This window comes from Falsiroseomonas sp. E2-1-a20, from assembly GCF_051433195.1.
Classification (GTDB): Bacteria; Pseudomonadota; Alphaproteobacteria; order Acetobacterales; family Acetobacteraceae; genus Falsiroseomonas.
Window position 1 is genome coordinate 114727 of the sequence record NZ_JBHMFT010000008.1, and the last position, 97123, is coordinate 211849.

The 97123-nt window shown below is 70.8% G+C and carries 81 protein-coding genes and 1 pseudogene (1 of these 82 cut by a window edge); 33 read left to right on the plus strand and 49 right to left on the minus strand.

What is annotated here, in order from left to right; translation table 11 throughout:
• On the plus strand, window positions 1–1526 hold the 3' end of the coding sequence (locus tag ACFHPP_RS12295; RefSeq protein ID WP_437163536.1) for a hypothetical protein. The gene continues 3289 nt to the left of window position 1, outside the view; only the last 1526 of its 4815 coding nucleotides appear in the window; its start codon lies beyond the left edge, outside the window; its stop codon occupies window positions 1524–1526.
• A 3-nt stretch (window positions 1527–1529) separates the two neighbouring features.
• Entirely contained in the window at window positions 1530–3317 is a 1788-nt protein-coding gene (locus ACFHPP_RS12300) for a hypothetical protein (RefSeq protein WP_437163537.1), read from the plus strand.
• Window positions 3318–3380: 63 nt separating this feature from the next.
• Here the strand turns inward: ACFHPP_RS12300 and ACFHPP_RS12305 are convergent, their stop codons facing one another.
• Together ACFHPP_RS12305 and ACFHPP_RS12310 are read right to left on the minus strand one after the other, a co-directional pair.
• Complete coding sequence (locus ACFHPP_RS12305) at window positions 3381–4535, minus strand: Gfo/Idh/MocA family protein (protein ID WP_437163538.1); 1155 nt, start codon at window positions 4533–4535, stop codon at window positions 3381–3383.
• Window positions 4532–5212, minus strand: a complete 681-nt coding sequence (locus ACFHPP_RS12310) for a GntR family transcriptional regulator (protein ID WP_437163539.1) — start codon at window positions 5210–5212, stop codon at window positions 4532–4534. Before ACFHPP_RS12310 ends, ACFHPP_RS12305 begins: the two co-directional genes overlap by 4 nt.
• A gap of 240 nt (window positions 5213–5452) precedes the next feature.
• On the opposite strand from ACFHPP_RS12310, the gene ACFHPP_RS12315 reads away from it, so the two are divergent.
• The 8 genes from ACFHPP_RS12315 to ACFHPP_RS12350 all read left to right on the plus strand — a co-directional run bounded on the left by ACFHPP_RS12315 (window position 5453) and on the right by ACFHPP_RS12350 (window position 13613).
• A complete protein-coding gene (locus ACFHPP_RS12315; RefSeq protein WP_437163540.1) occupies window positions 5453–6742 on the plus strand; it encodes an ABC transporter substrate-binding protein in 1290 nt (429 codons plus the stop codon).
• A 4-nt stretch (window positions 6743–6746) separates the two neighbouring features.
• The gene (locus ACFHPP_RS12320) at window positions 6747–7703 is read left to right on the plus strand and encodes a carbohydrate ABC transporter permease (RefSeq protein ID WP_437163541.1); all 957 of its coding nucleotides are present in this window, start codon (window positions 6747–6749) and stop codon (window positions 7701–7703) included.
• The gene (locus ACFHPP_RS12325) at window positions 7696–8580 is read left to right on the plus strand and encodes a carbohydrate ABC transporter permease (protein WP_437163542.1); all 885 of its coding nucleotides are present in this window, start codon (window positions 7696–7698) and stop codon (window positions 8578–8580) included. Before ACFHPP_RS12320 ends, ACFHPP_RS12325 begins: the two co-directional genes overlap by 8 nt.
• 9 nt (window positions 8581–8589) lie before the next feature.
• Window positions 8590–9708: an ABC transporter ATP-binding protein gene (locus ACFHPP_RS12330; protein WP_437163543.1), complete on the plus strand. Its 1119-nt coding sequence runs from the start codon at window positions 8590–8592 to the stop codon at window positions 9706–9708.
• The gene (locus ACFHPP_RS12335; RefSeq protein WP_437163544.1) at window positions 9705–10463 is read left to right on the plus strand and encodes an SDR family NAD(P)-dependent oxidoreductase; all 759 of its coding nucleotides are present in this window, start codon (window positions 9705–9707) and stop codon (window positions 10461–10463) included. The genes ACFHPP_RS12330 and ACFHPP_RS12335 overlap by 4 nt, the downstream gene beginning before the upstream one ends.
• Window positions 10464–10478: 15 nt before the next feature.
• Window positions 10479–11657, plus strand: coding sequence for a mandelate racemase/muconate lactonizing enzyme family protein (locus ACFHPP_RS12340; protein ID WP_437163545.1), 1179 nt, complete (start codon window positions 10479–10481; stop codon window positions 11655–11657).
• An 11-nt stretch (window positions 11658–11668) separates the two neighbouring features.
• Window positions 11669–12454, plus strand: a complete 786-nt coding sequence (locus tag ACFHPP_RS12345; protein ID WP_437163546.1) for an HpcH/HpaI aldolase family protein — start codon at window positions 11669–11671, stop codon at window positions 12452–12454.
• Between the two features lie 115 nt (window positions 12455–12569).
• A complete protein-coding gene (locus ACFHPP_RS12350) occupies window positions 12570–13613 on the plus strand; it encodes a tagatose 1,6-diphosphate aldolase (RefSeq protein WP_437163547.1) in 1044 nt (347 codons plus the stop codon).
• Between the two features lie 65 nt (window positions 13614–13678).
• Here ACFHPP_RS12350 and ACFHPP_RS12355 read toward each other — a convergent pair whose 3' ends face one another.
• The 7 genes from ACFHPP_RS12355 to ACFHPP_RS12385 form a co-directional block, all read right to left on the minus strand.
• The gene (locus ACFHPP_RS12355; protein ID WP_437163548.1) at window positions 13679–14959 is read right to left on the minus strand and encodes a TRAP transporter large permease; all 1281 of its coding nucleotides are present in this window, start codon (window positions 14957–14959) and stop codon (window positions 13679–13681) included.
• A 4-nt stretch (window positions 14960–14963) separates the two neighbouring features.
• Window positions 14964–15461 carry a TRAP transporter small permease gene (locus ACFHPP_RS12360; protein WP_437163549.1) on the minus strand — a complete coding sequence of 166 codons (498 nt, stop codon included), beginning with the start codon at window positions 15459–15461 and terminating at the stop codon, window positions 14964–14966.
• Between the two features lie 7 nt (window positions 15462–15468).
• On the minus strand, window positions 15469–16473 hold the full coding sequence (locus ACFHPP_RS12365) for a DctP family TRAP transporter solute-binding subunit (protein ID WP_437163550.1): 1005 nt from the start codon (window positions 16471–16473) through the stop codon (window positions 15469–15471).
• A gap of 92 nt (window positions 16474–16565) precedes the next feature.
• Entirely contained in the window at window positions 16566–20273 is a 3708-nt protein-coding gene (locus ACFHPP_RS12370; RefSeq protein WP_437163551.1) for a cellulose synthase subunit BcsC-related outer membrane protein, read from the minus strand.
• A gap of 3 nt (window positions 20274–20276) precedes the next feature.
• Window positions 20277–24848: a UDP-forming cellulose synthase catalytic subunit gene (bcsA, locus tag ACFHPP_RS12375; RefSeq protein ID WP_437163552.1), complete on the minus strand. Its 4572-nt coding sequence runs from the start codon at window positions 24846–24848 to the stop codon at window positions 20277–20279.
• On the minus strand, window positions 24845–25672 hold the full coding sequence (locus tag ACFHPP_RS12380; protein ID WP_437163553.1) for a cellulose synthase operon protein YhjQ/BcsQ: 828 nt from the start codon (window positions 25670–25672) through the stop codon (window positions 24845–24847). The genes bcsA and ACFHPP_RS12380 overlap by 4 nt, the downstream gene beginning before the upstream one ends.
• A gap of 32 nt (window positions 25673–25704) precedes the next feature.
• Window positions 25705–26283 (minus strand): hypothetical protein, encoded by a 579-nt coding sequence (locus tag ACFHPP_RS12385; protein ID WP_437163554.1) that lies wholly within the window; start codon window positions 26281–26283, stop codon window positions 25705–25707.
• A gap of 551 nt (window positions 26284–26834) precedes the next feature.
• Here ACFHPP_RS12385 and ACFHPP_RS12390 point away from each other — a divergent pair.
• Entirely contained in the window at window positions 26835–28673 is a 1839-nt protein-coding gene (locus tag ACFHPP_RS12390) for a hypothetical protein (protein WP_437163555.1), read from the plus strand.
• Between the two features lie 61 nt (window positions 28674–28734).
• Here ACFHPP_RS12390 and ACFHPP_RS12395 read toward each other — a convergent pair whose 3' ends face one another.
• Window positions 28735–29544 (minus strand): IclR family transcriptional regulator, encoded by an 810-nt coding sequence (locus tag ACFHPP_RS12395; protein WP_437163556.1) that lies wholly within the window; start codon window positions 29542–29544, stop codon window positions 28735–28737.
• A gap of 128 nt (window positions 29545–29672) precedes the next feature.
• Between ACFHPP_RS12395 and ACFHPP_RS12400 the strand changes: the two genes are divergently transcribed.
• The 3 genes from ACFHPP_RS12400 to ACFHPP_RS12410 are packed head-to-tail and all read left to right on the plus strand — an operon-like array spanning window position 29673 to window position 32818.
• Window positions 29673–30626, plus strand: a complete 954-nt coding sequence (locus ACFHPP_RS12400; RefSeq protein ID WP_437163557.1) for a dihydrodipicolinate synthase family protein — start codon at window positions 29673–29675, stop codon at window positions 30624–30626.
• Window positions 30627–30654: 28 nt separating this feature from the next.
• Complete coding sequence (locus tag ACFHPP_RS12405; RefSeq protein ID WP_437163558.1) at window positions 30655–31632, plus strand: Bug family tripartite tricarboxylate transporter substrate binding protein; 978 nt, start codon at window positions 30655–30657, stop codon at window positions 31630–31632.
• A 7-nt stretch (window positions 31633–31639) separates the two neighbouring features.
• Complete coding sequence (locus tag ACFHPP_RS12410; RefSeq protein ID WP_437163559.1) at window positions 31640–32818, plus strand: mandelate racemase/muconate lactonizing enzyme family protein; 1179 nt, start codon at window positions 31640–31642, stop codon at window positions 32816–32818.
• Between the two features lie 10 nt (window positions 32819–32828).
• Here ACFHPP_RS12410 and ACFHPP_RS12415 read toward each other — a convergent pair whose 3' ends face one another.
• Together ACFHPP_RS12415 and ACFHPP_RS12420 are read right to left on the minus strand one after the other, a co-directional pair.
• Window positions 32829–33782, minus strand: a complete 954-nt coding sequence (locus tag ACFHPP_RS12415; RefSeq protein ID WP_437163560.1) for a Bug family tripartite tricarboxylate transporter substrate binding protein — start codon at window positions 33780–33782, stop codon at window positions 32829–32831.
• 5 nt (window positions 33783–33787) lie between these two features.
• Entirely contained in the window at window positions 33788–34768 is a 981-nt protein-coding gene (locus ACFHPP_RS12420; RefSeq protein WP_437163561.1) for a Bug family tripartite tricarboxylate transporter substrate binding protein, read from the minus strand.
• Between the two features lie 91 nt (window positions 34769–34859).
• On the opposite strand from ACFHPP_RS12420, the gene ACFHPP_RS12425 reads away from it, so the two are divergent.
• Genes ACFHPP_RS12425 through ACFHPP_RS12435 form a run of 3 tightly spaced genes read left to right on the plus strand, consistent with a single transcriptional unit; the run spans window position 34860 to window position 38677 of the window.
• Window positions 34860–36569: an SMP-30/gluconolactonase/LRE family protein gene (locus ACFHPP_RS12425; RefSeq protein WP_437163562.1), complete on the plus strand. Its 1710-nt coding sequence runs from the start codon at window positions 34860–34862 to the stop codon at window positions 36567–36569.
• 15 nt (window positions 36570–36584) lie between these two features.
• Entirely contained in the window at window positions 36585–37496 is a 912-nt protein-coding gene (locus tag ACFHPP_RS12430) for a dihydrodipicolinate synthase family protein (protein WP_437163563.1), read from the plus strand.
• Window positions 37493–38677 carry a mandelate racemase/muconate lactonizing enzyme family protein gene (locus ACFHPP_RS12435; RefSeq protein WP_437163564.1) on the plus strand — a complete coding sequence of 395 codons (1185 nt, stop codon included), beginning with the start codon at window positions 37493–37495 and terminating at the stop codon, window positions 38675–38677. The genes ACFHPP_RS12430 and ACFHPP_RS12435 overlap by 4 nt, the downstream gene beginning before the upstream one ends.
• Before the next feature lie 19 nt (window positions 38678–38696).
• On the opposite strand, the gene ACFHPP_RS12440 is transcribed toward ACFHPP_RS12435, so the two are convergent.
• The 5 genes from ACFHPP_RS12440 to ACFHPP_RS12460 are packed head-to-tail and all read right to left on the minus strand — an operon-like array spanning window position 38697 to window position 43761.
• Window positions 38697–39392 (minus strand): haloacid dehalogenase type II, encoded by a 696-nt coding sequence (locus ACFHPP_RS12440; RefSeq protein ID WP_437163565.1) that lies wholly within the window; start codon window positions 39390–39392, stop codon window positions 38697–38699.
• Between the two features lie 17 nt (window positions 39393–39409).
• Window positions 39410–40393: a Bug family tripartite tricarboxylate transporter substrate binding protein gene (locus ACFHPP_RS12445; RefSeq protein WP_437163566.1), complete on the minus strand. Its 984-nt coding sequence runs from the start codon at window positions 40391–40393 to the stop codon at window positions 39410–39412.
• Between the two features lie 31 nt (window positions 40394–40424).
• Window positions 40425–41540, minus strand: a complete 1116-nt coding sequence (locus tag ACFHPP_RS12450; RefSeq protein ID WP_437163567.1) for a MalY/PatB family protein — start codon at window positions 41538–41540, stop codon at window positions 40425–40427.
• Window positions 41537–42367, minus strand: a complete 831-nt coding sequence (locus ACFHPP_RS12455) for a sulfurtransferase (protein WP_437163568.1) — start codon at window positions 42365–42367, stop codon at window positions 41537–41539. Before ACFHPP_RS12455 ends, ACFHPP_RS12450 begins: the two co-directional genes overlap by 4 nt.
• Before the next feature lie 2 nt (window positions 42368–42369).
• The gene (locus tag ACFHPP_RS12460) at window positions 42370–43761 is read right to left on the minus strand and encodes an ABC transporter substrate-binding protein (RefSeq protein ID WP_437163569.1); all 1392 of its coding nucleotides are present in this window, start codon (window positions 43759–43761) and stop codon (window positions 42370–42372) included.
• 74 nt (window positions 43762–43835) lie between these two features.
• Between ACFHPP_RS12460 and ACFHPP_RS12465 the strand changes: the two genes are divergently transcribed.
• A complete protein-coding gene (locus ACFHPP_RS12465) occupies window positions 43836–44243 on the plus strand; it encodes a VOC family protein (RefSeq protein ID WP_437163570.1) in 408 nt (135 codons plus the stop codon).
• Here the strand turns inward: ACFHPP_RS12465 and ACFHPP_RS12470 are convergent.
• Window positions 44210–45130, minus strand: a complete 921-nt coding sequence (locus ACFHPP_RS12470) for a LysR family transcriptional regulator (protein ID WP_437163571.1) — start codon at window positions 45128–45130, stop codon at window positions 44210–44212. The genes ACFHPP_RS12465 and ACFHPP_RS12470 overlap by 34 nt on opposite strands.
• Before the next feature lie 98 nt (window positions 45131–45228).
• Between ACFHPP_RS12470 and ACFHPP_RS12475 the strand changes: the two genes are divergently transcribed.
• Together ACFHPP_RS12475 and ACFHPP_RS12480 are read left to right on the plus strand one after the other, a co-directional pair.
• Window positions 45229–46767, plus strand: coding sequence for a proton-conducting transporter transmembrane domain-containing protein (locus tag ACFHPP_RS12475; protein WP_437163572.1), 1539 nt, complete (start codon window positions 45229–45231; stop codon window positions 46765–46767).
• Between the two features lie 21 nt (window positions 46768–46788).
• A complete protein-coding gene (locus tag ACFHPP_RS12480) occupies window positions 46789–49179 on the plus strand; it encodes a YbcC family protein (protein ID WP_437163573.1) in 2391 nt (796 codons plus the stop codon).
• A 15-nt stretch (window positions 49180–49194) separates the two neighbouring features.
• Here ACFHPP_RS12480 and ACFHPP_RS12485 read toward each other — a convergent pair whose 3' ends face one another.
• The 11 genes from ACFHPP_RS12485 to ACFHPP_RS12535 form a co-directional block, all read right to left on the minus strand.
• Window positions 49195–52512 carry a hypothetical protein gene (locus ACFHPP_RS12485; RefSeq protein ID WP_437163574.1) on the minus strand — a complete coding sequence of 1106 codons (3318 nt, stop codon included), beginning with the start codon at window positions 52510–52512 and terminating at the stop codon, window positions 49195–49197.
• 415 nt (window positions 52513–52927) lie between these two features.
• Complete coding sequence (locus ACFHPP_RS12490; RefSeq protein ID WP_437163575.1) at window positions 52928–54052, minus strand: Gfo/Idh/MocA family protein; 1125 nt, start codon at window positions 54050–54052, stop codon at window positions 52928–52930.
• A 20-nt stretch (window positions 54053–54072) separates the two neighbouring features.
• Window positions 54073–55131 (minus strand): sugar phosphate isomerase/epimerase family protein, encoded by a 1059-nt coding sequence (locus ACFHPP_RS12495; RefSeq protein ID WP_437163576.1) that lies wholly within the window; start codon window positions 55129–55131, stop codon window positions 54073–54075.
• A 17-nt stretch (window positions 55132–55148) separates the two neighbouring features.
• On the minus strand, window positions 55149–56066 hold the full coding sequence (locus ACFHPP_RS12500) for an SRPBCC family protein (protein ID WP_437163577.1): 918 nt from the start codon (window positions 56064–56066) through the stop codon (window positions 55149–55151).
• An 11-nt stretch (window positions 56067–56077) separates the two neighbouring features.
• Entirely contained in the window at window positions 56078–56908 is an 831-nt protein-coding gene (locus tag ACFHPP_RS12505) for a phosphoenolpyruvate hydrolase family protein (RefSeq protein ID WP_437163578.1), read from the minus strand.
• Between the two features lie 2 nt (window positions 56909–56910).
• Window positions 56911–58107: a Tm-1-like ATP-binding domain-containing protein gene (locus ACFHPP_RS12510; RefSeq protein ID WP_437163579.1), complete on the minus strand. Its 1197-nt coding sequence runs from the start codon at window positions 58105–58107 to the stop codon at window positions 56911–56913.
• A 14-nt stretch (window positions 58108–58121) separates the two neighbouring features.
• Complete coding sequence (locus tag ACFHPP_RS12515) at window positions 58122–58823, minus strand: ABC transporter ATP-binding protein (protein WP_437163580.1); 702 nt, start codon at window positions 58821–58823, stop codon at window positions 58122–58124.
• Complete coding sequence (locus ACFHPP_RS12520) at window positions 58823–59569, minus strand: ABC transporter ATP-binding protein (RefSeq protein WP_437163581.1); 747 nt, start codon at window positions 59567–59569, stop codon at window positions 58823–58825. The genes ACFHPP_RS12515 and ACFHPP_RS12520 overlap by 1 nt, the downstream gene beginning before the upstream one ends.
• A gap of 56 nt (window positions 59570–59625) precedes the next feature.
• A complete protein-coding gene (locus tag ACFHPP_RS12525) occupies window positions 59626–60897 on the minus strand; it encodes an ABC transporter substrate-binding protein (protein ID WP_437163582.1) in 1272 nt (423 codons plus the stop codon).
• Between the two features lie 68 nt (window positions 60898–60965).
• On the minus strand, window positions 60966–61961 hold the full coding sequence (locus ACFHPP_RS12530; RefSeq protein WP_437163583.1) for a branched-chain amino acid ABC transporter permease: 996 nt from the start codon (window positions 61959–61961) through the stop codon (window positions 60966–60968).
• Entirely contained in the window at window positions 61954–62829 is an 876-nt protein-coding gene (locus ACFHPP_RS12535) for a branched-chain amino acid ABC transporter permease (protein ID WP_437163584.1), read from the minus strand. Before ACFHPP_RS12535 ends, ACFHPP_RS12530 begins: the two co-directional genes overlap by 8 nt.
• A gap of 162 nt (window positions 62830–62991) precedes the next feature.
• Between ACFHPP_RS12535 and ACFHPP_RS12540 the strand changes: the two genes are divergently transcribed.
• Window positions 62992–63567 (plus strand): hypothetical protein, encoded by a 576-nt coding sequence (locus ACFHPP_RS12540; RefSeq protein WP_437163585.1) that lies wholly within the window; start codon window positions 62992–62994, stop codon window positions 63565–63567.
• Here ACFHPP_RS12540 and ACFHPP_RS12545 read toward each other — a convergent pair.
• On the minus strand, window positions 63531–65168 hold the full coding sequence (locus tag ACFHPP_RS12545) for a phosphoenolpyruvate hydrolase family protein (protein ID WP_437163586.1): 1638 nt from the start codon (window positions 65166–65168) through the stop codon (window positions 63531–63533). The genes ACFHPP_RS12540 and ACFHPP_RS12545 overlap by 37 nt on opposite strands.
• A 320-nt stretch (window positions 65169–65488) precedes the next feature.
• On the opposite strand from ACFHPP_RS12545, the gene ACFHPP_RS12550 reads away from it, so the two are divergent.
• The 5 genes from ACFHPP_RS12550 to ACFHPP_RS12570 all read left to right on the plus strand — a co-directional run bounded on the left by ACFHPP_RS12550 (window position 65489) and on the right by ACFHPP_RS12570 (window position 70824).
• Complete coding sequence (locus ACFHPP_RS12550) at window positions 65489–66523, plus strand: polysaccharide pyruvyl transferase family protein (RefSeq protein WP_437163587.1); 1035 nt, start codon at window positions 65489–65491, stop codon at window positions 66521–66523.
• Between the two features lie 105 nt (window positions 66524–66628).
• Window positions 66629–68503 (plus strand): DEAD/DEAH box helicase, encoded by a 1875-nt coding sequence (locus ACFHPP_RS12555; RefSeq protein ID WP_437163588.1) that lies wholly within the window; start codon window positions 66629–66631, stop codon window positions 68501–68503.
• Window positions 68504–68530: 27 nt separating this feature from the next.
• On the plus strand, window positions 68531–69604 hold the full coding sequence (locus ACFHPP_RS12560; RefSeq protein ID WP_437163589.1) for an NAD(P)H-dependent flavin oxidoreductase: 1074 nt from the start codon (window positions 68531–68533) through the stop codon (window positions 69602–69604).
• Between the two features lie 68 nt (window positions 69605–69672).
• On the plus strand, window positions 69673–70113 hold the full coding sequence (locus ACFHPP_RS12565) for a hypothetical protein (protein ID WP_437163590.1): 441 nt from the start codon (window positions 69673–69675) through the stop codon (window positions 70111–70113).
• Window positions 70114–70119: 6 nt separating this feature from the next.
• The gene (locus ACFHPP_RS12570; RefSeq protein ID WP_437163591.1) at window positions 70120–70824 is read left to right on the plus strand and encodes an RES family NAD+ phosphorylase; all 705 of its coding nucleotides are present in this window, start codon (window positions 70120–70122) and stop codon (window positions 70822–70824) included.
• 46 nt (window positions 70825–70870) lie between these two features.
• On the opposite strand, the gene ACFHPP_RS12575 is transcribed toward ACFHPP_RS12570, so the two are convergent.
• The 16 genes from ACFHPP_RS12575 to ACFHPP_RS12650 form a co-directional block, all read right to left on the minus strand.
• Window positions 70871–71845, minus strand: coding sequence for a Bug family tripartite tricarboxylate transporter substrate binding protein (locus tag ACFHPP_RS12575; RefSeq protein WP_437163592.1), 975 nt, complete (start codon window positions 71843–71845; stop codon window positions 70871–70873).
• A gap of 32 nt (window positions 71846–71877) precedes the next feature.
• Window positions 71878–73005, minus strand: coding sequence for a cobalamin-independent methionine synthase II family protein (locus ACFHPP_RS12580; RefSeq protein ID WP_437163593.1), 1128 nt, complete (start codon window positions 73003–73005; stop codon window positions 71878–71880).
• Window positions 73006–73016: 11 nt separating this feature from the next.
• Entirely contained in the window at window positions 73017–74015 is a 999-nt protein-coding gene (locus ACFHPP_RS12585; RefSeq protein WP_437163594.1) for a cupin domain-containing protein, read from the minus strand.
• Window positions 74015–75082, minus strand: a complete 1068-nt coding sequence (locus ACFHPP_RS12590; protein ID WP_437163595.1) for an ABC transporter ATP-binding protein — start codon at window positions 75080–75082, stop codon at window positions 74015–74017. Before ACFHPP_RS12590 ends, ACFHPP_RS12585 begins: the two co-directional genes overlap by 1 nt.
• A gap of 7 nt (window positions 75083–75089) precedes the next feature.
• Window positions 75090–75932 carry a carbohydrate ABC transporter permease gene (locus ACFHPP_RS12595; protein WP_437163596.1) on the minus strand — a complete coding sequence of 281 codons (843 nt, stop codon included), beginning with the start codon at window positions 75930–75932 and terminating at the stop codon, window positions 75090–75092.
• On the minus strand, window positions 75932–76813 hold the full coding sequence (locus tag ACFHPP_RS12600; RefSeq protein ID WP_437163597.1) for a carbohydrate ABC transporter permease: 882 nt from the start codon (window positions 76811–76813) through the stop codon (window positions 75932–75934). The genes ACFHPP_RS12595 and ACFHPP_RS12600 overlap by 1 nt, the downstream gene beginning before the upstream one ends.
• 6 nt (window positions 76814–76819) lie before the next feature.
• Window positions 76820–78136: an ABC transporter substrate-binding protein gene (locus ACFHPP_RS12605; RefSeq protein ID WP_437163598.1), complete on the minus strand. Its 1317-nt coding sequence runs from the start codon at window positions 78134–78136 to the stop codon at window positions 76820–76822.
• Window positions 78137–78231: 95 nt separating this feature from the next.
• On the minus strand, window positions 78232–79305 hold the full coding sequence (locus ACFHPP_RS12610; protein ID WP_437163599.1) for a LacI family DNA-binding transcriptional regulator: 1074 nt from the start codon (window positions 79303–79305) through the stop codon (window positions 78232–78234).
• Window positions 79302–80066 (minus strand): SDR family NAD(P)-dependent oxidoreductase, encoded by a 765-nt coding sequence (locus tag ACFHPP_RS12615; RefSeq protein WP_437163600.1) that lies wholly within the window; start codon window positions 80064–80066, stop codon window positions 79302–79304. Before ACFHPP_RS12615 ends, ACFHPP_RS12610 begins: the two co-directional genes overlap by 4 nt.
• Window position 80067: 1 nt before the next feature.
• Complete coding sequence (gene hisD, locus ACFHPP_RS12620; RefSeq protein ID WP_437163601.1) at window positions 80068–81375, minus strand: histidinol dehydrogenase; 1308 nt, start codon at window positions 81373–81375, stop codon at window positions 80068–80070.
• An 83-nt stretch (window positions 81376–81458) separates the two neighbouring features.
• Entirely contained in the window at window positions 81459–82790 is a 1332-nt protein-coding gene (locus ACFHPP_RS12625; RefSeq protein ID WP_437163602.1) for a sigma-54-dependent transcriptional regulator, read from the minus strand.
• The gene (locus ACFHPP_RS12630; RefSeq protein ID WP_437163603.1) at window positions 82787–84238 is read right to left on the minus strand and encodes a sensor histidine kinase; all 1452 of its coding nucleotides are present in this window, start codon (window positions 84236–84238) and stop codon (window positions 82787–82789) included. The genes ACFHPP_RS12625 and ACFHPP_RS12630 overlap by 4 nt, the downstream gene beginning before the upstream one ends.
• 62 nt (window positions 84239–84300) lie before the next feature.
• Window positions 84301–85629, minus strand: coding sequence for a monovalent cation/H(+) antiporter subunit G (locus tag ACFHPP_RS12635; protein WP_437163604.1), 1329 nt, complete (start codon window positions 85627–85629; stop codon window positions 84301–84303).
• A complete protein-coding gene (locus ACFHPP_RS12640; RefSeq protein WP_437163605.1) occupies window positions 85626–85925 on the minus strand; it encodes a monovalent cation/H+ antiporter complex subunit F in 300 nt (99 codons plus the stop codon). Before ACFHPP_RS12640 ends, ACFHPP_RS12635 begins: the two co-directional genes overlap by 4 nt.
• Window positions 85922–86248: a Na+/H+ antiporter subunit E gene (locus tag ACFHPP_RS12645; RefSeq protein WP_437163606.1), complete on the minus strand. Its 327-nt coding sequence runs from the start codon at window positions 86246–86248 to the stop codon at window positions 85922–85924. Before ACFHPP_RS12645 ends, ACFHPP_RS12640 begins: the two co-directional genes overlap by 4 nt.
• Window positions 86245–87771 carry a proton-conducting transporter transmembrane domain-containing protein gene (locus ACFHPP_RS12650; protein ID WP_437163607.1) on the minus strand — a complete coding sequence of 509 codons (1527 nt, stop codon included), beginning with the start codon at window positions 87769–87771 and terminating at the stop codon, window positions 86245–86247. Before ACFHPP_RS12650 ends, ACFHPP_RS12645 begins: the two co-directional genes overlap by 4 nt.
• Window positions 87772–88016: 245 nt before the next feature.
• On the opposite strand from ACFHPP_RS12650, the gene ACFHPP_RS12655 reads away from it, so the two are divergent.
• Window positions 88017–89198 carry an IS110 family transposase gene (locus tag ACFHPP_RS12655; protein ID WP_437163608.1) on the plus strand — a complete coding sequence of 394 codons (1182 nt, stop codon included), beginning with the start codon at window positions 88017–88019 and terminating at the stop codon, window positions 89196–89198.
• Between the two features lie 8 nt (window positions 89199–89206).
• On the opposite strand, the gene ACFHPP_RS12660 is transcribed toward ACFHPP_RS12655, so the two are convergent.
• Genes ACFHPP_RS12660 through mbhE form a run of 3 tightly spaced genes read right to left on the minus strand, consistent with a single transcriptional unit; the run spans window position 89207 to window position 92344 of the window.
• Window positions 89207–89617 (minus strand): NADH-quinone oxidoreductase subunit K, encoded by a 411-nt coding sequence (locus tag ACFHPP_RS12660; protein ID WP_437163609.1) that lies wholly within the window; start codon window positions 89615–89617, stop codon window positions 89207–89209.
• A 4-nt stretch (window positions 89618–89621) separates the two neighbouring features.
• Entirely contained in the window at window positions 89622–90038 is a 417-nt protein-coding gene (locus tag ACFHPP_RS12665) for an MnhB domain-containing protein (protein WP_430672411.1), read from the minus strand.
• 2 nt (window positions 90039–90040) lie between these two features.
• Window positions 90041–92344, minus strand: a complete 2304-nt coding sequence (mbhE, locus tag ACFHPP_RS12670; RefSeq protein ID WP_437163610.1) for a hydrogen gas-evolving membrane-bound hydrogenase subunit E — start codon at window positions 92342–92344, stop codon at window positions 90041–90043.
• Between the two features lie 282 nt (window positions 92345–92626).
• Between mbhE and ACFHPP_RS12675 the strand changes: the two genes are divergently transcribed.
• The 6 genes and pseudogenes from ACFHPP_RS12675 to ACFHPP_RS12700 form a co-directional block, all read left to right on the plus strand.
• Entirely contained in the window at window positions 92627–93457 is an 831-nt protein-coding gene (locus ACFHPP_RS12675) for an IS1595 family transposase (protein ID WP_437163611.1), read from the plus strand.
• Entirely contained in the window at window positions 93454–93642 is a 189-nt protein-coding gene (locus ACFHPP_RS12680; RefSeq protein WP_437163612.1) for a helix-turn-helix domain-containing protein, read from the plus strand. Before ACFHPP_RS12675 ends, ACFHPP_RS12680 begins: the two co-directional genes overlap by 4 nt.
• A 15-nt stretch (window positions 93643–93657) precedes the next feature.
• A pseudogene (locus ACFHPP_RS12685) lies at window positions 93658–94812 on the plus strand (RNA-guided endonuclease InsQ/TnpB family protein); the annotation flags it as partial.
• A 365-nt stretch (window positions 94813–95177) separates the two neighbouring features.
• Window positions 95178–95534 (plus strand): OmpA family protein, encoded by a 357-nt coding sequence (locus tag ACFHPP_RS12690; RefSeq protein ID WP_437163613.1) that lies wholly within the window; start codon window positions 95178–95180, stop codon window positions 95532–95534.
• 190 nt (window positions 95535–95724) lie between these two features.
• Window positions 95725–96108: a CHAT domain-containing protein gene (locus tag ACFHPP_RS12695; protein ID WP_437163614.1), complete on the plus strand. Its 384-nt coding sequence runs from the start codon at window positions 95725–95727 to the stop codon at window positions 96106–96108.
• A gap of 235 nt (window positions 96109–96343) precedes the next feature.
• On the plus strand, window positions 96344–97123 hold a 780-nt coding region (locus tag ACFHPP_RS12700), incomplete at its 3' end, for an SDR family oxidoreductase (protein WP_437163615.1).

The window sequence follows — 97123 nt, forward strand, 5'->3', positions numbered from 1 at the left end:
CCGATTCGACTGCCGAAGGCTGGCCCGACGATGCCGCGGCGGAGGCTGAGCCAGTGGGCAACGCCATCGCCGCGTCCCTGCTCGGCCCGCCGGACCGCTTCGCGCTGGCCGGCGAGGTGGTTGCCGCGGACGGCACGGCGACGCCATTGCCCGGGCTTGCGCTGACCGACCTCGGCCTGTCTCCGCTCGGCCTGCTGCGCCTGGCCGAGGCCGAGGCGGAAGGCGGGCTCTCGCGGCTGGAAGCGCGGGCGGACGCGGTGCTGGAACGCCGTGCCGCACCCCTGCCGGCCGGCGGGCGCGTGCGGATGCTGCCCGACCCGCCCGCGGGGGCCGAGGCGTTCGGGCTGGGCGCCCTGCTCGCGCTGCTCATCGCCGCGCGCGAAGCCCTGTTCGATCGTCCTGCCGCGACCTGCCGCGACATCGTCCCGCCGCGCGGCCCCGTAGCCGATGGCGTCGAGCGGGCCACGCTGCGGCCCCGCATCCAGGTGCTTGAGAACGCGGTCGCCAACGCAGTTGCGGCGCTGGATGCCGCGGCGGACCGCACCGCGCGGCTGGAGGCGCTGCGCACCGCCTCGGCCCTGGCGGAGGTGCCCGCGCTCGTCCACGCGGACCCGGCACCGGAGCGCATGGCCGAGGAGGCCGTGGCGCTTGCGGTCGAAGCCGCCCGCGCCTCGCTGGAGGCGCTCCGCCAGCGCTGCGCGACGCGGCTCGCCGATGCAACGCAGGCCGAAGCCGAGGCGACCGAATCACCCGGCGAGGCCGTGGCCGCCGATGCCGAGGCGATCCGCCGGGTCTTCGGCGCCGGCTTTCCCGTCCTGCCGCCCTTCACCCTGCCGCTCGGGGAGGCGGCCGCCTGCAAGGCGAGCCTCGGCCAGCGGGCGGCGCTGCTCGGCCCCGGCGGCGCCTTCGAGATCGTGCGCTGGCAGCGCGCCATGGCGATGGTGCGGCCACGCATGCGCGCGCTGCTGGGCGCGCTCGATGCGGCGAGCCTCACCGGGCACGAGGCCGGGGCCACGGCGAGCCTGGTCCAGCTTCCGTTGCAGCCGGGACAGCGCTGGGCCGCGCTGCCCTTCGCCGATCCCGAAAGGCCGCCGCGCGCGACCCTGCTCGCCGCCGTGCTGCTGGGCGACACGGGGGCCGCGGATGCGGCGCTGGACGCGCCGCTGGCCGGCTTCGCCATCGATTCCTGGGTGGAAGCGATCCCGGAGCGGCGCGTCACCACCTCCATCACCTTCCACCACGACGCGCCCGGCGCCAGGCCACCGCAATCCATCCTGCTCGCGCTCGATCCCGGGCTCGGCGCCCAGGGCTGGTCGACCGACGCGCTGCTCGCGGCGGTGCGGGAGGCCTTCGACCTCGCGCGGCTGCGGTTGCTGGCGCCGGAGGATATCGCGGGCCATGGCGCCGTGCTCCCGACGACGCTGGTGCCGCGCAACGTCGCGGGCCGGTCGGTTTCGGTGGATCTCGCGACGAAGTTCGACAAGGTGAACCTGACGCTGTCGGCCCTGGTGGCCGGGAGGGAGTGAGCGATGCCCATCCTGGTCGGTGCCGCTGCGGTCAAGGCCGATGCCACGCTGTTCGTGCTTCAACCCAGCATCACGCGCTGGCAGCGGCTGGAGGTCTCGCCGGCCGCGCTCGACATGGCGCCCGGGCTGGATGCGCGGATCGCCGACCCGCTCTGGATGATCGGGCGGCAATGGCAGTTCGCCGAACTGCTGGGCAACGACGCCGGCTCGCCGGTCTCGGCAACCCTCGCCTGGCAGTCCGCGCCGCTCAGGGTCGCGGGAGGCGATGCGGAGATCGGTTCGGCACCCGTCGAGCCAATCATCGAGGCCGAACCGGCGCGCGCCGCCTACTCCGCGCTGGCGGCCGAGGCGGGCATCGATTTCGGCCGTGCGCTCGCGCTGGAGGGCGCGGCGGCGCTGCTGCCGGTGTTCCGCGCCGCCTTTCCCTTCAGGCCGCCGGAGCCGGATGCGCTGGCCGCGCGCGACATGGCCGGGCAACGCTTCCGGGCGCTCGCGACCGGCGCGCTCGACGGAGCGGCCCTGGCAGCCGCGCTGGCAGCGGCGGACCAGGCGGCAGGCGCCGCGGCCTTGCCCGATGCGGTTGCCGTGCCGGAGCAGTCCCGCGACGCCACGCTGCGCGCCGCGACCGCATGGCTTGGCCACTGGCGAAGCCTGCTTCTGGAGCCCGACGGCGCCTCGGCCTGGAATGCCGAGCGCCTCGCCTACCGCTTTACGCTCGAAGCCGTGGAGCCCGATGGGCGCGTCACGCCACTCCCGGCGGAAGGCTATGCGGATGGCCGGCTCGACTGGTGGTCCTTCGACCAGGCCGCCTCCGCCGGCGGCGGCGCGGCGGCGGGGGCGCATTCCGTCACGCGCATGCCCGCGCCCGTGACCTTCGCCGGGATGCCCGCCGACCGCTACTGGGAGATGGAATTGGGCGGCGCGCCGCTCGCCGGCGTCTCGGCCGGACCGGCCGGCATCGCGACGATGCTCGCGCTGGAATTCCTGCTGGTCTCCGGCACGGACTGGTTCCAGCTTCCGCTGCGCCTGCCCTACGGTGTCGCCTGCCGTGTGTCGGGGCTTTCCGTCACGGACTGCTTCGGCGTCGCGCAACAGATCGGGCGGGCGGCGCCCGGACCGGGCGGCTGGGCGGTGTTCGATCCCTCGGTGCAGGACCGGACGGCGGAGCCGCTCTTCCTCCTGCCCTCGGTCACCGCGGGTGTGCTGGAGGGCGAGCCGATCGAGGAAGTCGCGCTGTTCCGCGACGAGGCCGCGAATCTTGCCTGGGCGGTCGAACGGCGCGTGCCCGGGCTGACGTCCGTGCCGCTCGACGGCAAGGCGCTCGCCGCGCCGGAGGGCGCGCTGCTGTGGCAGCGGCCGGAGGGCGAGGCGGAGCTCGCGGCCGCGGCGATCTACCGGCTGCAAAGCCCGGTGCCGCTGCGCTGGTTCCCGCTGGTGCCGGAGCGCGACCCGGACCGGGTCGGCGGCGTGAAGCTGCGCCTGCGCCGGCTGCGTCGCGCAACCGCCACGGCGGCTGACGAGAGCGGCCCCGATGCGCAGCGTGCCCTGCAGTTGCAGGTGAACGAGGAAACGCCGCTCGCCACCGTTCTGCGACCCCAGGATGGTGCCTTCGTGCTGGCGGAGCAGGAGGTACCGCGCGCCGGCCTGGTCCTCACCCGGTCGTTTCAGTACACTCGCGGGCCTGACGGGGCGCGGCTGCTGTGGCTCGGACGGCGCAAGCGCATCGGCCATGGCGAGGGCGCCAGCGGCCTGGCCTTCGACCTGCTCGATCCCGTGCGCCAGACGGCATGAGCGGCTTGAAGATCTTGGAGGAGAGGCATTGCGGACGGCCGCTGGGGGCGTGCCCTTGCGGGATCAATCACCGGGCGGCAGGTCGATCCAGGCGCCATCGTGGGACTGACTTTGCAGCGCCGCCGTGATCATCCGCATGCCGGCCAGGCCATCGCGCAGGCCGGGCCCTGAAAGCGCCTGCGCGGAAGGCTCGCGGCCAAGCTGCCGCGCCAGGATCAGCTCCGCGAAATCCTGGTAGAGGTTGGCGAAGGCCTCGTGCAGACCCTCGGGGTGGCCGCGCCGCTGGCGTCCGGCGGCCAGCGCGGCGGGCGACAGCAGCGGGTGCTGGCGCGTCATCGTCACCGGGAAGCCGTCCCGCGATGCAAGACGCAACTCGCCATGGCGGTCGTGCCGCCATTCCAGATGGCCCTGCTCGCCCCAGACGCGCAGCAAAATGTGGTTTTCCGCCCCCGCCGCCGCCTGGCTGGCAATCAGGCTGCTGCGCGCGCCACCTTCCAGACGGAAGCGCAGATTGGCGTAGTCCTGCACCAGGCGGCCCGGCTGCAGGGTGCCAAGCTCCGCGCTCAGGCGCACCGCGGCCTGCCCGGTCACGTAGCAGGCCAGGTGGAAGGCGTGGGTGCCGATGTCGCCCAGCACCAGGGACGGCCCGCTGGTGGCGGGATCCAGCCGCCAGCGGCGCGGCGCATCGACCTGCGCTTCCACGAAGCTCGCCAGGCCGGCGCCGAAGTATTCGACCTGCACCATGCGCAACGCGCCCAGCGCACCCGCTTCCACCTGTGCGCGCGCCTCGCGGATCATCGGATAGCCCGAATAGGCATGGGCGAGGCACAGGATGATGCCATGCGCCGCCACGGCCTGCGCGATGGCCGTGGCTTCCTCCATCGTATTGGCCAGCGGCTTTTCCAGCATCACGTGCAGCCCGGCCTCCGCCGCCGCACAGGCGAGGCGCCGGTGGCTGTCATTCGGCGTGACGATGGTGACCGCGGCGATGCCGTCGGGGCGCCGTGATTCGGCGGCGAACATCGCCTCCGCGCTCGGGTAGATGCGATCCGGTGCGACGCCGTATTCCGCCGCCGCCGCCACGGCCTTGTCCGGATTGCCGGAAAACGCACCGGCCACGAGGGCGAAGCGGCGGTCGAGCAGCGCGGCACGCTGGTGCACGGGCCCGATCATCGCCGGCGCGGCGCCGCCGACGAAACCCAGGGGGATCGGCTTCATGCCTGGTCCTTCTGCATCATCGCCAGCATGTCGTCCCCGGCACGACGCACATGCAGGGCGTGGATCGCCTGCGCCGCGGCGGCATCACGACGCTCCAGCGCCTCGATCAGCGACCAATGCTCCTGCTGGATGATGGCGAGGCGGCCGGGCGCATAGCCGTGGCGGCTGCGCAGTACGCCGATGATGGCGGTGTGCTGGTCCAGCAGGCGCATCGCCTCCGCGTTGCCGGTGACGCCGAGGATCGCCTCGTGGAATTCGCGGTTCACCGACTCCAGCGCCAGCCGGTCATCGGCCGTGACGAGCGCATCGTAGCGGCGCTGGATGGCGCGAAGCCGGTCGATGAGGTCCGCGGTCACACAGGGGGCCGCCTGGAAGGTCAGGAAGCCCTCCAGCGCCTCGCGGATGTCGAACAGGTTGCGGATGAACCGGGCATCCATGCGGCGGACGCTGGCACCGCGGTTGGGCGACAGCGTCACTAGCCCCTCGCCCTGCAATTGCTGCAACGCCTCCCGCACCGGCATCTGGCTGAGGCCATAGAGCAGCGCCAGGTCGGCGATCTTCAGGCGTGATCCCGGCGCGATGCGGCCGGAGATGATGTCGCGCCGGATACGGTCGCGCACCCGCTGGTAGGTGGTGCCGCCCATCGGCGGATCCGTCTCGGTGGGCAGCGTCTCCACGCGGATGCTCCTGCGGCATCGCGGGGGGATGCTCCCGATGCCGTGTGCGAAGGGGTCCGGCGGCGAGGCTTGACCCCGGATGATCGATTTGATCAAATCCACCGGTCCAAGAAAATGCCGATTTGGTGGCCCCGGCGCAAGCACTGTGAGACCCGGGCCATGCCGATCCCGAAGGTGCCGCGAAGCGGCCGTCACACGACAAGAAGGCCGGCCCCGAACGCCGGTTGAGAGGGAGGGTCCATGAACGCCATCACCCGCCGCGGCGCGTTGCTCGGCACCATCGGCACCATCGGTGCCACGCTGGCCGCACCGCGCCTGGCCCAGGCCCAGGCCGCGAAGCCGCGCCTGACACTGATCTCGCAATGGAGCGCCGGCAGCGACGGCGCCGCCATCAGCGCCCTCGGCCGTGTCTTCGAGGAGGAAGGCGGCACCTGGCAGCACAGCCCGGTGCCGGGCTTCACGACGGAGATGATGAACAAGCTGCGCGCCGACATCCTGTCCGGCAACCCGCCGGCGGCGTCCCAGCTCAAGGGACCTGAGATCGCCGCCTGGTCGCGCATCGCGCCGACCCGGGACCTGACGCGGGAAGTGGCGGCGGCGGGCTATGAGGCCGTGGTGGCGCCGGACCTTGCCAAGTTGCACAAGCCGCAGGGCAAGTGGATTGCGCTGCCGCTGCAGATCTACCGCACCAACACGCTGTTCGTGTCGCGCCGCGCGATGGAGAAGGTGGGCGCACGCGAACTGCCGAAGACCTGGGCGGAGTTCAACACCCTCGCCGGCAAGATGAAGGATGCCGGCATCACGCCGATCGCCAATGGCGGCATCCGCTGGGATGACGGCATGAAGTTCGAAATCGCCCTCGCCGGCCTCAGCCCCGAAGCCTACCGGAAGGCGCTGATGGAGCTGGATGACCGCACGCTGCGCGGGCCGGAGGTGCTGGCCGCCTTCCGCCAGTTGCGCCAGTTCTCCAACTGGATGGACCCGGCGGCCGCCGGCCAGCACTACAGCACCTTCCTGCCGCGCTTCATCCGCGGCGAGATGGGCATGCTGATGATGGGCGGCTGGGCGCAGGGCGTGATCCGCCACAACGGCTTCGGTCCGGACGACTACATGGTCGGCCAGGCTCCGGTGGACAACGGCAAGCCCTGCTTCGTGCTGAACGCCGACGCCTTCATCTTCTGGCAGCGCCGCGAGCCGGATTTCCAGGCCGGCCAGGCGCTGTTCGCGAACCTGGTGATGAGCAAGCGGGTGCAGGAGATGTACTCCAAGATCACCGGCTCCGTCCCCGTCCGCACCGACATGGACCTGTCCGGCGAGGGCTGGTCCGACGGGCAGCGGGAGGCTTCGCGGTCCCTGGGCGAATCCGTGCGCGCCAACCAGGCGGTGCTGAGCCTCGCGCACAACATGGCGCAGAACAACCAGATGTCGGCGGCCATGATCGACATCCTGACGGAGTATGTGCACGACAAGTCGGTGACGCCGGAGGTCGCGGCGCGCCGCCTCGCCGAAGCCGTCGACGACGCGCGCTGAGGCGATGAACATCCAGGCAAGGCCGGCAGGCGTCGCGGGGGCGCCCGCCCGGCGTCCCCTGCCCTCCGCACGGCGCGCCTGGGTGGAGCGCTGGCTGCCGCACCTGGTGTTGTGGCCGCCGCTGCTGATCAGCGTGCTGCACGTGATCAGCTTCACGCTCTACACCACCTGGATCTCCTTCACCGACTCGACGCTGATCCCGAGCTACGAGCTGATCGGGATGCGCAACTACTGGTCCGTGCTGGGCTCCCGCAACTGGAAGATCGCCTATTCCAACCTGCTGATCTACGGCACCTGCTTCGTCACGCTGACCACCGCGCTCGGCCTGCTGCTGGCGATCCTGATCGACCAGCGCATCCGCGCGGAGACGCTGTTCCGCACCATCTTCCTGTATCCGATGGCGGTGTCCTTCGTGGTCACCGGCACGGTCTGGGCCTGGCTGCTGAATCCCGGCATCGGCATCCAGAAGCTGGTCCGCGACATGGGATTTGCCGAGTTCCGCTTCGATTGGCTCGTGGACCGCGACATGGCGATCTACACCATCGTCATCGCCGGCGCCTGGCAGGCCTCCGGCTTCGCCATGGCGCTGTTCCTGGCCGGCATCCGCTCGGTGGAGGCGGATCTCTACAAGGCGGCGCAGATCGACGGCGCGGGCGTCTGGCGCATCTATCGCCGCGTGGTGCTGCCCAGCATCGGGCCGATCTTCATCGCCGTGCTGGTGGTGCTGCTGCAATTCACCATCAAGACCTTCGACCTGGTGCGCGCGCTGACCGGCGGCGGGCCCGGCATCGCGACACAGTTGCCGACGCTGGTGGTGTACGACCTGATGTTCCAGCGCGGCTTGCTCGGCCGCGGCGCGGCGGCCGCTGTGCTGATGCTGCTGTCGCTGCTGGCGGTACTGGTACCGTACTTCGGCTATGTCCGCTGGCGAAAGCACCGGGAGGGACGCCGCAATGGCTGACGCCGCCGCCCCCTCCTTCTCCCCCGGCGTGCGCGGCCGGCCGGCGCGCTTCATGGTCTACGCGCTGCTGATCGGCTTCGCCGCCTTCTACCTGACACCGCTGGTAGTCGTGGTGCTGAATTCCGTGCGGACGGCGCAGGATATCGGCGCCACCTCCGTCATCGGCTTCCCGCGCGAATTCGCCTTCGACAATTTCAGCCGCGCCTGGGGCAGCTACTGCATCGCGCAGACCTGCGCCGGCATCTCGCCCTACATGTGGAACTCGTTCCTGCTGGTGATCCCGGCGACGATCCTCTCCACGCTGCTCGGCGCGCTGAACGGCTATTCGATCGCACTGTGGCGCTTCAAGGGCGACAACTGGATCTTCGGCATCATCATCCTGGGCGTCTTCCTGCCGGAGCAGATGAAGCTGATCCCGTGGACACTGGTTCTGCGCGACATCGGCCTGACCAACAGCATATCTGGCCTGGTGATGATCCATGTCATCCAGGGCATCAGCTTCACCACGCTGTTCTGCCGCAACTACTATGTCTCCATCCCGCCGGAGTTGCTGAAGGCGGCGCGCATCGATGGGGCCGGCTTCTTCCGCATCTTCTGGCGCATCGTGCTGCCGCTGTCGCCGCCGATCCTGATCGTCACGGTGATCTGGCAGTTCACGCATATCTGGAACGAGTTCCTCTACGGCGTGACATTCACCTCCGGCACCCAGCAGCCGGTGACGGCGGCGCTCATTGCGCTCAGCGTCTCGGTCAGCGAGGCGCCGCAATACGGCGTGCAGAGCGCGGCGGTGCTGCTGGCCGCGCTGCCGACGCTGCTGGTCTATCTGTTCGGCGGCAAGTATTTCCTGCGCGGCCTGACGGCCGGCGCGGTCAAGTAGGGGGGCGTCATGGCGGCACTGACCATCCGCGGCGTGCGCAAGCGCTTCGGCACGCAGGAGGTGCTGAAGGGCATCGACCTGCAGGCCGACAGCGGCGAGTTCCTGGTGCTCGTCGGTCCCTCCGGCTGCGGAAAGTCGACGCTGCTGGCGATCATCGCCGGCCTGGAAAGCGCGAACGAGGGCGAGATCGAGATCGGTGACCGGGTGGTGACGCGCATCCCGCCGAAAGACCGCGACATCGCGATGGTCTTTCAATCCTATGCCCTCTATCCGACCATGACAGTTCGCGAAAACATGACCTTCGGCATGGAATGCCGTCGCATCCCGAAGGCCCAGCAGGCGGAGGCGCTGGACCGCACTGCGAAGCTGCTGCAGATCGAGGCGCTGCTGGACCGCAAGCCCTCGCAGCTGTCCGGCGGCCAGCGGCAGCGCGTGGCGATGGGACGTGCGTTGGTGCGCGACCCGCTGCTGTTCCTGTTCGACGAGCCGTTGTCCAACCTCGACGCCAAGCTGCGGGTCGAGATGCGGATGGAGATCAAGCAGCTGCACCGCCGCATCGGCTCCACCATCGTCTACGTCACGCATGACCAGATCGAGGCGATGACGATGGCGACCCGCATCGCCGTGATGCACCAGGGCGAGGTCCAGCAATACGCGGACCCCGACACCATCTACAATCGTCCGGCCAACCTGTTCGTGGCCCGCTTCATGGGCGCGCCGCCAATGAACACGGTGGCGGCGCGCCTGGCGAACGATGGCGGCGCGCTGACGGCGGTGATCGGCGCAGGCCGTCCGGACGAGATCCGCCTGCCGCTGCCGGAGGATGTGGTGGCGACGCGCGCCTTCCTGGACCGCGAGGTCGTCCTCGGCATCCGGCCCGAAGCGATCGGCGAGGCGGAGCGACGTTACGGCGCCGACCCCCGCACCAGCATCGCCATCGATGCGCCGGTGGAAATGACGGAGCCGACGGGGGCCGAGACCATCGTGCTGATGCGCATGGGCGGACAGCAACTGCTGGGCCGCGTTGCCCCCGATGTGCGGCTCGCCGTGGACCAGCCCGGTCGCTTCGCCGTCGATACCCGCCGCATCTGCCTTTTCGACCCAGCCACGGACCGACTGATCGCATGAATCACATCACCGCCTCGCGTTATGCGGGGCTCGCCGGCCGCCTTGTCATCGTCACGGGCGGTGCCAGCGGAATCGGAGAATCCTTCACCCGCGAATTTGCCGGCCAAGGTGCCCGCGTCGCCTTCCTCGACAAGCAGGCGGAGGTCGGACAGGCCCTCGCGGCGGAACTCGGCGCGACCTTCCGCGCCTGTGACCTGACGGATACGGCGGCGCTGCGCGCGGCGCTGGCCGGAATCCATGCGGAGTGCGGCCCGGCCTCCGTCCTGGTGAACAATGCTGCGGTCGACCAGCGCCAGGATTTCCTCGACGTCACCGAGGAGAGCTTCGACTTCATGATGGCGGTGAACTTTCGCCACGTCTTCTTCGCCTGCCAGGCCGTTGCGCCGCAGATGCGCGACCTCGGCGGCGGTTCCATCATCAACATGTCCTCCATCGCCTGGATGAATGGCGCGCCGGACATGCAGGCCTATGCCGCGGGCAAGGCCGCCATCGTCGGCTTCACGAACTCCCTGGCCCGGCAACTCGGCCCTGACCGTATCCGCGTCAACGCCATCGCCCCCGGTATGGTCATCACGCCGCGGCAGCGCGAGTTGTGGTATCAGGACGAGAGCAAGATCGCAGCCGGTCGTGCACGCCAATGCATTCCGGACGCGATCGAGCCGGAGGAGGTCGCGCGCCTCGGCCTGTTCCTCGCCTCCGACGACAGCAAACTGATCACCAAGCAATGCTTCATGGTCAGCGGCGGCTCACGCTGACGGAAAGGACGGCGCGTGAAGATCCAGGGCATCGAGACGCTGCACTGCGACGCAGGCTGGCGGTACTTCTCCTTCCTCAAGCTCACCACGGATGACGGGCTTGTCGGCTGGTCCGAGTTCAACGAAGGCTTCGGCAGCACCGGCCTTGGCGCGCTAATCGAGGCATTGGCGCCGATCATCATCGGCATGGACCCAATGCGGATCGAGCTGATCGGCAACACGCTGCACACCCGCACCGTGCAATCCCGCGGCGGGCTGAACCGGCAGGCGATCGCGGCCATCGAGAATGCGCTGCTCGACGTCAAGGGCAAGGCGCTTGGCGTGCCGGTCCATGCGCTGCTCGGCGGCGCGGTGCGGGACCGCATCCCGGTCTACTGGTCGCATTGCGGCAGCTATCGCGCCCGCTATCCCGAGTCGATGACCGGCGTGCCGATGATCCGCGACTATGATGGCCTGTCGCGGCTGGCGGAGGAGGTGCGCGCCCGTGGCTTCCGCGCGCTCAAGACCAACACGCTGTTGCCGGACGGCAAGGGCGGGCTGCGCAGCCACCGCCCCGGCTTCGGCCACGGCGCTGGATTTCCCGAGCTGAACTGGTCGCCCGAGGTGGTGCGCGGCGCGCATGACACCGCCATGGCGATGCGCCAGGGCGGCGGGCCGGACATGGGTGTGATGCTTGACGTGAACTTCCACTTCAAGCCGGAAGGTGTCATGCGTATCGCGGAGGCGCTGGCGCCCGTCGGCCTCGCCTGGCTGGAGGTCGATACGCATGACGTGCGCTCGCTTGAACTCATCCGTCGCGCGGCAAACTGCCCCGTCGCCTCGGGCGAAACGCTGTGCGAACGGCGCGACTTCAAGCCATTCCTCGAAGCCTACAGCATGGATGTCGCCATCATCGACGTGATCTGGAACGGCTTCTGCGAATCGCTGAAGATAGCCGCCATGGCCGAGGCCTACGAGGTCAACGTCGCGCCGCACAATTTCTATGGCCAGCTTTCCAGCGTCATCAGCGCGCATTTCTGCGCTGCGGTGCCAAATTTGCGGATCATGGAGATCGACATCGACAGCGTTGCCTGGCGCGATGAGTTTGTCACCGTCCCGCCGCTCATCGAGGACGGCGCCATGCTGGTGCCGACCGGGCCGGGCTGGGGCTGCGATGTCAACGAGGCGGCGGTACGGGCACGGCCGCCGAGATAGGGAGAGACACGATGGCGACCAACGAGTTGAAGCAGCTGTGGAAGTCCGGCAAGGCGGCGGTGAACGGGTGGCTCGCCATCCCCTCCGGCTTCTCCGCCGAGGTGATGGCCCGCTGCGGCTGGGACAGCGTGACGGTGGACATGCAGCATGGCGTGCAGGACTACATGTCCATGGTCTGGTGCTTTCAGGCGATGGGGCGGGAGCCGGTGACGCCGATGGTGCGCGTGCCGTGGAACGAGCCGGGCATCATCGGCAAGGCGCTCGATGGCGGAGCCTACGGCATCATCTGCCCGATGGTGAACACGAAGGCGGAGGCCGAGGCGCTGGTTTCCTACTGCCGCTATCCGCCGAAGGGCGCGCGCAGCAACGGCCCGATCCGCGCCGGCTCCTACGGCTCCGCCGGCGAATACCAGCGCACGGCGAATGACGAGATCCTGGTGATCCCGATGATCGAGACGAAGGAGGCGGTGGAGAACATCGAGGCGATCCTGGACGTGCCGGGCATTGACGCAATCTATGTCGGCCCGAGCGACCTCGCTTTCTCGCTCGGCCTGACGCCGAAGCTGGATTCGGAAGAACAGCAGGTGCTGGCGATCTACGAGACGCTGCTGGCCGCCTGCAAGAAGCGCGGCATCTATGCCGGCATCCATTGCGGCTCCGCGGCCTATGCGGCCCGCGCCATCAAGATGGGCTTCCGGCTGACGACCATCGCCAATGACAGCGGGCTGATGGCCAAGGCCGCGACGGAGGCGGTGGCCGCGGTCTGGAAGGAAGTGGGCGAGTTCCGCAAGGCCTGACGCGCACTTCGGGCGCTGTCAGCAACCACGCGGACAGCGCCCGATGATCACCGCAGCTATCGCCGCGCCGCGTTCAGCGGCATGCTGCCGGAGGCACGGTCGAAGGAAACGGCACATGGCGCTGGCCCCGGGAAAGCTGCGCGCACTGACGCGGCTGGCGGATCGCGACGGCTTCTTCCGCATGGTGGCGGTCGACCAGCGCCCGCCGATCATGAAGAAGATCCGCGAGACGCTGGGCGAGGATGCCGTGACCTGGGAGCGCATGGGCGCGGTGAAGGCGGCGCTGCTCCGCGCCCTGCAACCACATGCCTCCGCCATGCTGCTCGACCCCGGTTTCGCCTACCCCTACGCCTTCCGCGACCTGGACCTGGCCAAGGGCTTGCTCATCACGCTGGAGCAGTTCGAGTTCGAGGAAGCCGAGGGTGGCGGGCGCATCACCCGCACCTATCCCGGCTGGTCCCCCGCAACCATCAAGCGCATGGGCGCCGATGGCGTGAAGCTGATGCTGTTCTATCGGCCCGATGCTCCCGCTTCCGTCAACGCCCGCCAGCACGACTTCGTCCGCCGCATCGGCGCTGCATGCCGGGAGGCCGAGATCGCGCTGCTGCTGGAGCCGCTGGTCTACCCGCTGACGCAGGATTCCGCCGGCGCCGCCGCCTACACCGAGGACCCCGCGAAGCGGCCGGAACTGGTGATCGAGACGGTGCGGGAATTTGCCAAGTCGGACTACGGCATCGACATCTTCAAGCTGGAGACGCCGATCTCGGCGAGCCAGGTGCCGGCGCCGGAAGATGAGAGCAGCGCGGTGGCGGACACGCAGGCCTGGTTCGGCAGGATCGATGCGCTGCTCGACCGACCCTGGGTGATGCTGTCCGCCGGTGCGGGGATGGAGCCGTTCCGGCGCATCCTGACCTACGCCTTCCGCGCCGGTGCCTCCGGCTACCTGGCCGGCCGCGCTATCTGGTGGGACAGTTTCGCCGCCTATCCCGACATGGCCAAGTTCGAGGCGGCGCTGGCCGAGGGCGGCATTGCCTACATGCACCGCATCAACGCGCTGCTGACGCAGCATGGCACGCCCTGGACACGGCGGCCGGCCTACCGCTGCGGCATCGAGATAACCCCCGGCGGCGCAGATTTCGTCAGTCGCTACCCCGGATAGACGCCTCGGCCTTCGCCCGCCCGGGGGCGTCCAGCGCGAATCCAATGCAGAGCACGCGGGCCATCTCAGCGCGCCGCTCCGAAGACCAGATCGGGCAGGAACAGCGTGATCTGCGGGAACAGCGTGATCAGCGCCAGTGCGGCGAACAGCGGGATGTAGAAGGGCAGCACCGCGCGGATCAGGTGCTGCAACCGAATGCCGCCGACCTTGGCGACGACGAACAGCCCGATGCCCATGGGCGGCGTCAGCAGCCCGATCATCAGGTTGAGCACCATGACGAAGCCGAAATGCACCGGGTCGATACCCAGCGCCAGGATCACCGGCAGCAGCACCGGCACGGTCAGCACCAGCACCGCCAGCGCCTCCATGAACATGCCGAGGAACAGCAGCAGGATGTTGATGAGCAGCAGCATGACCAGCGGATTGTCGGTGACGCCCAGCAGCATCTCCGCCACCTGCTGCGGCACACGCTCCCGCGCCAGGACCCAGTTGAACAGCGTGGCGGCGGCGACGATGAAGCCGACCACGGCGGTGGTGTTCATGCTTTCGCGGAACACCCGCAGCAGGTCGCGCCAACCAAGCTCGCGGTAGACGAGCGTGCCGAGGATCAGCGCGTAGAGCGCGGCGATGGCCGCGGCCTCCGTCGCCGTGAAGATGCCGCCGAAGATGCCGCCGAGGATGATGGCCGGCGTCAGCAGCGGTAGGAAGGCGCGCAGGAAGGCGCGGCCCCGCTGCGCCCAGGTGAAGCGCGGGCCGCGCGGAAAGCCGGCCTTGCCCGCGACCCACCAGATATAGGCCATCAGGCACAGCGCGATGACGATGCCGGGCAGGATGCCGCCCAGGAACAGCCGCCCGACCGAGACATTCGCCATGACGGCGTAGAGCACGAGCGGAATGGAGGGCGGGATGATCGGCCCGACGACGCAGGACGCCGCGGTGATGGCGCCGGCGAAGGCGCGCGGATAGCCCTCCTTCACCATCGCCTTGATCTCGAGCGCGCCGAGCCCGCCGGCATCGGCGACGGCGCTGCCGGACATGCCGGAGAAGACGACGGAGGCCACCACGTTCACATGGCCCATGCCACCGCGGAAATGGCCCACCAGCGATGCGGCGAAGTCGAAGATCCGGTCGGTGACGCCCGATGTGTTCATCAGATTGCCGGCCAGGATGAAGAACGGCACGGCGAGCAGCGTGAAGCTGTCCACCCCCGCCATCAGCCGCTGCGGCGCGCTGATCAGCGGCGCGCCCTCGATGAACAGCCAGCCGACGGCGACGACGCCGAGCGCGAAGGCGACCGGCATGGCCATGAGAACCAGGCCGAGCCAGGCGGAGAAGAATCCCAGCATGCGCCTAGAAGTCCCGCCCTTCGGTGTGGGTCAACGCCTCGCCGCGGCGCCAGGCGCCGATGTCCTGCACCGCGCCGATGACGATGCGGATGGCGCACAGGCCCATGGCGACCGGCACGATGCCGAGCACGAGGCCCGTCGGCATCTCGATCGCCTCCGTCGGCAGGTCCCAGACCTGCGCCGCGCCGCGAAAGCCCCAGACCAGCACCAGCAGGCAGAAGGCCAGCATCAGCGCCTGCATGGCGAGCGATACGACGAGCGCCAGGCCACGCGGCAGCGCCTCCACCACGAAGTTGATGCCGACATGGCTGCGGTCGCGCAGCGCGGCGGCGGCGCCGAAGAACACCACGCCGACGAACAGGCTGCGTGCCGCTTCCTCACTGTAGGGGTTGGGGTCGTTCAGCACGTAGCGGGTGAAGACCTGCCAGAGCACGGCGGCGAACATCAGCACGCCGAGGAGGATGGCGACGCCCTCCTCGGCATGGCGCAGGACGAAGCGCACCTTCGCGCTACAGCGCCTGCAGCGCCGCGAAGACGCCGCGGCCCCAGACCTCCTCATAGCGCTCGTACAGCGGCGCCAGGGCGCGGCGGAAGGCGGGCCTGTCGCTGTCGATGAACTGCGTGCCACGGCCCTCGAATTCGCCGCGCAGGCTCTGCTCGCCCTGGCGGACCAGCGCGTCCGAGACCTTGGCGCCCTCGCGCAGCGCCTGCGCCACCAGCGTGCGATCACCCTCCGGCATCGCCGTCCAGGTGGCGGAGGCGATGACGGGCAGCAGCGGCACCAGGATGTGGCCGGTGAGGTTGATGTAGCGCTGCACCTCCATGAACTTGTTGGCGGCGATGGTGGGCAGCGGATTCTCCTGGCCGTCGATGACGCCGGTCTGGAGCGACAGGTAGACTTCGCCCAGCGACATCGGCGTTGGCGCGGCACCCAGCGTGCGCATCATGTCGACGAACAGCGGCGCCTGCGGCACGCGCATCTTCAGTCCGCGCAGGTCTTCCGGCTGGCGCAGCGGCTTGTCGCGCGTCGTCATGTGGCGGGTGCCGTAGTACCAGGGCTCCAGCGGCCGCATGGACCTGCCCTCCGCCAACTGGCGCGTCGCCGCCTGGATGGCCGGGTGGCCGAACATCCGCAGCACCTGGTCGAAGTCGCTGGCCAGGAAGGGCGATTCCAGGATGGAGATCGGCCGCACCCAGCTGCCGAGCACGGCCGGGCCGGTGATGCAGAGGTCGAGCGTGCCGTTGGAGACCTGCGTCAGCATCTCCCGCTCCCCGCCCAGTTGGGAGGAGGGGAAGTTGTCGATCCGCAGCCGGCCGCCCGAGCTCTGCTGCAGCACCTCCGCCGCCTTGACGATGCCGCGCGTCACCTCGCCCTCGGGCGGGTGGACATGGCCGAAGCGCAGCGTGCGGGCGGCCTGCGCCCTGGCCGCGTTGGAGACGATGGCGGGTGCGGCGAGCAGCGCGGCACCGCCCAGCAGGAAAGCGCGTCGCCGCGACCCTATGGCAAATGGCATGATCCGTTTCCCCTTCGTATCCGTCCGCTTTTCGTCCGCGTCCGTTCAAGGGGAAGCTTGCACCAGCCTCCGCACGCAGGCCAGTCCCGGTTTCAGAACCGATTCCGCAGCCGCAGCTGGAACCGCGTCTCGTCGAAGTTGGACGCCTTGTCGTAGCGCAGCCCGGCGCCGATCGAGAGGCTCGGGTTCAGCGCATAATCCAGGTCCGCCCGCACCCCGCCCACCGCGCCGGCCTGCGACTGGCTGCGGAAGTTCGCCAGGACCGCGTCGTTGGTGCCCGCCGTCGCGGAGGCGAGCGAGACCAGCTGCGCCTGCAATCCGGGGTCGTTCGGGAAGACCGGCGCCGCATCCTCGCGCCAGGCGGCGTAGCCGAGCGTGGCGCCGACGCGGTAGGACAGGTCTCCGTTGCGGCCGCGGTAGTCCACAGGGATGTTCAGCGCGGTGTATTGCTGCGGCGAGAAGTAGCCGCCGTGCCCGAGCGTGAAATACCGCAGGTTCCGCTCATAGGCGAGGTAGACGAGGTCCAGCCCGGTCCGCAGCTCGCTGTCGCCGTCGCGCCAGACCGGGATGGAGACACCCGCGCCGCCCTCGATCCGGGTGTTGGAGGCGACGCCGCTGCCGTCGAAGGTGGAATAGCCGCCGCCGACATAGCCATAGCCATTGCCGAGTGGGAATTCGATCTGCGCCCGCCCGCCGGTCCGCAGCACCGGTCCCCAGCTCGCGCCGGTTCGCGGGTCCGTGGCGCCGGACCAGGACAGCAGGCTGTCGTTCATCCCGCGCCGCTCGGCCGTGAAGCGCGCGCGAATGCCCCCCGCCGTCAACTGCGGCGCGATCTCGGCGCCACCGATGATGTTGGAGGTCTGGAAGCCGATTGGCGTGGTGCCGACATCGGCGCGCAGCCAGTCGCCGCGCTGGTAGGCAAGCCCGACCCCGACGCCCGAGGCGCCGGCATCACCGGGCGCCGGAAGCGTCCCTGTCCCGTTCAGCACGCTGGTGCCGAAGCGCTGCCGCGCCTGGCGCGAATTCTCCAGCGATCCGGCGTCGATGGTGGTGGGCTCGGCAAAGGCCGTGATGCGTCCGCCGACCACCGGCAGTGCCGCCACCGCCTCCAACCGCGCCGAAAGCTCGCTGAGCTTGTCGAGGCCATCGTCGCCGGATCGCATTCGGCCGGAGGCCACGGCGGCGAGGCTGGGGCCGACATCGTCGCGCAGTGCGGCAAGCTCGCGCTCGATCTCCCGCGTCAGCGGATCGGACGGCGCGCCCTGCCGCGGCACCGCCGCCGGGCCGAAGGGATTCGCGAGGCCGGAGGGCGTCGCCGCCGCCGTGCCGCGCCCACCCACGCCAAGTTCGGCGGCGCGCTGCCGCGATGCCGCCTCCAGCGCCTGTCGTGCCCTACCGCCATCTCCGGCATCGCGCGCCACGCGCGCTTCCAGCAGCAGCATCCGCGCGTCGCCCGGCATGGCGCTGCGACCTTCCGCCAGAAGCTGCGCCGCGCGCTGGCGGTCCCCGGCGGCGATCGCCGCCTCGATGGTGGCGCGTCGCGTCTCGACGTTGCGCGGGTCCCGCGCCAGCAGCGTTTCCGCGATGCGCAGCGCCTCGGCGGGCTGGCGGGCGGTGATGTAGAGCCGCGCGAGGGCCAGTTGCGCTTCCGCATTGCCGCCGGAGGCCAGGGCTGGCCGCAGGCGTTCGAAGGCGCCCGCCTGGTCGCCGGCCTCGTTCAGCCGGTCGGCGGCACGGATCGCGGCGCCGCCGCGCAGGGCTGCCAGGTCGCGCTGCGCCTCGGCGGAGACGCCGCCGGCCTCGATCTCGGCCGCGAGCGCCACCGCTTCCGCCTCTAGCCCGGCCGAAAGGAGCGCGCCGGCGATGGCAACCCGGGCCGGCACCTGGGCACGGTTCGCGATGGCCGCGACGCGCGCCGCCTCCCCGGCGCCAGGCCGGTCGCCGGCCTCGCCGAAGGCGCGGATGACGGCGGCGGCGGTGGCCCCGGTGGGGTCCGGCCGCGCGGCGATGGTCAGCAGCCGCGTGCGCCCATCGAGCGGCGAGGCGGCCATCAGCGCCACCGCCGCCGCCACGTCGCGCTGGCTGCGGATGCGGGTGGCGAGGCGGGACATGTCGGTGCTGCGGCGGTTGGCCGGGATGCGGGCCAGGAAGGCATCGGCATCCGCCAGCCGCCCATCCTCCTCCGCCATCAGCGCCGCGGCGTAGGTGGCATCCGGCGTGGCGACGCGGCCGGCGAGTTCCTCGACCAGCGCGCGGCCCTCCGCCCCGCGACCCTGGCGGCGCAGCGCGCGGGCGAGGTCGAGGCGGATCCAGGGATCATCCGGTGCCGCCGCCACGGCATTGCGCAGCAGCGCGGCGGCCGCGGCGGGGTCGGCCATGCGCGCTGCCTCGTTGCGAAAGGCGGTGGCGGGAGCCGGTGCCGGCGGCGTGCCGCCCGCGACGGCGCGCGGCGCGCTGTCCTGCCGCGCCGCCACCACGACCTCGCCACCGCGATTCTGCGCCCGCAGCGCGGCGTTCAGGCCGGCCTGCGCCGAGGGCAGGCCCGGGCGCCGCGCCAGGGCGGCCCGAAACCGCGCCTCCGCCCCCGGCGCGTCGCCACGGCGCAGCGCGATCTCGCCGAGCACGGCTTCCGCGTCGGAGCGGTCCTCCACGTCGCGCAGCGCGGCGCGCCGGCCGCCGGCATCCGCCTGGTCGAGCGCCCCGCGGCGCAGCGCGGCGCGGGCGGAGGCGACTTCCTCCCCATAGGAGGCCGCATCCAGCGCCCGCTGCCACTGCCGGGCATTGGCAGGGTTCGCGGCGATGGCACGTTCCAGCAGGTCCCGCGCCTGCGGCAGGTTGCCCTCCCGCAGCCGGATGATGCCGAGGCCGCCGAGCGAATCGGCATCGGCCGGGTTGTCCCGCACCAGCGCCTCGAACCGCCGGGCGCTGTCGCCCAGCGCCCCGGCCTCCAGCCGCGCAAAGGCCGTCTGGCGCGCCGCCGCATCCGGGTCGGGCGCGGTCGCGGCCGTGGCTGCGGGCACGCTGCGCAGCGCGGCGAGGCGCTGCGCCATGGCGGCGTCCTCGGGGAAGCGACGCAGGAAGGTTTCGGCCTGCGGCGCGATGGCCGGGTCGTTGCCGGCGAAGCCGATGCCGGCGGCCCAGGCGCGGCGTGCCTCCACCGAAACCTCCGGCACCTCGGCCAGGGCGCGCAGGCGCTCCAGCCCCTGGGCTCGGGTGGCGGGGTCGAAGGTCAGGGCCTGGGCATGGGCCAGCCGGGTCCGTTCATCGGCGCCGGGCCGTTCGGCGAGGCGGCCGAGGCTGTGCACACCCTCCTCCCGCGTCGCCGGGGCGCCGGCCAGCGCCTGGTAGTATTCGGCGGCGAAGTCCTCCGGCGGCGGCCGGTTGCCGAAGACGGCGCGGTAGCGCTGCACGGCGGCGGCGGCGCGGCCATCCTGGGCCAGGCGGCGGGCTTCCTCCAGCCCGGTGCGGTCCAGCGCGCTGGCGCGGACGGCGTCCTGCACCGCCTCCAGCTGCGCCGTGGCGCCGGTGCGTTGCAGCCGGGCGAGGTAGCCGTTCGCCGCATCGCGGTTGCCGCGCGCCAGTTCCAGCCGCGCCGCCATCGCCAGCGCGGAGGGGTTCTGCGGCTCCGCCGCCAAAGCGCGTTCGATCGGCGCGGCGGCCAGATCCGGCCGGTCCTGCCCCAGCCAGCGCTCCGCCTGTCGGATCAGGATGTTGACCGCGCCGGAGCCAGGCGCCTCCTGCGCCAGGGCGGGGGCTGCGGCCAGCGTGGCCAGCAGGGCGAGTGGGAGCCGCGTGCGCATCCTTCAGTGGTCCTTCGGGGTGCGCGCGCGCAGGCGCATGGCGGAACGGCGGCGCAGCATCCAGGCGGTCGGCAGGCCGAGCAGCAGGGAAGCCGCCAGCATCAGCGCGATGACCGCGTAGGGGTCCTCATCGATCCAGAGGTAGGGCACCAGCCACCAGGGCGGATCGCCCACGGAATAGCCGCGCCCGGTGCGGAAGGCGCTGATGCGGCTGCCGTTGAGCACGGACAGGTCGCCCTGCACCTGCCCCGCCGTCGCCGGATCGCGCAGGGTCGCCACCGCATTGGCCAGCGCCAGCGGCGTGGCGCCCAGCACCGCGACCACCGACCGTCCCGACTGAAGTGGCGATTGCGTGCCGACGATCACCGCCACGCTCTCACCGAGTTCGGTCAGCGCCGCGGCGGCGCGCTGGCGTTCCTCGCCCTCGCCCAGGAACAGCGCGCGGACATCGGACAGGCGGTCGGACGCGCCGAGGGTGAGACGCTCCGCCGTCACCTGCACCGGGCTGTCGCGCAGCAGCGCCGCGGCGGCCGGCTGGCGGCCGAGCGTGCCGAGCAGGATCACGTCGCGGTTCGCCGCGCTGGCCAAGCCGTTCGGAAAGGTCACCTGGAGGCCGGTCGCCGGCAGCCCGACCTTCAGCGCCAGAGCACCCACCAGATCCAGGAAGGCGCCGGTCTCCACCGTGTTCGGCTGTTCCGGCAGTACCACGGCGGTCGAGGACAAATCCGCCATGCGCGTGAAGGGAAAGCCGGAGGAGGCGAAGAAGCCCAGCGAGGGCAGCCGCGCATGCCGCCAGGCGCCGGTGATGTCGATGGTCGAGGTCGGCTCGATCGCGGCGCGGATCTCGCCCGGCACCGCGGCGCAGTCGCCACGCGCCAGCGGCCGCATGTCGAAGCGCATCTGCAACTCGTCCTGGCCCGCCAGAAGGTAGGTCGGCACCAGCACGCGGCCGCGGCGTAACGCCGGGTCGTCCAGCAGCGTGCCCACCAGCCAGGGCTGCGCGAAGCCGGGCAGCCACCAACGATCCCCGGAGCCCAGCGGCAGCGACTTCAGGAAGGCGCCCGAGACCGCGACGTCGAGCCGGGAGGCCGCGACATCCAGCGCCTGTCCGGTCGGCGCACGGAAGGCGATGTCCACCGGAATGCCGCGCCCGGCCCAGGTCAGCAGGTCCGGCGCCGTGCGCAGCGGCACGCGGATGGTGCCGGGCGAGTAGCCGAAGGCCTGCAGGTCAGTGCGATCGGTGCGGCGGCCGAACTCCTCCGCCCGGTCGGCGGCGATCCAGCGCGGCGCGTCGTAGGGCTCGCGTGGCGCCAGAGTCGGCGGCGCCGAGATCACCACGGACTCGCCGCCGAAGCTGTTGCCGCCAACGGCCATCGCCGTCGCCGCCTGCACTAGCTCGCCCTCCGACCGCCCGGCGATGACCAGCAGCGTGCCGAAGGGGTCGGTCGGGTTCGGCACCAGCGCCAGCGTCGGCCCGCTGATGCGCGGCAGCGGCAGGTTTGGGATGGCATCGGCGCTGGCGGCGAACACCACCGCGTTGCCGGTCAGCGGCAACTGGCGGGAGACCGGGAAGCGCGCGCCACGGTAATCCGCCTCCACCGCGAAATAGGAGGTGGCGATGGCCGCCGCGCGCAGCGCCGCGGTGCCGGACTCGGAGGCCATGACCACCGGCAGGTTCAGCGCCTGGCGCAGGTTGCGGCGGTCGAACAGCGGCTCCGGCAGCCGTGCCAGGTCACGCTGCGGCACCAGGCGCTCGATGGTCAGCGACAGGGTCGAGAGGTCGGAGACATTGGCAGACAGCAGGCCCGACAAGGGATCGTTGCACTCGGTGGTGTAGCGCGCGCTGAAGCGGAAATTCAGGCGGTTCAACTCGGCGAAGGCCAGCGGGTCCAGGTCGAAGCCGACCGGGCCGAAGGCGCCGCGCGCCGGGTCCAGCGGCAGGTTGCCGACGAACTGCTCGTTCAGCGTCACCGCGATCTGCGACAGGGAGGGAATGAGCTGCGCGGAGGATCCGCCCTGCACCACCAGCCGCGCGGCCGTGACGACCTCGTCGCGGGAGAAGCCGAACAGCACGCCCTGCAGATCGGCGGTCCCGCGGAACTGCATGGGGCCGGTAAGGCCCAGTTCGCGCAGCGTGAAGCGCAGCTCCCGCACGGCATTCGAGGCCAGCGGTGCGGCGGCCAACGGGGCCGGTGCCTGGAGAGCCGGTGCCTGGAGCGCCGGTGCCTGGAGAGCCGGCACCGGTGGCGGTTCTGCCAGCGACGGCTCGGCCAGCGTTCCGGGGTCCAGCAGCGGGCGCGGCGTCTGCGCCAGTGCCATCCCGGGCAGGCCAAGCGCCACGGCCAGCAGCAGCGCCGAGACCAGTTCCGGCAGCTTCGCCGGTTCCGCCACGTTGGCCGGCCGACGCGGGCGCAGCATGTCCGATTTGCGTTCCAGCACCGTGGCCGCCGCGGCCGCCGCCTTGCGCACCGGCGCCTTGCGGATGCGGAAGCGGTAGCGCACGAACACCGCATCCCGCGTCGCCGCCACCACGTCCCGCAGTGCGCGCAGCGGGCGATCCACCGGCCAGTGGTCCCAGGCGATCCAGGCATCCGGACGGCCGAAGAACACGCGCACCAGCGCCATCTCGTCGCGCACATCCGTCAGCACGAAACGCACCATCGCTTCGTCATCCTCCCAGCGCAGCAGCTGCGCTGGCACTTCCTGGACCTCGCCGCCGACATGGAAGGCGATGCGGATCTCAGCCTCGTCCGCCACGCCGAGCGGCCGGTCCAGCAGCAGCCGCGCGCCGGACAAGGAAAGGTCGGAGGTGGTGGCCTTCATGCGGCGCCCGTCGGCCAGCACGATCTCGGAGGGGATGTCCGCCTGGATGCGGGCGCGGGCGCGCATCTGCTCACGCTCCACGCCCACCGCGACGGCGGCGGAAACCGGCACCAGGCACAGCACCGCCCACAGCGTGTTCAGCGCATAGGCCTGGAATTCCAGCGAACCGGTGGCGGTGGTGGCCAGCCCGTAGATGCCGATGGACACGCCGATGAGCAGCATCCCCAGGATGACCAGCGTCGGCAGCACCGCGCGCACGTCGAGGTAGCCTTCCTCCACCATGCCGCCCTTGTCGGTGACGTTGAATTTTCCCTTGAGGGGATCCCACAGGGTGGCCAGCGTGACGCGCACCAGCGGGCCGGCCAGCGTCGCCTCGTAGATCTCGGACCAGAAGGAATGCCGGTTGCGGCCGTTCAGCCGCGCCGCGGTGCCGAAGGCGTGGATCATGTGGCTGCCGGCATAGGCGATGATCGCCAGCGGCGAGGCGGCGATGATGTTCTGGCCGAGGAACAGGAACGCCAGGGGAGAGGTCAGGAAGACGATGCGCGGCAGCGCGAACAGGAACGAAAAGCCCGCGGTGGTGTAGCAGAGCCGCTGCGCGACGGTCAGTTCCCGCGCCATCGGCGTGTTCTCCTGCCGCAGGATCTGGATCATCCCGCGCGCCCAGCGCATGCGCTGGCCCATGTGGATCGACAGGCGTTCGGTGGCGAGGCCGGCCGCCAGCGGCAGGCGGATATAGGCGGTGTGCCAGCCCTTCTTCTGCATCAGGAAGGAACAGTGGCAATCCTCCGTCACCGTCTGGTGCGGCACGCCGCCCACTTCCTCCAGCGCCGCGCGGCGGATCAGCGCGCAGGAGCCGCAGAAGAAGGCGGCGTTCCACAGATCGTTGCCCGGCTGGATGGCGCCGTAGAACAGCAGCCCCTCGTTCGGCACCGGGCGGCGGCGCGCCAGGTTCCGCTCGAACGGATCGGCCGAGTAGAAGAAGTGCGGCGTCTGCACCATGGCGATGCGCGCATCGCGCACCAGCCAGCCGGCGGTCAGTTGCAGGAAGGCGCGCGTCGGCGCGTGGTCGCAGTCGAAGATCGCGATGTATTCGCCATCCGTGTGCTTCAGCGCGTGATTGATGTTGCCGGCCTTGGCGCCCTTGTTGTCGGGCCGGATGATGTAGCCGCAGCCGACCTGCTCGGCGAATTCGCGGAATGCGGGGCGGCGGCCGTCATCCAGGATGTAGACGTTCATCCGGTCCCGCGGCCAGTCGATGTTCATCGCCGCCAGCACCGTCGGGCGGACGATGTCGAGATCCTCGTTGTAGGAAGGCACGTAGATATCCACGGTCGGCCACAGAGACGAATCCGGCGGCAGCGGCACCGGCTTGCGGTCCAGCGGCCAGGTCAGCTGGACATAGGACAGGAACAGCAGCGTGGCGGCGTAGGCCTCCGCCAGCAGCAGGCCGATGGACAGCATGCCGCCGAGAAACGTCTCGAATTCCAGCGTCTGCGTCACCCGCCAGAACAGGTAGCGGGAGGTGATGGCGACCGAGAGCATCACCAGCACCACGGTGACGCGGCGGGACCGGAAGCGGTTCAGCACGATGAAGGCGGCAGCCCCCGCCAGGGTCAGCACGCCCTGCGCCTCACCCGGCAAGGGCACCGTCACGACGATGACCAGCGCCAGCAGGCCGAGGCCGACCAGCAGCCCCCGCAGCAGCCGGCCGGGCAGCGGCAGGCGGCCTTCCGTCGCGGCGCGGATCAACGCCGGTGACCCCAGGAGGCCAGCGCCGAGAAGGTGGGCCGTGGCTTGTCCCGGTCCTGCGGCACGGCCAGCGCCAGCAGGCCCTCGATCCGCTCGGCCAGCAGGGCCAGGTCCTCGGACCCTGGTCCGGTGCCCTCGACCGGCAGCCGGCGATCGGCCAGCGCCTCCGCCACCGCCGGATCACGCGCCACGGCGCTGACCGGGCGATCGCCCATGGTCTGCTGCGCGAATTCCAGCACGGCGTCCGACAGGGCGGACCCCAGTTCAACCTGGTTCAGCACCAGCATTGCCTTCTGCGCCGAGCGTGCCGCCAGGGTACCGCGGCCGAGGAAGCGGCCACTGGCAATGGAGGGGATGAAGGAGGCCGAGCCGGAATCGGCCAGCAGCACCACGCAGATCACGTCCGCCAGCGGCAGCACGGCGGACAGCGCCGGGGTCGGCCCTGGCGGCGCATCCACCACCACCACGCGCTGCGGCACCGACAGCATGTCCCGCACCTGGCTCGCCAGCACCTCCGGCTGTTCCAGCAGCAGGCGCGTCAGGTCGAGCGCCGCCTTGGGCTCGGCATGGCCATGCGGCAGCAGCGAGATCGCGGTCCGCGTCGGCCGCACGCAATCACGCCAGGACAGGCCCTCCGCCAGCCGCGCCAGGAAGCCGCCCTCCTCATGGATCGGCACGCCGAGATGCAGCCGCAGTGCGTTCTGCGGGTCGAGGTCGAGGCCGACGACCTCATGCCCCTGGGCGGCCAGCACCGCGGCGACATTGGCGGCCAGGGTGGTCTTCCCGACGCCGCCCTTGGGCGAGACGAAAGCAACGAGCGGCATGGTGGATGGGGTGCTCTGGCTGGATGTGGTGGTCAGGTCGCGGAGCGACGCGGCGCGTTGCGCCGATCCGGGCGCCGGGAGGGGTCGGGCAGCATCTCCTCCAGCAGCGCGAAGCGCCGGCCCGGCGTGGCTCCAGGTCCGGCGCTGGGTTCGCCCACCGGCCCGGCGCCTGCGACTCTGTCCGGGACACCCTCGGCCGGCGCCCGCCGGTCGCGGCCGGTCCTCGGCGGCCGGTAGCCGACATGGATCGGCGCCTCGAAGCCCTCGGCCGGAGGAAGCGCGAGCGGGCCACGCATCCGGGAGGTTCGCTGAGGGGGCGTGCCTGCGGGCCCGGCGGGCTGCGGGTCCTCGATGAGGCGGGAAAGGCTCTCCAGCAGCGTCCGCGTGCGCACCGCGGTCGGCGTCTCGGCCGCAACTGGGGTGGCGGTCGCAACGACCTCGGCGGCGGATGGCGCAGCGACAACGAGCAGGCGCGAGGCGGCCGCTGGCGGCGGTGGCTCGGTCGGGGCAAGCGGGGCAGCAGGCGCCAGGATCCCGGGGGCCGGCCAAGTCCGGTAGCTGAACTGGATAAGATTGCAGGAGGAGAGAAGGCGTTCGACGTGGCGCTCCATGCTTCCCCACTTTGCATTGGAAAATAGGCAACTCTGAATGCAGCAGAGCGCGCCCTTAAGTCAATAAGAACGGTAGCCTTGGACACTTTTACTTTAACCCAATGGATCAAAACGAACGGATCTCGATTCGAATTTCTTTTTGGTGCTTTATTTCACGCCGGCGCCGACGTTACGGAAATTGCACCCAAGCCGGGCCGCGGGCGCCGCCCTCGCCGTTGCAGATGGTTGTTACGGATCGGTCTGTGCTGGCACGCCCAGTCTGGGTCCGCAGGGCCGGAACTGCGAGACCGCCACCGGCCCGACTGGTGATGGCCTGGGGCTGATCTACGAATTCGAATCCTGGCAGCGCGGCGAAACTGCCGCACGACACGTCTGCCAGGCGATGTGAAACGGCAGCACGATGCCGGTCTTCAGGAAATCTTCAGGAAATCATCAGGTCTGCATAAACTTCCGACCAAGCCTGCCGCGCCGGCGGCTGGCAGCTTCGCGCCTGCCAAACGACCCGGACCGCCATGCGGAGATCCGGACGCATCCAACAGGAAAGCCCGGCCATGACCCCGACCCGACGCAGGCTCACCACTCGCACATTGCTGCTCGGCACCGCCGCGGCGGCGCTCCACGCACTCGCCGTGCCACATGCCGCGGCGCATGAGGACCACCACCGGCCGCAGGTCGCGCAAGTCCAGACGGCGCCACAGCCTGCACCGCCGCGTGGCGAGATGGGCGTGTTCGGGCGCGACCTGCCACGCGGCGCGTCCGCGCCCACCAGTGACGCGCGTCCCCCGCTGCGCCCCAATTTCGGCTCTCTTGGCTGGCCGGGCGCGAGCGCCAACCCGGAGGCGCAGGCCTATTTCGACCAGGGCTACCGCTTCGGCTGGGCCTTCAACCACGGCGAGGCGGCGCGCAACTTCCGGGCGGCGCAGGCCCTGGATCCGACCTGCGCGGCGTGCTTCTGGGGCGAGGCCTGGGCGCTCGGCCCGAACATCAACTACCCGATGGTGCCGGACGCCAATGCGCGCGCGCTGATCGCGCTGGATGCGGCACGCCGCCTGGCGCCGCAGGCCGCGCCGCAGCACCGCGCGCTGACCGGGGCGCTGACCGGGGCGCTGACCGCGGCACTGATCGAGGCGCTCTCGAAGCGGCACGCGGCGGACCCGCAGGCCGACCAGGCTGCGCTCAATGCGGCCTATGCGGAGGCGATGGACGCGGTGCAGCGGCGCTTCCCGCAAGACCCGCACATCGCCGTGCTGGCCGCCGACGCCATGATGAACGTCACCCCCTGGGACTACTGGGGCGAAGGCGGGCGCGAGCCGAAGGGCTGGACCACCCGCACCGTGGCGCTGCTCGAGGGTGTGCTGGGGGAGGCTTCCGGAACCGGCGTCACCGCGATGCCCGACCATCCCGGCGCGATCCACCTCTACATCCACAGCGTCGAGGCGTCCGACCGGCCGGAACGCGCCGCCGGGCATGCCGCGCGCCTGCCCGACCTGATGCCGGGCTCCGGGCACCTGGTGCACATGCCGAGCCACATCCACTACCGGCTCGGGCGCTGGCGCGACAGCCTGGATGCCAATCGCGCCGCCGCCGCGGCCTCCGAGGCGCTGATCGCGGAGGGCGGGCAGAGCCTGATCATGAGCCAGGCCTACTACCCCCACAACGTCCACTTCCTGCTGGCCTCCGCGCTGATGGGCGGCGACGGGCGTACCGCGGTCGAGGCGGCGGAGAAGCTGGCGGACCTGGTTTCCGAGCGTGCCAAGCGCGAGGTCCCGTGGACGCAGCCCATCGCCGCCAGCCGCTACCTCGCCCATGCCCGCTTCACGGCGCCGGAGGCGATCCTGGCCATGCCCGCGCCGGATGGCGACTTCCCCTATGTCCGGGCGCATTGGCATTATGCCCGCGGTGTCGCCTTCGCGCGCCAGGGCCTGGCGGACCTGGCCCAGGGCGAGGTTGCGGCGATCGGGGTGCTGGGCCAGCGGCCGGAGATCGCGCAGCTCGACGCCGCCGGCATTCCGGCGACCGTGGTGTTCGATATCGCGCAGCGCGTGATCTCCGCGCGCGTGGCGCAGCGGGCCGGCGACCACGCCGAGGCGGCACGCCTGTTCGGGGAGGCGGCAGCTTTGCAGGACAGCCTGCCCTACATGGAGCCGCCTTTCTGGTACTATCCGTTGCACCAGGCCCTGGGTGCCGAGCTTCTCGCACTGGGTCGCGTCGATGAGGCGGAGGCGGCGTTCCGCGCGGCACTGGCGCGCGTGCCGAACAATGGCTGGGCGGCCGCAGGCCTGCTGCGCGTCGCCGAGGCGCGTGGCAACGCCGCGGCAGCGCAGGAGGCCCAGGCGCTGATGCGGCGAAGCTGGTTCGGCGGCGAGGCGCCGGCGAACGACCAGCTTTGATGCGCCCAGCGGTCAATGCGGCTGAGGGGAAGGGCCGTTTTGACCGCCCTGATGCATCGCATCAGGGTTCGGCCAGGAGGTAGGGCGGAAGCCTCGCCGAAATGCGCGCCGCGGCCGCGACCAGTTGCGGCGCCAGTGCCAGCAGCGCCTCCCGCGCCAGGCGGAATGCCGGGACCGTCAGGCTGATCGCGCCGAGCGGATGTCCATGCCGGTCGAGGATCGGCGTGCCGAGGCTGCGCACCTCCATGGCCTGCTCGCCATCGTCCAGGGCATAGCCGCGGGCGCGCGCGGCTGCCAGGTCCTGCCGCAGGGCCGGTAGGTCCGTCAGCGTCCTGCTGGTATGGGCCTGCAACGTCACCGCATCCAGCACCGCGTCCAGGCGCGCCGGCGGCAGGAAGGCGAGCACCGCCTTGCCGGTGCCGCTGCAATAGGCCGGCCCGCGGGCGCCGACGCGGAGGCGGAAGCTGACCGGCGTGCGGCTGTCGGCCTGTGCCAGATAGAGCATCTCCGTCCCCTGCAGCACGGCAAGCCGCACCGTTTCCCCTGTGGCATCGCGCAGCGCCGCCATCTCCGCCTCCGCGGCGCTGCGGAGGTCGCTCCCGGCCCAGGCGTGGTTGGCGAGCTCCACCAGGCGCAACCCCAGCCGCCAGCCGCCGCGCGGATCCTCCGAGACCAACCGCTCCGCCTGCAGGGTGGCCAGGATGCGGTGCAGCGTCGCCTTCGAATGACCGGTTGCCGCGGCGAGCCCGGCGAATCTTGGCGGGACCTCGGCCGCGGCGATGGCGGCCAGCACCTCCATGTGGCGGGAGAAGACGCCCTTCGGCGGCTCGGGTGCGGAAGGCGGGGCGGCGGGCATGGGTGAATGGAACATGGTTTCAGCAGTGATGAAACCGGGCCGGCGCGTGATCAGGGCGGTTGACGCGGCAGCGCCCGCGGGCCCAAGCTTACTTTCAACAGAACCAAGTTCCATTCAATGGAACATCGGGAAGGAAGCGCAGCGTGCCCTCATTGCCCCGCCTGTCCGGCGTCCATCCCATCCTCTACGCCTTCTACGGCCCCGACGGCCGGCTGGATCCCGCGGCGCTGGACCGGCAGGTGGATGTCTGCCTGGCCGCCGGCTGCGACGGCATCGCCCTGCTCGGCCTGGTGACGGAGGTGTTCCGGCTCTCGACCGAGGAAAGGCTGGACCTGGTCGGCTGGGCCGCCACCCGCATCGCCGGGCGCGTCCCGCTGATGGCAACGGTCGCCGAGACCACCGTGCACGGCCAGCTCGACTTCATCACGGAGGCGAAGCGCCGCGGCGCCGATTGGGTGGTGCTGCAGCCGCCGCCGGTGAAGGGCGTGGCGGAGCGGGAGATCCTGCGCTTCCTGGGCGCGGTCGCCGACCGTTCGCCGCTGCCCGTCGGCGTGCAGAACAACCCGCTGAACATGGAGGTCTCGGTCTCCAACGAGTCGCTGCTGGCGCTGCACCGCAACCACCCGAACATCCGCTTCATGAAGGCGGAGGGCCCCGCCGTCTCGGTCGGCGCCTTCGCGAGGGAGGCTTCGAAGACCTGCGACGTCTTCGCCGGCCATGGCGGCATCGAATGGCCCACGAACCTGCGCAGCGGCTGCCAGGGGCTGATCCCGGCGCCAGAGTTGGTGGATGCGCAGGTGGCGCTGTGGCGCCTGTGGTCGGCCGGCGAGACCGAGCGGGCCGAGGCGCTGCACCGCGCCATCCTGCCCGTGGTGGTCTTCATGTCGCGGTCCCTGCCGCTGCTGATCGCCTACGGCAAGCGCCTGATGGCGCTGCGCATGGGCTGGCCGGAGGTGCATCCAAGGCTCCCGGAGGTCGCCGTGACGCCATTCGGGCAGGAGGAGCTGGCGCGCTTCCACGCGCTGTTGGGGCCGCTGTCGTCGGAGCCCGGCGCGAAGCTGGCCCCTGCCCTGCGCGCCCTGGCCGGATTCGACTGAACGCCCGCAAGCAAAGGGAGAAGCAAGAATGACGATCCATCGCCGTGGCCTGCTGGCCGCACCGGCACTTGCACTGCTGCCCGCCGCCGCCCGCGCCCAGGCCGCCTGGCCGGAGCGGAACCTGCGCATCATCGTGCCGCTGAGCGCCGGCGGCGTTGCCGACATCATGGCCCGCATGGTGGCGGAGCAGTTGCAGCCGCGCCTTGGCCGTGCCGTGGGGGTGGAGAATCGCGCCGGTGCCGGCGGCGCCATCGGCATGGAGGCGGTGGCGCGCGCGGCGCCGGATGCATACACGCTGGGCCTCGGCAATATCGCCGCCAACGCGATCCTCCCCGCGCTGACGCGAACGCGCCTGCCCTACGACCCCGTCGCGGATTTCACGCCGGTCTGCCTGGTCGGCCGCACGCCGAGCGTGCTGGTCGTGAACCCGCAGAAGGTGCCGGTGCGCGACCTGGCGGAGTTCCTCGCCTTCCTCCGCGCCAATCCGGACCGGCTGAACTTCGGCTCCTCCGGCATCGGCACCAGCCTGCATCTTGTGATGGAGATGCTGATGCTGGAGACCGGCACGCGGATGACGCATGTCCCGTTCCGCGGCTCCTCCGACATGATCACGGCCATCGTCGCGGGGCAGGTGGACCTGGCGGTGGACAGTTTCGCCACCGCCTGGCCGCATGTGCAGGCGGGCCGGCTGCGCGCCATTGCGGTGCCGACGGCGGAACGCCTGCCCTTCGCGCCGGAGCTGCCGACCATCGCGTCCCAGGTGCCGGGCGTGCAGCTCAGCCCCTGGCACGGCATCATGGGACCGGCCGGCCTGCCTGCGCCGGTGGTGGAGCGGCTGAATGCCGAGATCGCGGCGATCCTGCGCCAGCCTGAGGTGGTGGAGCGCCTGCGCGGCTTCGGCGCCATCGCCGCGCCGAACACGCCGGCCGAATTCCGGACCTTGATGACCACAGAGGTCGCGCGCTTCCGCGACCTGATCGCCCGCACCGGCATCACCGCGGGCTGAGCGCGCCATGTCCGAACGCATCGCGGCCGTCGAGGCCTTTCGCATCGTCATCCCGCGCGACGTGCCCTATCTCGGCCCGCTCGGCGCGGGGGAGGAGATCAACGCCCGCGGCTATTTCATCCGCCGCGGCAACCGCTCCGTCTATCCCGCCACTGATACCTCCGTGCTGGTGAAGGTCACCACGGAATCCGGCTGCACCGGCTGGGGCGAGAGCTATGCGATCGTTGCGCCGGGCGCTGTGGCGGAGATCGTGACCGACCTTCTCGGGCCGCTGCTCATCGGCCGTGACCCGCGCGACCCGGTGCCGCTGCATGAGGACCTGTACGACACCATGCGCGTGCGCGGCTTCACCAGCGGCTATTTCGTGGATGCGTTGGCCGGCCTCGACATCGCGGTGTGGGATGTGGCGGCGCGGCTGGCCGGACTGCCGCTGTGCCGCATGCTGGGCGGCCAGCGCCATGCGCGGCTTGCCGCCTACGTCTCCGGCCTGCCGAAGCCGAGCCTGCCGGCGCGGGTCGACCTTGCGCTGGAATGGCAGGCGAAGGGCTTTGGCGCGGTGAAATTCGCCGGGGCCGTGGCCGATGAGGGCGAGGCGGCGGAGATGGCGGCGCTGCGCCGCGCCCTCGGCCCCGACATGCGCATTGCCTGCGACCTGCACTGGAAGCACACCGCCCTGGCCGCGACCCGGCTGATCGACCGCATGCATGCCCATGATCTGTGGTTTGCCGAGGCGCCGGTGGCCCCCGAGGATATCGAGGGCCAGAAGGAGGTCGCGGCCAAGGCCCGCACCTCCGTCGCGCTCGGAGAGGAATGGCGCACCGCCTTCGAAAATCGCCCCCGCCTGATCGGCCGCTGCATGGACATCATCCAGCCGGAGATGGCGCATACCGGCGTGACCGAGTTCATGAAGATCGGTCGCATGGCCGAAGCCTTCCACTGCCGCGCCATCCCGCACGCCTCGATCGGCATCGGCATCTTCCAGGCCGCCAGCCTGCACTGCTCCGTCGCGCTGCAGAATTGCGACGGGCACGAATACCAGCACTCGATCTTCGACCGGAACCTGCGCTTCGTCGAGGGCGACATGGCCTGCGCGGAGGGCTTCTACAGCCTGCCGACCGGCCCGGGTCTCGGTGTCAGTCCCTCCCCCGATGCCTGGCGCTACGCAACCAAGCACGAGCCGGCCTGATGCCGAAGGGCTACTCGATGCGAATGTTCGCCCGGCGCGGCACGGCCGACCAGCGCTCCACTTCCGCAAGATAGAAGCGCCCCCACTCCTCCCGCCCCATCGGCTTCGGGATCAGGCCGAGCGTGCCGAGGCGCGCCTGCACCTCCGGCACCGCCGCCACCTGGGTGAAGGCGGCGTGCAGTCGCTCCAGCGCCGCCGGTAGCGTGTTGCGGGGTGCGAGGAAGCCGAACCAGCTATCCGATTGCAGCGCGGCGACGCCAAGCTCCGCGAAGGTCGGCACCTCCGGCAGCATCGGGCTGCGCGTCGGGCTGGTGACGGCGAGCGCCCGCAGGCGGCCGGCACGGACATGCTCCGCCACCTCCAGCACGTTGCTCACCATGAAGTCGAGCCGCCCGGCGATCAGGTCCGTCTGGCCCTGCGGGCCGCTGCGGTAGGGCACGTGCTCCAGCGTCAGGCCGAAGGCCTCCTTCATGATCTGGTGCGCGGGCTGCCAGCCGGCCAGCGCGGCGCTGCCGGTGTGCAATGGGGTGGCGGCGGCCTTGCCGCGGGCGACCAGCGCCGCCAGGTCGCGATCCGGCGAGGCGGCAGGCACCACCAGTGCATTCGCCGAATTGCCGGCGAAGAACACGGCCGCGAAATCCCCGGCGGTGTCGAAGGGCAGCCTTGCATACAGGCCGGGCGCCACCGCATGCGCATTCGCGATCAGCATGATGGTGTGCCCATCCGGCGCCGCCTTGGCGACGCGGTCGGAGGCGATGGTGCCGCCGGCGCCAGGCTGGTTCTGCACCACCATCGGCTGGCCGAGCAGCGGTTGCATGCGCTCCGCGAAGGTCCGCGCGATGATGTCCGTCACACCACCGGCACCATAGCCCACCACGAGGGTCACAGGGCGCTCCGGGAAGCCCTGCGCCCGCGCGGCGAAGGGCAAGGCAAGTCCGGCAGCGACCAAGATGCGGCGATGCATGCGGGTTACTCCACCACGATGTTCTGGGCGCGGGCTAGGTCGCGGAAGGTGGCGAGTTCGCGTGCCATGAAGGCGCTGAAATCGGCCGGCGTGGTGTGCTGTGGCATCTCCAGCGAAAGCTGCGTGTAGCGCTGCACCGTCTCCGGGCTGCGCAGGAAGGCCTGCGTCTCCGCCGACAGCCGCGCCAGGATCGGTGCCGGCGTGCCGGCCGGCGCGGCGAGGCCGTGCCAGGAGGCGAGTTCCGCGCCGGGATAGGTCTCGTTCAGCGCGGGCAGGTCCGGGTAGGCCGGCATGCGGGCGGGTGCCGTCGTGGCCAGCGCGCGGATCTGGCCGTCGCGGATCAGCTGCGTCGTGGTGGCCGCGACGTCGAGCGAGGCATCGATGGTGCCGGCCAGCAGCGCCTGCAACAGCGGCCCGCCGCCGGCGAAGGGCACATGCGTCATGCGGATGCCGGCCTTCGCCATGAACAGCTCCATGCCGAGATGCAGCGAGGAGCCGACGCCGGAGGAGCCGAAGTTGATCGCCTCCGGACGTGCCTTCGCCGCCGCGACCAGGTCCGCCACCGTCTTCACATCCGGCAACTTGCGCGGGTTCACCAGCAGCAGGGCCGGCGTCACCGCCAAGTTCGAGATCGGGGCGAAATCCTCGATCGGGCGATAGGGCAGCGGCACCTTGCGGACGGCGGGCAGGATGGCGTTGGCGGCGATGTTGATCATGCCCACGGCGGTGCCATCCGCCGGCGCCTTGGCCAGCGCATCCACGCCGATGGCGCTGCCGGCACCACCGCGATTCTCTACCACGAAGCCCTGGCCGAGGGCCGTCTGGAAATGCGCCGCCAGCATGCGGCCGACCAGGTCCGCCGCGCCGCCGGGAGGGAACGGGATGATGAAGCGCACCGGCCGGCTCGGCCAGGCCGCCTGGGCCCGGGCGAGCGAGGGCGTGGCGAGGGCGGCGAGGCTGATTGCTGCGAGCTGGCGGCGGCGCATCGGGACTTCCTCCGTTCCTTGGTGTCTTGCGTGACTTGGAACTTGGTTCCACGATATGGACACAACCGGAACCGGTCAATCGGGGAGACGCATGGCGCGCAGCAGGCCGATGGAGGCGGAGGAGGACGCGGCTTCGGTGCCCGGCACCCAGGCGCTGACCCGCGGCATCGCGCTGCTCGGCCTGGTGGCCGATGCGCCCGCGCCGCTGCGCTTCGCCGAGATCGCCGACCGCGCCGGTCTGGCCCGCCCCACCGCGCATCGCATCCTGGCGGCGCTGGTCGAGGCGCGGTTGCTGCGGCACGAGCCGGCGACGCAGACCTACGCCCTCGGCGCCCGCTTCCTGGAAATGGCGCATCGCGTCTGGGACGGCTTCGACCTGCGCGCCACCGCGGCACCGGAGCTGGAGCGCCTCGCCCGCCTGGCCGGGGAGACGGCGCGGCTGGCGGTGCTGGATGGCGATGGCGTGCTGTATGTCGACCAGCGCGATGCGGAGCAGGAGGCGGTGCGCCTGGTCAACCGCGTCGGCGCCCGCGCCCTGCCCCATGCCAGCGCCTGCGGCAAGGCGATGCTGGCGCAGCTTCCGGCGGCGGAGCGCCGCCTGCTGCTGGACCGTCTGATGCCGCTGGCCGCCCCCGGCCCGCGCAGCATCACCGAATTGCCGGCCCTGGAACGGGAGTTGGCCCTGGTGGCGGCGCGGGGCTACGCGCTGTCGCTGGAGGAAGCGGCCGCCGGGGTGAATGCGGTGGCGGCCGCCGTGCTGGACCGCCGCGCGCGGCCGCTCGGCACCATCTGCCTCGTCGGCCCCGCTTTCCGGCTCGGCGAGGCACGGCTGCATGCGCTGGGGCGGGAGGTGATGGAGGCGGCGCGCCGCATCTCCGGCAACGCCGCGCAATCCGCCATGACGCTGACCGTGGCGCCGCGCCCCGCCAGCGTGTCCGATGGCGTGACGCTGGCCGTTCGGGCGGAAGCGCTGCTGGGCGAAGGACCGCTGTGGCACGAGGGGCGGCTGCACTGGGTCGATATCCTGGCGCCCGCCGTGCATGTCAGCGACACTGTGACCGGCACCGATGCCGTGATCCCGGTGGAGGAGCTGGTGGCGGCCCTTGCACCGCGGCGTGGCGGCGGGCTGGTCGCCGCCGCGCGGTCCGGCCTGCGGCTGCTGGATGGCGCCGGGCTTGGCCGGGTATTGGCGGCACCGATCGCGGAAGGTGCCTCCCTGCGGCTGAACGATGGGAAATGCGACCGGGCCGGGCGCTTCTGGGTCGGCTCGCTGGCGCTGGATTCCACGCCGGATGCCGGCGCGCTGCACCGCATCGATGCGGAGGGCCAGGTGCGGGTGATGCAGGCCGGGCTGCATGTCGCCAACGGCATCGGCTTCAGCCCGGATGATGCGCGGCTGTACCTGGCCGACAGCGGCCGCCGCCGCATCGACGTGTTCGACTTCGACCTCGCCGCCGGCACCGTCGCCAACCGCCGCCCCTTCGTCGCCTTCGCGGAAGGCGAGGGCGTGCCGGATGGGCTGACGGTTGATGCCGAGGGTGGAGTCTGGGTGGCGCTGTGGGATGGCTGGCGCGTCGCCCGCTACCGGCCGGACGGTACGCTGGATCGCGCGGTGAACCTGCCGGTGCCGCGCCCGACGAGCTGCGCCTTCGGCGGCAGGGATCTCGCCACGCTGTTCGTCACCAGTGCGCGCGTGCGGCTTTCCGCCGCCGAACTCGCGGAGGCGCCGCTTTCCGGCTCCGTCTTCGCCATCGATACGGGCGGCGCGCGTGGCCTGCCCGAACCCTGCTTCAACGGCTGAGGATCCTTGTCCGTCATGACCAAGCTGTCCGGCGTCTTCCCGGTGCTGCCGACTCCCTTCACGCCGGAGGATGCAGTGGATGAGCCGGCGTTCCGGCGGCTGATCGACTTCGCCGTGGAATCCGGCGTCGATGGCGTGGTGTTTCCCGGCATGGCCAGCGAGGTGGAGACAATGAGCGCCGCGGAACGCGGGCAGATGGTCGCCGTGCTCGGCGCGCATCTCGCCGGACGGCTGCCCTTCATCGTTGGCGCCTCGCATGCTGATCCGGCCGAAAGCGCGGCGCGGGCGCGGGAAGGCATGGCGGTCGGCGCCACCTGCGCCATGATCATGGCGCCGCCGCAGGCCGGGCAGGATGTGGCGAAGCAGGTCGCCTTCTACACGGCGGTGGCGGCGGCCGCGCCGGGCCTGGTCATCATGCTGCAGAACGCCCCTGCGCCGAACGGTGCGGCGCTGTCGCCGGAGGCGGTGGCGGCGGTGGCGGCGGCGGTGCCGGCGATCCGCTACGTGAAGGAGGAAACGCTGCCCTGCGGCCAGCACGTCACCCGCATCCTGGCCGCTGCCTCCGGCGGGCTGGATGGCGTGATGGGCGGCGCCGGCGCGCGCTTCGTGCTCGATGAACTGGCACGCGGGGCCAACGGCACCATGCCGGCGCTGGAACTGGCCGATGCGCATGCGGCGCTGTGGCGGGCCTGGACGCGTGGCGACCGCGCGGAGGCGCGGCGCATCTATACCGCGACGCTGCCGCTGCTGATGCTGCAGATGACGTTCCGCGTCCGTGCGACAAAGGAAGTGCTGCGCCGCCGTGGCCTGCTGGAACATGTGGGCGCACGCGCGGCCGGGCCACGTTTCGATGCGGGAGACCTCGCGGAACTGTCCGAACTGATCGCGACCGCAGCGCCGACGATGACCATGCACAAGCCGCGATGACACGCGCCGATCGCATCACGCGGGTCACCGCGCATGTCATCGCCATCCCGCGCGACGTGCCCTATCTCGGCCCGCTGCGCGACGGCGAATGCGTCAATCGCGCGGGCTACATCGTCCGCCTCGGCAACCGCACGCTGTACCCGACGCAGGACCGCAGCATCGTGCTGCGCATCGACACGGAACATGGCCTGACGGGCTGGGGCGAGACCTATGGCATCGTGGCGCCGGAGGCGGTGCGCGCCATCGTGGACGACGTGCTGGCGCCGGTCCTGGAAGGCCGCGACCCCTCCGCACCGGCCGTGATCCACGAGGATCTGTACGACCTGATGCGCGTACGCGGATTCTTCGGCGGCTTCTACCTGGACGCGCTGGCGGCCGTGGACATCGCACTGTGGGACCTGCTCGGGCGGCGGCTCGGCGTACCGGTCTCGACGCTGCTGGGCGGGCGGCGGCACGCGCGCATTCCCGCCTACGTCTCCGGCCTGCCCCGCGCCACGCTGTCCGAGCGCGTGGATTTCGCACGAGACTGGCAGGCGCGCGGCTTCGCCGGCTTCAAATTCGCCGCCGTCGTCGCCGATGACGGGGCGGAGGCGGAGATCGCGGCGCTGCGCGAGGGCCTCGGCCCGAAGGCCGCCATCATGGCGGACCTGCACTGGAAGAACGGCGCCACCGAGGCGATTCGCCTGATCCGCCGCCTGGAACCGCACGGCCTCGCCTTCGCCGAAGCGCCCTGCGCGCCGGAGGACATCCAGGGCGTGGCGGAGGTGGCGCGCGGCGTCGGCGTGCCGGTGGCGCTGGGCGAGGAACTGCGCACCGTCTTCGAATGGCTGCCGCGGCTGCAGCAGCGCTGCATGGCGATCGGCCAGCCGGAGATGGGCCACACCGGCATCACCGAGTTTTCCCGGATCGGCGCCCTGTGCCATGCGCACCATGTGGCGGTGATGCCGCATGCGGCGATAGGCATCGGCCTGTTCATGGCGGCGAGCCTGCAGGCCGCCAGCACCTTGCAGAAGCTGCCCTGGCACGAATACCAGCACAGCATCTTCGACCCGAACCTGCGCCTGACCCAGCCGACCGGCAGCGCCCACATGCAATGCCAGGCCGGGTTCTACACACTGCCGGATGGGCCGGGGCTCGGCGTCGAGCCCTCCGCGGCGCTGCTGGCCGAGATGGAGGCGTAGCGACCGGCCGGCCGCGTGTTCAGGCTGCACCCAGCAGCGCGGGCAATTCGGCGAGGCTGCGGATCTCGTGGTCCGGCGCGCCCGGCAGCCGTTCCCGCCGCTGGCCGTAGCGGTTGCACCAGGCCACGCGCATGCCGAAGGCCGATGCGGCATAAGCGTCCCAGGCGTTGGAGGATTGAAAGGCGATCGCCTCCGCCGGCACGCCGAGGCGCGTGACCGCAAGCTGGTAGATGTGGGCATCCGGCTTGAAGCTGCGCACCTCCTCCACCGACAGCACGTGGTCGAGCAGCTTGTCCAGGCCGGCGCCCTGCACCGCGTCGCGCAGCATGTCCGGCGATCCGTTGGACAGGATGGCGGTGACGAAGCCGGCCTGCTTCAGGCGGCGCAGCACATCCGGCACCTCGGGGAAGGTGCCCAACGTCCGGTACAGGTTCATCAGGCGATCCCGCAGCGCGCCGTCCTGCGGCAGGCCCAGGGTCTCGAGCGCGTAATCCAGCGCATCCCCGGTCACCTGCCAAAACGGCACGTAGCGGCCCTGCAACCCGCGCAGCCAGGAATACTGCAACTGCTTGTCGCGCCACAGCACGGTCAGCGGGCCGGCCTTGTCGCCCAGCACATCGGCACAGCCTGAAGCAGCGCTGGCAAAATCAAACAGCGTGCCATAGGCGTCGAAGACGCAGGCGCGGATGCCGCTGAAAGGAGCGCCGCGGGTCATGGCTCAGCTTCGCTCCCTCACTCCGCCTTGATGCCGAGGCGCTGGATGATTTCGCCGAAGCGCGCCCGCTGCCCCTGCATGAAGCTGCCGAAGGCCTCCGGCGCCAGCGCCAGCGGCTCCGCGTTCAGCACCTCCAGCGTCGCGGCCAGGGCGGGGCCCGCCACCGCCTCGCGCAGGATGCCGTTCAGGCGCGCGATGATCTCGGGCGGCGTGCCCTTCGGCGCGGTGACGCCGAACCAGCTGCTGATCTCGAAATCCGGCACGCCGGCCTCGATCATCGTCGGAAATTCCGGCGCGAAGCGGGTGCGCTCCCGCGTCGTGACGGCCAGGCCGCGCACGGCACCTGATCGTACATGCGGCAGGATCTGCGGCGTGTTGTCGAAGGCAATCTGGATGCGGCCGGCCAGCAGGTCCTGCAGCATCAGCGACCCGCCGCGATAGGGCACATGGACGATGTCCACGCCGGCGATCGACTTGAACAACTCGCCGGCAAGATGCACCGACCCGCCGGTTCCGGCCGAGCCGAAGTTCAGACGGCCCGGATTGGCGCGGCAATGCGCCACGAGTTCCGCGATGGTGGTGGCGGGGACGGAGGGATGCACCACCGCCATGCTGCCGATCTGCGCGAAGGACCCCACCGGCGCCACATCCGCCACGCCGTCATAGCCGGGGTTGGGGTACAGCAACGGCCCGGTGATGTGGGTCGAGGGCGCTGCGAAGGCGAGCGTGTAGCCATCCGCCGGCGCCGTCACCGCCTGCCGCGTGCCCGCTGTGCCGCCGGCGCCGCCGCGATTGTCGACGAAGACATTCTGGCCAAGTCCGGCGCTCAGCACCTCCGCCACGATCCGCCCCATGCGGTCCGACAGCCCGCCGGCCGGGAAGGCCACCACCAGGCGCACCGGGCGGCTTGGCCAGGTGGATTGGGCAAGCGCTGGCGTGGCGAGCAGGCCCGTGGTCAGCAGGCCGGCGGGCAGCAAGCCCAGTGCGCGGCGGGTCAGCATGGGCCATCTCCTGCGGATCATCTTGAGGGCGTCATGTTGGGATGCAGGCGGCGATGCGCGCAATGCCCTCGTCCAGCAAATCGCGCGGGCAGCCGAAGTTCAGTCGTGCGAAGCCCGGCGCGCCGAAATCCGCACCCGGGTTCAGCGCGACCCGCCCCTGCTCCAGCAGCACCCGCGCCGGATCGGGACCGAGCCCGGCCTCGCGCAGGTCGAGCCAGGCGAGGAAGGTGGCCTCCGGCGCCGAGACACGCAGGCCCGGCAGGCGGCCCAGACGCTGCACCAGGTGGTCGCGATTGGCTTGCAGGTAAGACACCAGCGCATCGAGCCAGCCGTCGCATTGCGTGAAGGCCGCCTGCATCGCCAGCAGCCCCAGGCCGCTGCCCTGGTCCACCATGCCGAGCCGGCAGGTCTGCACGCGGTCGCGCAGCGCCGCGTCCTGGATGATGGCGAAGGCGATCTTCAGGCCGGCGATGTTGAAGGCCTTGCCCGGCGACATCAGCGTGACCGTGCGCGCCGCGACCTCCGGTGCCAGTGAGGCGATCGGCACGTGCCGGCGGCCGTCGAACAGCAGGTCGCAATGGATCTCGTCGGAGATGATCCAGGCCCCGGCCGAAAGGCACGCCTGCGCCAACGCCTCCAGCTCCGCCCGCGAGAAGACATGGCCGGTCGGGTTGTGCGGGTTACACAGCAGGAAGGCATCGTCGCGCGTCATCGCCCGGCGCAGCGCTGCCGCATCGGCCTCAACCGGCAGCGGAGCGTCGCGCAGGCCCCAATGCGCGGCGACGGCGCGGATCGGCGGGTAGGTCGGCGCGTGATAGTGCAGGCCGCCGCCCGCCGGCACCAAGGCGCGCGCGGCCATGTTGAAGCCCGGCACCACGCCGGGCAGCAGCACCACATGCTCCGGCGACACGGCCCAGCCATAACGCGCGCCCATCCGGTCCGCGATCACCCGCCTCACCTGGTCTGGCACCGCGGCATAGCCGAAGACCGGGTGCCGCAGGCGCTCCGCCAGCGCTTCCGCGATGGGCGAGGCCACCGGCACATCCATGTCCGCCACCCACATCGGCAGCACGTCCGGCGCATAGCGCGACCACTTGGTGGAATCGGTGCCGAGGCGCGGCGGCGCGCCGGCGAAATCCGGCGTCACAGCGGCCGTCCCCCGATGACCACGGGCCGCGCCGGGTCGGCCGCCCAGGCGGACCACGATCCGGGAAACATCGCCGCCTCGATGCCGATGGAGGCCAGCGCCAGCACCGAATGCGCGGCGGAGATGCCGGCCCCGCAGGACACGCCGACCGGGCTGGCCCCGTCCGCGCCCAGCGCCCCATACAGGTGCCGCAGCGTCGCAGCCTCCGCGAAATGCCCGGCCTCCGTCAGCGCATCCGCCGCCGGCGCGCTGACCGAGCCTGGGATGTGCCCGCGCCGCGGTTCGCCCGGCCCGCCGATGTAGTTCACCCGCACCCGGCTATCGAGCAGCAGCCCGCCCCGCGCCAGCGCCGCCGCGGCATCCGCATCGAGCACCGGCAGGTGCCCGGGCGTGAGCGTGACCTCGCCCGGCTGCGGGCGCCCCGGCTCCCGCGCCACGGGCAGTCCCGCCGCCTGCCAGGCCGCGAAGCCGCCATCCAGCAGCCGCACATCGGCGAGCCCGGCCCAGCGCAGCACCCACCAGGCGCGCGCGGCCACCAGCCCGCGATCATGGTCGTACACCACCACCGGCAGGCTGTGCCGCAGCCCCCAGCGCCGAGCGTGGCGCTGCAATTCCGCGATGTCGGGCAGTGGCCGGCTGCCCCGCGTGCCGCCGCCGGGGGAGGCGAGTTCCGTCGGCAGATCCACATCCACCGCACCCGCAATCCGCGGCGCGCCCGCCCAGTCGCCGGGGCCGTTGCGGATGGCCAGCAGGGCAACCGGCGCGCCTTCCGCCAGCATCCGCCCGAGCGCCGCGGCCGTCACCAGCACCTTGTCGCGCGCGTCCATCCTCAGTCTCCCCCGCCGAAGCCCAGCACGCCGCGATGGTCCATGGTCAGCCCCGTCACGCCCGGCCGTGCGGCATAGGCTTCCTCCGGGTGGAACAGATAGAGCCAGGGCGGGTCCGCCTGCAGCCGGGCGAGGCAGCGCGCATAGGCCGCCGCCCGCGCGCCGTGCTCCATCGTCCGGTTCGCCGCCAGGATCATAGGCTCCAGCGCCGGGTCGTCATGGCCCTGCCACCAGATGCCGCGGGAGGCGGCGGAGATCTTGTCGTTCAGGACGCGGAAGGTGCTGTGCGGCGAGCTGTCGAAGATCGCCATGTCGCCGATGCGCTTGTCGCCGACCTGCCGCGCGTAGTCCGGGCGATCCTCCATCACCTCGATCCGCGCCGGGCAGCCGGCCCTGGCCAGGTCGTGCGCCACCATCGCCGCGATCTCCGGCGCGCGGTCCGGCATGTGGGTCGGCGTGCGGATCAGGATCTCGGCCCCGGCGCCTGCTTCCGCGAACAGCCTGCGGGCACGGTCCGGGTCGTGCGGGATCGGCGTCAGCCCGGCCTCCGCCATGCCGAGGTGGAAGGGGCTGACGATGCTCGTGGCCGGCACGCCCATCCCGTGGAACAGCTGCCGCAGGATCGCCGGCCGGTCCACCGCCAGGTTCGCCGCCAGCCGCGCCTTGGGCGAAGCGAAAAGCCCGGCGGCGCAGTTGAGATAGAACATCACGGACAACGTCGTCGGCATCCGCTCCCATCGCAGCCCGTGCCCGCCCGGTGCCGCCGCGCGCCGCTCCAGGTTCAGCGCGACGTCGGCGCTGCCGTCCAGCAGCATGGCGAAGCGCGCCTCCGCATCCTTCTCCGCGAAAAACCGCAGCCGCGCCGGCTGGCTGCCGGCCTCGACGGCATCGAGGTCCACCGCCGCATCGGCCTGCTGCGCCGCCACGCAATACGGCCCGGTGCCGATCAGCGCCTGGCCGTCCGGCGCGTCGCGCGCCACGAAGAATTCGGCGAGGATCTCCGGCAGGTCCGCCAGCGGCTCCGGCGTCGCGATGCGCAGCGTCATCGCATCCGCCGCCTCGATCCGCGCCCCAGCCAGGTAGCGGGCATAGGACCAGGGCATGCCGAACATGTCCTGGCCCTCCAGCGTCGCCGCGATGCTGTCCCGCACATGCTCCACCGTGCAGGCGACGCCGTCGTGGAAGCGCGCGCCCGGGCGGATCGAGAAATGCCAGACGCGGCCCTCCGCATCATGCCGCCAGGAGGCGAACAGAGCCGGGCCGACGACGCCATCCCGCCACTGGCACAGCGGTTCGAACACCAGCGAGCGCAGCGTGAGCACGGAGGTATCGTCCGTGATGCGCCCGCGTGGCGGAAAATAGACGCGGTCGAGTGCCACGGTCAGCCGGTTCATCGTCGTCCTCGCCGTCATTGCCGTGCCCGCCGCCGCGGGCAATGCTGCCTTACCACCGCTGCGAGGCCGGAACCATGCGACCCCCCTTCATCGAGCAGAATGTCGTCTGGCTCTACAGCGACGATTTGGACACCCATGCGGCATTCTACCGCGACGTGCTGGGCCTGACGCAGGTGCTGGACCAGGGGGTCTGCCGCATCTTCCAGGTCAGCCCGACCGGCTTCCTCGGCGTCTGCAACAAGGAAGGCCGCCCGCGCGGCACCAAGGGCATGATGTTCACCTTCCTCGTCGAGGATGTGGAGGAGATGTACCAGTACCTGCTGGCGCGCGGCGTCGCGTTCGACGGACCGCCCAACATGCTCGGCGGCCGCACCGTCTATTCCGCCTTCTTCAAGGACCCGATCGGGTACTGGCTGGAGATCCAGGAATTCAACGACCCGCGCTGGCCCTACCCCGAGGGAAGGGGACCGCGCCGCGGCTGAGTGGCGGCACCGACGCCGGCCGCGCCCAGCAATTCGCGCAGCAGCGGGTTCGGGAAGCGCCGCGGCACGGTGACGGCGTGGAAGGGCTGCACCAGGCCCGGCAGGCGTTCCGCCTCCAGCAACTCGCCGGAGGCCAGTTCATCGCGCACCACGATGGGTGGCAGCACGGCCAGGCCGACGCCCTCGCGCGCCAGCAGGCGCATCATCGCCATGTCGTCCACCTCGGCCGCGATCTGCAGCCGGATGCCGAGGCGTTCGCGCAGCGCCTCGAACCCCGCCCGAAGCCCGCTTTCCGGCGTCGGCAGGATCAGGGGCGCGGCGGCCAGCCGCTCGGCCAGGGTTGCGCGGCCGGCCAGAAGCGCCGGGCGCCCGATCAGGCTGACCGGCTCCTCCGCCAGGCGGTGCACGACGAAGCCGCCGGCGGACCCGGTCGCGGGCGGCTCGCTGGTCAGCACGACATCGAGGTCGAGCGTCTCCAGCGCACGCAACAGCTCCGCCATGCCGCCCGATCGCAGCACCACCTCGACATCGGGTCGGCCCAGCGCAGGCCGCAGGAAGGTGAGCTGGAAGTTGCGTGACAGCGTCGCCAGCGAGCCGACGCGGAGGATTGTCTGCGCGCGCCCGGTGTCCCGCAGCGTGGCGAGCAGATCCTCCGCCGCCGCGGATATCACGTCGGCATGCGCCAGCGCGATGCGCCCGGCCTCGGTCAGCACAAGCTGCCGCCCGCGCCGCTCGAACAGCGCATGGCCGAGACGGTCCTCCAGCGCGCGGATCTGTGCCGAGAGGGCCGAGGGCGCCAGGTTCAGCCGCCCGGCCGCCCGGGTCAGGTTCCCCTCATGCGCCACGGCACGGAAATAGCGCAGGTGGTGGTAGTTCAGGTCGGGCATGTCCGTTCTGTTTTAGCGCATGATTCGGCCGTAACAATGTCATTATTCCCGGGGTTTCCCCCTGCTATCCCGCGCCGGACCACCGGAGCGACCGTCCCATGCCGAGCCATCTGCTGCCCCTCCTCGCCCCGCTCGCGCTGGTCGCCGCCGCCCTCGTCGCCCTCCGTGGCCCGGCGCTGCGGCCGGCCGTGAGCCTGCGATGGGCCGGTCTGGCGGCCGCCGTGGCGCTGGCCGTGGCGGTGGCGAGCGCGATCCTGCTGGTCCTGGCAGGCTCGGGCAGCGCGCCGCTGGCGCTGGTGCGGCTCGATGCCGTCTCGGCCACCATGCTGCTGCTGGTCGCCTTCGTCGGCTGGGTCGTGGTGCGCTACGCCGGCACCTACCTGGATGGCGAGGCGCGACAGGGCCCCTTCACCGGCTGGCTGTGTTTGACGCTGGCGGCGGCGCTGCTGCTGGTGCAGGCGGGCAACCTGGTGCTGCTCGTGCTGGCTTGGGGCGCGGCGGGGTTCGGGCTGCAACGGCTGCTGCTGTTCTACGCGGAACGTCCGGCGGCGCGGCGGGCGGCGCGCAAGAAGGCGATCTTCGCGCGGGCCGGCGATGTCGCGCTCGCCGCCGCGGCGCTGCTGCTCGGCTTCGGCCTCGGCACCGCCGACATCGCCGCGATCCTGGAGGCGGCACGCAACGGCCAGGCGCCGGGCGTGACGGCGGGCGCGGCTGCGCTGCTGGCGCTCGCCGCGCTGCTGAAATCGGCGCAGTTCCCGACCCATGGCTGGCTGACCGAGGTGATGGAAACGCCGACGCCGGTTTCCGCCCTGCTGCATGCCGGGCTGATCAATGCCGGCGGCTTCCTGCTGATCCGCTTCGCCGACGTGATGTTGACGGCGCCCGGCGTGCTCGCCGCGCTGGTCATGATCGGCGGCTTCACCGCGCTGTTCGGCGGGCTGGTCATGCTGACCCAGCCCGCGGTCAAGACCGCGCTGGCCTGGTCCACCATCGCGCAGATGGGCTTCATGACCCTGCAATGCGGCCTGGCGCTGTTCCCGCTGGCGCTGCTGCACATCGTCGCCCACTCGCTGTACAAGGCACATGCCTTCCTCGCCTCCGGCACGGCGGTGGAGAAGGTGGCGGCGATCCGCCGGCCGGGGCCGGTCGCAGTGCCCGGGGCACGCGCTGTCGGGCGCGCCTTCCTTGCGGCGCTGATGCTGTATGCCGTGATCGGCGCGGCCTTCGGGCTCGAGGGCAAGTCGCCCCAGGCCATCGCGCTCGGCGCCATCCTGGTGCTCGGCGTTGCCTACCTGCTGGCCCAGGGCTTCGCCGATGCGGCGCCCGGGCCGCTCACGCTGCGAATCTCGGCAGCGGCCGCGGCGGCCGCCATCGGCTACTTCGCCCTGCAACGCGCGGCGGAGGCGCTGACCCAGGGCGTGCTGCCGCCCGCCCCCGCGCCCGGTGCGCTGGAATGGGTGCTGATCGTCCTGGCGCTGCTCGGTTTCGGCCTGACCGCCTTCGCGCAGGCCACCTTTCCGCTCTGGGCGCAGCACCCCGCCGCGGCCGGCCTCCGGGTCCACCTGGCGAATGGCCTCTACGTCAACGCCCTGACCGACCGGCTGCTGCGCGGCTGGTCCACCCGCAACGCCGCCTGAGCCCCAGCGGAGCCCACCGCCATGCCCTTCGACAGCTCCGCCGCCCCGGTCGCCCGGCCGGCCCTGGCTGCCGCGCTCGACCGCGCCCAGCGCGCCATCCCGCCGGCCTGGCCGCTGGCGGCCACCGTCGCGGTGAACCCCTTCCTGGGCCAGGCCGAGGAAGGTCTCGGCACCACGGCCGCACGGCTGCGCCGGGTGGCCGGCCTGCCCGTCACCCTGCCGCGCGCCTGGTATGAAGGGCGCATCGCCGCCGGCGCCATCACGGAGGATGACCTGGCGGCCGCGCTCGCCGCGGCGCCCCTGCTGCATCGCCCGGGTGGCATCGCGGCGCTGCGGGCGGCGCTGGGTGCGCCGACGCCTGCATCGGCCGCGCTGCCGACCATCGCCGACCTCGTCGCCGAGGCCACGGGCACCGACTGGCCGGGAATCATCGCCGAACGTCTCGGGGCCTTCGCCGCCGCCTGGTTCGACGAGGGCCAGGCGCTGTGGCCCGCGCCGCATCGCGGGTCGCCCTATGCCTCCTGGCGGGCCACGGCGCTGCGCGACCTGACCCCGGAGATCCTCGGCCTTCCGGGCTTCTGCGCCCATGTCGCCGCGGCACCGCCCGAGGCCGAAGCCGCGGCGACCCGCGCGCTGGCCGCGCTGGGCGCGCCCGACGCGGCGCTGGAGACGCTGCTGCACCGGCTGCTGATGACGCTCGGTGGCTGGGCGCAACTCGCCCGGCAGCACGGCTTCGTGGCGGAACTGGCCGGCGGCACCGATGCGACGCTGGCGGAGCTGCTCGCCATCCGCCTGGTGTGGGAGGAGGCGCTGCTGGCCCGCCATGCCGAGGTGGTGGGCGCGCGTTGGAAAGCGGTGCTCGCCGCCCATGCGGAACCGGTCGCCGCCTCGCCGGATGATGCGATCGACGCCATCCTGCAGGAGGCGGCGGACCGCGCGGCGCAGCGCGCACTGGTCGCCACGCTGGGCCCCATGGCCACAAAGACGGGGTCCGAGCGACCGGCCCTGCAGATCGCCTTCTGCATCGACGTCCGCTCGGAAGTGTTGCGCCGCGCCCTGGAATCGCTGGACCCGGGGATCCGCACCAAGGGCTTCGCCGGCTTCTTCGGCCTGCCCCTGGCACACCGGCCCTTCGCCTCGGATGTGGTGGAGAACCGGCTGCCGGTGCTGCTGCGCCCAAGCCTGCTGACCTGCACCGCCGCGTCGCCGGGCGAGGACGCGGATCGCGCCCGGATCGGGGCGCGGGCGCGGCGCGCCTGGGGTCGCTTCAGCCAGGCGGCCGTGTCCTCCTTCGCTTTCGTCGAATCGGCGGGGCCGCTGCATGGCTGGCGGCTGCTGCGGGATTCGCTCGGCCTCGGACGGGACAGCGCAAGGCCGGAGCCGGCGCCGCGACCGGTGCTGGCGATGCCGGCCTCCGATCGCATCGCCACCGCCGAGGCGGTGCTGAAGGCCATGTCGCTAACCGCGGATTTCGCGCCGCTCGTGCTGCTGGCCGGCCACGGGGCGAACGTCGTCAACAACCCGCACGCCAGCGCGCTGCATTGCGGTGCCTGCGGCGGCCACCAGGGCGATGTCAGCGCGCGCCTGCTGGCCAGCCTGCTGAACGATCCCGAGGTGCGGGAGGGTCTCGCCGCCCGCGGCGTCGCCATCCCGCGTGACACGCTGTTCCTCGGCGCGCTGCACGACACGACGACCGATGCAGTGAGGGTTTTCGTTGATGACCATCCTTCCGCCCCGCACGCCGCCGCGCTGCGCCAGGCGGAGTCCTGGCTGGCCGCAGCCGGTGCGCTGGCCAGGGCGGAACGCGCCCTGCGGCTGCCGCGCGCCGCCTCCGCCGCGGCCGTCGCGCAGCGCAGCCGCGACTGGTCCGAGACCCGGCCGGAATGGGCGCTGGCCGGCTGCCGCGCCTTCATCGCCGCGCCGCGCGCCGCGACACGGGGCCGCGACCTCGCCGGCACGGCCTTCCTGCACGACTACGATTGGAAGCTGGATGGAGGCTTCGGCGTGCTGGAGCTGATCCTGACGGCGCCGGTCGTCGTGGCGAGCTGGATCAGCCTGCAATACTACGGCTCGGTCGTGGCGCCGGAGGCCTTCGGCGGCGGCAACAAGCTGCTGCACAACGTGACCGGCGGCGTCGGCGTGGTGGAGGGCAATGGCGGCGCGCTGCGCACCGGACTGCCCTGGCAGTCCGTACATGATGGCGAGCGCCTGGCGCATGAGCCGCTCCGGCTCAGCGTCGTCCTGGCCGCGCCGCAGGAGGCGATCGATACCATCCTGCGGCGGCACCCACAGGTACGGCCCTTGTTCGACAACCGGTGGCTGCACCTGTTCGCGATCGACGATCAGGGCACCGTCTCCCGCCGCCGCGGCGACGGCGCCTGGCAGGCCGAGGCACCCGGGGCCCTGGCCTGACCCCGGGCGTTGGCTTCAGCCGCCGTACAGGATCGAGTAGCCGTCCCAGTTCACGTCGATGTTGCTGCCGACGAGGACCGTGTGCATGTCCGCGACATCGTCGAAGCGCCCGTTCGCGTCCGCCACGTCGACCAGGATGCGGGTTGCCGTCACGATGTCATCCCCCTCCCAGTTCAGCACCTGGATGTTCTTCTCGTAGCGGATCGAAAGAGCCACGATTCCGGCCTCCACCGCCTGCGCATTGGCGGAGCCGCCGCCGAAGAACTGCACTTGGTCGGCATCGATGCCGGTGAACTGGAGACGGTCACCGAGGTGGAAGTTCGTGATGTAGTCGCGCGCCTGGCTCGTCGTGCCCGATTCCGCACGCAACGCGGCGCGGGACGAGCCCTCGTAGACAAAGATGTCGAAGTCGACGCTGCCGAACAGGTTGTCGCCGTCGTCGCCGCCCGAGATGAGGTTTGCGCCGCGGAAGCGTGCATCGGCGTAGACCGTGTTCGCCGCGAAGTCACCGGCATGGATGACATCCCGGCCGCCCTCGCCGTACAAATAATCCGCGCCGCTGCCGCCGATGATGACGTCCCCGCCGCCTCCGGCCCGGACCACGTCATGGTCCGCACCGGTTTCGATGACGTCTGAGCCCATCGTGCCGCGGATCGACTGGTTGCCGGCGCTGCCGCTGACGATGATCGAATCCGCGGAGGATGCGCGCGCGGCCAGCAGGGAGAAGACCTCCGAGTGGTCGGCGTCCAGCCCGTTCTGGGCCGCATGGACACTGGCCGCCGTATCCGTCACCCGCAGGTGGTCGGCACCGGTGACCGCGTTGCCCGTGGCGGATTCGTTGTCGTAGGCCGCCACCACATCGTTAATGCCGTAATAGGTGCGGCCGTTCGTGTCTGTCGCATAGATGCTCTCGGCGGCCGGACGGAAGGTTTCGGCCGACGCGACGTTGAAGTGGCCCGATACCTCGACGAACACCGCCCGATGATCGCCTTCCAGATCCGTCGCCGGGTTGCCGCGCATGAAGCCCAGGCGTCCCGCGCTGCCATCGCCGATCGCAGCCAGCATCGCCGTGGTGCTGTCCTGCACCCAGAACGCGTAGCCAAGGCCGGAGGGGCCGGTCGTCTCCTCGTTGGCCGCGACAAAGCTGCCGATCTCGGCGGCGGTGCCGCGGATGTAGGCGATATCGGTCCGCCCGGCATTGCCGTAGCCGATGGCGGTGCTGGCCTGGGCCGTGGTCAGGAAGGGCCACCCATAGCTCTGCGTGGTCACCGCAATGTCGACAGCGGCGTTGCGCACCGTGGCACCGATGGCGTCCACATTCGCAAAGGTATCCCGGATGCCGAAGGTCACGGCGCCGGTCGCACCGTCGCGGGCCAGGATGGTGGCTGCCTCGCCGGCCTGGGCCAGGTTGCTCGCCGTGAGGTCCACCGCGGCCGTGACAGCCGCCATGTCACCGTTCGCAAGGGCATAGGAGCCGTCCACGATGCTGTAGACCGCCTCGGCATCGCGGGCATGGATGATCTCCGCCTGCCAGACGCGTGCCGCCTCGGTCGCCCCCACCGCGGTGGCGAGCGTCACGATGTCCGCAACCCCTGCCGCCGAGGAGGCGAGGTTGCCCGCCGTATCCGCAAGGCTGAAGGTCAGGTCAGCCAGTTCGATGGAACCGGCAGACACATCCTGTAGATTTGGCAGGGCCAGCAGCGCCTGAACCTGCGCCACCGTCATCGGACCCAGCGCGTAGCTGCTGAGCCTGACCACTCCGACATCGCCCAGGAACCCCTGCGCCTCTTCCGACAGGATGCGCTGCCAGGTGTCCGTGAGCGCCGTGCAGGTCAGTGCCCCGTCGCCATTCGCCGCGTCGATGGCCGCGAGGTCATCCACCGTGGCGACTCCGGTGGCCGCGACATCGGTGCCGGCCACGATGAACGGGTCTACCTCGCCGCCCGCGATCAGGTTCGCCAGCGAGTCGGCGACCGCCGTATAGACCAGTGCACCGTCACCGTTCGCGGCGTCGATGGCCGTCAATTGCGCGATCGTCGCAGCATCCTGCACCTCGACGTCGATGCCCGCGGCGACGTATCCGCCGGCATTCGCGGCCAGATCCGCCGCCATACCCGTGAGTGTGGTGTAGACCAGCGCGCCGTCGCCGTTGGTGGCGTCCAACGCCGCAAGCTGCGCCAGACTGGCGGCGTCGGTCACCGTGAGGTCGGTGCCCGGGACGATGAAGCCACTGACCGTATCGGCCACGACCAGGTTGCCCACGGTGTCAGCGATAGCGGAGTAGGCAAGCGGCCCGGTGACCACGGCCGAGAGGTTGGCAAGATCTGCGACCGCCGGGCCATCGGTCAGCGTGACGCCGCCCTGCGCGCCGGCGACAACGGGCCGCACCTCGGCTTCGTCCAACAGGTTCGCCAGGGCATCGCGGATCGCGTAGGTCCCGTTGACGGTGGAGGCCTCCGCCTGGGCCACAGAAAGGGTCAGGATGACACCTTCATCGACCTCGTAGGCGTCGATCGTGCCAAGGTCGGGGTTGCCGGATAGATCGACCTCCTCCGACACCAGGACCGTCACATCGACTGCGGCGTCGATGCGGGACAGGTCCGTGCCTGGCGTGATGCCGCCCAGCACGAGGACGCCGTTCTGCACCACGATGCCGGAGAGCGCAGGTGCCTCGGCCGCCAGAATGAGGCCGTCGAGGGCCAGCGCCTCGACCTCGTCGAAGTCGGTGACCGTCGCCTCGACGCCTTCCCGCGTGAAGCGGGCCGTGGTGCCATCCAGGGCCAGGACCAGGTCGCCACGTGCCGTGCCGGAGAAGACGACCATGCCATCGGCGTCCACAGTGGCGGCGAAGGTGGGGGGCAGCGGCCGGCGGCCCTCCGCTTCGCCGTAGATGAGATAATGCGTCAGCGGGTTCATGCCCGATGTGCCGACGTCGGGATTCTCGGCCAGGTAGAACGCCGTGTCGAAGGCTTCCGAGGGATTCCGGCCCTCCTGCTCACCAAAGGACAGATAGTGCTCGAGCGGGTTCAGGCCTGCCTCGGCGACATCGGGGTTCGAGGCGAGGTAGTAGGCCGTATCGAAATGGGGCGAAGGGTCGCGACCCTCCTGCCAGCCATAGGTCAGGAAATGCTCGAGCGGGTCGATCCCGAAGGCCACCACGTCGGGGTTGGTCTCAAGGTACCATTGCGCGTCGTACAGGGCGTTCGGAGCCCGACCTTCGGAGTGTCCGTAGGTCGTGTAGTGCTCCTGGGCGGTCATCCCTGAGTCCGCGATGTCGGGATTGCGCAGGATGTAGAATGCTTCGTCGACCGGGAGGTGCCGGCTGTAAATCATTTGAACCAAGATCCTGAGCTCCAAGCGCAATTTTGCCTGGCTCATTTACTCCTGGCGTTACCTAAAGTGTCGAGGTGCTCACACTCAACAAAATTGTTAAAGATTGCTTATACGTTTGGCCATGATTACGTTCTTATACCGCACAGTCTTCTTGCTGAGATAAGTTGTTCATTGTGACATTGGTTCCTGGGCATTGGTGGCGCCGCATTTTCTGGAGGTGTGGTGAGCGCTGGTTGTGCCGGCGTTGCCGCCGCATCCCCGGTATTTTCCAGCACCGCCGGCAGCCGGCCTGCATCGCGAGACCGGAGGGTATGTTCGCACCCCCCTGGTATTGATCACAAAATCCTTTGGCGGACCCGCTCGGGCCGCTCCACGCCTCGTCGCCATGCGTCACGATCCCGCATGGCCGCGCGCATCACGCCACTTTCGACCAGCACGCATTTTCCTGGCTTGAGCCAACGGCCGCCGCGATGAACTGCATGCCCCGCATTCCCTCATGGATGCCCGGCACCAGGGTGCAGGCGGCCTGGGGTGGGCGCGCCTCGCGCACGGCCGTGACCTGCTCGGCAAAGTCGCGATAGAGCTGGGCGAAGGCCTCGAGATACCCCTCCGGATGCCCCGCCGGTATGCGCGTGGCATGCGCGGCGGCCGGCAGGGCGCCGGCGCCACCGCGTCGGATCGCACGAGGCGGCTCGCCGAAGGGCGAATGGAGCAGCAGGTTCGGCTGTTCCTGCGCCCATTCCAGCCCGCCGAGGGTGCCATACACCCGCAGCCGCAAGGCATTCTCCTGCCCAGGCGCGACCTGTGAACACCAGAGCATGCCGCGCGCCCCGCCGCCGAAGCGCAGAAGGATGTGCGCGTTGTCATCCAGAACCCGCCCGGGGACGAAACTCGCGAGATCGGCAGCGAGGCTTTCCACCTGCAGGCCGGTTACGAATTCCGCAAGGTTGAAGGCATGCGTCCCGATGTCGCCGATGCTGCCGCCCGCCCCGCTGCGCTGCGGGTCCGTGCGCCAGGCGGCCTGCTTCTGCCCGGTGTCCTCGAGCGCATTGGTCAGCCAGTCCTGCGCATACTCCACCTGAACGATCCGCAGGTCACCGAGCGTACCCGCCGCCACCATCTCGCGCGCCTGGCGGATCAGCGGATAGCCCGTGTAGTTGTGGGTCAGCGCGAACAGGGCGCGGCTGGTCATCACCGCCTGTTCCAGGCTTCGTGCATCAGCCATGGTGTGACACAATGGCTTGTCGCATATCACGTGGATGCCGGCCTGCAGGAAGGCGATTGCCGGGCCGGCATGCAGGTGGTTCGGCGTGACGATCGCCACGACCTCCACCCCATCCTCGCGTGCCGCTTCCCGCGCCACCATCTCCCGCCAGCTCTCGTAGCTGCGTTCCGGCGCAACATGCAGTTCGGCGGCGCTGGTGTGCGCCCGGGCCGGATCTGCGGAAAAGGCCCCGGCGACCAGTTCGTAGCGATCATCGATCCGTGCCGCGATGCGATGCACGCCGCCGATGAACGCGCCCTGCCCACCGCCCACCATCCCGAGCCGCAGGCGCCGGCTTATCGCCCGAGCCTCAGCATGGCGCGGTTCGCCGCGGCGTCCGCGCCGCTCGCCGCGAAGTCGTCGAAGGCGCGCGAGGCGACCTGGATGATGTGGGCGGCGATGAAGGGCGCACCCTCCGTCGCGCCCTGCTCGCTGTCCTTGATGCAACACTCCCACTCCAGCACCGCCCAGCCGTCGAAGCCGTACTGGCTGAGGCGGGAGAACACCGCGCCGAAATCCACCTGGCCATCGCCGAGCGACCGGAAGCGCCCGGCCCGTTGCGCCCAGGGCGCGTAGCCGGAGTAGACGCCCTGCCGCCCGGTCGGGTTGAACTCGGCGTCCTTCGCGTGGAAGGCGCGGATGCGGTCGTGGAAGATATCGATGAAGGCGAGGTAGTCGAGTTGCTGCAGCACGAAGTGGCTGGGGTCGTACAGGATGTTGCAGCGCGGATGGTTGGCTACACGCGACAGGAACATCTCGAAGGTGGTGCCGTCGAACAGATCCTCCCCCGGGTGGATCTCGTAGCAGACATCGACGCCCGCCTCGTCGAAGGCGTCCAGGATCGGCCGCCAACGCCGCGCCAACTCGTCGAAGGCTGTCTCGATCAGCCCGGCGGGGCGCTGCGGCCAGGGATAGGCGTAGGGCCAGGCCAGCGCGCCGGAAAACGTCGCGTGCGCCGTCAGGCCGAGGCGGCGGGAGGCGCGGGCGGCCAGCTTCATCTGCTGCACGGCCCAGTCCTGCCGTGCTGCCGCATTGCCGCGCACCTCCGGCGCTGCGAAGCCGTCGAACGGGATGTCGTAGGCCGGATGCACGGCGACAAGCTGGCCCTGGAGGTGCGTGGACAGTTCCGTCAGCTCCAGCCCCGCCTCGGCCAGCGTGCCGCGCACCTCGTCGCAGTAGTCCTGGCTCTCGGCGGCGCGCGCCAGGTCGAACAGGCGGGCGTCCCAGCTCGGGATCTGCACGCCCTTGTAGCCATGTCCGGCGGCCCAGCGCGCGATGGAAGGCAGCGTGTCGAAGGGGGCCGCGTCGCCGGCGAACTGGGCAAGGAAGATCGCTGGCCCCTTGATCGTCTTCATCCGCATCCTCCCCTGGTTCAGCGCTTTGCGAAATGCCGCGCATTCACGGTGCGCAGTGCCTTCAGGTAGACATTCTGCTCCGCGCCGGGAATCAGCGTCACGTCATCCTGTGCCGAGGCCACCCAATCCCCGGTCCAGACGCCCAGCGTGCGGCCACCATCCGTCACGGGCCACAGCCGGGCGCCGCTGACATAGTTCATCCAGGGCATCTCGCACTGCGTGATGCAGTAGGAGAAGCTGCGTTCGGTGTCGTCCAGGTGCAGCAGCTTCTCGTGCAGCGGGCTGCCGCCGAAGCGGAAGTCGCGCGTGCCGGAGACCTTGTCGCTGCGCACGCCGTCGATCATGTGCATCTGCGTGATGTCGTCGTGCCATGCGCCCATGCCGGAGAAGTCGCGGATCACCCGCCAGACGGCATCGGCAGGTCCGTCCAGCACCGTGCTGCACCACACCTTGTTCGGCTGGAAGCCCGCCCAGCGGCGCGCGCCCGACGGGGCGGTGCGGCCCATGACCAAGGGCTTCAACGCATCCCAGCCCGCCTGGAACACGTGCGTGCCGATGATCTCGACATACTTGCCGCGATCCTCCGGCGCCTCGTCGAACACCGCCTCCCACTCCGCGAAGGTGCGGTCACCATCGGTCACGGGCAGCAGGCGAACGCGCGCGACGTAGTTCTCGACCGGAAAGGCCGGCGTCTCGAAATTATAGGAGAAGGCGTAGTCACGGTCGCTGAAGCTCAGCAGCCTTTCGCGCACATGCGCGCCGTTCACAAGGTGGAAGCTGCGGATACAGCCGACCACGTCGGAATCGAGCCCGTCCTCGATCTCCGATCTCACGATGGCCGGGTTCCAGCCCGGCAGGCCGTTGAAGTCGCGGATCACCGACCAGACCGCCTCGACAGGCGCATCGAGGATGGTGGAGGCATAGGCGCGGGCCATGGGATGCGTCCTCAGAAGGTAATGGATTTGAAGTCGCGGGTGCGGCCGCTGAGCGCGATTTCGGTTGGCAGCCTTTCCATGGAGGAGGCGCCGTAGAAGCCGTTGATGTTCGTCGTGTTGCGCAGGATGAAGGTGGCGTCCTCCGGCGTCGCGATCGGTCCGCCATGACACAGGACAATAATGTCCGGGCGCACGCGACGCGCGGCTTCCGCCCATTCGTCGATCAGCTTCGGGCAATCCTCCAGCTTCAACGCCGTCTGCGCGCCGATCGCGCCGCCGGTGGTCAGGCCGAGGTGCGGCACCAGGATGTCGGCGCCCGCGCGCGCCATCTCCGCCGCCTCCTCCGCGTTGAAGACGTAGGGCGTGGTGAGCATGTCCTTCGCATGCGCCAGGCGGATCATGTCGATCTCATGCCCGAAGCCCATGCCGGTTTCCTCCAGGTTGGCGCGGAAGGTGCCGTCGATGAGACCGACCGTGGGAAAGTTCTGGATACCGGCGAAGCCGAGCGCCTTCAGCTCGTCCAGCAGATGGTCCATGATGGCGAAGGGATCGGTGCCGTTGACGCCGGCGATGACCGGTGTGCGCTTGACCACCGGCAGCACTTCGCGCGCCATCTCCTTCACGATCTCGTTCGCGTTGCCGTAGGCCAGCAATCCCGCGAGGGAGCCGCGGCCGGCCATGCGGTAGCGGCCGGAATTATAGATGACGATCAGGTCGATGCCGCCATCTTCCTCGCATTTCGCGGAGAGGCCGGTGCCTGCGCCGCCGCCGATGATCGGCGTCCGGCTAGCGACCATGGCGTTGAAGCGGTCCAGCAATTCCCTGCGGGTGAAGCGTGGCATGGTCAGGTGATCTCCCGGAAGGCGGCGAGGACTGCGTCAACGAAGGCCCGGTCGTTGATCGCGGCGGGCACCTCGATCAGCTTGCGGTTGGGCGCCGGGACCAAGCCGGTACGGATGGTCTCGAACAGGGCGGCGTCGGCCTCGGGGTCGTGGAACGGCATGCCCGGCACGTCGATGGCGGAGACGCCGCCCAGCGGCAGCAGGAAGCGCACAGGACCCTCCATGCGGTTCAGTCGCTCCACCAGGAACTGGCCGATGGCGCGGTTCTCCTCCGGCGTGGTGCGCATAAGCGTCACCTGGGGATTGTGGATGTAGAGGTTGCGGCCGGCGAACTGCGGCGGCACGCTGTCCCGCGCGCCGAAATTCACCATGTCCACGGCGCCGACGCTGCCGACATAGGGCAGCCGCGTGCGGATCGCGGCGCCGAGACGGTCTTCGTCGCAGGGGAAGACGCCGCCGACCAGGAAGTCGGGCACCTCCGTCGTCGTCAGGTCGATCAGCGCGGCAATCAGGCCGGAATCCGCCAGCTTCTCCATGCTGCGGCCGCCTGCGCCGGTGGCATGGAAGACATAGCACTCGTGCGTCGCGTCCAGGGCCTCGCGCAGCATGGTCACGCAGGCGGTCGTGACGCCGAACATCGTCATGCCGATGCCGGTCTTCGCCGCAGTGGCGGTCGCGGGCGGCGCGTGCAGCGCCATGCCGGCGGCGGCATGCGCGGCGTTGGCGATGACGCGGCGCGAGATCGGGTTGAGCCCCGCAACATCCACCACCGAATACATCATCGCGAGGTCGGTCGGCCCGACATAGGCCGCGACGTTGCCCGATGCGACCGTGCTGACCATCAGCTTCGGCGTCCCGATCGGCAGCGCCCGCATCGCCTGCGTCACCAGCGCGGTATTGCCCGAGCCACCGAGGCCAAGCACCGCGCCGATATCCGTGCGCGCCGAAAGCCAGCGCGTCAGCGCCTCCGCCATCGCCGCCACCGCGGCGCCGCGGTCGTCGTGACCGAGCACGGCGCCCGCGCCCTGCGGGTGGTGCGCCGCGATCTCGGCGGCAGGCACATCGGCGCCCTCGCCCGGACCCTTTGTGCCCACATCCACCAGCACCGGTTCCGCACCCGCCTCGCGCAGGCAGGTGGCGGCAAAACGCAGCTCCTCCGCCTTCGTGTCCATCGTGCCGATGACATAGACCCTTGCCATCCCCGCCTCTCCCCTCAATGCCCGCCGCCGGCAACGCCGAGGTAGCGGCGTTGCAGGTCTGGATCTTCCGCCAGGCGCTTCGCCGGCATGGTCGTGGCGATGCGGCCCGTCACCATCACGGCAACCTCCTCCGCCACCTCGGTCGCAACGCGCAGGTTCTGCTCGACCAGCAACAGGCCCATGCCATCCGCCGGCAGCCCACGCAGCACTTCGATCAGGTGGTCGACGATGACGGGGGCAAGGCCCTCGCTCGGCTCATCCATGATCACCAGCCTGGGGTTCATCAGCAGCGCGCGCGAGATGGCGAGCATCTGCTGCTCGCCCCCCGACAATTCGGTGCCGCCATTGCGGCGGCGCTCCGCGAGACGCGGGAAGGTTTCGTAGACCCGGTCGATGGTCCAGCGCGCGCCGCGGGTCGCGACAAGGCGCAGATGCTCGTCCACGGTCAGCGACGGAAAGGTGCGCCTTCCCTGCGGCACCAGCGCGATGCCACGGCGCGCGATGCGGAATGGTGGCAGGCCGCCCAGCGATGTCCCGTCCAGGCTGATGGCGCCCTCGCTGGCCCGCACCAGACCCATCACGGCCTGGCACAGCGTGGTCTTGCCCATGCCGTTGCGGCCGACGATGGCGACGGGCGCCGCGCCGATGCTCAGGGAGACGCCCTGCAGGATATGCGCCTGCCCGAAGCGGACATGCAGGTCGCGGACCTCCAGCATCAGTGCCCGCCCCCGAGATAGATGGCCAGCACCACGGGGTCCGTCGCGATCCGGTCCGGCGGCGCTTCCACCACCACCTCGCCGTCCTTCATGACGGTGACGATGTCGGCCGCCGGCAGCGCGATGTCCATGTCGTGCTCGATCAGGATCAGCGTCAGCGTGCGCGGCAGGTCGTGCAGCAGCTTGAGCAGCTCCGGGCGATCGCCTGGCGAAAGGCCGGCCGCCGGTTCGTCCAGCATCAGCACGCGCGGATCACCGGCCAGCGCCATGCCGACCTCGAGCTGCCGGCGCTGGCCGTGGCTGAGGCTGGAGACCTCCGCCGCCAGCAGGTGCGACAGGCGCATGCGCTCCGCCAGCTCCCGCACCTTGGCGAGCGCCTCGTCGCACGGCGCGGGACGGCGGAAGGAGAAACGGTTCGGTCGCGTGCCGCGCACGGCGATGAACAAATTGTCCTGCACGGTCAGGCCGTTGAACAGCAGCGAGGTCTGGTAGGTGCGTCCGATGCCCAACCGCGTGCGCTGGTGTGGCTTCAGCCGCGTGATGTCGGTGCCGAACAGCGCAATGTTGCCGGCGGTTGGTGGAAAATCGCCGCAGATCGTGTTGAACAGCGTCGTCTTGCCGGCGCCGTTGGGGCCGAGCACGGCGCGGCGCTCGCCCGGCTGCACATCGAAGCTTAACTCGTGCAGGGCCTGCAGGGCGCCGAAGCGGCGGCTGACGCCGCGAAGCGAGATGGCCGGTGGGTTCACGATCTGCCAGTGCTGGACATGCAGGGCCGGCGGCTGCCGGCCCCTGTGGAAGAAAATCAGGCCGCGACGCAACCCGCATTGTCGCGGGACGGGGAGCCGAGTTGCAGGAACTGCGCCTCCGGCATGCCCAGCGTCTGATTGACCTGCGCCGCGCGGTCGAAGGCCACCACCACGGCACTGCCGGAGCGTTCCTCGATCTTGTTCAGGAAGATGTCGGAGATGGCCTGGCGGTTGTGGTCCAGCTTCACCGCCGCGCCGGTGGGTGCCTTGATCTCGGCCGCCGCCAGCGCCCGCTGGAACGCCGCCTGGTTGCCGGACAGGTCGCCATCCACCGCTCGCAGCGCATGCAGGATGCCATACAGGTTGGTCACGTAGTTGACGCCGTGGATGGAGGGCGAGGCGAAGCCGCCCTCGTTCGCCCAGCGGCGGCGATACCGCGCGACGAAGTCGTTCCAGGTCGGGTCGTCGATGATGTCCGCGATCGGGCCGCCGGAGATCATGCCCATCATCACCCGGCGATGCGGGCCGCGCGCTGACAGCATGGTCTGGTCCGCCATGATCGAACCGCCGACGAGCGGCTTGTTGCCACCGGCCTGCGCGTACTGTGTCATGAAGGCCAGCCCATCCGTGCCGCCATGCACCACCACCACGGCGCCTGCGCCGGAGCGGTTGATCTGTGCGATCTGGGAGGTGAAATCGGTGGTGCCGAGCGGCGCCCAGTACTGCGTGACCTTGCCGCCGAGCCGGCAGAATTCGAGGTTGAAGCCGAAGACCTGCGCGTAGGGGAAGGCATAGTCGCCTGCCGTCACCGCGACTTCCCGGATCCCCATTGTCTGGTAGACGTGCCGCCCGAGGCCGGCCATCCACTGCGTGCCGTCGGTGGAGAAGCGGAAGAAGTTGGGCGACGGGTTGCGCAGCGTGGTGTCCGACGCACCGGAGGACCCGTTGACGATGGTCCTGCCCGTCAGCGTGCGGGAATAGTCGCGCAGCGCAATGCCCTCCGCACCCGACAGCGGGCCGAGGATGATGTCCACATTGTCCTGCTCGATCAGCTTCCGCGCGCGCGCCAGCGCCACATCGGCCTGCGCGTTGGAGCTTTCGCGGATGAACTCGATGCGGCGGCCGCCGACCGTGTTCTCGATGCGCTCCAGCTCCATCGTCACGCAGCGATAGGCATCCTGCCCGCCGGTGGCGAAGGGGCCCTCCAGCGTGGTCAGGCCGCCGAGGCGGATGGGCGCACGCTGCGCGATGGCGGGTGCGGTGAGCGGTCCGGCGGCGAGGCCGGCCGCGCCCAGAAGCGCGGTGCGGCGGGTGATCCGAAATTGCATGGCCAATCCTCCTCGGTTGCTTGTTGTGGTGGTGCGCGACGCCGGATGGCCCCGCGGACGCGGTGGGCTCATTCCCGGCGCGGCGTAACCAGGCGGCGAAGCCGCGCGCCCAGGCCGATAATGCCGTCCGGCGAAGCCAGCACGATGACCAGGAACACGATGCCGATGAGCGTGTTGAAGCGGTCGCGGTCGTAGATCGTGGCCGCGAAGGTATCGAAGACGGTGAAGATCAGCGATCCGATGAAGGCGCCGATCGGATGCCCCAGGCCGCCGATGACACTCATGATCAGCACGTTGATCGAGGCGCCGAGACCGATGGAGCCGGGCGAGATGCCGATGTTGTAGATGGTGGACAGGATGCCGCCGCAGCCCGCGACGAACCCCGCCACGCCGAAGGCGGCGATGCGGTGCAGCGCGACCGAATACCCCAGCGCCGCGACGCGCCGCGGATTGTCGCGGATGCCCTGCAGCACCAGGCCGAAGGGCGTCCGCACCAGGTAGAGGATGCCGAAATACAGCAGCGCGGCCGTGGCCAGCGCGATGTGATAGAACACCATGGCGTTGCGGAAATCCGCGCCGAACATCGTGGGGCCGACGACGTTGCGGATGCCCTCGTAGCCATTGAACCAGGCGATGTTGGTCTCGATGAAGCGGAACACGCCCATCGCCAGCGCCAGCGTGATCATCAGCAGGTAGATGTCCCGCGTGCGGACGCTGACGGCGCCCACCAGCAGTCCCATGGCCGTTGCCGCCAGCAGCCCGACCGGAATCGCCGTGGCATAGCCGAGCCCGCCGGCGATGCTCGGCACCGCGCCTTCGATGAACACCGCCAGCGCGTAACCCGCGACGCCTGCGATGGTCATCTGCGCCAGGGACACGAAGCCGCCATAGGTGGCCAGGAAGGTCAGCGACATGGCGATGATGCCGAAGACCAGCGCGCGGCCCAGGATGTTCGCGGTCCAGAACTGCGCCTGGTTGGCCGGCAGGATCTGCGGCAGCAGCCAGGGCAGCGCCAGCAGCAGCAGCAGGCCCGCCAGCGACCAGATGGTGGTGCGGCTACGCACGGCCGAGGATGCCCTGCGGCCGCAGCGCCAGCACCGCCACCATGATGACGAAGGTCAGGATGACGGAATAGGTCGGGAACACTGCCTGCCCGATCTGCTCCGCCAGCCCGATCAGCACCGCGCCCAGCGCGGTGCCGGTGACGCTGCCCATGCCGCCGACGATGACCACCACCAGCGAGACCAGCAGGAAACGTCCATCCGCCCCCTGCGCCAGGGGCTGCGCCGTGGCGCCGATGACGCCGCCGAGGCCCGCCAGCGCGGCGCCCAGCGCGAAGACGGCGATGCCCACCAGCGGCACGTTGACGCCGCAGGCGCCCAGCATCTCCCGGTCGTCGACGCCGGCGCGGATCATCATGCCGAGCTTCGTCCGGTTCAGCAGCAGCCAAAGCCCAATACCGACCGCCAGCGCGATGCCGATCTGCACCAGGCGGAAGGTCGGGTAGCCGCCGATGCCCGGAAGTTGCGTGGCGCCGAAGATCGCATCAGGTGCGAAGAACTGCCGCGGGGTGCCGCCGAACACGGCCAGAAGCTGGTCGGCCACGATGATCGACAGGCCGATGGTGACCAGCGCCTGCCGCAGCTCCTGCCCCTGCATCCAGCCGAGCAGCAGCTTCTGCACCACGGCCCCGAACACCGCGGCGAAGGCGACGCCGGCGGCCAGGCCGGCATACCAGGCGTACCAGACATCGCGGTCGTACAACGGCTCGAACACCGCGTAGCCGACATAGCCGGCCACCAGGTACATCGCGCCATGCGCCATGTTCACCACGCGCATCAGGCCGAAGATGAGCGAGAAGCCGCTGGCGACAATGAAGTACAGCGCGGCCAGCGTCAGCCCGTTCAACACGATGGTTGCCGCCAGATCCATGCGCCTGCCCGTTTCCCCGCGACCTCATTGGGCCGCTATCCGGGGCCAACGATGGCGGAGCAGGTGGAGCCGCCGCAAGATGGTAATTCCGCAATGTTTGGGTCAAAATGGGTAATGACCAGCAATCCCGTCCTACTCAGTCCCTGTGCGGAACTCGCTGCCGTGCGTCCGGCGGACCGGCCAGGTCGCGTCTTCCTGCCGGCGCTGGCGTCCTTTCCCGTGGACACCTGGCCGCTGGTCGCGCTGCTGCCCGTGCTCGACATCAACGGCGCCCTGGCCTCGGCGCTGGGCGCGGGGCGCCCCTTCCGAGGCGGCGCCCCGGTCGCCGGGATTTTCGCCTGCGACCCGTTCCTGCGCCTGACGGACCTCGCCGCGACGCTGCGCGCGGCCGGCATCACGCAGGTGGTGAACTACCCGACCGTGCAGATCTTCGAAGGCGAGACCGCCGCCGCCCTGGCCGCCGTCAACTACCGAGCGGATTTCGAGTTCCGGCTGCTGCTGCGGCTGGCCGGGCTGGGCTTCGCCCCGATCGCCTGCGCCACCTCACGCGCCGCGGTGGACGCGGCGCTCGAACTCGGCCTGCGGCGCATCCTGCTGCACCCGGGCGTGGCACCTCGCGCCGATTCCGCCGGCTGGTGGACGCCGCTTGCCACGCGGGTCGCTGTGGAAGGCGGGGTGGCACTGGGCTGGCAGATGCCGGATCAGGCCTCCAGCCCCAGGCGGCGCATCCGGTTGTAGAGCGTCTTGCGGGCGATGCCGAGGAAGGCGGCCGTCTCGCCGCGGCGGAAGCGGTTGCGGCGCAGCGCATCCAGGATCCAGGCGCGCTCATCTCCCGGCGAGGCCGGCGGCGCCAGGCTGGCCAGGCCGATCTGCGCCTCCAGCGTCGCGAGATCGATGCGGCCGTTGCGGCCCTCCGTGGCCGCACGCCGTAGCACCTCGGCCAACTCGCGCAGATTGCCGGGCCAGCTTCGCGCCATCAGCAGGCGCAACGCTGCCGGCTCCAGCTCCGCCGAACCGTGCTGCGCCCCGCGCAGCAGGGCGCGCGCCAGCAGGGGCAGGTCCTCCAGCCGGTCGCGGAGCGGCGGCACGACCAGGCGCTGCGCGGACAGGGCACGGGCCAGCGCCTCCCCGCCCAGGGGATGCGTCAGCACCAGCCGCGCACCGGGGATGCGCTCGGCGGGCTTGGCGAAGCGGGCGAAGCTGCCGCGCTCGATCCAGTCGGCCAGCCTGGCGCGCAGCATGGGTGGCAGCGCATCGGCGCTCTCGATCACCAAGGTGCTGTGCCGCAGTGCCAGCAGGGCGGCCGGCCCGCCTTCGCCGAACAGCCGGGCCGCGATGTCCTGCCGGGCATCGAGGAAAGTCAGCGCGCCGCTGCGGCCGCTGGCCTGGTGGATGGCGCGTGCCACCGTGGTGCGCCCGGCGCCGGGCTCGCCTTCCACCAGGATCGGCAGGTCCGTCGCCACCAGCCGGGCGATGCGCGCCATGAGCTGCCGCGCCGGCTGCGAGCGCCCGACCAGACCGGGCACCAGCGCCGCCACCGTGTCACCTTCCTGCGGCAGCAGCCGCGTGGTCTTGAAGGCGGAGGTGGTCTGCATGACGGACATCTCGAGCGGCAGCCGGTCCAGCGTCGAGCCGCCAAGGTAGCCATCGGCGCGGGAGGCCTCGCACACCTGTTGCAGGTGGCTCGGGTCGATGATGGGCCCGCCCTCCACAAAACAAAGCGTGCCGGGCGCGCGGCGGCGGATATGGGCGAACAGGCGCCGCGCCCGTTCCGCCGCCTGGTCCAGCGGTACGCCGCTTGGCACGCCCTGGCTGCCGCCGGAATTCCAGCCGAAGTTCAGGCACAGCCGCTCCACCTTCGCCTCCAGCAGCGCATCCACCTCCGCCCGCGTCTTGGCGTAGCCGAGCGTCGCCAGGCCGTATCCGGGCGCTGCGCGCAGCATCTCGACCTCCCTCGGGAAGCCGAGGCCGGCCGCCTCCAGCGCCGCGCGGAAGCTGCCGTCGAGGTGGATGGCGGTAGGGAAGTTGGCGACGCCGTTGTAGCCGGCCTCGCTGATGCGGCGCAGCAGGGCCGGGATGGAAAGCCGCGGGTCGCAGGCGGCGGCGCCGAAGAAGACCGGGACGGAAACGCGGTCCAGGATTTCCTGCCGCGCAAAGGCATCGGTGAAGGCGTTGCTGTCGCGGATCGGCAGCATGGCGGCCAGCGATGGCGCGCCCATCACGCGCAGGCGCCCGGCGGACAGCACCAGCAGGAAATCCGCCCCGCCATCCACCGCGGCGCGCGCCGTCATGCCCAGGCCGATGGCGGCCCCGACGAGGATTTCCATCCGCTTCGCCATGCACCTATCCTTGCCCAGCGTCGCGGGGTTTAGCGCAGGGCGAGGCGGAGGGTCAGCCTGTTCACGGCTTCCGACGTGCCGTTGGGTCAGGCGGACGGTCGGTCGGCTTTCCATTGCGACTTGTCGTGGGCAATTCGCATTGATACGTTATAGCACCGGTTTTCGGTGCGCCGGATGTCCCGTATCCCCTTGCGACGGAGAACCGGCCGATGGCTCGCAGAATTCCGCAACCGGAAGCCGGCGGTGCGCCTCCGTCTTTCATTCGGGAGCAGGCCACCGCGCGGGCCCCGCGCGCCAACCGCTAGATCCAGGGCACACGGATGGCGCGGATCGCACTCGCGGGGTTCTTCGGCCGCGGCAACGCCGGCGACGAGGCGCTGCTGCAATGCACCTACGAAGCACTCTCGCCGCACCATGAAGTCGCCATCGGCGCAAACGCCACCGCCTCCCACCCCGCGTTCCGCAGCTGGTACCCCTATGATGGCTGCAGGATCTACGACGACGCCTCGATCGGTGCCTGGCTCGCACTCGGTGCGCAGGCCACGGTCATCGGCGGCGGCGGGCTGCATGTGGGATTCGCCGCACATCTCGCGCTGGCCACGCGCTTCGCCGGCGGGCGGACGGTGCTGGCGGGCACCGATGCCCTCGACTTCCTGAAGCGGACGGAGGTGGAGCGCTCCGTCCTCGGCTACCTCGACGGGTTCGACCTGGTGGCGCTGCGCTTCCGCGCCGGCGTGGAGGCGCTGCGGCGGCTGGGGCTCGAACGCGTCCAGCTCGGTGCCGACTGGGCCTTCGCGCTGCGCATGGCGGCCGCGCCGGAGCAACGGCCGGCTGGCGATATCTGCTGCGTGGTGGTGCGCGAATGGAATGCCGCCGCACTTGGCCAGGGCTTCCGCTTCCACCTGCACCTGCTGCTGCACGGGCTGCGGGCGCGCGGCCTTTTCCCGCTGCTCGTCCCCTTCTCGCCCGAGGACGAGCGTCTGGCACGTAGCCTGGCTGGCTTGCTCGACGTGCCGGTGCTGCCGATCTGGTGGAATCCGCGCGCCATCAAGGGGCTGTTCGCGCAGTCGGCGATGGTGGTCTCGGTCGGGCGGCTGCATCCGCTGATCTTCGCGGCCCCGCTCGACAAGCCGGTCTGCTACCTCGCCCCGGCGCTCGATGGGGCCGGGCCACCGGCGATCGGCAAGATCGCCTGCGTCACCGAGGAGCTCGGCATCGCCGCCTTCCGGACCGTGGAGGATTTGCTGCGCGGGCTCGACGCCGGGGAAATCCGCCGCGCCGATCCGGAGGCGGTGGCGGAGGCGGAGGCGCGGCTGGCCGGTATGGTCGCGGACGTGCTCGAAGTGCTGGGCTGACGCCGGCGCCTGCGAGAGCGCGCTGGACGTCGCGCGAATGCGCGCTGGACAAGAATTCGCTGAGGAATCAGGATTCTGGCTAGATTGCCAGGAGTTCCACCCCGCGTGTCCCCACGCCCGCTCCGCAGCCACCAGACCGAACTGCTCGGGCTCGTCCGCGCCATCGCCGCGGGCGAGGCCTCGGGCGTCAGTGACATTCTCGCCGCCGTCACGCCGGGGGGCGGCAAGTCCCTGCTGCCGGTCATCGCCGCCCAGGCGCTGATCGGCGCCGGCCTGTGCGAGCGCATCTGCTGGGTGGTGCCACGCGACAGCCTGCGCCTGCAGGCGGAGGAGGCCTTCGCCGATCCCGCCTGGCGCAGCGCCTTCGGCCATGGCCTGTCTGTCCGCGCCGCCGACAACACCCCCGACCCCTGCCGCGGCTTGGCCGGCTACGTCACCACCTACCAGGGCATCGCCGCCGCGCCGGACCTGCACCTGGCCGAGTTCCGCCGCCACCGCACCCTGCTGGTGGTGGACGAGGTGCACCATTTGCCGAGCCTCGGCCACAACGACAATGCCGGCGGGGAGGTTGATGACGCTGCCGGCTGGTCGGCGGCGATCGAGCCGCTGTTCGGCCTGGCGGCGCAGCGCCTGCTGCTGTCCGGCACGCTGGAGCGCGCCGATGGCCGCCGCATCCTGTGGCTGCCCTACCGCCGCGGCGCCGGGGGGCGGGAGGAGGTGGACCTCGGCGCCCCCGGCTGGGCCGTCATCGGCTACAGCCGCGCCCGGGCGCTGGCGGAGCGCGCCGTGCTGCCGGTGTCCTTCGGCGCGCTGGATGGCGAGGCCTCCTGGCTGGGGCCGGAGGATGCGCAGGGCGAGCGCGCGCATCTCGGCCCGCACCGCCTGCGTGCGCCGGCACCGCATGAGGCAACGCGCCCTGCCCTGTTCACCGCGCTGCGCACCGGCTTTGCCGAGGCCCTGCTGCGTCGCGCTTTCGACGCCACGCGAACCCTGCGCGCGGAACGCCGTGCGCAAAGGCCGCCGGATGCACCGGCCCGCGGACTCGGCAAGCTTCTGGTGGTGGCGCCGGACCAGGTGCAGGCGCGGCGCTACCTGGACACCCTGCGCCGCTGGGTGCCGCCGGCACAGGCCGGGACGGTGGCGCTGGCGGTCTCCCAGGAACGCGACGCGCATGAGACGCTGGCGGCCTTCCGGCTGACGCCCGAACCCTCCATCCTGGTCACCGTCGCCATGGCCTATGAGGGGTTGGATGCGCCGGAGGTTTCCGTGGTGGCCGCCCTGACGCATGTGCGGTCCCGCCCCTGGCTGGAGCAGATGGTGGCACGCGCCACGCGGGTGGACCCGCAGGCCGGCCCCTACGCCACGCAGCGCGCCACGGTGTTCCACCCCGACGACCCGCTGTTCGCGCGCTTCCGCTGGCGGATGGAGCGCGAGCAGGGCACGCGGGCGAAGCCGCCGCGCCCGGCGCGCCAGTCCAGCCTGCCGCTGCCGGAATGGCTGGAGGCGGAAATGGCCGAGACGCGGGAACGCCAGGGCATCGTGCCGCTCGAGAGCAACGCTCTGGCGCTGCGCCTGTCCACGCTGCGGCCGGGCCCCGATCTGGCGCAGGGCCTCGCCGCGGCGCGCGCGCCCGATCCGCAGGGCACGCTGCTGGAGCCGCCCTCGATCGCCGAACGGCGCCTGCGGCAGCGCGTCGGCGAATTGATCGCGGCGCAGGCGGTGGAGGACATGGCGGATGGCCTGGCCACCGCATTGCCGCGTGGCAACGGGCTGTACCATGCCTACAACGCGGTGCTGAAGCACGCGACCGGCGGCAAGGGACGCGCCGCGATGTCGCTGGCGGAGCTGGAGGCGGCGCTGGAATGGCTCGGCCGCAACCGGCTGCACGACCACCTGCACCTGCTGGAGGACGACCACCGCTTCGGCTGGCGCGCCCGCCCGCAAGGCTCGTGGAAGCCGCCATCGCGGGCCCTGCGATGACCGGCGCAGCGAAAAGGAGAAGCTGTCATGCCCATACCCACCCGCGACCGCGCCCGGGCCTTCTGCGACCGCTTCGGCCTGCGGGTGCCGATCCTGCTGGCGCCGATGGCTGGCTCCAGCCCGCCGGGCCTCGCCGCCGCGGTGGCGAATGCCGGCGGCTTGGGCGGCTTCGGCGCGTTGATGTCGAACCCCGACGCCATGCGCGACTGGGCCGCGCAGTTCCGCGGGCGCAGCAACGGCGGCTTCCAGGTCAACCTCTGGATCCCGGACCCGCCGCCGGCCCGTGACGCGGCGCATGAGGCGCGGGTGCGGGCGGCGCTTTCAAACCTGTCGGGGATCGAGGTGCCGGACCCGGACCCAGGCCGCCTGCTGCCGGACTTCGCGGCGCAGTGCGAGGCGATGGTCGAGGTCGCGCCGGCGGTGGCCTCCTCCATCATGGGGCTGTTCCCGCCGGAGGTGGTGGCGCGGCTGAAGGCGCGCGGCATCGCCTGGTTCTGCAACGCCACGACCGTCGCCGAGGCCCGCGCAGCGGAGGCCGCCGGTGCCGATGCCGTGGTGGCGCAGGGCGCCGAGGCCGGAGGCCATCGCGGCAGCTTCGAGGATGCGGCGGCGGAGCACACGCAGATCGGCCTGTTCGCGCTGCTGCCGCAGGTGGTGGACGCGGTCCGCATCCCCGTCATCGCCGCCGGCGGCATCATGGATGGGCGCGGCATCGCCGCGGCGCTGACGCTGGGCGCCAGCGCGGTACAGATGGGCACCGGCTTCCTGCGCTGCCCGGAAGCCGCGATCCACCCCGCCTGGGCGGCCGCGATCGGGCGCACGGCACCCGAGGATACGGTGCTGACCCGCGCCTTCAGCGGCCGCCTGGCGCGCGGCATTCGCAACGAGGTGACCGAGGCCTTCGCGGGACCGGAGTTGAAGCCCGCCCCCTATCCGGTGCAGCGCGCCCTGATGGTGCCGGTGCGGGCGGCGGCAGAGGCGGCGGGGATTGCCGCGCAGATGCAGAGCTGGGCCGGCCAGGGCGCGGCGCTGTCGCGGCCGGAGCCGGCGGATGCCCTGGTGCGGCGGCTGTGGGGGGAGGCGCAGGCGCTTCTGCCATAAGACATCCCCCTCATTTGGTGTTGCATGGAGCATCACATGCTGCCATCCTCTCGTCCTGGAGGTAAGCCATGGCCAGTGCCGTCCTAAGCCTGACCCCATCAGCCGGCCCTGTCCGGCCACCACAGACCTTCGCGCGGGAGGAAGACCGGGCGCGCCTGACCGCGTCCTCGATCCTGGCGCTGCGCGGCCTCGCCAAGGCCTGGGCGCTCACGGGGCCGGAGGCCGCCATCCTGCTGGGCGTCTCCGAAAGCACCTGGGACCGGATCAAGGCCGGCACCTGGCGCGGCGTCCTGTCGCAGGACCAGCTCATGCGGGTATCCGCGATGATCGGCACCTTCAAGGCGCTGCACCTGCTGTTCGCAAACGATATGGCCGATCGCTGGGTGCGGCTGCGGAATGCGGGTCCGTTGTTCACCAACCTGTCCCCACTCGAGGCGATGATGGAGCGCGGCATTCCCGGCATGATCGAGATCCGGCAGCATGTCGACGCGCTGCGCGGAGGCCTCTGACTTCCCTTGGACCATCCCGTCCTGCGGCTGGCCGAACCGCGCATCGTCCGCCTGGTCTCGACCGCCCGCCTGCGCGACCCCGTGCTGCATCTTCTGTTGCGCGACCCGGCACTGGGCGACCTGCCACGCGAGCGGCTCGATGCCATCGCGGCCGATTTGGCGGAGATCGAGGGTGCGACCAGTGCGCGCCTGACCCTGGAATCCGCCGCCGCCTCGCTGTTCCCGCGCGGCCGGCCGCACGCCAATTTGGTGAACGCCGCCTTTGCCTATGGCCGCCCGCGCGAAGCCAACCGCTTCAGCCCGGCGGGCCGCGGCGCCTGGTATGCCGCGCTGGAGGTCGAGACCGCGCTCGCCGAGGTGCACTTTCACCTCACGCGCAGCCTGCGGGAGGCCGGCTCCTTCCAGGCCACGGTGGAGTGGGGCGAGCTGTGGGCCAGCGCCGCCGGCGAGTTCGTCGACCTGCGGGACGTCGAGCCGAAGCCCACCTGCCTCGATCCCGATCCCGCCATCGGCTACCCGGCCGGCGTCGCATTGGCGGAGGAAGCCCGTGCCGCGGGGCTGAACGGCATCGTCTATCCCAGCACGCGCCATACCGGCGGCACCTGCCTCGTGGCGCTGTGGCCACATGCGGTGCAGTCCGTGGCGCAGGGCGCCGTCTGGCGCATGTCATGGGCCGGCACGCCGGAGCCTGCCGTCGAGCGGTTGACCTGATCCGGCGTGACGGCGCCAAGGCCGCCCTCGGCAGGGTGGTGCTGGACTACTCCGGCCTGACGCCCGCTGCCTGGGCAACGCCGGCCCAGGTGGCGACCTCCTCCGCCACCTCGCGCGCGAAGGCATCCGCGGGGCCGGCCGCGGGCGTGATGCCCTGCGCCAAGAGCCGGTCGGCGACCGCCGGACCGCGCACGACCTGGGCCATCGCCGCGTTGATGGCCTGCGTCAGCTCGACCGGCATCCCCGCCGGACCGAAGGTGGCATACCAGTTCACCGCGGTCAGGCCGGGATAGCTGTCGTTCATGCTGGGCACGTCCGGCAGCACCGGCGAACGCTCCAGCCCCCCGATCGCCACCGGGATCATCCGGCCGCCCTGGATGTGCGGCAACGAGTTGACCAGGTTGTTGATCGTGGCCTGCACCTCGCCCGCCAGCAGCGCCGTCGTCGCCGGCGCCGCGCCGCCATAGGCGACGTGGGTGATGTCGATGCCCGCCATCGCCTTCAGGCGCTCCATCGCCAGGTGGTTGTTCGTGCCATGCCCGGCGGAGCTGTAGTTGAAGGCGCCCGGCCGCGCGCGGACCGCCGCGACGAATTCGCCAAGGCTGCGCACGCCCATCGCGGGGTGCACCACCAGCACGAAGGGACCGTCGGCCAGGCGGATGATCGGCGTGAAGTCCCGCAGCGTGTCGAAGGGAAGGTTGCGCAGCACCGCGGGGTTGATGGCGTGGGAGTTCGCCGTGATCAGCAGCGTGTGCCCATCCGGTGCGGCACGGGCGACCACGGCGCTGCCGGTGCTGCCGCCCGCGCCGGGCCGGTTCTCCACCACCACGGGCTGCCGCCAGGCCTGTTCAAGCCCCGCGGCCACCCAGCGCGCGATCGCATCCGTCGGCCCGCCGGCGGCGAAGGGCACGATGATGCGGACGGGCCGCGAGGGGAACGCCTGTGCCTGGGCGGTGACGGACCGGCCCAGCCCGGCCGTGGCGACGGCCACGCCCAGCGCGGTGCGACGGGTGAACGCCATTGTTGTCTTCTCCCTGGTTGGCAGTCCGGCTCCTAGATCCTGGCCGAGGCGATGCGCGCACCTTCCGTCAGTGACGCCAGCTTCGCCCAGGCGATGTCGCCATGCACGGCACCGTAGCCCGCGAAGGTGCCGAAGCCGCAATCGGTACCGGCAATGACACGGTCCGGCCCGACGATGCGTGCAAAGGTCTCGATGCGTTGCGCGACCAGCTCGGGGTGCTCGACGAAATTGGTGGTGCTGTCGAGGCAACCCGGGATCAGCATCCAGTCCTGCGGCAGCGCCACGCCCTGCCAGGCGGTCCATTCATGCGCGTGGCGGGGGTTCGAGGCCTCGAACAGCAGGCCCCCGATGCGCAGCTTCAGCAGTTGCGGCAGCACGCGGGCGAGTGCGATGTCGCGCGTGTGCGGGCCCTCGTAGTTGCCCCAGCAGATATGCAGCCGCACACGGTCCGGCGCGATGTTGCGCAGCGCGTGGTTCAGGATCTCCACATGCCGCCCGGCGCGCAGCAGGAAGGCGTCCTCGTCCATCTCGGCATACAGCATGTGGCGGCCGAGCCCGAGGTCCGGCGCATCGATCTGCAGGGTCAGGCCGGCGGCGACGATGGCTTCGTACTCACGCCGCATGCCCTCCGCCAGGTCTTCCATGTAGCTGTCGATGTCGGAATGGATCTCGGAGGGCTGGAACAGCGCGATGACGCCGGGCGAGGCGCTGTTCATGAACCCCGTCCCGTAGCCCGCCGCATCCATCGCGGCGCGCATCACCGCCAGGTCGCGCGCCAGCGGGTCCATGCTCTTCACCGCGATGGGCCCGGTGCAGCAGGGGCGCCGGTAGGTCGGCGTGCCGCCGGCCTTCGCCAGCCGTTCCATGAAGGACGGAAAATCCTTCAGGTCGGCCGGCACGCGCCGCGGGCTGTCGCCGGAAAACCCGGTGAGCCGGTCCTTGATGTAGGTCGCGTAGGAGATCTTGGAGGTCTCGCCATCGGAGGGAATGTCGATGCCGATTTCGCCCTGGCGGCGCAGCACCTCATGCGTCGCCTGCTCCATCGCCTTGTCGTAGGCGGCCGGGTCGATCGGTTCCTCGCGCTCGCGCGCGAACAGCAGGTCGGCGACGATCTGGCTGCGCGGCAGGGAGCCGACATGGGTGGTCCGGATGCGGGTCATGCGGGCGTCCCTCAGGCGAAGGCCGGCGCGGCCGGCGCATCGCCACCGCGCACGACATAGGCCGCGACTTCGGCCGAGGAACTGGCCCGGAAGCTGCGCATCAGGCCCTTGGGCGTGGTGAAGGTGTCACCCGGCCCGAGGATCACCTCGCCCTCCGGCGTCATCACCTGCAGCACGCCGCGATGGACGAAGATCACCTCCTCCTCCGACCGCGCATGCATCGGCACGACGGCGCCGGAGGCCATGCGCAGTGCCCGCAGGTTGAAGCCGTGGGCCCACCAGCCGCTGATCGGGCCAGGTTGGAAGCCGTCGCCGGTTGGTGCCGGCGTGATGATCGCGAGTTCCTCCACCCCCGCCGCTGCCAGCGGCGAGGCCGGGTTGGCGACGAACTGCCGCGGCGTCACCACGCAGCCGGCGAGCTTGTCGGCCGGCGGCGTCGCCAGCCGCGCGATCTGCCCGGCATCCGGCGCGCGCTGCAACCTGGCGCCTTCGGGCACCGTCTCCCCGGCCGTGGTGTCCACCAGCCTACCCCCCTCGAGCAGCACCAGGCCGTAATGCTTGGCCAGGTCGAAGACGCGCGGTGCCCAGGTGACCTTGCCCGGGTTGTCGCGCCCCAGCACCGCGAACAGGAAGCCGGTCTCCTCGCCGATATTCTCGAAGCCGCGGTACATCTGCGTCGGGATGGAAATGACGTCGCCCACCTCCATCACCGCCTCGCCCTCGTCGGCGTTGACGCCGAAGATCATGCGCCAGCGCCCGCTGTGGACGACGAAGACCTCCGCCGTCTCGTGGCTGTGCTGGCTGTTGAGGCAGCCCGGGGGCTGGCGCGCGCCGCCGATGTTGAAGCCGTGCGCCTCGGGGATGTGCACATGCTGGTTCGGATTCTCGCTGACGCCGGGGCCGATCAGCGTGAAGTTCTCCTTCGCGTCGGAGCCGGGGGTGCGGCTGTCCACGAAGGCGTTCCGGCAGGGGATCAGGTCCGCATAGCGGATCAGGCGCTGGCTCAGCATCAGGGGGCTTCCGGGTTGAGGCGCTTCGTGGTTGCGGCATCGAACAAATGCAGGCGCGTGGCGTCGAGGCGGAGCGCGATGGTGCTGCCGATCTCGGCGCGCCAGGCGCGGTCGGCCTTGGCGATCAGCCGTGCCTCGCCGGCGATGGCGGTGACCAGAACGGCATCCCCGGTTAGCTCCACCGCGTAGATGCTGGCGTCGAGGTCCCCGGCACCGGCGGGTGCCACCGTCACATCCTCCGGCCGGACGCCGAGCACGGCGGGGCCCGCATGGTGCGGCACGCGGGTTTCCGTGCGGAAGCCGCCGGGTGCGGTGAAGACGCCGTCGCGATGCGTGCCGTGGACCAGGTTCATCGGCGGCGAGCCGATGAAGCCGGCGACGAACAGGTCCGCCGGCCGGTCATAGATCACTTCGGGCGTCGCAAGCTGCCGGATCTCGCCGGACTGCATGACGGCGACGCGATGCGCCAGCGTCATCGCCTCGATCTGGTCATGCGTCACATAGACGGTCGTGACGCCCAGCTCGTGCTGCAGGTGCTTGATCTCGGCGCGGGTCGAGACGCGCAGCTTGGCGTCGAGGTTCGACAGCGGCTCGTCCATCAGGAACACGGTGGGCCGGCGGACGATGGCACGGGCCAGCGCCACGCGCTGCCGCTGGCCGCCGGACAGCTCCTTCGGCTTGCGGTGCAGCAGGTCGCCGAGTTCCACCTTGGCTGCCGCCGCCCGCACCTGCGCCGCACGATCCGCGCCGCGCACCCCGCGCAGCTTGAGCGGGTAGCCGATGTTGTCCTCCACCGTCATGTGCGGATACAGGCCGTAGGACTGGAAGACCATGGCGATGTCGCGCTCGCGCGGCGGCAGGTCGTTCACCCGCGCGCCGCCGATCAGGATGTCGCCGCTGGTCGGCTCCTCCAGCCCCGCGATCATGCGCATCGTCGTGGTCTTGCCGCAGCCGGAGGGGCCGAGCAGCACCATGAACTCGCCGTCGCGGATCTCCAGCGACTGGTCGCGCACGGCGGTGAACCCGCCCCAGGCCTTGGTGACGCGGTGAAGGGCGACTTCGGCCATGCTGGTCTCACTTCACGGCGCCACCCGTCATCCCGCGCACGAAGTGGCGCTGGATGACGGAGGCGAGCAGGAACATCGGGATGGAAATCAGGATGCCGGCGGCCGCGATCAGTTCCCACAGGTCACCCCGTTCGGTCCGGAACCGCGTGATGCCGACCGGCAGGGTCACCGCATCGTCGCGCGTCAGGATCAGCGCGAACAGGAACTCGTTCCAGGTCAGGATGAAGCAGAACACCGCCGTCACCAGGACCCCCGGCCAGACCATCGGCACGACGATGTCGAGGATGACGCGCAGCCGCGTCGCGCCATCGACCAGCGCGGCTTCCTCGGATTCCGTCGGCACCGCATCCAGGAAGCCCTTCAGCATCCAGACCGCGAAGGGCGTCACGATGGCCAGGTTCACGATGACCAGCGCGAGGTGCGTATCCAGCAGGCCCAGGTCACGGAACAGCAGGTAGAAGGGCAGCACCACCACGACCGCCGGAATGAACTGCGTCGCCAGGATGGTGAAGAACAGCGCGCCCTTGAACGGCATTTCGAACCGGCTGAACGAATAGGCCGCCAGTGTCGAGGCCGGGACCGAGATCAGCACCGTCAGCCCGGCCACGATGGTGCTGTTCCACAGCGTCTGCCCGATGTTCCAGGGCGCGCTGAAGATGGTGCGGAAATTGTCGAGCGTCGGCGTGAAGATGACGGTCAGGTCGAACAGGTCGACCGGCCGCTTGAACGCCGTCAGCGCCATCCAGAGGATCGGGAACAGGATCAGGAACAGCGCCAGCAGCAGGATGGCGGATTCCACCGCCTTCCAGACCAGCTTCCGCCGCCGTGCGCGCGCAGCCTGGGCCAGCATCACGCGCCCCCCGGCTTGCGCAGCACCAGCTTCATGTACCAGATCGCCAGGAAGACCAGCAGCGCCGTGAGGATCCAGGCGACCGCGGAGGCATAGCCCATGTCGTACCAGCGGAAGGCGATGGAATAGACCAGGTAGGCCAGCGTCACCGTGGATTGCCCGGGGCCGCCGCCGGTCAGCGTCACCACCTGGTCGAACATCTTCAGCGCGAAGACGGTCTTGAGGATGGCGACCACCGCCAGCACGGGCATCAAGGCCGGGATCGTCACGTCGCGCAGCACCTGGAACTCACTCGCGCCATCGATGCGCGCCGCCTCCTCCGGCTCCTTCGGCAGGGCTGCCAGGCCGCCCAGCACCACCAGCGTCATATACGGCACCCAGCGCCAGGCATCGGAGAACACCAGCACCAGCAGGGCGGCGACCGGATCGGCAAGCCAGACATACCCCTCCAGCCACGGCACCAGGGCGCCGGCCAACCAGGTGAAGACGCCCATCTCCGCGTTGAACATGAAGCGGAAGGAGATGCCGACCAGCGCCGGCGAGACGGCGAAGGGCAGGATCAGCACGGCGCGCGTCATGCTGGCGAGCACACCCGCCCGCCGCAGCAGCAGCGCGAGGCCCAGCGCCGAGAGCACCGTGATGGTCACGTCGATGACCACGAACAGCGCCGTCACCGTCGCGGCATTGGCAAAATCGGGGTCATCCGTCAGTGCGGTGATGTAGTGTTCCGCCCCGATGAAGGGCCCCGGCGTCAGCGACCGCGTCAGGCGCCAATCCCGGAAACTGGTGACGAGCGAGACGGCCAGTGGCCAGATCGTCGTCCCCACCACCAGCAGGGCCGCCGGCAGGATCAGCAGATATTTCAGCCGGCGGTCCTGCATGCGCGATCAGCCGCGGCGGACGATGCGCCGCACGGATGCGGCGGCCGCGTTGAAGGCATCGGGCACGGTGCGGGTGCCAGAGGCCGCCTCGCTCATCGCCGTCTCCAGCGCCTCGCTGATCTGCGGCCATTCCGGGCCGAAGGTGATGCTCTGCGTGCGCGCCAGGCCCTCCGCCGCAAAGCGGTGCATGCCGCCGAAGCGCGCATTCACCGCCTCGTCCAGCAGGTTCGGCTGCATCACCGCGACCACGTCGCTCTCGCGCGGGTCGAGCAGGACCTCCCGCTCCAGCGCCGGGTTGGCGATCCAGGCGAGCAGTTCCGCCGCGGCGTCCTTGCGGCGCGACCAGCGCGTGATGCCCCACACCCAGGTGTTGGTGAAGGTGGTGCGCGGCTGGCCGGCGAAGCTCGGCATCGGCGCGAAGCCGATCTGCGGCTCGGTCAGCCGGCTCGATTGCGGGTTCAGCAGCGTCGATCGCACCCACCACCACACCGGCAGCATCGCCGAGTTACCCTGCCCCATGCTGTTCACCGCGTCCTGCTCGACGAAGGACACCGCGCCGGGCGGGGTGATGCGGTGGCGGCGCAGCAGGTCCACGTAATCCGTCACGGATTGCAGGCCGGCCGCGCTGTTGAAGGCCGGCTGGCCCTGCGCATCGAACAGCGCGCCGCCGCGGCCCCAGAGGAAGTTGTACCACACCATCAGGTTCTGGCCGTTGCCGCGGCCATAGGGCACGGCGACGCCGGACATGCCCGGCTCCTTCTCCTGGATCGTGCGGCCGGTCTCGACCAGCGCTTCCCAGGTCGCGGGCGGGGTCAGGTTGTGCTTCTCGAACAGGTCGCGTCGATAGAACAGCAGCTGCACATGCCCGCGGCTCGGCAGGCCGAGCAGGCGGTTGTTCACGCGGCCCTGGCGCAGATGCGCCTCCGGCCAGCGATCCAGCGGGATCGACTTGGCGCGCACCACATCGTCGATCGGGTCGAACAGATTGTTCAGGGAGGCGACCCACTGGTCCATCGCGATCGCCAGGTCGTAGTCGCCGCCGCCGCCCACCATCTCCGCCGTCAGCGATTCGCGCATGCTGGCGAAGGGGACGAAGGTGTACTTCACGTTGATGCCGGTCTGCTCGGTGAAGGCGGCGAGCCGCGCCTCATGCGCCCGGAACTGCGACGCGACGACGCAAAGCACCTTGAGCTCCTGCCCCGCGAAGGGCTTGCCGGGCCGCAGCCCCGGCGTGGCGGTGACGGAGGCCTGCGCCCTTCCGCCGGCCGCGAGGATGGCACCGCCCGCGGCGGCGGCCAGGATATCACGACGACGCACGGCCATGGCCCGGTCTCCTCCCTCTGCGCGATCGGTCCGCCGCGCCTGTTCTTGCATACGCATGCAAGCTTATCGGCAGGTCGCCGCCGCTGGCAAGCCCGTCATTGCGTCGCCTCCTCCCGCACCGGCCGCCAGACCAGCTGCCCGCCGATGCTGACGCAGCCTTCCGGCGGGACGCGCGCCGATCCACGCACCACAAGCTCGCCCGGCACCACCTGGTGCCGCGTCGGCGTCTCCGGGTCCTCGATCATCTCGCAGACCATCGCGACGGCGGCATCCACCATCGGCTGCAAGGGCTGGGAGAAGGAGGTCAGGGAGAAGGTCGGCCAGCGCGCCGGGCCGGTGTCGTCGAAGCCCACCAACGACAGGTCGCGCGGGATGCGCAGCCCGAATTCGTGGCGCGCCACCTCGGACACCGCGGTCGCCATGTGGTCGTTGCCGCAGAAGATCGCATCCGGCCGGTCCGGCCGCGCCAGCATCCGGCGTGCGGCGGCGGAGGCGGCCTCGAAGTGGTACAGGCCCACCTCGCGCATCGGCTGCGGCAGCCCCTGTTCGGCAAGCCAGCCGGTGAACCCACGCTCCCGGTCCCGGCTGGTGGAGGAATTCTCGATGCCCGCGAGGAAAGCCAGCCGCCGGTGCCCGCCGGCGACCAGGAACTCCGCGATCATCCGCCCGCCGCGCAGGTTCTCCCCGGTGACGGAGGAGACGTTCGCGGCGCGGCTGGTGCGGTTGAACAGCAGCACCGGGATGCCGGCCAGGCGGCACTGTTCGGCCAGCGCGGACGACAGGGTGGTGGAGGCCAGGATCAGGCCATCGACGCGCCAGGCCAGCACGTCCTGCAATTGCGGATCGGCATGGCGTCCGGCATCCGGCGTGAACAGCAGCAGCTGGTAGCCACGCGCCTGCAGGCCGCGCGACAGCGCCTCCAGCACCTCGGGGTAGAAGTGGTTCTGCAGATAGGCCGCGGCGACGCCGATGATGCGGCTGCGGCGCGTGGTCAGCGACCGCGCGATGGCGTTGGGACGGTAGCCGAGTTCGCGCGCCGCATTCTCCACCCGGGCGCGTGTCTCCTCCGCGATGGAGGCGCCGGGCGTGAAGGCGCGGCTGACGGCGGATTGGGAGACACCGGCCAGGCGCGCCACATCGGTCGCCGTCGCGTGCCGCCGCGCCGTCATTCCGCGGTCCAGCCTCCATCGACCAGCAGGGAGGAGCCTGTCATCAGCGTCGCGGCGTCGGAGCAGAGGAATAGGATGGCGCCCATCAGATCCTCGACCTGTCCCAGCCGGCCGAGCTTGATCTTCTCCAGCACGTTGGCCTTGAAGCCCGCATCGGCCAGGAAGGGCCGGGTCATCGGCGTCTCGATGAAGGTGGGGCACAGGGTGTTCACGCGGATGCCATGCGGCGCCAGGTCGATCGCCATGGCCCGCGTGATGCCCTCGATCGCCCATTTGGAGGCGCAGTAGACGCTGCGCCGCGCGCCGCCCACATGCCCCATCTGGGAGGAGACATGCACGATGGCGCCCGAAATGCCGGCCGCCATCATGCCGCGTGCGACGGCCTGCGCCACGAAGAAGGCGGCGCGGACGTTCAGCGCCATCACCGCGTCGAAATCCTCCGGCGTCACGTCCGGGAAGGCGGCGGGGCGGTTGGTGCCGGCATTGTTCACCAGCGCGTGGAATGGCCCCGCGGCGGTGATCTTCGCGCCCGCATCGGCGACATCCGAGACATCGAGCGGTAACGCCTCCGCCGACCCACCCTCCGCGCGGATCGCGGCGGCGGCTTGCTCGATCTCGGCGGCGGAGCGCGCGGCCAGCACCACATGCGCGCCAGCGGCCGCAAGCGCCGCCGCGGCGCCGAGCCCAATGCCGCGCCCCGCGCCCGTCACCAGGGCGCGGCGGCCATCGAGCCGGAAGGAAGGCGTCCTCGGCAGGTCCATCTCAGTCCGCCGCCTGGCCGTAGGGCACGTTGCGCCCGCCATAGCGCCGCAGCCGGACATTGGCCTGCTCCGCATGGCCCACGAAACCCTCGAGCATGCAGAGCCGCGAGCAATAGGCGCCGACCATCGCGCTCGCCTCGTCCGTCAGCACGCGCTGGTAGGTGACGGTCTTCAGGAACTTCCCGACCCAGAGCCCGCCGGTGTAGCGCGCGGCCCCCAGCGTCGGCAGCGTGTGGTTGGTTCCGATCACCTTGTCGCCGTAGCTGACATTGGTGCGCGGGCCCAGGAACAGCGCGCCGTAATTGGTCATGTTCTTCAGGAAGAAGTCGTCGTCGTCGGTCATCACCTGCACATGCTCGGAGGCGATGCGGTCGGCCTCCCGCAGCATCTCCGCCTTGTCCTCGCAGAGGATCACCTCGCCATACTCGGCCCAGGCCTTCGCCGCGATATCGGCAGTCGGGAGGATGGCGAGCAGGCGTTCCACCTGCGCCATCGTGTCGCGCGCCAGCTTCTCGCTGGTGGTCAGCAGGATGGCCGGGCTGGTCGGGCCGTGTTCCGCCTGGCCCAGCAGGTCGGTCGCACAGATCTCGCCGTCCACCGTGTCGTCGGCAATCACCAGCGTCTCGGTCGGGCCGGCGAACAGGTCGATGCCGACGCGGCCGAACAACTGGCGCTTGGCCTCAGCGACATAGGCATTGCCGGGCCCGACCAGCATGTCCACCGGCGCGATGCTCTCGGTGCCCAGCGCCATGGCGCCCACCGCCTGCACGCCGCCGAGCACGCGGATCTCGTCGGCGCCGGCCAGGTGCTGCGCGGCAACGATGGCGGGCGCGGGGCGGCCCTGGTAGGGCGGCGCGCAGGTCGCGATGCGCTGCACGCCGGCGACCTTGGCGGTGACCACGGACATGTGCGCCGAGGCCAGCAGCGGATACTTGCCGCCCGGCACGTAGCAGCCGACCGAGTTCACCGGGATATTCTTGTGGCCGAGCACGACACCAGGGAGCGTCTCCACCTCGATATCGGTCATCGAGGCGCGCTGGTGCTGGGCGAAGTTGCGCACCTGTTCCTGCGCGAAGCGGATGTCATCCAGGGCGCGGGCCGGCAGTTCGGCCAGGCAGGCGCGGATCTCGGCATCGGTCAGGCGGAAGTCGGTCCGGTCCCAACCATCGAAGCGGGCCGACATCTCGCGCACCGCCACGTCGCCGCGCTGCGCGATATCGGCGAGCAGCGTCTCCACCGTCGCGCGCACCGCGGTCTGGGCGGATTCCTTCTCCGCCGCGCCGATCGATCGCTTGAGCCAAACCGCCATGGCGCGCACCCATTCCTGTCCCTGAGCCCTCTATTTTGCATGCGCATGCAAGGTGAAGGCAAGCCCGTCCGTGACGCGGCAGGTCAGTCCGCCGCCATCCCGAGTTCCCGCATCCGCTTCCACAGCGTGGTGCGGGAAATGCCGAGCCGGCGCGCCGCCTCCGCCCGGTTGGCTCCGGCCTGGCGCAGGGCTTCGGCGATCGCGTCCCGGGTCGCGCCATCGATCGCGGCGCCGAGCCGGGAAGGCCCTGCCCCACCCCCGCCTTCCTCCAGCCGGCGTTCCGGGAACAGGTCGACTGGCCCGATCTCCTCCCCATCCGCCAGCGCCACCGCCCGCTCGATCCGGTTGCGCAACTCACGGACATTGCCCGGCCAGTCGTGGTCGGCGAGGCACGCCAGGGCGGCCGGGGCGAAGCGGCGCGGGCCGAGGCCGAAGCGCGCCACTGCCTCGGCCAGCAGGCGCTCCGCCAGCCAGGGCAGGTCCTCCGTCCGGCGGCGCAGCGGCGGTACCTCCACCGGGATGACGTGCAGGCGGTAGTACAGATCCTCCCGAAAGCTGCCCGCCCGCACCCGGGCCGCCAAATCGGCATGGGTCGCGCAGACCAGCCTTGCCGCGAAGGGCCGCTCCGCCGCGGCGCCGAGCGGCAGGTAGCTGCGCTCCTGCACCAGCCGCAGCAGCTTGGCCTGCAGGTCGAGGGACAGTTCGGCGATCTCGTCCAGCAGCAGCGTGCCCGCCCCTGCCCGCTCCACCACGCCGACCTGACGGCCGGTGGCGCCAGTGAAGGCGCCGCGCTCATGGCCGAACAGCGTGCTCTCGGCGAGGTCGCGCGGGATGGCGGCGCAGTTCAGCGCGACGAAGGGAGCATCGGCCCGCGCCGAGGCCGCGTGCAGGAAGCGCGCCGCAACCTCCTTGCCCACGCCGGTCTCGCCGGTCAGGGCAACCGGCGCATCCACCCGCGCCGCCTTGCGGATCAGGGCTTCGACCTCCCGCATCGCGCGGGAGACCCCAAGTACGGGTCCGGCGGCCTCGACCTTCGGCGCGGCCAGAACCTCTGCCAATGCGGCCGTCAGCGCATCCACCAGGCGGTCGACGTCGACCGGCTTGGTCAGGTAGTCCCGTGCGCCGGCGCGCACCAGCCGCACCGCCTGCGCCACATCCCCGAACGCCGTCATGAACACGGCCGGAAGCGCGCCGAGTTCCGCCACCAGGCGCTGGTACACCGCCTCGCCGGACATGTCCGGCAGGCGGATGTCGCTGACCACCGCATCGGGGCGCAGCGCCGTCGCCTCCCGCAATGCCGCGGCCCCGGTGGCGGCCAGGCGGGGGCGGAAGCCTTCGAGACGCAGGCGCTGCACCAGCGCCGGACCCAGGACGGGGTCATCCTCCACCACCAGCACCACCTTCGGCCCACTCATCCGCGGCCCCCGCCTTCACCAGGAATGGCCAGCGGGATCACCAGCCGGATCGCGGTGCCACCGGTCGGTCGCTCTGTCACCGAGGCGTGGGCATCCAGGTTGCCCAGCAGCGAGACCACCACACCGATCCCAAGCCGGCGCGAGCCAGGCTCCGATGCCGCCGCGCCGGTCAGCCGCATCGCCTCGGCCGGAGCCAGTCCGTCGCCCTGGTCGGTGATTTCGCAGACCAGGTCGCCACCCACGATCCTCGCCTGCAACCCGACGACGCCCTGCGGCGGCGTCGCGGCGCAGGCATTCAGCAGCAGGTTCAGAAGCACCTGCCGAACGCCACCGGAGCCCAGCCCGATGGGCCCCTCCGGCAGGTCCAGATCAAACGCCACCGTCACGCCGCGCCGCTCCGCCGCCGGACGCACCAGGTGGCGCAGATCCTCGAAATCCGCGCGGGTCAGCGGCCGGTCGTCGCCGGGCCGGTAGGCATCGAGGGTGCCGGTGACGATCCGCTCCAGCGCCGCGATCCCGCGCTCGAGGAAGCCGAGCGATTCCTCGCGCACCTCCGCCCGGTCACCGAAGCGCCGCAGGGTGGAGACGGCGGTGGCGAGGCCACCCAGCGGGTTTCGCACCTCATGCGCCACGGTGGCGGCGAGATCGCCGAGGGCCGCCACCTGCTCCCGCTCGGCCAGGACCGCGGACAGCCTCTCCCGCTCCCGCACCCCGTCGGCCATGCGGTTGTAGGCGCGCAGCACGTGCCGCGTCCGCGGGTCGGATCCGGCGACCAGCGCCTCGGGCAGCCGGGCGGGCGGGCGCTGCGCGCCCTCCGCCAATTCCTGCACCAGGGCGCGCAGCGGGCGACCGATGCGGCGCAGCACCAGCCCGGTCAGCACCGCGAAGGCGGCAGCCAGCAGCAGGTCCACGGCGACCACCGTCCAGGCCAGCCGCTCCCGCGCCGCCAGTACCGGGGCGATGTCGAGCGCGGCGACGAGGCGCCCGACCGGGCTCGAAACCTCCTGCACGCCGCGGCTTGCCCAGGCGATGCCGGTCTCGGCGTCGATCCGCCAGGTGGTGCCCGCCACGATCTCGGCGGCGGGCTCCGGCAAATCCGGGTCGCCGTGCCGGGCCAGCAGCCGGCCATCGGCGGCGTAAGCGAACAGCGCGCGCTCCACGACCCCGTACTGCTCGCCGAAGGCCCGCGCGAAACGGGCCGAGATGTAGGCCGCATCACCCGCCTGCAGCCCCGGCCGGACGCTGGCCACGAGTCCGTCGAGATAGACCTGGCCGACCTGCTGGAGTTGCCGGTCCGCCTGGCGGTTGGTGACCTGCAGGGCGACCTGGGTGGTGCCCACGGCCACCGCGAAGACGATCAGCCCGGCCGCCGCCGGCAGCCGCAAGGCGGGCAACAGGACCGGGCGCGGAAGCTGCCGGGGCCGGGCACTGGCTGGGGCAGGCGTCATGGCCCGGTCGGCTCCACCCATCCTCCCATCCCATCCCCACCCGCACCCCTGGGGCCCCTGCGTCAGGGCAGCAGGACCAGCGGCACGGTCTCCGCGGCGGTCTCGAAGGCGCAGCCGCGGATGCTGTCGAAGAACCCTCCGTAGCGTGTCGACAGGCAGGACACCACCGCCGCATCAAAGCAGGCCAGCCGCGCGCGCAGTTCGTCCACCTCGAAGTCAAGCCCGACCGGCGCCATCACCGCCACGCGGCGCCCATGCGCCCGCAGCAACTCGGCCTGGGCGCCGACCATCTCCCGCACCCCGCGCCGGTCGTCGCCGACCGGCAGGATGGACACCGGCGCCGAGGACCATAGCCCGGATCGCAGCAGCCCCGCCGCCAGCGCCCCGCAGCCGGGGGAGGAGCCGACCACGAGCAGCACGCCGCGGATCGTGCCCTGGCGACGCCGGACCCGCAGCACCGGCACGATGCGCGCGGCGGCGAGCGAGGCCGCCGTCTCGTGCCCCGGGTGGCTCTCCACCTCATGCGGCCCGGCCCCCGCCGGCACGATCACCAGGTCCTGCCCGGCGAGCAGCCGGACGAGATCCTGCGAGGAAGCTTCCTCATGCCGCGCAAGGGTCTCGACCCGCGGATGGGCGGCGGCGACCGACTGGAACTCGGCCAGGGCCGTCGCCGCGGCTTCCCGCATGCGGGCGCGGCTTTTCGAGGCGAGCCAGCTGGACCAGTAGGTGCCGCCGAGCGGCAGCGGCCCCCGCCAGGCCCGCGGCTCCAGCCCGGCACCCGACAGGCCGAGCACCGCGGCGTCGTGCGAGCGCGCCAGGTCCACCGCCTGCGCCGCCGCCTCGCGCTGCGCCGGGCCGCCGACCAGGCAGACCAGGATGCGGCGCAGCGGCACCGCCACGTCGTCGTTCCGCGCACCGGTATCCGGTTCGCGGATGGCCGCTTCGGCCTGGCGCGGGAACGCCTGGAGGGTGCTCATGGGCGGCTCTCCTTGAAACGGGGCGCGCGATGTCGGCGGGAAGGCCGCGATGCGCGCCGGGTTGATGTCCTGGATGCGACGCTCGAGCACGCCTGCAAGCGCGTCGGCCTGGCTCGCGGCGCCGAGCGGCGCGCCGGCGACATAGGCGGCGCGGCCGAGCGCGTGGGAGGCGAGAGGTGCCGTCAGGACCAGGAAGGCGACCGCCACGACGGTGGTCGCCACCGCGCCCGGTGTCCCGAAGGCGAGGCCGGCGCCGAGCAGCAGCAGCCCGGCCCCCGCAACCCCCGCCTTGGCGGCCGCATGCATGCGGCTGAAGGGATCGGGCAGCCGCGCCACGCCAAGCGCGGCCAGCGCCACGACGGCGGCGCCCGCCACGAGCAGGAGCGCGGCGAGGATCTCGATGAGGGTGTTCATTCGGCGGGCCTCACGACGGGCTTCCTGCCGTTGCGCTCCAGCAGCCGCGCGAAGGCGACCGCGGCGAGGAAGCCGACGAGCGCGATGCCGAGCGCGATATCGAGGAAGGCCGACTGGCCGGCGACCACGGCGGTGAGCGCAGCGAGGCAGACGCCGAGCAGGCCGAGCATGTCGGTGGCGATGGCACGGTCTGCCGAGGAAGGCCCAGCCAACAGCCGCCAGGCGACGGGAATGACGCCGAGCGCCACGATGACCAGCGCCAGCGCGGCGGCCCAGGGAATCAGCCCGGTGCTCATGGCAGCACCGCACGCACGCGGGTTTCCAGGATGGCCTTCATGTCGGCGACCGCCGCCGCCCGGTCCGGCGCGTCCAGCACATGCACGAACAGCGTGCGGCCATCGGCCGAGACGTCCAGGCTGGTCGTCCCCGGCGTCAGCGTCACGATGTTGGCGAACAGCGCCGTGCCGGCGGCCGAGCGGACATCGAGCGGCACGGCCAGGATCGCAGGACGCAACCGCTCCGTCGGCCCCAGCACGGCACGCACCACCGCGCCGGTGGATTTCGCCAGTTCGGTGAGGAAGGTGAGCCAGACCCGCAGCCAGGCGAGCGCGAGCTTCATGGGACGGCCTCCGTGAGCTGGACGGGGTTGGTGCCGAGCACCGCGGCGATGTAGCCCTCGCGGTCGAGCAGGCTCTCCGCCGCCGCGATCGAGAAGGCGGCGAAGGGCTCGGTCCACAGGCCGATCACCAGGGTGACGCCGCAGAGCAGGATGATGGGCGCGAAGGTCGCGAGCCGCTGGGCCGGGGTCCACGCGACCGGCGGCGCCGCCGCATCCGGTGCGGCCTTCCAGAACGCCTCGTTCCAGATCTTCACCATGGAGTACAGCGTGAGCAGACCGACGCCGAGGGCGACGAAGGCCAGCACATAGGCCTCCGCCTCCAGCCCCGAGCGGATCACGACGAGCTTGCCCCAGAAGCCGGACAGCGGCGGAATGCCGGCCAGCGACAGCGCCGGGATCAGGAAGGCGAGACCGAGCAGCGGCCGCGTGACCCATAGCCCGCCAAGCCGCGCGAGCGCGAAGGACCCGCCCACCTGCCGCATCGCGCCGGCCACCAGGAAAAGGTTCGCCTTCACCACGATGTGGTGGATGACGTAGAGCACGCTGCCCGCGATCGCGAGCGGTGTCATCAGCGCGACGCCGACCAGCATGTAGCCGATCTGGCTGATGATGTGGAAGCTCAGGATCCGGCGCACGTCGTAATGCGCGGCCGCACCCAGCACGCCCACCACCATCGTCGCCATGGCGACGACGCCGATGATCGGCCCGAACAGGGCCTGGTCATGCGCGAAGACCAGCGTGAAGATGCGGATGATGGCGTAGACGCCGACTTTGGTCAGCAGCGCCGCGAAGATCGCCGCCACCGGCATCGACGCCGTGTGGTAGGAGGCCGGCAGCCAGTTGAACAGCGGGAAGACCGCGGCCTTGGCGCCGAAGGACACCAGCAGCAGCACGCCCACCGCCGCCAGCGCGCCCTGGTTCTCGACCTGCGGCGCGACGCGCGCGAGATCCGCCAGGTTCAGCGTGCCGGTCAGGCCATAGACCAGGCCCACGGCGAGCAGGAAGAAGGTGGTGCCGACCAGGTTCAGCATCACGTAGCGGATGCCGCCATCGATCTGCTCCCGCGTGCGGTCGAGCACCAGCAGGCCGAAGGAGGCGATCAGCATCACCTCGAACCAGACATACAGGTTGAACAGGTCGCCGGTGGTGAAGGCGCCGGCAACCCCCATCAGCAGCGCATGGAACAGCGGCTGGAAGCCCGCGCGGTCACGCTCCTGCGCGCCGGGGCCCATGGCATAGACGGCGACCACCAGTCCCATGAGCCCGGTGATCGCCAGCATCGCGGCGGCCAGGTGGTCCACCACCAGGCTGATGCCGAAGGGCGCCGGCCAGTTGCCCATCTGGCCGACCACCATGCCGCCGGAGATGACCTCCGCCAGTAGCGCCAGGGTGGCGGCCAACAGCCCGATGGCGGCAGCCAGACCGACCAGCCGCTGCGCCGTTGGGCGCGACCACAGCAGGGCCGTGGCCGCGGTGGCCACGAGCGGGATCAGGATCGGCGCGACGAGGAGGATCTGGCGCATCACGCCGCCCTACCGTTCAGATGCTGCTTTGGCAGTGCCTGACGCCGTGGTCCTGTCATGCCAGGATCACGGCGCGGCGGCGGTGCCGGGATGGTTCTCATGCTGGCTGCCCAGGATGGCTCGGGAGGTAGATCCCCCGGCACCGCCACTCCGCCTCGACCGCTGATTAGGCTCTGCGATCCATCGCTGTGTAGGGCGACGACGGCGCGGGTGGGGTGCCGAACCTTCAATCGCCGGAGGGCACCATGGAGAGGATCAGTGTCGGGATAGACATCGCAAAGGACATCCACTGGGTCACCGCCATCGACGCCAACGGCGCCGTGCGGATCGACCGCAAGCTCCCCAACACGCCGCCCGAGATCGCGGGCTTGGCAGAACAACTCGCAGCCCTCGGCGGAGCTGTGCAGATCGGCATCGACGTCATCGGCGGTATCGCCAGCCTCGCCGAAGTCATGCTGGCCGAAGCAGGCTTCACCCTCGTTCATGTGCCGGGCCTGGCCGTCAACCGTGCCCGCCAGCGCACCGTCGGCGGCGAAAACAAGTCCGACCCGCGCGATGCTCGCACCATCGCCGAGCAGGTCCGCACCCGATCCGATCTTCGCAGGGTCGAACCGTTCACTGAGATAGACATCGAGATCAGGCTGCTGGCCGGCCGACGACGCGACCTGGTGCACGCCCAGACCCAGCGACTGGCCCGCATGCATGACCTGCTGGTCGGCATCTTCCCCGGCCTCGAAGCCCGCCTCGACCTCACCACCAAAGGGCCGCTGCATCTGCTGACCAAGTTCGTCACACCCGCCGAGCTGCGCAATGCCGGCCGTAAGCGCCTGGTGCGCCACTTGCAGGCCGCCGGCGGCCTGCCCAACGTCGAGGCCCTCGCCGACCGCGCGCTCGCCGCCGCCGCCGAACAGGCCATCGCCGTGCCAGCCGAGCGCATGACCGCGCGCATGATTCGCGAACTCGCCGCCGAGGCCCTGGCCTGCCGCTCCCGCCTCATCGAACTCGATCGCGAATTGGAGGCGCTGCTCGAACGCCACCCTGATGCGACCCTCATCCGCAGCCTGCCCGGCATGGGGGTCGTACTCTGCGCTGAACTCATCGCCGAGGCAGGCAACCTCTCCCGCTTCCGCTCCGCCGATGCGCTCGCCTCCGCCGCAGGCATGGCGCCCGTGCTGCGGCAATCCGGCCGAACCCGCTTCCTGCGACGACCCAATGGCGGCAACAAGGGCCTCAAGCGCGTCTTCTACCAGTCGGCCTTCTGCTCGCTCAGCCACGCCGATAGTCGCGCCTTCTACGATCGCAAGCGACGCGAGGGGAAACGCCACCACACCGCCGTCATCGCCCTCGCACGCCGCCGCGTGAACGTGCTCTGGGCCGTCGTCCAAAGCCGCACGCCGTTCCAGACCGGATTCAAAACAGCCAGTTGACTGAGCCATTAGGCTGCCTCCCGCCGCTCAGGGAGAGGCTGCTGCGCCGGTGCCGGTGCCACCGGCTGGTCCGGCGCCTCCGCCGCATCCATGTCCTCGGTGCTCACGCTGCCGAACTCGGCGTGGGCGCGCATCACCAGCACCAGCGCGAAGGCGGCAAGCCCGAAGCCGATGACGATGGCGGTCAGCACCAGGGCCTGCGGCAGCGGGTTCGCCGCGCCGGCCACAAGCGCCGTCGCACCGTACTCCACCAGCGGCGGCACCATCGTGCCGATCCGGCCGGCGGCGAAGATCGAGAGATTGGCCGCCGTGCCGAGCAGCACGAAGCCGAGCAGTGCCCGCGGCAGGTCGCGCGCCAGCAGCAGGTAGGCCGCCGCGGCGACCAGCACGCCGACGGTCAGGGCCAGGAACGCTCCCACGGCCTCAATCCTCCGCCACGAGGGCGAAGACCATCGCGGTGATCGTGCCGATCACCACGAGGTAGACGCCGACATCGAAGACGAAGGCGGTGTTCAGCGGCAGCTTCACGGGCAGGTCCGGGAACCACCAGCGATGCGTCAGGTAGCCGGCGGAGGGATCGAGCCAGGCCAGCAGCCCGCTGCCCGCCGCCAGCAGCAGGCCCACGCCGCACCAGGACGCCGGCGGCAGGCGCATGGCGCCCAGCGCCGCCGCCTGCCCGCGCGAGATCGCGTAGAAGACGAGCCCAGCCGCGGCGACCAGGCCGCCGACGAAGCCGCCGCCCGGCGCGTTGTGCCCGCGCACCAGCAGGTACAGCGACACCAGCAGCGGCACCCACAGCAGCAGCGGCGCGGAGGCGCGAAGGATGAGGGAGGCGGGCATCGTCAGTTTCCACTCCGGAGCGGGCGGGCCGCGCCGCGCAGCAGCGCGATGACGGCGAAGGCGGCAATGGCGAGCACCGCGATCTCGCCCAGCGTGTCGAGCGCGCGGAAATCCACGAGGATGACGTTCACCACGTTCTGCCCATGGCCGCCCGGGATGCTGTTCTCGCCGAACCACAGGCCAAGTCGCGGATCGAAGGGCGAGGCAAGAACGGCCAGCAGCAGCAGCGCGACGGAGCTGCCCGCCGCCACCGCCACCACGGCATCGCCGGCCCGCTGGCGGGGCCTGCGGGTATCGCGGCCGTGGATCGGCAGCCGGATCAGCACCGTCGCCAGCATGACGACCAGCAGCACCTCGACCGTGAACTGCGTCAGCGCGACGTCGGGCGCGCCAAAGGTCAGGAAGACCACTGCGGCCCCGAAGCCCACCAGCCCCAATGCCATCACCGCGGCAAGTGTGGTCGTGGCGAGCGCCGTCGCCACCGCGCCGGCGGCGATCAGGCCGAAGGCGAGCACGCGCGGGTCGACGGCCGCATCCGCCGGCCAGGCGAGGCCGCCGCGCGCCAGCAACATCACCAGCGGGCCGAGCGCCGCGACCAGCAGCAGCATCCGCATGTAGCCGCGCAGGCTGCCGTGCTGCACCGCCGCCGTGATCGCCTCGGCGAAGCCGACGGTGCCGGCCAGGGTGCGCTCGTAGCCGCGGCCCGGCCCCATGTGGTCCAGCACCTTCGTCGCCCGCAGATGCGGCATGAAGCGTGGCCACAGCAGCAGCAGGATGACGCCGAGCAGGACGGTGGCGACGCTCAGCGCCAGGATCGGCGTGAAGCCGTGCCACAGCTTCAACTGCGTCGCGGGCGGATGGCCGAGGATCGCCGCCGCCGCGCCATCCAGCAGCCAGTCGCCGAGGAAGGACGGTGCCGTGCCGGCGGCGAGGCCGAGAGTCGCCAGCAGGATCGGCCCGGCGAGCATCGCGACCGGCGGATCATGCGGCGCCATCGGCGTCGGCCGCACCGTGCCGAAGAAGATGCGCCAGGACAGCAGGCCGGCGATCGCCACGCCTGCTGCATTCACCAGGAAGCCGACGACGACGACCGGGCCCGCCCCGCCATCGGTCGCGATCTTCGCCTCATAGACGATCTCCTTCGCCACGAAGCCGACGAAGGGCGGCAGCCCGGCCATGGACAGCGCGGCGAGTACCGCCGCCGCGGCGGTCCACGGCATGGTGGCGCGCAGACCGCCGAGGGCGGAGGCGTCCCGCGTGCCCGTCTCGTGGTCCAGGATGCCGGCGACCAGGAACAGCGCGGCCTTGTACAGGGCATGGACCAGCAGGAAGGTCACGGCCGCGGTGGCTGAGAGTTCGGGCGCGACTCCGATCAGCATCGTCAGCGTGCCCAGCGCGGTGACGGTGGTGTAGGCGAGTACGCGCTTCAGGTCGGTCTCGCGGAAGGCGAGGATCGCGCCGGTCAGCGCCGTCACCAAGCCTGTCACCGTCAGCAGGTTCTGCCACAGCACCTCCGTGCCGTAGACCGGGTTGAACCGCGCGAGCAGGTAGATGCCGAGCTTCACCATGGTCGCGGAGTGTAGGTAGGCGCTGACCGGTGTCGGCGCGGCCATGGCGTTCGGCAGCCAGAAGTGGAACGGGAACTGCGCCGATTTGGTGAAGGCGCCGAGCACCAGCAGCAGCATCGCCGGCACCGCCAGCGGATGCGCCAGCACCGCCTCACGCGCCGCAATGATGCCGGAGATGCTGGTGGTGCCGGCGGCGATGCCGACCAGGACCAGGCCCGCCAGCAAGGCCAGGCCGCCGCCGCCGGTGATCAGCAGCGCCTGCAGCGCGGCCTTCCGGGCCCCCGGCTTCTCATGGTCGTAGGCGACCAGGAAGAAGGAAGCGAGGCTGGTCAGTTCCCAGAAGATGAACAGGGTGATGACGTCGTCGGCGGTGACCGACCCCAGCATCGCCACCACGAAGATGAGCAGCAGGACCACGAGCCGCGTCAACCGGGCATCGCCTTCCAGGTAACGGCCGGCGTAGAGAAGAACGAGCGCACCGATGCCCGTGATCAGCAGCGCGAAAAGCGCCGCGAGACCATCCAACCGCAACCCGCCCGCGATGCCGAGCGACGGCACCGCCCAGAAGTTGGCCGACACCGGATCTCCGCCGGCGATGCCCAGATAGAGGGCGAAGCAAACGGCCGCCGCCGCAGCCCCGACCGGTGCAGCGAAGGCGGGGCGCAGGCATGCCACGCCCGCCGCGGCGACGATGCCGAGGATGAGTGGAAGCTGCAGGATGAAATCGATCGAGGGCATGACAGGTCGCTGTTGGCAAGCTCTGTGCCAGTCGGCGATGTTCGTAGAATCAATGTCCTGGGCCAGCTGCCCGGGAACTGGCGTCAATGCCGTTGAACGTCGCTGAACGTCCGTGTTCAGGATGGTGAACACCGCTTCCTTCGGCTGCGGCGGATGCCACCGTCCGGGATGGTGGTGCAGCGCGCCTGTCCGATCATGCCGGGGCGGGTTTCGTGTTGCCCGCCTGTTGACGTGGTTCAGGGCGCCACTCTATCTTGAGAACGTAAGAGGAACTTGGGCGGGATGACGCTGGCGGCTTTCCAGAAGCGGTTTGGGAGCGAGGAGCCATGTCGCGCCCATCTCGAAGCCGTTCAATGCCGCGACTGCAGCCACCAGTTCTCGGTGGCGAGTGGGACCGCCCTGCACGGCACCAAAGTGGCACTCTGCAAGTGGTTCACGGCCATCGACCTGATCGCATCGTCCAGCAAGGGCGTTGCGGCCCTGCGGCTGGCTGACCTCATTGGCGTCAGCACCAGGACGGCGTGGTTCATGGGGCACCGCATCCGGGCAATGATGGCGGGACGCGACCGCCTGCTCAGGGGCATCGTGGAGGCGGACGAAGCCTATCTCGGGGGACGGAAGAAGCCCGAGGAGCCGCACGACGCGGCTGCGTCGAAGCGCGGCCGTGGTCGAGGGCGGGCGACGATGTTCGTCGCCGTGGAGAGGGGCGGCGAAGCACGGGCCGGGCTGATCGCCAGTCACACCAAGGAGGCCAACGGGGGTGCGCTGCGGGCCTCGGTGGACCCCGGAGCGCGGCTGATCTCGGATGGGCTGCCGGCCTACCGGGAGCCAGGGCGCGGCTTCGCCGCCCATGACACGGTGGAGCACGGGCGGCGGCGCTTTGCTGAGGGCGACGCCCACGTCAACACCGCAGAAGCGTTCTTCGGGCTGTTCCGCCGCGCCGTGAACGGCGTCTGGCACCACATCAGCCGTAAACATGCCAGCCGCTACCTGCATGAGATGGAATGGCGCTGGAACCGCAGGAAGGTGGTCGCCACCGAGCGGGCGGACGCCATCCTGTCAGCGCTAGCGCCGCCGCTCGGCTGGTCCGCGCTGACGGAGCGGGCGGCATGACGGAGGTCGTGCAGGCCGCGACGTTCTGCGCCACCCTCAAGGCGCAGCAGGAGCATGTGCTTCGCGGGTGGGTCGGCTCCTGCCGATGGGTCTGGAACCGATGCGTCGAGTTCGACGGCACGCATCGGGAATGCACGGGCAAGTCCATCGCCTATGCTGACCTGACGAAGTGGCTGCCGGTCTAGAAGGAGAGCCATCCGTGGCTGGCCGAAGTGCCCGCCATCGCCTTGGTGGATGTGGTTCGGCAGTACTGCCAGGCCCGGAGCCGAGCGTTCGCGGACCGCAAGGCGGGGCTGCCGAAGGGAAGCCAGGCTGGCTTCCCGAAGTGGCGGAAGCGAAAGGCGGGCGAGGGGTCGGTCTATCTCGCGTCGGCGGCGCTGCCCGAGCTGACCCGCAGGCACACCAAGCACGCGCGCGGACGGGCCAATGTTATGCGCCTTGGTGCCATCCGCATCCGGGGTGGGCGCTGGCCCGAGGGACACCTGCTGGCCGCCCGGCTGCGCCTCGACGGTGAGCGCCGTGTGTTCTCGGTGCAGTTCAGGGCGCCGCCGCCGGCGGCGCGGGTGCCAGTGCCCGAGCCGACTGTGGACGTGCTCGGCCTGGATGGCGGCCTGTCGGCCCTGGTGGTCGAGAGCGATGGCGCGCGGCATGAAGCGCCGCGGCATCTGCGGAAGGCCGAGAAGAAGTTGAAGCGGCTCCAACGGCGCTGGAGCCGTGCGGAGCACGCCAGGAAGAAGGAGGAGCGCGAGGTCAGCCGCCGTCATGCGCGGCGGCAGCAGAGGCTTGGCCGTGCGCACCGTCAGGTGCGGGACCGGCGGGCCGACCATCATCACCACCTTTCGTCGGCGCTGACAGCCAAAGCGGCCGTGATCGGGGTGGAAGATCTGTCGGTGCAGGGCATGGCCCGTAACCCGTATCTCTCGAAATCAGTCGCGGACGCGGGGTTGGGCGAGTTGTATCGGCAGGTCGGCTACAAGGCCGCGTGGCGTGGTCGACGACTGCACGAGGTCGGGCGCTTCGAGCGCAGCACCGGGTGCTGCCCGGATTGCGGCCTCGTGGGGCCGCGCCTCGGCCTCAAGGTTCGGGTCTGGACCTGCCACTGTTGTGGCCGGGTGCATGACCGGGATCATGCTGCCGCTCGTTGGGTCGAGCGGTTGACACGGGAATGGGTAGCCCAAGGCATGGGCGAACCGGCGGTCGGGGCAGCCCGGCAGCCTACGCGCGGGGAGACGGGAGAGCAGCGACGTGGGCTTGGCCTGCGTCGTGGTGCCCGTCGTGGAGCCGCGAACGGAGATACGGGTTCGGATCAGCCCCTTGTGGCTGCCGGAATCACGTCAACGATGCCGTCGTGTTGACTCGGTACAGGGTTTCAAAAATAGTGAGGCGCTAAAAATGTATATCTTTATGCAATAGTAGGTCAGCAACAGTGCCACCGGGATCTCGCCGATGAGGTTGATCGCGCTTGCCATGGCCGGGCTGATCTTCGCGCCGCATGAGCCTGCCATAGCACAATCCGACGCCGTGACGCGTGCCCTGATCCAGCAGTTGAGCCGGCTGCCGAGTGCCGAGCGGGGCATTCGCCTGCCCGCCCCGGCTCCCGCTTCGGTCGCGGCGCCCGCTTCGGCTCCGGCTTCGGATGCCGTGACCAGCCCTGTCGCCCCTGAAGCACGTCGCCGCTCCGCTCCGGCCGTGGCGGATGTGCGTCGGGCTACGACGGCCGGTGGACGTTCCCGCCGTCAGTATCACCGTGACGTTCCCGTCAGGATCGGCAGACCTGACACCGGGCGCGGAGGCCGTCCTCCTGCCGCTTGGGCGGGCGCTCAGCTCGCCGGATCTCAGCGCGGATCGCTTCAGGATCGAAGGCCATACCGACCGGATTGGCTCAAGGGACATGAATCAGGCGTTGTCGGAGCGACGCGCCGAGGCCGTGCGGGATTTCCTGGTGCGGCGATATCAGGTCGATGCAGCGCGCATCGAGGTGGTCGGATGGGGGGAGGACGATCCCTTGATCCCCACCGCGGATGAGGTGGCTGCGGCAGCCAATCGCCGGGTGCAGGTCCTGAACCTGGGGCGGTAGTTCAGTGTTTTCGCGCCGGAGATCCCCGACGCGCATGATGGGACGGGTCCTGGCAGCCGACAACCATCAAAGTTTCGACCGATATTTTTCATGAATATCGATTTTATTTAATGAAATATCGAAAATTTCTGTTAAATTCTGGCTGCAGGCCGCTTGTCCCTTCGGAAAATCAGTCAGAAGGCCCGAGTTCATGCGGTCAACGCACGGCACTGCCATCCTGCTGCTGCTCGGCTCCCAGCAGGCCACGGCCGCGGCCGGTGCGGCCGGCGAGGAGCTTTCGGGGCTGGCCCAATCCTTCTTCTGGGCCGAGGCGCGAGGCCTGCTGGTGACGCATTGGAACGTGGCGGAGATTGCCGCAGTCAACACCATGGCCCAGATGCTCCAGCTTCAGGAGCAAGGACCCGACTCCGCCCTGGCGCTGCAACGGGCGCAACTCGACCTGGTGCAAAGGGCCGGCACCGGCCCCTTCCCGGCCGCCTACGCTCATACCCGCTTCTGGGCCGGCTTCGCGCTGATCGGCGATGGCCGCCGCTCACCGGCCCGGCCTTCGGGGGCCCGGGCCGCGTCACTATAAGGCGCGGCCCGGGCAAGGACGTGCAGGCACGGCTGGCGCAGGCGGGAACCCGGCCGCCTCGGCAGCCGTTGGACGGCAAGGCAGGGGCGAGCCGGCAGGGGGTCGGGCCGCGTTCCTGAAGCGGCGCGCAGGATCCCCTTCGGTCGCGACGGCAGCATGCAAGGCGCGGCCTCGCGCGGCCAGGACATCCCAACCTCACCCCTGCCAGGACGCGCTGAAGAAGGGAGAGGTCGGCATGGCGGATCGTGGAACGGTGGTGATCACGGGCGCCTCTGCCGGCGTCGGCCGCGCCACTGCGCGCGCCTACGCGCGGCGTGGCTGGAACGTCGCGCTCCTCGCGCGCGGTGCGGAGGGGCTCGAGGCGGCCCGCGCCGAGATCGAGCGAGACGGCGCGGCGGCGCTGGCCCTGCCGGTGGACGTCGCGGACCCCGACGCGGTGTTCCGCGCCGCCGGGCAGGTGGTCGCGGCCTTCGGCGCCATTGACGTCTGGATCAACGCTGCGATGGTCACCGTGCTCGGCGAGGTCGCGGAGATCACGCCCGAGGAGTTCCGCCGCGTGACCGAGGTGACCTATCTCGGCTCCGTCCACGGCACTCTGGCGGCGCTGCAGCACATGCGCCCGCGCAACCGCGGCACGATCGTGCAGGTGGGCTCGGCGCTGGCCTACCGCGCCATTCCTTTGCAAGCGGCTTACTGCGCCGCCAAATTCGCGATGCGCGGCTTCACGGACTCGCTGCGCAGCGAGTTGATCCACGCCGGCAGCGGCGTGCGCCTGACGATGGTGCAACTTCCGGCGGTCAATACGCCGCAGTTCGACTGGGCGCGCAACCATATGCCCCGCCGTCCGCGCCCCGTCGCCCCTGTCTTCGCACCGGAGGCCGTGGCGGAGCATATCCTGCGCGCCGCGAGGGAGGCGCCGCGGGAGCTATGGGTCGGCGGACCCGCCGTGCAGGCGATCCTGGGCAACATGGTTGCACCAGGGTTGCTGGACCGGATGCTGGCTGTAGCTGCTGGC

Bases quoted from the DNA above. Each gene is read 5' to 3' on its own strand.
- ACFHPP_RS12415 (WP_437163560.1), bottom strand. From the start codon at position 33,782: ATGCATCGCCGCATCTTGGTCGCTGCCGGACTTGCCTTGCCCTTCGCC.
- ACFHPP_RS12565 (WP_437163590.1), top strand. From the start codon at position 69,673: ATGGCCAGTGCCGTCCTAAGCCTGACCCCATCAGCCGGCCCTGTCCGG.
- hisD (WP_437163601.1), bottom strand. From the start codon at position 81,375: ATGGCGGTTTGGCTCAAGCGATCGATCGGCGCGGCGGAGAAGGAATCC.
- ACFHPP_RS12680 (WP_437163612.1), top strand. From the start codon at position 93,454: ATGACGGAGGTCGTGCAGGCCGCGACGTTCTGCGCCACCCTCAAGGCG.
- ACFHPP_RS12485 (WP_437163574.1), bottom strand. From the start codon at position 52,512: ATGATTTACAGCCGGCACCTCCCGGTCGACGAAGCATTCTACATCCTG.
- ACFHPP_RS12435 (WP_437163564.1), top strand. From the start codon at position 37,493: ATGACACGCGCCGATCGCATCACGCGGGTCACCGCGCATGTCATCGCC.
- ACFHPP_RS12695 (WP_437163614.1), top strand. From the start codon at position 95,725: ATGCGGTCAACGCACGGCACTGCCATCCTGCTGCTGCTCGGCTCCCAG.
- ACFHPP_RS12505 (WP_437163578.1), bottom strand. From the start codon at position 56,908: ATGCCACGCTTCACCCGCAGGGAATTGCTGGACCGCTTCAACGCCATG.
- ACFHPP_RS12470 (WP_437163571.1), bottom strand. From the start codon at position 45,130: ATGCCCGACCTGAACTACCACCACCTGCGCTATTTCCGTGCCGTGGCG.
- ACFHPP_RS12315 (WP_437163540.1), top strand. From the start codon at position 5,453: ATGAACGCCATCACCCGCCGCGGCGCGTTGCTCGGCACCATCGGCACC.
- ACFHPP_RS12580 (WP_437163593.1), bottom strand. From the start codon at position 73,005: ATGACCCGCATCCGGACCACCCATGTCGGCTCCCTGCCGCGCAGCCAG.
- ACFHPP_RS12545 (WP_437163586.1), bottom strand. From the start codon at position 65,168: ATGGCGAAGCGGATGGAAATCCTCGTCGGGGCCGCCATCGGCCTGGGC.
- ACFHPP_RS12615 (WP_437163600.1), bottom strand. From the start codon at position 80,066: ATGGACCTGCCGAGGACGCCTTCCTTCCGGCTCGATGGCCGCCGCGCC.
- ACFHPP_RS12640 (WP_437163605.1), bottom strand. From the start codon at position 85,925: ATGAGCACCGGGCTGATTCCCTGGGCCGCCGCGCTGGCGCTGGTCATC.
- ACFHPP_RS12370 (WP_437163551.1), bottom strand. From the start codon at position 20,273: ATGCGCACGCGGCTCCCACTCGCCCTGCTGGCCACGCTGGCCGCAGCC.
- ACFHPP_RS12645 (WP_437163606.1), bottom strand. From the start codon at position 86,248: ATGAAGCTCGCGCTCGCCTGGCTGCGGGTCTGGCTCACCTTCCTCACC.
- ACFHPP_RS12385 (WP_437163554.1), bottom strand. From the start codon at position 26,283: ATGGAGCGCCACGTCGAACGCCTTCTCTCCTCCTGCAATCTTATCCAG.
- ACFHPP_RS12585 (WP_437163594.1), bottom strand. From the start codon at position 74,015: ATGCTGAGCCAGCGCCTGATCCGCTATGCGGACCTGATCCCCTGCCGG.
- ACFHPP_RS12650 (WP_437163607.1), bottom strand. From the start codon at position 87,771: ATGCGCCAGATCCTCCTCGTCGCGCCGATCCTGATCCCGCTCGTGGCC.
- ACFHPP_RS12325 (WP_437163542.1), top strand. From the start codon at position 7,696: ATGGCTGACGCCGCCGCCCCCTCCTTCTCCCCCGGCGTGCGCGGCCGG.
- ACFHPP_RS12380 (WP_437163553.1), bottom strand. From the start codon at position 25,672: ATGCCGCTCGTTGCTTTCGTCTCGCCCAAGGGCGGCGTCGGGAAGACC.
- ACFHPP_RS12430 (WP_437163563.1), top strand. From the start codon at position 36,585: ATGACCAAGCTGTCCGGCGTCTTCCCGGTGCTGCCGACTCCCTTCACG.
- ACFHPP_RS12590 (WP_437163595.1), bottom strand. From the start codon at position 75,082: ATGGCCGAAGTCGCCCTTCACCGCGTCACCAAGGCCTGGGGCGGGTTC.
- ACFHPP_RS12420 (WP_437163561.1), bottom strand. From the start codon at position 34,768: ATGCGCCGCCGCCAGCTCGCAGCAATCAGCCTCGCCGCCCTCGCCACG.
- ACFHPP_RS12575 (WP_437163592.1), bottom strand. From the start codon at position 71,845: ATGGCGTTCACCCGTCGCACCGCGCTGGGCGTGGCCGTCGCCACGGCC.
- ACFHPP_RS12605 (WP_437163598.1), bottom strand. From the start codon at position 78,136: ATGGCCGTGCGTCGTCGTGATATCCTGGCCGCCGCCGCGGGCGGTGCC.
- ACFHPP_RS12500 (WP_437163577.1), bottom strand. From the start codon at position 56,066: ATGGCCCGCGCCTATGCCTCCACCATCCTCGATGCGCCTGTCGAGGCG.
- ACFHPP_RS12320 (WP_437163541.1), top strand. From the start codon at position 6,747: ATGAACATCCAGGCAAGGCCGGCAGGCGTCGCGGGGGCGCCCGCCCGG.
- ACFHPP_RS12355 (WP_437163548.1), bottom strand. From the start codon at position 14,959: ATGCTGGGATTCTTCTCCGCCTGGCTCGGCCTGGTTCTCATGGCCATG.
- ACFHPP_RS12595 (WP_437163596.1), bottom strand. From the start codon at position 75,932: ATGCTGGCCCAGGCTGCGCGCGCACGGCGGCGGAAGCTGGTCTGGAAG.
- ACFHPP_RS12460 (WP_437163569.1), bottom strand. From the start codon at position 43,761: ATGAACCGGCTGACCGTGGCACTCGACCGCGTCTATTTTCCGCCACGC.
- ACFHPP_RS12510 (WP_437163579.1), bottom strand. From the start codon at position 58,107: ATGGCAAGGGTCTATGTCATCGGCACGATGGACACGAAGGCGGAGGAG.
- ACFHPP_RS12405 (WP_437163558.1), top strand. From the start codon at position 30,655: ATGACGATCCATCGCCGTGGCCTGCTGGCCGCACCGGCACTTGCACTG.
- ACFHPP_RS12625 (WP_437163602.1), bottom strand. From the start codon at position 82,790: ATGAGTGGGCCGAAGGTGGTGCTGGTGGTGGAGGATGACCCCGTCCTG.
- ACFHPP_RS12475 (WP_437163572.1), top strand. From the start codon at position 45,229: ATGCCGAGCCATCTGCTGCCCCTCCTCGCCCCGCTCGCGCTGGTCGCC.
- ACFHPP_RS12630 (WP_437163603.1), bottom strand. From the start codon at position 84,238: ATGACGCCTGCCCCAGCCAGTGCCCGGCCCCGGCAGCTTCCGCGCCCG.
- ACFHPP_RS12365 (WP_437163550.1), bottom strand. From the start codon at position 16,473: ATGCCATTTGCCATAGGGTCGCGGCGACGCGCTTTCCTGCTGGGCGGT.
- ACFHPP_RS12350 (WP_437163547.1), top strand. From the start codon at position 12,570: ATGGCGCTGGCCCCGGGAAAGCTGCGCGCACTGACGCGGCTGGCGGAT.
- ACFHPP_RS12610 (WP_437163599.1), bottom strand. From the start codon at position 79,305: ATGACGGCGCGGCGGCACGCGACGGCGACCGATGTGGCGCGCCTGGCC.
- ACFHPP_RS12465 (WP_437163570.1), top strand. From the start codon at position 43,836: ATGCGACCCCCCTTCATCGAGCAGAATGTCGTCTGGCTCTACAGCGAC.
- ACFHPP_RS12665 (WP_430672411.1), bottom strand. From the start codon at position 90,038: ATGCCCGCCTCCCTCATCCTTCGCGCCTCCGCGCCGCTGCTGCTGTGG.
- ACFHPP_RS12345 (WP_437163546.1), top strand. From the start codon at position 11,669: ATGGCGACCAACGAGTTGAAGCAGCTGTGGAAGTCCGGCAAGGCGGCG.
- ACFHPP_RS12335 (WP_437163544.1), top strand. From the start codon at position 9,705: ATGAATCACATCACCGCCTCGCGTTATGCGGGGCTCGCCGGCCGCCTT.
- ACFHPP_RS12455 (WP_437163568.1), bottom strand. From the start codon at position 42,367: ATGGACGCGCGCGACAAGGTGCTGGTGACGGCCGCGGCGCTCGGGCGG.
- ACFHPP_RS12495 (WP_437163576.1), bottom strand. From the start codon at position 55,131: ATGAAGACGATCAAGGGGCCAGCGATCTTCCTTGCCCAGTTCGCCGGC.
- ACFHPP_RS12390 (WP_437163555.1), top strand. From the start codon at position 26,835: ATGACCCCGACCCGACGCAGGCTCACCACTCGCACATTGCTGCTCGGC.
- ACFHPP_RS12300 (WP_437163537.1), top strand. From the start codon at position 1,530: ATGCCCATCCTGGTCGGTGCCGCTGCGGTCAAGGCCGATGCCACGCTG.
- ACFHPP_RS12635 (WP_437163604.1), bottom strand. From the start codon at position 85,629: ATGAACACCCTCATCGAGATCCTCGCCGCGCTCCTGCTCGTGGCGGGC.
- ACFHPP_RS12480 (WP_437163573.1), top strand. From the start codon at position 46,789: ATGCCCTTCGACAGCTCCGCCGCCCCGGTCGCCCGGCCGGCCCTGGCT.
- ACFHPP_RS12440 (WP_437163565.1), bottom strand. From the start codon at position 39,392: ATGACCCGCGGCGCTCCTTTCAGCGGCATCCGCGCCTGCGTCTTCGAC.
- ACFHPP_RS12425 (WP_437163562.1), top strand. From the start codon at position 34,860: ATGGCGCGCAGCAGGCCGATGGAGGCGGAGGAGGACGCGGCTTCGGTG.
- ACFHPP_RS12395 (WP_437163556.1), bottom strand. From the start codon at position 29,544: ATGTTCCATTCACCCATGCCCGCCGCCCCGCCTTCCGCACCCGAGCCG.
- ACFHPP_RS12330 (WP_437163543.1), top strand. From the start codon at position 8,590: ATGGCGGCACTGACCATCCGCGGCGTGCGCAAGCGCTTCGGCACGCAG.
- ACFHPP_RS12600 (WP_437163597.1), bottom strand. From the start codon at position 76,813: ATGCAGGACCGCCGGCTGAAATATCTGCTGATCCTGCCGGCGGCCCTG.
- ACFHPP_RS12490 (WP_437163575.1), bottom strand. From the start codon at position 54,052: ATGGTGGGCGGTGGGCAGGGCGCGTTCATCGGCGGCGTGCATCGCATC.
- ACFHPP_RS12525 (WP_437163582.1), bottom strand. From the start codon at position 60,897: ATGCAATTTCGGATCACCCGCCGCACCGCGCTTCTGGGCGCGGCCGGC.
- ACFHPP_RS12675 (WP_437163611.1), top strand. From the start codon at position 92,627: ATGACGCTGGCGGCTTTCCAGAAGCGGTTTGGGAGCGAGGAGCCATGT.
- ACFHPP_RS12445 (WP_437163566.1), bottom strand. From the start codon at position 40,393: ATGCTGACCCGCCGCGCACTGGGCTTGCTGCCCGCCGGCCTGCTGACC.
- mbhE (WP_437163610.1), bottom strand. From the start codon at position 92,344: ATGCCCTCGATCGATTTCATCCTGCAGCTTCCACTCATCCTCGGCATC.
- ACFHPP_RS12515 (WP_437163580.1), bottom strand. From the start codon at position 58,823: ATGCTGGAGGTCCGCGACCTGCATGTCCGCTTCGGGCAGGCGCATATC.
- ACFHPP_RS12410 (WP_437163559.1), top strand. From the start codon at position 31,640: ATGTCCGAACGCATCGCGGCCGTCGAGGCCTTTCGCATCGTCATCCCG.
- ACFHPP_RS12305 (WP_437163538.1), bottom strand. From the start codon at position 4,535: ATGAAGCCGATCCCCCTGGGTTTCGTCGGCGGCGCCGCGCCGGCGATG.
- ACFHPP_RS12655 (WP_437163608.1), top strand. From the start codon at position 88,017: ATGGAGAGGATCAGTGTCGGGATAGACATCGCAAAGGACATCCACTGG.
- ACFHPP_RS12550 (WP_437163587.1), top strand. From the start codon at position 65,489: ATGGCGCGGATCGCACTCGCGGGGTTCTTCGGCCGCGGCAACGCCGGC.
- ACFHPP_RS12535 (WP_437163584.1), bottom strand. From the start codon at position 62,829: ATGGATCTGGCGGCAACCATCGTGTTGAACGGGCTGACGCTGGCCGCG.
- ACFHPP_RS12560 (WP_437163589.1), top strand. From the start codon at position 68,531: ATGCCCATACCCACCCGCGACCGCGCCCGGGCCTTCTGCGACCGCTTC.